The following is a 115,343-nucleotide window of genomic DNA, read 5'->3' on the forward strand; positions in this document are numbered from 1 at the left end:
ATAATGTGAGCCCTTTGCGTATCGGACGCATACCAACAAATGGCGATGCGAATCCGAATTTATTGATTTCAAACTTACAGATCTACAATGTGGCTATGCCGGATGCAGATATCACGAGGCTATCCTGCCAAACAAACATAACGGAAGCGCATCCTTATTATAAAAATCTGATCGGATACTGGCCTGGAGATGAATCAAGCGGGCTGGTGCTGAAAGAACGTACGGGAACTTATGGCACGACCGCAAATTTTAAGCTTAGCGGCCCTTATGTGTGGAATGAATTTAGCAATTACAGTGCAAATCTTTGTCCGCCCGTAACAGATGCCTTTTATCATGTCGTACCCAATGCGGTAGATGTTCCCTATCAGATCATGCAGTGGCTGGGTGTCAATATCGACGTTAGCTGGCAGCTTAGCGGCAGAGCGTTTTCACCGGTGTATTCAAATGTTAACCCCTAAAAATGATTCGTATGCAGTTTTTAAATCATAAACGGCGAATTAATCGCACAATCAAACCCATCGCCATCATCATGATCGGCCTGGTGACGGTATTTACTGCTTGTAAAAAAGGTGATAAGACTTTTGAAAATGGTTATGATGATTATTCCGGTAATCAGCCATCCGACTATTTTAAGAATGATTCACTTGGCGTTGACAAGAGTTTCTATGGACGTGCCCGGATTTTCCCAGGGCTGGTTAGTGATGCCCAGCGACGAATAGCAGATACAGTTATTACCTTAAACATGAAATATAGCTATGTTCCGGCCGCTACGCTGGGCGTAAATGCGGTACCGCAACCGATCTTCAGTACGGGTCTTTATGCGGCGCCTGGTGAGCTCATTGAGATCGATGTTCCCGAAAATATCCTTGGCCTAAACGTATATGTAGGTTCGCATCTCGATAATTTGACCGGACAGACCTCGACACGGCGCGACGCATTGATCAGTACGGTCAAAGCCCTGTTTCCTGGCGTTAATACGGTCCGCAATCTTTACGGTGGGTATATTTGGATTAAAGCCGCAAACAGTATCGCCAATCCGGTAACTTTTCATTTCAAAAGGGTGGTGGCAACGAGCGACTACATCTTAGGAACAACAACTGATGTTGCTGCCTGGCAACGCAAGGTAATGGCCTCGGGGGTTCCCTGGCTTGAACTCCGCTCGCAACATGTGGCTTTGTCTGTTTCGCGCGATTGGGTTTTGCAGGGAATCCAGAACGGCACGCTTAACAATATTGATCAAACGATGGCGGAATGGGACAAGGTTATGGTAGAAGACTATTATAAATGGTTAGGATGGACCGTCGGAAATGCCGATGCAACGCATCGTGCACCCGAACTTCCCGAACGAGCCGTAATGGATGTACAAATAGCAGGCAACTCGTTGATTCATAATGGTCAGCCGATTATGGCATTAACCTCTGCTAATATTTTCGACGAATGGGCTAACTACACCACATTATCATCTGGAAATTCTGTGATTACCAACCATGAATTGGGGAGAAATTATAAAATGTCCGCACCAAACTTTTGGTGGAAGTCTGTAGCAGAAAGTGAAACGGTGCAGAATTTTAACTTAATGAAAACAGCATCTCGAAACAATTTGCCTTTTCCCGCCCTGGCGTCTTTAGGCCCTAATAGCCTGAGCACAGTTGGGCCGGTTGCTTTGGCTTTTGCTAACCGCCCGGCAGGAAAATATATGGATAATGATCCGACCCTGGCAGGTGTAGGTACAACGTTCAGGTTGATGATGTTTCTTCAGATTTTCGCAAAATCTGTTAATCCGGCAACTGGTGAAAATGGATTAGGCTTAATTCCATATGTGACTGCCAGGGCACAAACCATCAATAACTGGTCAGTCGATGATCAGACCAAGCGAAATTTCTTTTTTACAGCGCTTTGTGATTATACCCAAAAAGATTATTCAAACTTTTTTGATGCCTGGGGCATCCCACTTAGTACGATCACCCGGGGTAATGTTCAGCAAAAATATCCGCTGTTGGCAGACCCCATCTGGACCTACGATCCGATTAAACAAGTATATGTGACAGATAACTACCCGGTCAGGACAAAACGTATTTACACCAACCGCAGTAACTGGATTATTACCGCAAGCGATAACGCTTCCCAGGAGGGATCAATTGCCGCCATGATAGACGGTATTCCGGAGACCTATTGGCATGCCTGTTATTCGGGTTGTACACCTTTGGCCAGTCCAGCCCCTGTTCCCCATGTGATCAATATCGACATGGGCAGCGTTTCCAAAATAAGCGGGTGTTTCATGGCCTCGCGCATGAGTGGCAGGCAGGTAACGCAGTTTGTGTTTTCTTACAGCAACGACAATATTAATTTCACTACTGTAGGCACTTTTCCGATGCTGAAAATAAACTACAATCAGGAGTTTACTTTCGCAACTGCTGTAAACGCCAGGTATGTCCGTTTTACAATAGATAAAAACAGTTATGACAACACGGCCTTCTCTGCTGTTGCAGAATTAGGAACATTTTATGATGGTAATTAATGCATTACGGCAATTAATCAAAGACATATGAACATGCAAAAAAAAATAAGGCTTAGCATTGTGGCTGCCGTGTTGCTGTTGGGCGCTTGTACGAAATACAATAATCCGGCTGCTAATTTTGAGTTGGACAAGAAAACATCCGATTCTGCTATTGTAAAAAAGGTTTTATTAATCAATATTGATGCCGCTCCAGGCTCGGAGGTTAAGGCCGTTATGCCAGCCACCATTGCATCCTTGCTGCCGAACAGTAAATATTCGTGGACTGGACTAAGCGATTTGCGTACGAATGATGCAACAACCTGGGCAAGTATGGCAACCGGTGTCAATATAGGGAAACATCAAATTACTGATGCCACATTCCAACCGACCAGAGATCCAAATAACCCTTCAATCAGCGCATCGTTTTATCCGACGTTTTTTTTTCGGATCCTGCAGTTAAGACCGCTATATAAGACCCTGTCGATCAGTAGCTGGTCTGCGCTGAATAGCAATCTAATGATCCATTCGGATGCGCAGATCACTCCCGCCAATGATAAAGCCGTTAAAGATTCGGCTGTTGTACATTTACAGAATGACAACCAGATTTTGACCGTTGTCGACTTTCGTGAGGTGGAAGCGGCGGGCCTGAATTCTGGTTTCTCGGCGACGAACCCTGAGTTTGCTAATGCCTTAAAAACAACGGATGGTTATATCGGCGAATTACTTGCAGCACTGAAAAAGCGCAAATCTTATAATAAAGAAAACTGGCTGATTATTATCACTTCAAATCACGGTGCAACAGGTAAAACTTTTGGTGGCTCTTCCGATCCGGAAAGAAACCTGTTCACATTATTTTACAATACGAAATATAAAGGCCTGGAACTAAAGGGGAAAACATTGAACTCACCCAGGTTTAAAAGTGATGTATCAGCCACACTTACAGGCGATCCAACCGGTCTTTATAACATCGGCAGCGGCTCCATGACCGTACAAATGAAAATGAAACTGAATCCTTTTTCCGATGGTACTTATAATGCCGGCGGTAGCTTTTACTTTATGTTAGGAAAAATGACGAATGGCGGTAAACGTGGATTTGGTTTGTTCAGGCAACGGCTGGCTTTATCGGTATATATGACCGATGATTCAAATCATGCCACCCAGCTGGATGTATCCAATACGCTAACTGATGGTTTGTGGCATTCAGTAATCATTACCATGACCACCGACCTTGCCAAACTCACACGGACCATTAAGCTCTATATGGATGGCGCCTTAACAGGATCACTGACAGACATTAGTCTGGGGACCGTTGCCACAATAACAGATACTTCTCCGTTGCAAATTGGCGGGAATAATGCTACTGATTTCAATCTGACTGACCTGCGAATTTACAAACGCATACTCAGCGATGGCGAGATCGCTAATGATGCCTGTTCGCTTGGCAATCCAAATTTAAACGGGTTAACAGGCTACTGGCCATTAACAGATGGTGGCACCACCCTGGCCAATGGCATTTCGGGCAATCCGGATTTTAAAGTAACGGGTCCGATTGCCTATTCTGTTACGGCAAATTCATTAAGGTGTAACCTGGGTGCAGATAACGTAAGTGTACAGAACGTCACGATCGCTCCACAGATATTTTACTGGCTGGGTATACCGATCGACCCTACCTGGGGATTAGAGGGTAGTATCTTTTTGTCAAATTTTGAAACAGAGTTGCAATAATTCAGACCTGACCAGTATACTGATTAGCAAAAATAATTTAGATTTTAAACAGCCGCTATTATTGTACACATGACCATATCTTCCATTCAAAGCAACCATTTCAGGAATCGCATATTTTGCCTTTTACCTATTTTAATATTTTTCGGGCTGCTAAATATTAACAGCCCGGCTTTTTCCCAAATCAATGATCATATATTTCCGCCCGCAGACGCCGCTAAAAAATTCATCAGTTTTGATGCTAAAGGTTTCCTGTTAAACGGAAAACGTACTTTCCTGGTTTCGGCAGGCATGGAGTATGCCCGTATCCCTCACGAACTTTGGTATGATCGCCTCCTTCGCTTGAAAAGAGGTGGCTTTAATTGTGTCGAAGTTTATACGTTTTGGAATTTTCATGAGCCCTTTGAAGGAAAGTTTGACTTTGCGGGAGACCGTGATCTCGAAAATTTTTTAAAAATATGTAAACAGCTTGACTTGTATGCCATTGTGCGGGTAGGGCCTTATTACTGTGGTGAGTGGGATAGTGGCGGTTATCCGATATGGCTACGTTTTAAGGATAACCTGCAAGTGCGTTCTCCAAATGCACCTTTCGAAAAATATATGGATCGGTTTCTTGATCATTTGATGCCTATCGTCAGCCGTCAGCAAATCCATCTTGGCGGCCCGGTTATATTGGTCCAACTGGAAAATGAGCATCCTTTATCCTGGGGAACCAATATACCGAATACCTATTTTAAACATCTGCAGGAAAAAGCATTAGCATTGGGCCTGCAGGTACCGTATTTTTTCAGCGGTCTCAATCATGGTGGCGACCCGGCCGGAAATAAGGTTTCACTGGACGACCCCAAACGACCAAGCCCTTGGTTTACCACCGAATTCTGGAGTGTTTGGTATGATCGTTATGGTTCTACTAAAGCCGACGCAGATACTTTTGGCAGACGAACCTGGAAAATTATTGCCCGCGGTGGCAATGGTTATAATTACTATATGGCCCATGGCGGTACCAATTTCGATTACAGCTTCAGTCACGAAGATGCGGCCTGTTATGATTATGGCGCTGCTGTAGGCCAAACCGGCGATTTGAGGCCTATTTATTATCAGTTTAAACGAAATGGTCTCTTTGCACGTAGTTTTGAACAGATCCTGGAGAACAGTACGGCCGGCCAGGTTCAACAACTCAAGGGTATTGGCAGCAGTTATACGATCAACTCACGCATAAGCACTGCGGGTACCATTTCATTTATCGACAATTATGGTAAAGGGATATTGCCTTATTCAGGTCAGGGACTGGTTGGTGCTAAAGGAAATTTTACAATCAATCTGGAGCCGGGTGAGATTTTGCCGGTTGTCCAAAATTTCAATCTGACAGACAAGGTAACCTTGCTGGGTGCCTATACACGGGTGCTGGGTATCGCCCGGAATGGAAAAACCACTACGCTTGTCGTATATGGTCGCCCAGGCTCACAAGGCTCCTTAAGTTTGCGCATAACAGGCCAAACCAAAAGTGTTGGCCACTTAAAACACCTTTCCAATGGAAAATTACATAATCTTCAGTTAAGCTATGGCAAAGATGCACCGCTTGTGCAGGATTTAATTACTGGTGGGCAAACGCTGCGCATATTGGCACTGAGCACCGAACTGGCAGACCGTTCGTGGTTTGTAGAAGAAAAAAAACAGCAATTTGTGGTGGTTGGGCCGGAATATGTAGCTGATTTTCATATTTCAACCAATCAAGCCATCACGCTAAACACCGAGTATTTCTGGAAGGAAAATAAAAAATTCCCGGTTTGGGTATTCGGCGATCAATTAAAAAAACATATCGTTCCCTCCAGAAATCTGATCTCCAGACCAAATGCAGTGCTTAATAATAACTGGTTAGCAAAATCGGCTTCAGCAGCAGCCTTACCTGATTTTGATGATCGCGAATGGCTGGCAAGCGATAAACCCCTTGAAATGGGAGCCGATAAAGATATTTCTGCCAATGCCTGGTACAGAACCCATATTAAAATCCAAAAAAGTGGCCGCTACAAACTCAACATCAGTAGCGGTGTTGGTCGCTACATTGTGTTCGTTGATGGTAAACGTGTTACAGCTGGTTATAGTGATCAACTTCAGTTTGATGTCGAAACCGGTGACCATATGCTTGCGATTTATGCCGCGCACGATGGCCGGGATAAGCTTTATAACTTTATTGGTTATCTCAGTGAGGTTGACAAGAAAGGCATTGCGGGCGAAGTCATTATGCATCGGGGGGCACCCGGACTCGTTGATAACTGGAAGATGGTTAAACTTGCCGGCGAACGCCATGACGAAAACCAGCCTGTTCCTGATTTTACAAATGCCGAAAGCTATAAAATTGGAGCTGATCCCTTCGGCCAAAAAGCCGGCTTCGCCTGGTTTCAGGCCATAATCCCTATAAAAGATGGTCGTGTGCCGACAGAATTCCGGTTTCGGAGTGTTGATGACAAGGCCGTTGTGTTTATTAACGGTAAGCCCGTAGCCCGGGCAGATGACTGGAATAAACCTTTTACAGCGGTTTATCAGGATGACGGTACCAATAAACCGATTGTGCTTTCCGTGTTCCTGGAGAACCATTATGGGGCCGGTGGCATCGATAAGCCGGTGGAAATTATTTATAATGATGACCTCAAATTAAAGGGTTGGAAAATGAAAGGCGGTCCTGGTGATATGCTTTCTGCTGATGGATGGTCAGTAATCGGATCAACAGAAAAATTTAACCGTCCTTACTTTTATAAAAATACTTTCCGGCTGGAAAAAACAAAGCCCAATAACCATCCCATGTGGCGCATTTCTTTTGAAGGATTAAGCCATGGGTTTATCTTTATTAATGGTCATAACATAGGAGGTTATCCGGAACGTGTACCCATTAACGGTCTTTATATCCCCGAATGCTGGTTGAAAGCAGGCGATAATACGGTAATTATTTATGATCAATATGGTAACCGGCCAGATGCTGTACGTATTACACCGGAAAGTGCCGCCAGCCGGGAAACCGCTACCATCAGGATCAAGTGACGTTTGTGAAAAAAATAATCTCCCTGACAAATGAAAATGTAAATGTGGTAGTTATGCAGTGGTGGTTGGTGATCTCGATGTGGTGGTGCTGGATATCAATAATAGAATTATTTTTTCGGACTGCATCTTGTTGATTGTCAGAAAAATGAATGTTAACGGCTAAAAAAGTCTCTATTTTTTTAAATAATTTTAAATCCTTTTTTTGGATTTGGGAAAAAGAATACTACATTTGCAATCCCAAAAGGGGGTGCCATAGCTCAGTCGGTAGAGCAAAGGACTGAAAATCCTTGTGTCCCTGGTTCGAATCCAGGTGGCACCACTTATAAAACAAAAGCCTTACAGAAATGTAAGGCTTTTTTGGTTTTTGAGTATGTTTATTTAGGTCTCTACATGATATTCATTGTGTTTTTCGGCTATTTCTTTAACCTTATCTAAAGCTTTTGGCCAGGTTTTTTCGAAATAATCTCTCCACTCATCGTTAATATCCATATCAATAAGGAGTTCTGTTTTGCCATCTTTTTCACTGAGGGTATAATTTTCCAGTGTTTCGCCCCAATCCCCGCTTAAGTCTTCCTTACCATCTTTTATTTCGCCCAGGTGTTGGATAGACATGTACCGGTTAGGGATATTTTCTTTAATAACCGCTACCATTCCATCTCCATTATTACCCAGAAACAAGGCCTTGCTTCCTTTTTTCCAATCTGTTTCTACTCGCGATCCTTCCATAAAAGCAGCTGTCCACTTAGGGTAGGTTTCCACGCCAAAAAGCGCATCCCAAACTTTTTCCGCTGTGGCGTTAATTGTGGTTTTAAATTCGATCTTTTTCATGGTTCTTAGATTTTTAAATCAAATAATTAAGTATAACAAATTTGCAGCGAATTTGATTGACTTAAGCGGTGCAAAGGCGACAATATGTGGGGGCAAAAGGACTATGACCCTGACATTGGTTTAATCTAATTATGTTAAAATTTATTAAATATCTCAGCGAAAAGTAATTTAATCGGTAGATTTACGTAATTGACCGATACATATGTTCAAGAGCACAATATTTTGAATTAAATTTAGTTTGTTGGTAGACAAAAGTTTCTTTCCGAACAACTTAACTATTGCCCAATACGTATATAAAAGATAATATTATCACAATTTAAATGAGAAATAAGATATTCCCTTACCTGGCTGCGCTGGGTTTTTTAAGCTTTGGGGTCATTACTGGCTGCAAAAAGAGTAACCCTGTGCCTGATGAGCCCGTATCTCCGCCAGTTGTGACAACGCCTAGCGGAACGCGGGAAGAATTGACTAAAGATTCTATTTTTTTATACGGTAAAGAACTTTATTACTGGAATACTTCGCTGCCAACCTATGAGGTGTTTAATCCGCGTGCATTTAGTTCGAATGAAGCTGAATTATATGCCATGACACAATATTCTTTGGATCCGGCAACGGGAAAACCATATGAATTTGTAAGCACTTCTTCTGGCGAGCCTAAATATTCGTTTTTCGATTATACGGCAGCTACATCGGGGAAAACAGGTGCACTTAAAGCTGATGTAAATGGCTCAGCCAATGATTACGGTTTTTCTGTTCAGTATCAGTATAATAGCACTACCGATTTAAGGGTAAAATATGTTTATCCTAACTCACCGGCAGCAGTACAGGGCTTAACACGTGGTTGTAGGATAACCAGTGTAAATGGAAGGACAGATCTGACCTATCCTGGTGCCGTTAATTTTTTAAATAATGCCATTTTTGGTACAAATGCAACGGTGACTTTGGCTTTTAATGATATTGATGGCAATCCAAAAACGGCTGTTATATCTAGCAGTTTGTATACGGTTAATCCAATATTGTTTACCCATGTTTATACGGTTGGCACCAAGAAAGTGGGTTACATTGTATTTAATAGCTTTACCAATAATGCCTCTACGGCCATAAATACAACCTTTTCTAATTTTGCAACCCAGGGGGTAAGTGAATTGATTATTGATTTACGCTATAACGGTGGTGGTTATGTTTCAACAGCTACCCAGATGATTAATTTAGCCGCACCAGCAGGAGAAACAGGGAATACGATGTTTACTTCTTATTACAATGCTTATCTGCAATCGATCACGAGTGCGCAGCGCAAAGCTTCCGTTTTGGCACACCAGCCATTGTTAGATGATGCAGGTAAATTACAAACCTTTACCACGGGGGTAAACGGAAAGTATGCCACTTATGCCGACTTAAATTATTCGCCTACAGCTGCTGATAATATTGAGAAATTTGCAAAATCAGGTAGTTTAAACTTAAACAGGGTTTATTTTATAGTAACCGGATCTACGGCATCTGCAAGCGAGTTAACCATTAACAGTTTGAAACCGGTAATGGATGTAAAGCTAATTGGCAGAACAACCTATGGTAAACCTGTTGGTTTCTTTCCGATCAGAATAGATAAGGTGGATATGTATATTCCCGAATTTGAAACCAAAAATAAACTCGGAGTTGGTGGCTATTATTCTGGTTTGACGGTTGATAAAGAATCAGCAGAAGATTTAAGCAAAGCGTGGGGAGATGAAACAGAAACTTTATTGGCTTATGCTTTGTTGTATGCCAAAAACGGGAATTTTGTGACTACAGCAGCTAAAACAGCTAGCTTAAGTACCACTACAACAGCACTGCCGCCAAAACTTTCGGTCGCAGAACTGAGGGCGCTGGATGAAAAACTGGATCCTAAAGGAATTAAGGGAATGATTATGACACCTGATAAAAGATTTTAATCAAGTTTTTAACGAAAATGCCCGCTTAACATGTTTGTTAAGCGGGCATTTTTATTTGTGGTGGTATTTACAATAATATTTTACTGCTGATATCTTTGTTAATGGTAATGTAACCTGGATATTTAACAGGCGTATTGCCGAGCATAAAGGTTGGCTTTATTTTAATGGTTAATAAACCTAGCTTTTCATCTTTTGAAGATGATCCTTTCTGAGCGGCTTTGATAATATCGTTAAAAACGTTTCCATTAGATACTAATCCATAAATATTGCTTACCAGCTGCACCGGAACAGTAACCGTTTGACCTTGTGCAATACTTACATTTTGATTAACGATGCCTTCTGCCAGATCGGTGTTATTAACCAATATTTTATATTCGAACTGGTTGATGGCTGCCAAATTGCCTGATGGGTTGGTTATTTCTAAATTCAGATTGGCCCTAAGTGGAATGTCTTTTCTTAGCAGGCCAAGGGCAACCCCCGGTAAACTGGTTAAGCTAAAACTTTGCTGGTCCATTAATTTTTTAACGTCTGTGCCTGCAATCGATACCTGTTGTACACCTGTAATTTTATAAGTGCAGTCTTCCAGGGCTTTTATCTGCTGGGCCTGCCTGTTTATTCCGCAACCGAAAAGGCCAACAGTTAATAGGCATACTAATAATCCATGTTTCATTTTATGTGTGTTAGGTGATTGTATAAGTACCCAAAAATTTGGATATTGATATACTGCAAACATAACGCCAAAATAATAAATCTATTTCAGAACGCTTAGGTTAATTCAAACTGATTGGTTTCAAAGTTTGGTTAATCGGGTAATTGTTTAAACCGGTTAACTGAAGATCAAATCATAACAATTTAACAGTCTATCAATTTAAACAATTAACCTAACCGCGCAAGAATTAACCTAAACCATTAACTTTACAAAAAAAAATAAAAAACATGGCCATTACCATCCGGAAGATAACTGCAGCAGATAATACGGCTACGGCTGAAATGATCAGGACGATTTTAAGAGAATTTAAAATAGATAAGCCGGGTACGGTTTATACTGATCCGACAACCGATGAGCTGTCTACAGTTTTCGAACACCCTCAATCGGCTTACTGGCTTGCCGAAGAGGATGGACTTATTATTGGCGGCTGTGGCATTTATCCAACCGGAGGTTTGCCGGATGGTTGTGTTGAGCTGGTTAAATTGTATACCTCGGCATCTTCACGCGGAAAAGGTATCGGCAAAATGCTCATGGAAAAAAGTATAGAATCGGCCCAGCATTTTGGCTATAATGAGATTTACCTGGAATCGTTTCCTGAACTTACCCGGGCAATTGCTATGTACGAAAAAGCAGGATTTAAAAAACTCGCTGCACCACTCGGTAATTCAGGGCATTTTGCCTGTAATGTTTGGATGCTGCTGGTGCTTTAGTTTTTCTGATGGTGTAATATCGTCGAAATGATAACTGTTTTTTATGGATATGGCTAATGGCGCAGAACCCTGTCCATTTTCCATCTTACATTTTCCATCATCATCACCTACTCTTTAAGATTTATTAATACTAAGGGAATATTGGGCCGCTAGCTTTGCTTTTTATAAAGCGGCATCCTTTGAGCAATTCATTACTTTCATCTTTACAGCACGGAAACCATCAGGCTATGGAAGAAATCTATCGTAGCTATTGGGAAGATGTTTTTGATATTGCCCTCAAAAAAACCGGAGATGAAGCCGTCGCACAGGATATTACGCAGGAAATTTTCATTTCCCTCTGGGAAAACCGGGCGGCAATTAACTTATCAGGAAGTCTGGGTGCTTACCTGCATGGTGCTGTAAAATACAAAGTGATTAATTATTTCAGGTCGGGGAGCGTTAAAGCGCAGCACCAAACTGCACTTATAACACTTATGGATGAACAACATACGGCTGCCGCAGATGATCAGCTGATTTTAAAAGAGCTGCATTTAGAAGTAGACGCAGCTATAGCGCTCTTGCCAGAGAAAATGCAACTGGTATTTTCAATGAGCCGGAAACAGGAAAAATCCATTAAAGAAATCGCCTCAGAACTTGATGTTTCTGTACAAACGGTAAAAAACCAGATCTCTGCTGCCCTGAAACTGCTGAAAAAAAGCCTTTCCTATATCCTGCTCATCGCGGCTTTGATTGGCTTAACATAAAGTTAATTTATAGATAACATTTTTGGTTAGTACCCATCTGCTTTTCAACTGACATGTATTTAAATGACAGAAGAACAGGCAAAGGAGCTGCTGCAGAAATATCTCGATAAGCAGGCAAATCCAAAAGAGCAAAAAATAGTTGAAGCATGGTATGACACGCTCAGTCAGGAAAATATTGAACTTAATGCAGAGCGGAAAACAGCAATAGGGGAGCAAATGTTCGTTCACCTTAAAGCCGCTATGTATAAAAAAACAGGCAAGGTATTCAAGCTTAGCCCTTTTATCAGGATTGCCGCTGCAGTGTTGGTTCTTATTACATTGGGTGTAACCATCTGGAAGCTCAGTGCGCCGGTAAAATTTATTGAAGATCAGCTTACCGTAATTACCGGAGCTGCAGAGCGAAAACGCATTACTTTATCAGATGGTTCGGTGGTTTTGTTGGGTTCTTCTGCAAAACTTAGTTACCCCAAAGTATTTGCCTCAAACAGCCGCCAGATCGAACTAAAAGAAGGTGAAGCTTTTTTTGATATTGTCCATCAGGCGAAAAGACCATTTACGGTACATACCGCATCAGGTATAAATATCAAGGTGCTGGGGACTTCATTTAAGGTGAAGTCTTACCAGGCCAGTAAACAGATCGAAGTTGCCGTAGTTACCGGAAAGGTTGCCGTGAGCAATAAAAAAGGAAATCTGGCCACGCTCATCAAAGATGAGTGTTTAACCTATGATAAAAATGCGGGCAGTGCAGCAATCAGTAAAATCAAAGCAGCTGCCTTTGTTGAACTTGCTTTTGACGGCGCAACTTTAGAACAGGTAATCAGTAAGCTTCAATACGTGTTCAGTATTAAAATTTTATTGGGGGATGCCGCTTTAGGCAAACTTAAAAGTACAGCTGTTTTTACCAGCAGGCAATCGCTGGAAGAGATTTTGGACATTATCTGCAGCCTCCACCACCTAAAATTCAATGCATCAAAAAATCATAAAACATTTAATATATACAGATGAGATAAAGGTATGATATAGCAATCATCTGCGGTACCGGTTAGATCGGTCATCGTAATCTTTCTTTCTGACCATAGGCGTCAGCATAATTAAAGCTTTACAAATAAATAAAATCAAACAAATTAAACAATGAAAACTACCTCCCATAAGAGGACACCAGCTCTTTATAAGATCATGAAATACTCATGTTTAACATTTTCAATCCTCTGCATATTTTGCAGCTCGATATTGGCTTCTGCTGGTATGGCGCAAAAGTTAGAGAAGACAACGGTTAGTATTACGATTAACAAAGGCCGTAAAATAACCGAAATTATCAAAGAAATCGAGTCGCGCACCGGATTAAGCTTTGTATACAATCCCGATCAGCTACAACAGAAAAATATGTTTGTAAGTGGCGATTTCACCACAGAACCCGTAAGGTCATTGCTGGATAGGCTGGGCTTGCAGGTTTTAGAAAAAGGCGGTTATGTCATATTAAATAATGCCGTTTTTAACAAACCCGACCGTATTATTACCGGGATAGTAAAAGACTCGACAGGTGTAACTTTACCGGGTGTTTCGGTTAAAGTACTGGGTACACAAAGCGGAACCATAACTGATGGTAATGGTGCTTACCGTATTGAGGTGGGCGCTGATGCTATACTTTCATTTTCGATGATCGGTTACCGTACCAAAGAAGTAAAAGTTGGCGAAAACCAGGTAATCAATATGGTGTTGAGCGAAGAACGTTCTACACTTGCCGATGTAGTGGTGGTAGGTTACGGTACGCAGAAAAAGGAAACCTTAACGGGTGCAATTACCATTGTGGGGCTGGATAAACTTTCTTCGCGCTCACTGAACAGTGTAGGAGAGGTGCTGGCAGGAAAATCACCCGGGGTAATTGTAACCAATGAGGGTGGCGATCCAACGGCTACACCACGCATCAACATTCGCGGTGCCGGAGGTATCAACGGAGAAAGTGTACTTTATGTAATTGATGGGTCTATTTTTCTGGGTGTGCCACAGCTTAACCCCAATGATATTGAATCGATTTCTGTGCTAAAGGACGGCGCGAGCGCAATTTATGGGGCAAGGGCATCAGGTGGGGTAATATTGATTACCACCAAAAAAGGTAAAAGCGGTAAAATGCAGATCAGTTTTGATGCCAAGTTAGGGCAACAAAGCGCATGGCGAAAACTAGAACCATTAAATGCTCAGCAACGGGCACAGGTAGCCGCCACTGCAGCCAAAAACGGAGGTACAACCATATTGCCTGCTTTTGATGCTTCGAAATATCCTGATGGGCAGGTTACCCGCACCAACTGGATGGACGAAGTTTTTAGAAATGGAATGGTACAGGATTACAATGCCGCTATAAACGGTGGCAGTGAAAAATCTAATTATTACCTAAGTTTCAATTACCGTAATGCCGAAGGCATCGTTTTAAACACCCAAACCAAACGCTACAATTTCAGGATCAATACCGAACATGAGGTAACCAACTGGTTAAAAGTAGGCGAAAACCTATCGTACAGCAGTACCAATGGAAATGGCGCCAATACCAGTAGCGATTATACCGGTGCTTTGCTTTCTGCGATTTATTATCCAACCAATGGAACGCCTTACAATGCCGATGGCAGTTTTGCAGGTTTACCGGGCGGGCAATATGCAGGCGATTATGGTGATATTGTGAACCCTGTTGCCGATTTACAACGCATCGATATCAATAACCCAGTAAATGTGTTGGTGGTTAATCCCTATGTTAATGTTAAATTGATCAAAGGTTTAACTTTTAGGTCTAATTTGAGTATCACCAAATCAGACGCTGCTTTTAAAAGCTTTACGCCCAAAAGACCTGAGGTGGGGAAACCGGTATTGAGCAATAGTTTGCAGGAAAGCAGCAGCCGCAGTAACGATTTTCTTGCCGAGCAGGTGTTAAGCTATAAAGCAACTTTTGGCAGTCATCAGCTCGATCTTACAGGTGGTTATTCTTTTCAGAAAACAAAAAGTAACAGCTTATCAGCTTCCGGAGCAGGTTTTGATGACGAATCGCCGCAATATAGGTATCTGGTAAATGCAACCGTGATACAGCCTTCGGTTAGCGGGATGTCTGAACAGGCACTTTCTTCATTGTTTGTTAGGGCCAACTATAACTATAAAGAAAAATACCTGCTCTCGTTAATCGGGCGCCGCGACGGATCATCGCTGCTCAGTAAAAATAACAGGACAAAAAATTACGGATCGGCTTCTGCAGGATGGGTAGTGAGCAAAGAAGACTTTCTTAAGGATGCTTCCTGGCTGAACGAACTGAAACTGAGAGGCAGCTATGGCATATTGGGCAATTTAGCATCGCTTAATGCTTCGGCAGTAAATCCATTATTAAGTGCTACCCAAAGTTATTTCGGGCAGACACCAACGCTACAAAATGGTTATGTACAGACTGTTCTGGCCAACAAAGATTTAACATGGGCAGAATCAAAACAAACAAACTTTGGTATTGATGTAGCTGTTCTGGGCAGATTAAGCCTGAATGCAGATTATTTTATCAAAGAAACCAATAAAATGATCCTGACGAGATCGTTGCCTGGAACAGCTGGTTTAAATACACAAACCATCAATGCCGGGATTGTAAAAGATAAAGGCATAGAATTGGGCTTAACTTACAATAGTGATAAAAACGCCGCATTTACTTATAGCGTAAACGCTACTTTAACCAAGGTTAACAACAAAGTGCAGGAGCTTGCTCCAGGATTAGAAAATATTGCAGTAGGTACCAATTTCCGTAACGAACTTGCTCCACTTACCATCAGGGTAGGGCAACCATTATACAGTTACTATGTGTTAAAAACTGATGGTATTTTCCAGAGTCAGGCTGAAGCTGATAATTATAAAAATGCGAAAGGAACTAAAATTCAGCCGAATGCAAAAGCGGGTGATTTTAAATTTGTTGATATCAATGGTGATGGATCTATTGATGGAAACGACCGTTATTTCGCAGGCAGCGCTTATCCCGATTTCACTTATGGCCTGAGCTTTAATGCGAGTTATAAAAATTTCGACATTAATATTTTTGCGCAGGGCGTACAGGGGAACAAATTGTTTAATGCCGTAAAACGTACCACGTATAGCGCCAGCGGTCCATCGTACAATAAATTGGTGGGTATCCTGGATGCCTGGTCGCCGGAGAATCCGGGTGGAAAAGTGCCGATCATTTCAACGAGCGATGCCAATGGAAACTTTAATGCTTCCGATTTTTATATCGAAGACGGTTCTTACCTGCGTATCCGTAATGTAACACTGGGTTACAGTTTGCCAAAATCGCTTGCCAATAAATTGAAAACAGGAGGGGTAAGGATTTATGCCACTGCAAATAACCTCTTTACCATTACAAATTATTCGGGTTTCGATCCGGAAATCGGAATGGACAATAACGGACTGGATGTTGGCCGTTATCCACAGGCAAGAAGCTTTATCCTTGGTTTAAGTGTAAATCTATAATCACCAATTATAACAATGAAAACGAATTTTAAATATATGGCATTTGCCGCCCTTGCTTTTTTCTCTTCTTGTACAAAAGAGCTTGATATTGTACCCGAAGGATCTCCATCGGCACAAAATTTCTGGAAAACTAAAGAAGATGCTATAAAAGCAGAAGCGGGCATGTACGAAAATTATAATGCTGAAGACTTTTATGGCCGTGGAATGTTCTGGTTTATCAATGCCAGCGATGATATGGTTACTGGGCGTAACAAACCAGAGGCCGATAACATTAAAAACTTTAACCGTACTTATGTGGGTGGAGGTTATACCGAAACCCAGTGGAGTATGCGTTATGCCATAATTAAACGCGCGAACGATATCATCATCAATGTGCCGGCCATCTCCATGGACGAAGCTTTGAAAAAACAGATCATCGGTGATGCTTATTTTAATGCTGGTTTGGTTTATTTCCAGTTGGCTGCCAACTATGGAAACGATAAAGCAGGAGTTCCAATTGTTACGCCAGAAAGCGATCCGTCTTTGCCTATTGCACGCGCAAAAAATGTAAACGAAAATTACGACTATATCATTTCACTTTTATTAAAGGCGGCTGATAACCTTCCATTGTTTTCGGCAATGAAACCTGCTGATTATGGCAAAGCACATAAAACCGCCGCATGGGCCTATCTGTCTAAAGTATACCTGTATAAAAAGGATTATGCCAATGCCGCAAAATATGCTGATATGGTTATTACCTCAGGTCAGCATGATTTGGTGAATACAGGTTTTGCCGATGTATTTAAAGCATCGAACAACTGGTCTAAAGAGTATATCTGGTCGGTAGTGTGTACACCAAGCGGTGGAGGTACAGGCTGGGGGAGCAAACTTCCAGGGGTAATGTTAACCAATAAAGCCTGGGGAATTTACAATGGCTGGGGTTATTACCTGCCAACCAAAGAGCTTTACGATTCATACGAAACAGGAGATCAGCGCCGTGAAGCCACTATTTTAAAACCTGGCGATAAATTTATGTTCTTTGGTGCCGAACGTAGTTTTACCAAAGATGCTGGAGCCACTTCAAATTATCAGTTTAAAAAATATATGGAGCCATTTTCTTACGCCAACCCTATCCCAACGCATGTGAATCCGAACGGAGATAATGGTACTACCGATTTAAATGTGCCTTTAATGCGTTATGCAGAAGTATTGTTAATCAAAGCAGAAGCGGCCATCAACTTAAGCGGAGCTGGTGCAGGCGATACTGAACTGAACAAAATCAGGCTTCGTGCGGGATTGGGTACTAAAACCGGAATGACAATAGATGACCTTAAACGTGAGCGCCGCAACGAACTTGCGGGAGAATGGGCCGACCGCCATAGAGATTTGGTAAGGTGGGGCGATGCGCAGGCAGCTTATGCAAAACCTTTGCATGATTTTGATGGAAGTGTGATCTGGCCGGCCAGAACCTTCAATCCACAGGTACACGATGTATGGGCAGTACCACAAAGAGAAATTGATAACAGTGCAGGCGTAATTAAACAAAACGCAGGATGGTAAATAAAATATGGATAAACTTTGCAGCACTGGTGATGTTACTGGCGCTGCAGAGCGCATCTGCGCAAATTAAAATGAACCCCAATCGCGGGCATAGCCATAACGATTACAAACAGGACATCCCTCTTCTAACAGCGTATTATGCCGGAATGGGCGCTATAGAAGCAGATGTTTTTTACCGCGACGGGGAGTTGTTCGTTGCTCATGAAAGCAGCGAAATCAGGTCCGGTAAAACCTTAAAGAAGCTATACATCGACCCGCTCGTGGCTTTTTTTAAGGAAAACGCAAACCATCCTTATCCCGATCCAAAACAAAAACTGCAACTGGTAATCGATATCAAAGCAGATTACCAGCATGTAATTGCAAAATTATTGACTGACCTTAAAGGTCTTGAGCCTGTTTTCGATCAACAGGTCAACCCATCAGCAATTAAAATTGTATTGAGCGGAGATGTTCCGCCTGCCGAAAAGTTTGCAGATTATCCATCAATCATCAGTTTTGATGGCCGGCCGGGAAATAACTATACCAGCGATCAACTGCAGCACATTGGTATGATCAGTGATGATATTTCGCATTACTCGGTATGGAATGGAAAAGGAACCCCAACGCCAACCGACCTGGAGAAGATAAAAGCCGTAATTGCCAAGGTGCATGCCCAGGGTAAACCTTTCCGCTTTTGGGCAACCAAAGATAGTCCGAACAGCTGGAAAGAACTGGAACACATGGGTGTTGATTGGATTGGCACCGATCATCCGGCATTGTTGAAAGATTTTTATCAGAACAGGGCCAAACTGGAGTACATAAATGATAAAGGTTATACACCTTACCAGCCAACCTATAAAAGCGATGCACTAAAAACAAAAGTTAAAAATGTTATCCTTTTAATTGGCGATGGCATGGGGCTGGCCCAGATACAGGCCGGCTTGAGCGCCAATTTTGGTCAATCCAATGTGATTCAGATCAGGCATATCGGTTTTTCACGTACAGAGGCTTCCAATTCAGATTTTACTGATTCTGCTGCTGGTGCAACGGCTATGGCCACAGGTCATAAAACCAATAACCGCTATATCAGTGTCGATTCTACCGGTAAATTACTGGCGGCTATTCCAGATGTTTTAGCAACCTATGGTATTAAAAGCGGAATCATCAGCAGTGGAGATATTACCGATGCAACGCCTGCAGCATTTTACGCCCATCAGGTTGAGCGTACCATGACCCACGAAATTGCAGCCGATTTTCTGAATGGTCATGTTGATGTTCTGGTAGGATCTAAACGTAAAAGTTTTACCGAAAATCCAGATCAAAAGCTAATGAACAAAATTTTGGCTAAAGGTTATGTTTTTCAGCAAAACTTAAAAAGCTTTGTTGCATCAAATGCGGATAAGCAAGTGGTACTTTTAGACGATTCTGCTACGCGAAAAATACTGGAAGGAAGGGGAGAGATGTTGAAGACTTCGTTCTTAAAAACAATTGAATTGCTTTCGAAAAATAAAAAAGGATTTTTCATGATGGCTGAAGGCGCACAGATTGATCATGGCGGGCATGCCAACGATCTGCCTTTTGCAGTAACCGAACAGCAGGATTTCGACCGTTTGGTTGGCGAAGCCTTAAAGTTTGCCGATCAGGATGGCGAAACATTAGTTGTGGTAACTGCCGATCATGAAACCGGTGGACTGTCGCTCCTGGATGCCTCTTATAGAAAAGGAACAGTCCGTGGTCATTTCAGTACAGATGATCATACCAATATTATGGTGCCTGTATTTGCCTATGGCCCAGGCTCAGATGCTTTTATGGGTGTGTACCCCAACAATCAGATTTTTCATAAAATCATCCAGGCTTATCGCTTAGCAAAATGATAGTGAATTAAAGGATCAAATAAATCCTGACAAAGACCTTGTTTTGCAGCAAGCTCGAAGATGCTGTCATCGTTTGTATTTGTTGAAGATTAAACTTTAATTCGGAGATACTCTCCTCAAGTAGTCGTCATTTTGGGCGAGGTGCAACGAAGTCGAGGAATCTATATAGATTTCTCCATTCCACTGCGCTTCAGTCGAGATGACGACGTTTTTTATTGAAGTTGTCATCCCGAGCCTGTCGAAGGACAAATATTAATTTGTTCTCGATTATAAAAGGTCTTCGACAAGCTCAGGCTGACAGTATTATAATTACATACATTTATTATTTAATTTTTCCCAACCCTGTTTTCTTCATCAGCTGTTCCGGTGTTTCTGCTGCGGGCCGTTTTAATTTTCATGTTCCCGAATTTGTAGGTGAAACTTAAATTTACCCTACGGCTTTCCCATTCGTTTTGCCAATAGGTTTTAATGTTATTGTATTCCAGATTGGCCCTGAATTTATTCGTATTAAAAATATCGTTTATTTTTAAAGCCAGTGTGGCGTTTTTGTTCCAGAATGATTTTTTAACACCAATATTTAACTGATAACTCTCCAAACTGCGGAACAGGCCCGAAACAGAAGGAGAATCGTAATAAGCATAGGTAGTTATGCTGTAGTTTTTAGGCAGGGTGAAGGTATTATCCATCATTACCGACCAGTTCCACGAGAAAGCATTATAACCATTGCCCTGCACAGCCGATTCGGTTCGGTTAAATCCGGCTGAAACTTCGGTATTGTTGTTCCACCATTTGGTAATGTCGAATGGGCTCCCGGTAGCCATATAAAAATTAGTGGTGCGGTTCAGGTTTTCTGACCTGGAGATACTTTCTTTTGTGCTATTGTTCTGGTAAACCACTTCCGATATCGATCCATCACTAACCGAATAACTCAATGTGAGTACCCTGAAGTTTTTAATCGAGTAATTAAATTCAAGACTATTGGCATAGGATGGTTGTAATAATGGATTTCCCTGAATGGCAGTATAGGGATCGGTATAAAAAGTAAAGGGATTTAAACTGCTGTATGAAGGCCTGTTGATGCTTTTGCGGTAAGCAGCGGTAACGAGATTGTTTGAATCGATTTTGAAGGAAACAAAAAGTGTTGGAAAAAGCTTCCAGTATTTTCTGTCTATCAACGTATTGGTTCCTGACGAACGGCCATCGCCCAGGGTCTGTTCTGCCCGTAAACCTGCTTTGATCTGTATATTTTTAAAGCTTTGATCAAAGGAAAGATAAGCGGCATTAATGTTTTCATTGTATAAAAAGGGGTTGGTTCTGCGCGGATCGTTAATCCAGCCGGCGGTTTTTAGCGAGTCGAAACGCACATCGCTCTGGGATTTTACCCAGCTGCTCTTCCAGCCGGTTTCCATTTTTAATGTTTTGGAAAAATTTAAGCTATAATCGGCCTTGATTGAATAGATAGAGACTTTACCCATGCCCTCATTGCGCAGGTCGATTGGATTGCCAATCAGCTGGTCATTTGCATCAAGGTAGTTGTTGGTAAAGGTTTCGTTTTTGCTGTTATCGTATTGAACATAATCCGCATCAAAACCCAGTTCGCCACCCAATGTATCGGTTTTAAAACGGTAGTTTAAGTTTAGCGCATGGTTTTTTTCGGTATTGCTTTGTGGATTGAACATTGATGTGCCGCCCATTTTTGCTCCTGTTGCGCTATAGTTTACCGAGTTACTGTTTACTTTGGTTTCTGCGGGTGCAGTAAAGCCTTTTACCATTATGCCTAAAGTATGTTTTTCATTCATAAAATAATCGGCGCCCGTTGAATAATTTAAACTCTTGGTTACCGGATGCCAGAAATTAAGCTGGTTATATTGTTCATCGCCAATGGTCCGGTTTAAAGTCAGCCTGTTGTATGAGTTATAGTGCCCGGCATTTAAGCGTACATAGGTGCTTACTTTACCGATGTTATAATTCAGGTTGGTGCCGGCGTAAACTTTTTCATAACGGCCATAACCACCGCCAAGATTCATGTTTCCGTTAAAACCCTGCATTTTGTTTCTTTTCAGTTTAATGTTGATGATCCCTGCAGTACCGGCGGCATCGAAAGAAGATGGCGGATTAGAAATCAGCTCAATTTTACTCAATACTGAGCCAGGCAAGGATTTAAGGTAAGTGGTTAATTCCATCCCCGTCATATAACTCATCTTGCCATCAATCATTACATTGATTCCTTTTTTGCCTTTCAGCACAATGTTATCGTCTTTATCCAGTTTTACCCCCGGAGACCTGCTGATGACCTCCAGTGCATTGTCGCCGGCGGTATTCATCTGTTCTACATTTACAATTACCCGGTCTGCTTTTTGATCAATTACCGGCATTTTCGATACAATGTTTACTTCTTTCAGGTTATTGGAACGGTCGGTTAATATAATTGAAGGAACTTTAACGGCCACATCTTTCACTTCAAAAGCTGAAGATTGGTTTTTCTGGTAGCCCATCATCAATGCTTTAATCAGGTAGCGGCCAGATTTAACATTGGTGAATTCGTAAATTCCCTGTTGATTGGTGGCCTGTAATGCAACTGAGGCCGAATCGGGTAAGTGAATTAATGCGACCGAAGCATAATCAAGTGCTTTATTGCTTTTATCGGTAATGGTTCCCGACACCTTAATGGTTTGAGTATAAGCAGATTTAAAGCTAAAAATAAGCAAAGCGAAAAGCGCAGATTTAAATAAAAGGTTCATCATCTTGTTTGTTTTATAATTGACGATTCAAAGATGTAGAGGTTGCATCAGCCTAAAAATTATATAATCCCAACCCCCTGAAATATTATCCCAATCCATTTTCGGATAATAAATGGTGTTGATCCTTAAAATGTACAGGTTGGGATAATTTTTTGAAGGTTTGGAATAAGAAAATAGGCAGTTAAAAAAGCTTTGTATAGTTTTAGGCCATGAAAACAATAAAAATCGTTTCTATCCATATTCTTTGCTGGGTACTTGTTCTAGGTTATTTTTATGGAGGCTATTTAATTGATGGCACAACTTTTACTAAGGCTGCTTTGAGTATCTCTATGAATTTTATACAATTGATAGAGTTCTACATTTGTTATGTATGGGTGTATCCGCGATTTTTGAAAAGAAATAAATTGCCTCAGTTAATTGCAGGCATTTTGTTTACGATAGCAGTTTTTATCTCACTTCGTTATTTAATAGAAGAGGTCCTTTATCTAAAATGGCTTGGTTTTCATAATTATAATGATGGCGTAACGGCTTGGGCTTATATATCGGATAACATTTATTGGAGTATTGCCTTTATTGTGGTGCCTGCTGCGGTTTATGGTATTGAGCAGAGCTTTAAATCGGAACAGGTTAACCGAAAACTTAAAGAAGAAGTGGTGAAAGCCGAGCTTTCATTTTTGAAATCTCAGATCAATCCACACTTTTTGTATAACACCTTAAATTATGTTTACTCTTTGGCTATTCCAGTTTCCGATCAACTGGCCAATGCGATTTTACGCTTGTCTGATTTGATGCGCTATACCCTAAACGATAGTCCTGATGGTAAAGTGAGTTTAGACAAGGAAGTAGAATACCTGGAGAGTTATGTGGCATTATTTAAGATGCGCTTTGAACCGAAATTTTATGTCGATTTTACAACCGAAGGCATTACCGGTCAAAAAATTGCTTCCCTGATATTGATTCCTTTTGTCGAAAATGCTTTTAAACATGGGGTGGTAAATGACGAGGCACAGCCTGTACGCATTAAACTTAAGGTGCAAAACAAACGTTTAAGTTTCGAGGTAAGTAATAAGATCAGTCATGCACAGAAAGATCATTCGAGTGGCGTAGGTATGGTAAATATCCACCGCAGGTTGGATTTGATTTATCCGGAAAAACATGAATTGTTGATTTCGAATAATGGCAATACCTATAAAAGCACGTTAATTTTAAATCTGTAATGGATAATTTGTATCATTGAAAACTATTCAAATGTTAATTCACGCTAATCGCCAACCCCTAAACGCCCATTATGATCCGTTGCCTTGCTGTTGATGATGAATCTTACGCCTCAGATATTATTGCTGCTTTTATCAATAAAACGCCCTTTTTAGAATTGGTTGGCACCACTACCAATGCTTTTGAAGCACTTAACCTGGTGCAGGAGGGTAAAGTTGATCTTGTTTTTTTAGATATACAGATGCCAGAGCTAACCGGGATTCAGTTTTTGAAAATCTGTGGTGGTAAATGCAAGGTAATCCTAACTACCGCTTATCCCGAATACGCCCTGGAAGGTTTCGATCTTGATGTGGTAGATTATCTGCTTAAACCCATCTCATACGAGCGTTTTTACAAGGCAGCCACTAAAGCGCAGCAGATTTTAATGCCTGTAGCACCCGTTCAACAAGAAATTGTAATGCAGCAGGTAACGCAGGGAAATGATTTTATTTTCATCAAAGGCGATACCAAGAACAAGTTTATCAAGGTTAATTATGTAGATATTTTATATATAGAGGGACTGAAAAACTATGTTTCGGTTTATACGGCTTCGCAAAGGGTTGTTACTTACCAGGCACTGCGCGAATTGGAAACCGAATTGCCTCAGCCACCTTTTTACCGCATCCATAAATCGTATATCATCTCGATCGAAAAAATTAAAATGATTGATGGGAATACCGTTTACATTAACGATCAGGCAATTCCAATTGGCGAAACCTATAAAGAAGAGTTTTTTAAAGTGGTGAGGGAAGGGAAGAAGAACGGTTAATGGTTGAAGAGTGATTGCTAAATTGTTTAATTGTTGGGATTCATCTTTATTTGATCATTTTCTAATTGTGCTTAATTCCTTAATGGTGAAAATCTTTGCGTATTTTCTTTAACCATTAAGCAGTTAAGAGTATTAAGGCGGGGTTGATTAATTTGTTAATGGTTTGATTGTTAAATCATTTTCTAAATGTTCTTAATTCCTTAATGGTGAAAATCTTACTGCATATTTTCTTTAACCATTAAGCAGTTAAGAGTATTAAGGCGGGTTTGATTAATTTGTTAATGGTTTGATTGTTAAATCATTTTCTAATTGTGCTTAATTCCTTAATGGTGAAAATCTTACTGCATATTTCTTTAGCCATTAAGCAGTTAAGAGTATTAAGGTGGGGTTGATTAATTTGTTAATGGATTGATTGTTAAATTCTTGGTGTTTCTCATCGGTTAACCATATCGACTGGTTTTTAACAATTCAACAATAAAGCAATTCAACAATTTATACAGTTAACCGATTAACCTTACAGTGTGCATAAATTCTCCGAATTATTTATCCCGTTTTTTTTAAGTTTGCTGCATAAAGATTAAACCAACATCATCATGCAAGAAACGAATTCGCTAAACCAGGTTGCAGAATTTCACACCACCTTTAAACACCCTATTTTAGAAAGTCCGGTTATTCCTTCAAAACAGAGGGCCAATTTGCGTATTTCGCTTTTAGCTGAAGAACTGAAAGAATTACAGGAAGCCGTAGAAAATGATGATCTGGTAGAAGTAGCCGATGCACTTTGCGATTTGCAGTATGTTTTGGCCGGTGCCATTCACGAGTTTGGCTTAGGCGGAAAATTTAAGACTTTATTTGATGAAGTTCACCGCTCTAACATGAGCAAAGCCTGCAAAACCATAGAAGAAGCAGAACAAACCATCCAGTTTTACTTAGCTAAAGACCAGACCGAATCTTATTACAAAGAAATCGACGGACTGTTTTTGGTGTTCCGGAAATCTGACGACAAGACTTTAAAGTCGATCAACTATTCGCCAGCTGATTTAAAATCACATTTGGTTTAACTCCTAAATAAGCTCGAATTGAAAAGGCTAAAACAGATTGTAAGCGAGCTTAAATTAACACAGGCAGCACCTGATGCAGCTTTAATGCGTGAGTTTATTTTTTACTCACCCAAAATGCCATTACGCCTGCATCAGGAACAGTTGATAGCAGCATCAAAACAATTTAGTCTTGAGGTTTTTGATACCTATTTTACCCATGCCGAAGTAACCATTAACTGCTTTAGCTGGGGAAACGGAAAACGTAAAGTATTACTTACGCACGGCTGGGCCTCAAAAGCTTTAGACTTTTATGAGTTGATTACTGAACTCCTGAAAGTAGATGACCTGGAAATTATAGCTTTTGATGCACCCGGTAACGGAAGTTCAATCTCTGAATTCTCCAACCTGATGTTATATGCCGATTCGGTAAAATCCATTGCCTTAAATTATGCGCAGCCCGACGTGCTGATTGGGCACTCCCTTGGCGGTATGGCTAATGTAATTGCTTTGCAGGAACTCGGCTATAGTCCAGATCTGCTCATTAGCATCGCACCGTTAATCAGGCTGAAAGAAAACTTCGAGCAGAGTCTCGATTCGGTCAACATCAGCCCAAAGGATCAGGATATCTTTTTTAGCAACTTTGTCAAAGAGTTCCCTGTTGCTGCAAGCCACTTTAACCTGACTGAATTATATCAGTTAAACGCCGAAATTGATCATTTCCTGGCGTTCGATCCGGCTGATCACATTTCTCCCTATGCATTTCTAAAAGAATTCATGGATAAATATCCTGCAATCCAGGCAAAATCTTTCGAAGATGTGGGGCATTATAAAATCCTCAGATCGGCTGAGGTAATTGAAGATATTGTGGATAGAATTTCTGCACTTCCAATGTTATAAATCGTGCCGGGCGGTAACATTTTACGCCATAAATGACAGCCTGTCCCGACTTTTCTTATCGTGTAGACACATCTCTGTTAATTTACATTTGTTTTTAGTTCCTTTGTCTAAGGCGATCGTCATGCTGAACTTGTTTCAGCATCGCAATCGGGTTTATTTAATCCAGGCTGGTACAGGGAACAGGCTTTTGTTAACTAAACCCGACAGTAGCGGGCATCCCGATTATTTTCAATCGGGATAAAGCGAATGGCGGGACTACAGCACCTGTGAAATGCTGCCCTTTCTTTTCCTAAAAAAAAGACTGATACTGGATAACCTGAACTAGATAATTAGAACTTTAAGAGCTTAATAAGTGTCAGATGGTAACATCTAAAACTACGGAAAAGAACGGATATCTGTTTTTATACCTGATAACTTCTAATCTCCGTCTCCCGACTTACCAATTCCATCTTCCATTATACATCTTACATCTTCCATCGCTCATATTATTTCTCATCCATAACAGTGCATAACAGTTAAAATTACTGTATATTCTATTTTAGAGCAACCAAATATTATTAATAGAGCATGCAAGCAATTTTAGGCGTAATTTTTCATTTCTTCGGCGGGTTTGCCTCCGGAAGTTTTTATATCCCTTACAAAAAAGTTAAAGGCTGGGCCTGGGAAAGTTACTGGATTGTTGGGGGAATCTTCTCCTGGTTAATCGTTCCACCACTTGCTGCTTTTTTAACCATCCCGAATTTTACGGCAATTATCACCAGTACAAACGGTAGTATTTTATGGCTAACCTATTTTTTTGGTGTGCTTTGGGGTATCGGCGGCTTAACCTATGGATTGGGCGTTCGTTATCTGGGCGTATCGTTAGGGAGTAGTATCATTTTAGGGCTTTGCATGGTTCTGGGTTCCATCCTGCCATCTATCTACTTCGATTTTTTCCCTCAGGCAGGTAAAGATACTTTTACCATGTTTCTACATACCGATTGGGGTCGCATGGTATTGCTGGGGCTTTTAGTCTGCGTTGTGGGTATTATCATCTGCGGTAAGGCAGGTATGATGAAAGAGAAGGAAATGAAAACCGGTATTACCGATCCGCACGGCATGGAGGTAAAAACAGAATATAAGTTTGGACTCGGTTTATTTGTGGGTATTGTATCGGGTGTTTTAAGTGCCTGTTTCAATTTCGGCATCGAAGCCGGGAAACCAATGGCCGATGCAGCTAACGCGATCTGGAAAGCAGCAAATCCTGCTGAACCGGGTAATTTCTTGTTCCAGAACAACGTTACTTATGTAATTGTGCTTTGGGGAGGTTTAACCACCAACTTTATCTGGTGTATGGTATTAAATGCGCGAAACAAAACATTTGGTGATTATACAAACGCGGCAAAACCGCTATTAAAAAACTATATTTTTTCTGCACTGGCAGGTACCACCTGGTTTTTACAGTTCTTTTTCTACGGTATGGGCGAAAGTAAAATGGGTAATGGCGCCAGTTCGTGGATTCTGCATATGGCCTTTATCATCCTCATTGCCAACGTATGGGGACTGGTATTAAAAGAGTGGAAAGGGGTATCCAGAAAAACTTTGATTACTGTGTTGGCGGGTATTTTAACCATCATCATTTCGGTACTCATTGTGGGTTATGGTAATAGAATAAAAGGATAATAATAAAAATTTAAATAGAATATAAGAATGTCAATCGATACGAAAAGTTATAAGCACGTAAGCTATCTGTGGGATGAAGAGGAAGCCGCAAAACTGGCTGGAGATGAAGTTGCCCTTTTGATTTATCGCTCTAATTTATTGGGTGCAGATTTACGCTTAACCAATTATGGAGGTGGAAATACCTCGTGTAAAGTATTGGAAAAGGATCCGCTTACCGGTTTAGAAACCGAAGTCATGTGGGTAAAAGGCTCAGGTGGCGATTTAGGCACTTTAAAGAAAAGCGGCCTTGCAGCATTATATGTTGATCGTTTACGTAGTTTGAAAAATATTTACCGTGGGGTAGAACATGAGGATGAAATGGTTGAATTGTTTAACCACTGCATTTTCGATTTGAGCTCTAAGGCACCATCAATCGATACGCCTTTGCATGGTTTTTTACCGTTTGCGCATATTGATCACTTGCATCCGGATGCAGCCATTGCCATCGCTGCGGCTAAAGACGGTAAAAAAATTACGGAAGAATTATTTGGCGGCACAATTGGCTGGGTAGAATGGAAAAAACCAGGTTTCGAGCTGGGCTTGCAGTTAAAGCAATGTTTGGATGAAAATCCAGGCATCCGCGGTATTATGTTAGGCTCACACGGTTTGTTTACCTGGGGAGATACGGCCTACGAAAGTTACCTGAATACCTTAGAAGTAATCGAAATCTGTTCGGATTACCTCAACCAGAATTATGGTAAAAAAGGTCCTGTTTTTGGTGGACAAAAAATTGAAAGTGCTGCTGCAGATCAACGTAAAAAACAAGCGGCTGCTTTAGCACCTGTTTTGCGTGGTTTATGCTCTTCTAAACAACACATGATCGGTCATTTTACTGATGATGCGCGTGTGCTGGAATTCATCAATTCTAATGATTTGGATCGCCTGGCCCCAATGGGAACCAGTTGTCCCGATCACTTTTTAAGAACTAAAATCAGTCCGCTGGTTTTAACTTTAACCAGCGATGCCGACTTATCGGATGTTAAAGCGCTAAAAGAAACATTGGAGCCTGCTTTTGAAGCGTACAGGGCAATGTATACCGCTTATTATGAAGCCTGTAAACATCCAAACAGTCCGGCCATTCGCGATACCAACCCGGTTGTTATTCTGTATCCCGGAATAGGAATGTTTACTTTCTCTAAAGATAAACAAACCGCCAGGGTTGCGGCAGAATTCTATATCAATGCCATTAATGTGATGAAAGGTGCTGAGGCGGTTTCAGCATATACTTCATTGCCACATCAGGAAGCTTTTAATATCGAATATTGGTTGTTGGAAGAAGCAAAATTACAGCGTATGCCTAAGCCAAAACCTTTAACCGGTAAAATTGCGTTGATTACGGGTAGTGCCGGTGGAATTGGTAAAGCGATTGCTAAAAAGTTTGTTGCTGAGGGCGGTGTGGTCATCTTAAACGATATGAATGCCGAGCGTTTAGAAGAAGCAGCTAAAGAATTCGCAGGTCTGTTCGGTAAGGATTCTTACAGCACGGCAGTTTTAAATGTAACCAGCGAAGAAGATATTAAACAAGCTTTCGATTCGGCTGCTTTGGCTTTTGGCGGGGTAGATATTATTGTAAACAATGCCGGCCTATCGATTTCTAAAACCATTGCCGATCATACTGAAAAGGATTGGGATTTGTTATATGATGTTTTGGTAAAAGGCCAGTTCTTTATTACCCAGGCTGCAACAAATACGATGCAAAAGCAGGATATTGGAGGCGATATCATTAATATTGTAAGTAAGAACGCCTTGGTAAGCGGACCAAATAATGCTGGTTATGGCAGTGCAAAAGCAGCTCAGTTACATTTAAGCAGGTTAAACGCAGCCGAATTGGGTGCCGATAACATCCGCGTAAATGTGGTTAACCCGGACGCGGTGATCAGCGATAGCAATATCTGGGCTGGCGGTTGGGCCGAAGGCCGTGCAAAAGCCTATGGTATTACCGTTGCAGAGCTACCGGCTTATTATGCAAAACGTACTTTGTTAAATCAGATTATACTACCGGATGATATTGCCAATGCCTGTTTCGCCTTTGTTGGTGGCTTGCTGCACAAATCAACCGGAAATGTCTTAAATGTTGATGGCGGTGTAGCCATGGCATTTGTAAGATAATATAAATCCGTGGCTGGTGCCCGCACAGACCGATATGACGATTGGTGCGCTGTGAAGACACAGACCACGGAGATTAAAAATAGTTTTAGTGCGTTATTCCCTAGGCTTGTGTCCCCACAGGCTGGGAATAACTTTTAAAAAAATAATCATTCTCTTTGTGAAGAGGATGGAAGTGGATGGCGATTGTGTCGCCAAAATGATTAACCTAAGAAAAACCAAATATTCTCATGAATATCGAGCAGAACCAAATAGAAAAGCATAACGACTCCCTTTTAACCTCGCATCAGCGCAAACTTTCTTTCTTAAAGGAAGATTGGGCACACGTTGATCTGGAAAGCGTAATCCAGAAACTGGTCGATTTTCAGATTGCCATTCCAAGCTGGGCATTGGGTACCGGCGGAACACGTTTTGGCCGTTTTGCCATTACCGGCGGCGAACCGCGTACCATTGAAGAAAAAATTGAAGATGTAGGTTTACTTCATGCCCTTAATGGTGCAAGTGGTGCCATTTCGCTTCACATTCCCTGGGATATCCCTCAAAATGCAGAAGCTTTAAAAACGCTGGCCGCTGGCTATGGTTTAAAGTTCGATGCCATGAACTCAAATACTTTTCAGGATCAGAAAGGTGCTGCACACAGTTATAAATTTGGTTCTTTGCAGAATGTAAATAAAGATATCCGCAAGCAAGCGATTGAACATAATATCGAAGTAATTAAACATGGTATTGCATTGGGATCTGATGCCTTAACCGTTTGGCTTGCCGATGGTTCTTGTTTCCCTGGTCAGCTTAATTTCCGTAAAGCCTTCGAAAATACTTTAGAAAGCCTTCAGGAGATTTATTCAGCCCTGCCGGAAGATTGGAAAATGTTTGTCGAATACAAAGCCTTCGAACCTAACTTTTATTCAACTACGGTTGGCGATTGGGGACAATCATTGTTGTACGCAAGTAAACTGGGTAAAAAAGCCTATACTTTGGTCGATTTGGGGCACCATCTGCCTAATGCAAATATCGAGCAGATTGTGGCTTTATTGTTAATGGAAGGAAAATTGGGTGGTTTCCACTTCAACGATTCTAAATACGGAGATGATGATTTAACCGCCGGAAGCATTAAACCTTACCAATTGTTTTTGATTTTTAATGAACTGGTAGAAGGTATGGATGCAAAAGGAATGAACCATGCAAAAGATTTAGGCTGGATGATCGATGCTTCGCACAATGTGAAAGATCCGCTAGAGGATTTATTACAATCGGTAGAAGCGATTATGATCGCCTATGCACAGGCATTACTGGTGGATAGAAAAGCATTAAACGAAGCACAAAATAACAACGATGTAGCCAAAGCGCAGGAAATTTTACAACATACTTTCCGTAGCGATTTAAGGGCTTTAGTCGCCGAAGCCAGGTTAAGAGCTGGAGCAGCCTTATCACCAATCGCCTTATACCGTGGTTTAGAAGTTAGAAATCAATTAGTTAATCACCGCGGAAATACTGTTGCCACAGGTTTGTAAATAGAGAAATAGAAATGCCAAAACCTGTTATTGCCATATTTGATGTTGGGAAAACGAATAAAAAACTGTTTCTGATTGACGAAAACTACAGTATCGTTTACGAGCGGTCTGCACGTTTTGTTGAAACAGTTGATGAAGATGGCGAACCATGCGAAAATCTCGAAAGCCTGCGTTCATCAGTTTACGATTCCCTGCATCAGGTTTTGCAGTTGAAAGAGTTCGATGTCAGGGCCATTAATTTCTCTACTTATGGGGCCAGTTTTGTTTATCTGGATGAAAATGGCAATCCGCTTACACCGCTTTATAATTATTTAAAAGAATATCCTGAGGCGCTTAAAAAAGCCTTTTATGCAGAATATGGCGGTGAGGAGAAGATTTCGTTAGAAACCGCCTCACCAATTTTGGGTAGTTTAAATTCGGGTATGCAATTGTATCGCCTGAAGAACGAAAAGCCAGAAATATTTAAAAAAGTGAAGTGGGCTTTACACCTCCCTCAATATTTAAGTTATCTGATCACGGGTAAGGCAGTTGCCGATATTACCAGTATCGGGTGCCATACCCAGCTTTGGGATTTCAACAAAAGTGAATACCACAACTGGGTTAAAACCGAAAAAATCGATGAGAAATTTGGCACATTTACCCCTGCCGATTCCAGCCTGAAAACTAATTTCGAAGGCAGTAGTGTAAAAGTTGGTGTTGGCCTGCACGATAGTTCAGCCGCATTGATTCCCTATCTGGCCAATTTTAATACGCCATTTGTACTCATCTCAACCGGAACCTGGTGCATTAGTTTAAATCCTTTTAACCAGGAACCTTTAACGGCCGAAGAACTTAAACAAGATTGCCTGTGTTACATGCATTTTAAGGGCAAAGCGGTTAAAGCTTCACGTATTTTTGCAGGTTACGAACACGAGGTGCAGCTAAAACGCATTGCCGAACATTTCGATCGTGCGGCCTATCTGTTTAAACATTTGAAGTTTAACCCTTCAATGATTTTGAAACTGGCGAATAAAATTCCTGAAAACCGACAAGAACAACAGGGTTTTTCAGCAAGTTCTGCCTTTCCGGAGCGTGATTTAAATCTCTTTCAAACAGCAGAGGAAGCCTATCATCAATTGATTTTTGATTTGATCAAACAGCAGATTTATTCGTTAAAGCTGATCCTGAACACTGGCGTGAAAAGGATTTTTGTAGATGGCGGTTTTGGCAAAAATGCAATTTACATGCACTTGTTGGCTACCTCTATTCCAGATATTGAAGTTTACGCCTCTTCGGTTTCGCAGGCTACGGCCATAGGCACAGCTTTGGCCATAAATGATGCCTGGAATGAAAACCCTGCACCAACGGATATGATCCAGTTAAAATACTATTCTGCCATACAACGTACAATAGAACTTTAGGAATTTCCGTATATTAGAATTTCCTATATCAATACAACCATTTTGAAACCAGAAGATTTAATCCCCTATCTCAACGTCGATGAGTATTCGTCGACGCCGAAATACAAGCAGTTAACCAACGCCATTTTGGCTGCAATTGAAAGTGGTAAGCTTCTGAAAAATAGCTTGTTGCCTTCGATAAACGAGCTGAGTTTCAGTCTGGAAATGTCGAGGGATACTGCCGAAAAAGGTTACCGCAACCTCCGGAAACTCGGGGTGGTTGATTCTGTACCGGGCAAGGGTTATTTTATTATTAATACCGATTTCTCGCGCAAACTCAAGGTTTGCCTGCTTTTTAATAAGCTCAGTACACACAAAAAGATCATTTACGATTCCTTCACCAAAACCTTAGGAGAGCGTGCCGCAATCGATTTTTATATTTACAATAACGACTTTGCGCTGTTTAAAAAAATGATCGTGGCCAAACGTGATGATTATTCGCACTTTGTGATTATCCCACATTTTTTGGAAGGGGGCGAAAATGCGCACGAAATTATCAATACCATCCCTAAAGAAAAACTGGTGATCCTTGATAAATTGCTGCCGGGGGTAACAGGTGATTATGCTGCGGCTTACGAAAACTTTGCGCAGGATATTTACGCCGCTTTAGAACAGGCTTTAGACCGACTTTCGCATTACCGCACGCTGAAAATTATCTTTCCAAAAAACAGTTATTTTCCGCACGAAATACTCACTGGTTTTTACCGGTTCTGCCAGCAATATGCTTTCGACCATAAAGTAATCCACAATATCAAAGATGAAGAAATTAATCCGGGTGAGGTGTACATTAACCTGATGGAAGATGACCTGGTAACACTCATTGAACGATTGATTGCCCAAAAACTTAAAATCGGGAAAGATGTTGGCGTAATTTCTTATAACGAAACGCCTTTAAAAAGGATTATTTTAGATGGGATTACAACAATCTCGACTGATTTTAGCGAATTAGGTGCCCAGGCGGCAGAGTTTATTCTCAATGGAAAAACCGAGAAGGTAGCAGTGCCTTTTTATTTGAATTTGCGTAAATCACTTTAGTACGCTGTTAGTTCGTCATCTCGACTGAAGCGTGGCGAAATGGAGAGATCTATCGAGACAGATTTCTCGGCTGCGTTGCACTCCGCTCGAAATGACGATTCTCTTGATTAATTGTGCATAAAAACCTAAAAAGGAGTTTTAGCCAAAACTTATTAATGATTACTTTTATCACTTAGCTATTTTCTTTTAAATGAGTGAACAGGTAACCGCACATCAGGTATCAGAGCATAATCCTTACGATTATATTTTAAAGGATTTTAACCTGAAAAATCTTAGCCAGATTGTTATCCTTAAACATTTAAGCGGACTCATTCATACTGATGTTAAAGGCTTTTATCAGCTTTTTCCAGAGCAGATTGAAATCGATTTTGCGGCCTTTAGCGATGAAGCTTCTGGCTTACCTTTTCCGATTGTTCAGGTACAGCAAAACGATAATTCAGTAAAGCTTTCTTGCCGTTGTACCACACCGAAACATAAACTCTGCGAACACCAGGCAAGGGTTTTGTATAATATCCTTCAGCGTCAGGATCTGCTCATATTTTTCGATAGTAACCTGCGGAAGCAAAAGCTTAGTAAAATTGCAATCGATTACGGATTGGAAAAAGAAGCGAATCTTGATTTGCTGTTTAATCTCCGCTACGAAAACGGCCAGTTAGATATCCGCCCTAAAATGGATGCCCTCCAGCCATTCCATAAAGAAGCTCAACAAAATTTACAGGAACTTTTATTGCCGGCAACTAAAGGTAATACAAAAGTACAGGCCAAAAACGATCGGGGTAAAATGATCCTGGTTTTTGGACAACACCGTTATTACAACAATTTAACGGTAGAATTATTTGAGGCCGAAACGACTAAAAGCGGCAAAGTTAAAAACCCGGTAAAAGGCATTAATCCTGCAGATCTGCTTTTTAAAACCAACGATAATGATCTGCTCAAGTTTTATAGCGGTATCACCACTTTTCAACAGAATTACAATAACGATCAAAGCGAAGCGGAGATAGAGGCCTTGAAGGCGATCGTTAAAAATCCGCTACAGATTCCTTTTTACCTGCAGGACAGTAAACAGTCTGCCGCTATTCAGGCCTCAACCATTACAGCCGTTGATGTGCACTTGCTGGAAGTAGACCTGCGTCTTTCTGTAAACCAACGCGATGATTATTATGAGATTACAGGTCGGTTGATCATCGAAGGGAAATCATACGAACTGGATAACCTGGTGTTGGTACACCAGTATTTTGTTAAACTTAAAGATCAGCTGTATTTAATTGGCAGACTCGATTTTCTACGCGTAATCGGGTTTTTCAAAAAACAGAGCAACCGGTTAATCCTGCACAAAACAAAATACCCCGAATTTCAAAAAGTTATTTTGGTGCCGCTAGAAGGCAGTATCCATGTCGATTATTCTTACTTAAAGCCTGCTACCAAAAGCCAGATTGAAGAAAAAGGTTTCGATCTCGAAAATGAGCAATTGATTTATCTGTCAGAATCTGAAGATTATATTCTCCTTACACCGGTAATGCGCTATGGGAATTTAGAAATACCTGTGCTGTCTAAAAAGCAAATCCAGGCGCAGGATAAACTGGGTAATCTCTTTACCTTACACCGCGACGAAAATGCCGAGCTGCAGTTTATCGGAAATGTGCTGAAACAGCATCCTTTTTTCTACGATCAGGAAACCAACGATTCTTTTTACCTGCATCGTAAACGCTTTCTGGAAGAAGCCTGGTTCCTCGAAGCTTTTGAAGCATGGCGGAATAAAGGCATACATATTTTAGGTTTCAACCAGCTCAAAAACAATAAATTAAGTGAATTTCAGGCTAAAATTAATATCGAGGTTTTAAGTGGAACAGATTGGTTCGAAACCAAAGTAAAAGTGAAGTTTGGCAAGCAGCAGGTTGCGCTAAAACATTTACATAAATCGATCAGGAACAAAAGTAAGTTTGTGACACTTGATGACGGAACACAGGGCATACTGCCACACGAATGGATCGAAAAATTTGCTGCTTATTTTAATGCGGGAGAAGTTACCGAAGAGGCCATTCTTACGCCAAAAATTAAATTTGCTTCCATCAATGAACTTTATGAAGATGCATTATTGGATGGGGATGTAAAAAACGAGTTGAAACTATATAAGCAGAAATTCGAAGGTACAGACTCAATCCAGGAGGTTGAAGTACCAAAAGGTTTAACCGCCACTTTACGCCATTACCAAAAGGATGGTTTAAACTGGCTCAACTTTTTGGATGATTTTAATTTCGGTTCCTGCCTGGCAGATGATATGGGATTGGGTAAAACCATTCAGGTTTTGGCTTTCATTTTATCACAGCGCGAAAAAGTAAAATACAATACCAATCTGGTGGTGGTTCCGGCTTCATTAATCTTTAACTGGAAGGCCGAAGTAGATAAATTTGCACCTTCCATAAAGGTAAAAACCATTTATGCCGGCGAAAGGACCAAAACGACTGACACTTTCGATGATTACGAAATCATTTTAACCTCTTACGGAACACTGCTTTCTGATATCCGTTTTTTGAAAGATTATCGCTTTAACTATATCTTTTTGGATGAATCGCAGTTGATCAAAAACCCGGATTCGCAACGTTATAAAGCGGTAAGGATGCTGCAATCGAGAAATAAAGTAACCATGACGGGAACGCCTATTGAGAACAATACTTTTGATTTATACGGGCAGTTGTCGTTCGCTTGTCCGGGCTTATTTGGCAGTAAACAGCAGTTTGCCGATTTATATTCAACCCCGATTGATCAGTTTAAGGATAGTAGAAGGGCAGAAGAGCTTCAGCAAAAAATCAGGCCGTTTATTCTCCGCAGAACGAAAGAACAGGTGGCGAAAGAACTTCCCGATAAAACAGAAATTGTACTGTATTGCGAAATGGGAACGGAGCAGCGCGAAGTGTACGAGGCCAATAAAAAGGAAATCCAGGATTTTATTCTGGGTAAACAGGAAGATGAGCTACCTAAAAGCTCGATGCATGTGCTGAAAAGCATTACCACCTTACGGCAAATCTGTAATTCGGCCGCATTATTGGCCGATGGAAAATCATATTTACAGGCTTCCTCAAAAATTGATGTGCTGATGGAGCAGATTGAAAGTAAGGCTGGCAACCATAAAATCCTCGTTTTTTCTCAGTTTGTAACCATGCTCGATCTGATTAAAAAACAATTGGAAAGCCGAGGCATTAAATACGAATACCTTACCGGGCAAACCCGTAAAAGGGCAGAAGTGGTTAGCTCTTTTCAACAAAATGCTGATATTCCTGTTTTTCTGATCAGTTTAAAGGCCGGTGGAACCGGATTGAACCTTACCGAAGCCGATTATGTTTACCTGGTCGACCCATGGTGGAACCCCGCGGTAGAAAACCAGGCCATAGATCGGGCATATCGTATTGGTCAGCATAAAAATGTGATGGCTGTACGTTTAATCTGCCCTGATACGATCGAGGAGAAAATTATGAAGCTTCAGGCCACCAAAAAGGATTTGGTTAAGGATCTGATCCAAACGGATGGAAGTTTATTCAAAAATTTAACCAAAAAAGAGTTGTTGGGGTTGTTGAGTTAAATTTATCCATATTGTCATCCTGAGCCTGTCGAAGGATATTCGGCTTAATTAAAATGGTGTTATAGACCCTGAAATAAATTACCTTCGGTGAGCTCGCTAAGGCTCGGTTCAGGGTGACGAATTGGGTTTAGATTTCTAAATCCTCACCTCAAACTCATACCCCAAAAATTCAGGTACATGCAAACTCTCTACAATTTTCCAATCTTTCTTTTCCGCGATAAATTCAGGTGTTGCAAGCCCTGTGCTTTTAGCCGCGTTGACATAAAATTCCATTTTTGCAGGATGGTTTGGCGAGCAGGCATTGTAGGTTCGGCCGAATGCCTGTTTTTCTAAAAGTTTAACTGCAATTCCAACGGCATCTGTCTGGTGAATTAAGTTTACTGGTGCTAAACCATTCGGAACATTACTTTTTCCTGCAAAGAATCTCCCCGGATTGCGGTCAGGACCAATCAAACCTGCAAAGCGGATCACGGTGCTCTTTTCAGGAAACAGCTCCTTAAATAAAATTTCTGCGGCTAAAACGACTCTTCCTGAATCAGTATCGGGATGGGTTTCGCTGGTTTCATTTACGATCTTATTTTTATCAGCATAAACACTCGTCGAACTGATCAACACCACCTGTTTCGATTTATCTTTCACTGCAGCCAAAATTGAATGGATCTTTTTGGGATAATCATGGAGTTCAGTTGAATTTCGCTTTGGTGGAATGCAGATAAATAAGGTGTCCGCCTCAAAAAAAACTGGATCAGCTACAATCGTTTCAGTCGTAAAGTTGACTAAAAACGGCTGGATATTTTCGGCCTGCAGTATCACTAACTTCTCCTGGCTTGTGGTAGAACCGTTAACGGTGTAATTTAACCCGATCAGTTTTTTGGCTAAAGCCAACCCGAACCAACCACAGCCTAGAATAGATATGGTTTTATGCGTTGTATTATCTGAAATCATTTGCCCTAAAGATAAATAGTTGGCTTTATAATTTACGCCGATTATTGTCAATTCTGCTTTTTATACATGGTTTTCGATAGCTTTAAAATACCATCATAATACGCTGTGGGTTTGAAGTTAAATGCTTTTTCAAATTTTGTAGAATCGAAATGGTAATCATGATCGTACTGGTAATACATTTCTACCGTGCCGGCAACTACCTTTTTAAATAGACCTACCAGGCGTAGCATCAGTTTATTAATGATCATGTATTGAGGCTTGGTTTCATAAATCTTTGCCGCCATTTCTATAAAAACTTTCCCTTTTAAAGGAGCCGCAGTAGGTAAGTGCCATATCTGGTTGCCAGAATCGGGTGTTTGTCCTAATAGATATAAAGCTTTCCCCGCATCTTCAACGTAAGTAAAACTGTGTAGTGTATTTGGGTCTCCTATCCATTGAGCTTTATTGTTTTTGGCAAACTTATCGAGTACCATCATATCAAAAAAGCTGTTCATCGACTCTGCTCCGTAAAAATCTGCTGCGCGGGCAATGGTTACATTTATTTTACCCGCTTTACTTTCATTCATTAATTGTTCGGCTATTTTTGCTCTTACTTTTCCCTTTAAACTACATGGCTGGTAAGGCGTATTTTCTGTCATTGGGCCATTTACCAGCCCATACATGTAAACATTATCGAAAAATATTAGCCTTGCGCCGGTACGTTTAGTTAAGTTAATTACATTTTGAATAATAACCGGCCACTGTTGTTGCCATATTTCGGCATCGTAAGTCAAACCGGCGCAAAGGTATATAACTTTCGAACCTTCGGCCGCTGCGAAAAGTTCAGCTTCATTTAATAAATCGGCCTTAACCCAGCTTGCATTTGGGTTGCTTGTAGAAATTGGTTTTCGGCTAACCAATCTAATGGTTTCGTTCGTATTGCTTAATTCTCTGGTCAGTGCGTTTGCTGTTGGTCCGCCGGCGCCAAGTATAGTATGCATATCTTTGTTTTTTGATTAGTTCAAAGTTATGCGCCATGGAACCGTGAAAACGTTAACAAAAGATAAGGTTTGAATTTAATCCTTTAAAATGAGTGTGCGTTTACGGATACGCGAGAGCGAGACAGGGGTGATGCCTAAAAAATTGGCGATAAAGTGCTGTGGAACACGCTGGAAAATATCTTTTGCCGTTTTTTCAAGTGTGGTATATCGCTCTTCAGGGCTTTGGGTAACAAAGGCGGTAACGCGGTCTTCATAACAGCAGATGTAATATTCTGCAACCAGACGGCCAAACCTTTCCATTTTAAGTGCCAACATGGGATGGTTCAACATTTTCTGAAGATCGGCGTAAGCAATAAGAACGAGTTCAGTTTCTTCTAAGGCCTGAATAAAATTTGTACTGGGTATTCTTTTTACAAAGCTTTTATAGGCACTTACCAGCTCGTTTTCAAAACAAAAATAACCCGTAATTTCTTGTCCGTCTTTAACATGATAATGCCTAACCGCACCCTGGATAATAAAGCCAATATAATCGCATACTTTTCCTTCCACTACAAAATGATCCTTCTTCTTTAAGGTAGAAAAACTCAGGTACTGACTTAAGATTTCCCATTCACTTTCTTCGAAGGTTACAAATTGAGCTAAACCGGTTCTAAAAGCATTGATTTTAAATTGTTTATCCATACCAATAATTAAATCCGGCTTAAAGATACAGATTAATCAAGAATGGTGTTATCCTTTGCCCAGATTATAGCAAGCCCTGCAACGTGGCTCATAACTTTCCTTTTCGCCCAGTAAAACGGTGGCTTCATCGGCAACGGTCCGGTAACTGTAAAGGGCAGGGTTTCCACAGCAAACACAAACCGCATTTACTTTGGTAACATGTTCGGCAATGGCCATTAATGCAGGCATAGGGCCAAAGGGTTTGCCCGTGAAATCCATATCCAGGCCTGCAACAATCACACGTATACCTTTAAGGGCCAGTTTATTGCAAACATCAGGAAGTTCATCGTCAAAAAACTGCGCTTCATCTATGCCCACCACCTGCGTATTGGTGCCGAGTAATAAAATGGCCGAAGCACTATCCACAGGGGTAGAGTTTATCGAGTTTAAATCGTGCGATACCACAGCAGTTTCGTGGTAACGGGTATCGGTACGCGGTTTAAAAATTTCGACATTCAGTTTAGCAATCTGGGCTCTTTTTAACCTGCGGATCAGTTCTTCCGTTTTACCCGAAAACATAGAGCCACATACCACTTCTATACTTCCCGAAAATTCGCCCCTTCTTCTAAAATTTTGTTCGCTAAATAACATGCCTGTTTTTTTATTCCCCTATGTCCGTGCTATAATTTTTAAACCGAACAAATATGAGAATTATGTGTTATTTTTGAACACATAGTTACCAACATAAATCGACTAAAAATTCGTTTTAATTTTATGATGAACCAACAAGATATTTTCAGAAAGATCGGCAGCATTTTAACAGAATTAAATGAGCAATATCAGTTTTTAGCTCAAAACCCTCAGCAATTAAACGATTTGGAGCTGGAGCTTTTTCTGGCTAATGCCCATTTCCTTTCCGATCATGTTAATATCGTCAAAAAATTAAACACCATAACCGAAGATAAACCGGCTGAACCAGGAAACCATGCTTTGCTGGCCGAACAAAATACCATTATATTGCCTGAAGCTGAAAAAAGTTATGTGGAGGACGATGAGTGTTTTGATCCACAGGAACTGGAAGAAGTAGCTACCGCCCAGGAAGAGGAAGAACGAGTGGATGTAAAGCCAGAGCAGGAAGTGCTGGATGATGAAATTATTGAAGAAGAAAAAGCGGCTTCGCTTTTGAATAAAGATTTCTTTAAACCCGACCAGGATGACCATACTTTTGAATTTGTACTCGGCAAACACGATGAAAACGATCAGTTTGATTACGAAGCAAAATCTGTTGAAGAAATTTTCGATCGCCCCTTAAGCAAAGAAGAAGCAGAAATTTTAGCGCGTAAAAAGATAATTCACGAAAAAGAAGATGCTTTATCTGTTCAGGAAGAGGTGCTGCCGACTGAAGAAGATGAAATTGGCCCGGAGCCTTTCTTAATTCCGCAGGAAGAAGAGGAAGAACCTTTAGTAATTGCCGAAGAAGAACCTGTTGCAGTTGTTAAAGAAGTGGAACCGGTTGCTGTGCCAAGTGAGCCTATTGAGGCACTGAAAGATGTGAAACTGGATGATCCCATTATTTCGCCACCTGTTGAACAGGAACGCCCTTTGTTTAGACCAGAAGCTGTTCCGGTAAAACCTGCTCCACAGCCTGAAGCGGCTAAACCTGCGCCAAGTTTAAACGATTTGCTGGCCAAAACAAATGGAAAAAGCGATGAGCCTGTAAAAGCACCTATTGCCGATTTAAAACAGGCAATTAGTTTAAATGAAAAGTTACTTTTTATTAAAGATCTTTTTAATGGCTATAATCTGGCTTATTCGGAAGTTATTGATATCATCAATAAAATGAGCAGCTTCGAAGCCGCAGATAGCTACCTGCAGAATAATTATGCCGCTAAAAATAACTGGGCTAACAAACAAGCCACTGTCGATCAGTTTTACGAGTTATTGAACCGTAGGTTTAGTAAGTAGGCGCATGGCGTAAGGCGACTTGCGGCTGGCGTTACACTGCGCATCGTCATACGGAACTTGTTTTACTGCGTAGCTTTCCGCTTCGCTACAGGTCAGTATCCATCATGCTATTGCCCATTGAGGCGTCATTCCCGCGCAGGCGGGAATCTTAAAGCCATTATCGTCCTCGTTTGTAACGAGGATGCACGAGATTAGCATTTGTAATGCCTTTGAAAAATCTATTCAGGATGACGCGTCTCTTTTGATATATCTACGTACGAGATTAGCATTTGTAATGCCTTTGAAAAATCTATTCAGGATGATGCGTCTCTTTTGATATATCGACTCCAGACTAAAGACTTTCGACTGAGGACTAAATAAATCCCATCCGGTTAGAATCCAGCTTTAAGAAGATAAACAGTAAGATGGTAAAACTCCAAAGTGAAGAGCCACCATAACTAATTAAGGGCAGGGGGATTCCGATTACCGGAATAATGCCAATGGTCATGCCGATATTAATAAACACATGAAAAAAGAGGATACAGGCTACGCTATAGCCATACACCCTGGAGAAGGTAGATCGCTGCCTTTCTGCCAAATTAACCAATCGGAGTAGCAGGAACATGTATAAACCTATCACCACCGAACAGCCCATAAATCCCCATTCTTCACCAATGGTAGAGAAGATAAAGTCGGTGCTTTGCTCTGGTACATAACCATATTTAGTTTGCGTACCCTGTAAAAATCCACGACCGGTTCCCTGGCCCGAGCCTATGGCAATCTGCGATTGAATTACATTATAACCCGCACCTTTATTATCGGTTTTAAGCCCTAACATTAATTCGATACGGCTGCGTTGGTGGGGTGCTAAAACTTTTTCGTAGGCAATTTTGATTAAAAACAGATAGCCAATAGCGAAAACGGTTACCAATACCGTAGAGAAGATTATTTTTTGTTTCCTTCTGTTATTGTAAATAAAGAGGCCGGCAATGGTGGTAATAATGATGATTAAGATATAGGTTGGTACTAAGAAATCGGCAATAAAGAGCACAATCATTCCCAAAAATATCAATAGAAAGTATCCTGATAAGCCCTCGCGGTATAACGGGAACATAAATGCAAGAAACACCAATGCCGAACCCGTATCGGGCTGAAGCATGATTAACAATAGTGGTGCACCAACGATTAATCCCGCAATCATGATTGATTTAATATCACGGAATTTGGGGTTAAATGCCCCAACATACCTTGCCAGAAGCAATGCCGTGCCGAACTTGGCAAATTCGGCCGGTTGAAGTTTAAAAGAGCCTATGGCAATCCATGCCTGGTTTCCGGCTACTTTATTTCCGATCAGCAATACGGCCATCAATAAGAGCAATGTACCGCCATAAATAAAGGGCGAGAAGACATTGAAAAGCCTACCATCAAATAATAAGATCGATAAGCCTAAAATTAAACCGGTGATGATATAAATTAACTGCTTGCCGTAAAGCGTGCTAAAACCAAACACGGCAGTTTGCTCGGGTGGAACGGAAGCATAAATGTTGACAAAACCAATAGCGCATAAAGCGATATAGATTAAAACAGTAATCCAATCTACATTAAAGAAAAAACGGTTTCCCTGTTGCTGCTGCATTTTATTTCTGGATTACAGGTTTATCGATGATTACTGATTTTAATTCTTTGGGCTTTGTGGTAACCGTTTGTTTTATGGTTGCCGATTTAATTCTCAAACTATCTTTTATCCGCTTGGTAGAATCTGCTTTTTTAAGCAACAAACTATCGGCTTTCGTTAATTTGATTTTTTTGGTTTTGTCGATCAATAAAGGAAGCAGGTTTTGATTTTTCATCCATTCTACCTGAGCGGCTCTTCCACCACTTACACTACCTTTCAGGTATTTTTCGATCATGTAACTGGCAATTGGTGCGGCATAAGTACTGCCATAACCTGCATTTTCTACAATTACAGCGATGGCAATTTTCGGATTATCCCTTGGGGCAAAACCTATGAATACGGAGTGGTTTTTGCCATGTGGATTTTGTACCGTTCCTGTTTTTCCGCAGAGTACCACATCCGGAATTCGTGAGAGTATGGCGGTTCCCCAGCTGGTGTTTACCGCATCCTGCATACCATCAATTACCGGCTCAAAATGTCTGGCATCTACACCTACATAATTTTTAACCACATATTCTTTTTTAACCAGGTTTTTATCGCCGATACCTTTAATTAAGTGCGGTTTGATGTAGTAACCACGGTTGGCAATAATTGCCATAGCATTTGCCATCTGCAATGGAGTAGCAGTAATTTCACCCTGGCCAATAGCCTGCGAGATGACGTTGGTATAACCCCATCTTTTACCATAAACTTTATCGTAATGATCTGCGGTATAAAAATAGCCCTTTCTTTCATAAGGCATATCGATGTCCAGTTTTGATCCGAAACCAAATTTAGCTACTTTATCGCGCCATTCCTGATAAGTTTGTCTTTGGTTTTTCATCCCGTTTTTGGTGATTAACTTTTGAAAAACATAACAAAAATAAGTATTGCAGGAACGGGCAATACCCCTTCTCAGCGAAATGGAACCATCAAAGTGTTCGCATTTAATTTTCCTGTTTCCAGCCTGATAATAGTGTGGACAAAAGAATGTGGTGTTGGGATCGATTACACCCTCCTGCAATCCGATTAGCGCATCAACGGGTTTAAAAGAAGATCCTGGGGGATAGTAACCCATTATTGGCCTTACTAAAGAAGGACGATATGGATTACCCACAATAAATTCCATGTAGTTGTTCCCCTGGTTTCTACCGACCAAAAGATTTGGATCATACCCCGGGCTGCTGACCAGTGAAAGAATTTCTCCCGAAGCAGGTTCGATCGCTACAATTGCACCAACCTTATTCATCATCAGCTCTTCACCAAGTTTTTGAATCCGCATATCAATCCCTGAGATCAACCTTTCTCCAGAAACCGCGTTAACATCATATTTACCATCGGCATAACTTCCCTGTGGGGTGTTGTGCGCATCGTATACCGTATTAATTACGCCCTTTTCGCCTCTTAAAGTTTCTTCATAAGAAAACTCTAAACCACTTTTGCCCTTATAATCGCCAGGTTTATAAAAGCCTTCAGATTTTTCAATATCAACGGGACTTACTTCTTTTACATAACCAAATAACTGTCCGCCAACGCTATCGGGATAATGCCTGATGGTTCTGTCCTGTGTTCTAAATCCAGGGAAACGGTAAAGTGTCTCCTGTAAACGGGCATAACTTTGCACCGAAATCTGTTTAAGGAAAGGGGTAGCCTGATAACTCGATTTTCCCCTTGCTTTTTTTAGGTTTTTCCGGACATCCTCAAAAGTAATGTCCAAAGCCTGAGCAAGCGCGAGGGTATCAAAAGGTTTTACTTCGTTTGGCGTAACCATGAGGTCGTATACAGGTTCATTCTGTACAATCACCTTCATATTCCTGTCTAGAATGGCACCACGGGCAGGGTACTTGTATATTTTTCTTAAAACGTTACTTTCTGCAGAAACGAAAGCTGCATCGCTAATAATCTGGATATAAAATAACTTCCCTAATAAAATCAGGGCGATTACAATAAATAATCCTTGAACGATATATTTTCGGTTAAATAATTGATCCATTAGCGTGGTGTTCTTCTATAGAATATAAACTCTACCAATAAAATAATAAGCAGTGTAAAGATACAACTTAAGCCGCATCTCATTAAGGTATAACCAATTTCGGTTAGCCTAAATGTTTCTAAAAAGAACAGCACCAGGTGGTGTGCAACAACGCAAAGAAAAGCATAAAGTGAAAACCATTGAAAACCCATATAACTTAACGATGGTTCGGGGTCATCAATTGCGTCGCGGTTTAAACTTATTGAAATAAAAGAAATTCTTACAAAAGCCAATACCACACAGGCTGTAGCGTGTACGCCCATGGTATCGTAAAAAGCATCAAGCGTTAAACCTGTTCCAAAAGCCAGTAAATACAACAGGATGTTGGGCATGCCGAAGGGCAGCAGGAGTAAAAATAATACGTAAATGAATGGCGTAGAAAGATCATAGAAGCCCATATTCTTGAGCAGGAATATCTGCACAAAAAGTAGTAAAAACCACCTGATGACATTTAAAATAATGATTCTACTATTCATTCGGTTTAGCGATGCTTTCTAAAGCTTTTTGCTCTTCAGCTTTTTTATCTTTAACCACATATACATATTGCAATGTGCTAAAATCTGTAAATAAATTCAATTCTCCCGATAAGAAATTATCGTTGGTTGCCACATTGGGTTTGGTAATCCGGCCTACTAAGATGCCTGCAGGAAATGCGGAAAACCCAGAAGTGACCACTGTATCGCCAGCGAACATTTTAATGTGGTTAGGCACGCCTTTAATAAACGCCTTTTTGATGTCGAAATTTCCATCGCCCCATACCAGGGACCCTAATGCATTGTTTTTCTTTAATACCACACTAATGCGGGCATCTTTATGCAGCAGGGATTGAATCGTGGCCAGATGTTCAGAAACATCACGGACAAGACCGACAACCCCCCTTTGTGGGGCAATTACAGCCATGTCTTTTTTAATCCCATCCAAAGAACCTTTGTTAATGGTGATGATGTTATTGCGCAACGTAATAGAATTTTTTATCACTTTGGCCGCCAGGTACGTATATTGTTGGTTGGTAACCGTATCGATCACTTTAACATCTTTGGCCGTATCTACCGTTGTTAATGCCAGTAACTGGCTTTTAAGCTTAGCGTTTTCTGCAGCAAGGCTATCGTTAACCATACCCAGGTTTAAATATCGTTTAAAAACATTTAACCTTTCGTATGCAGTACCCACTACCTCATTGCTTGAGTTTAAGGTTACACTACGCTGATAGGAATTGTTTTTCACCGTTAGGTAAATCCCAACGATAAAAAAGATGATAAATAAGAAAAATGCGTTGTATCTGCTGATGAAAATCCAAAGGTTACGCATATTTTGATGTAAAATGGAAGATGGGAAATGTAAAATGGATTAATACCTCATCCATCTTACATCTTCCATTTTCTGTGGGTTATTGCATTAAGAATTTATATCCGCCAATGTTTTTAAGGGCGATGCCAGTTCCACGAACTACCGCACGAAGCGGATCTTCTGCAACGTGAACAGGTAATTTTGTTTTAGCCGCTACACGCTTATCTAAACCTCTCAACAATGCACCACCACCGGTTAAATAAATACCAGTCTGGTAAATATCAGCCGAAAGTTCCGGAGGGGTAATCTCTAAAGCTTTTAAAATCGCTTCTTCAATTTTAGAGATCGACTTATCTAAACAATGTGCAATTTCGGTATAGGAAACAGTAATTTGTTTGGGTACACCGGTCATTAAATCGCGACCTTGAACCGCGAAATCAGCAGGAGCATCCTGTAATTCAGGCAAAGCAGCACCTACTTCAATTTTGATTTTTTCAGCCGTACGGTCGCCAATCATGATGTTGTGTTGACGGCGGATGTAGTTTACAATATCAGAGTCGAAGTTATCTCCCGCAACGCGGATCGATTGATCGCAAACGATACCTGATAAAGCGATAACCGCAATTTCAGTAGTACCACCACCGATATCGATAATCATATTACCCATTGGCTCTTCTACATCAATCCCGATACCTACGGCAGCTGCCATTGGTTCGTGGATTAAGTATACTTCTTTTGCACCGGCAATTTCGGCAGAATCGCGCACCGCACGTTTTTCTACTTCAGTAATACCCGATGGAATACAGATTACCATACGTAAAGAAGGGAACATCCAGCCTTTACCGCCATTAAGCATGCGGATCATCCCTTTAATCATCGCCTCAGCAGCGTTGAAATCGGCAATTACACCATCTTTTAATGGGCGAACGGTTTTAATATTATCGTGGGTTTTACCCTCCATTTGCATTGCCTGACGACCTATAGCAATGACTTTGTTTGTAGTACGATCAAAAGCAACGATAGATGGTTCATCTACAACTACTTTATCGTTATGTATAATCAGGGTATTCGCAGTGCCTAAATCGATGGCAACTTCTTGCGTAAACCAGTTAAATAATCCCATGTATAAGGTATGTTTTCTTTATTTTATCAAATCTATACTATTCCTAATGTAAAAATAGCTTTTTTATTGTTTTAAGTTTTATTTTCTTCAGTTATTAAATTGTTTTTAAGGCAATTAAAATATTAACAAAATAAAACTAATAATTTTAGGGTCAGATGTAAACCTTTTTACCTTTAAGCCCTCAACCTTCTACTTGAATAACTAGTGTTTAAAGTGTCTTACCCCTGTGGTTACCATTGCAATACCTTTTTCGTTTGCTTTTGCAACTGAATCAGCATCTTTAATCGATCCGCCTGGTTGCAGAACAGCTGAAATTCCGGCTTCGGCAGCAATTTCAACACAATCAGGGAAAGGAAAGAAAGCATCAGAAGCCATTGCAGCACCTTTAACGCTGAATCCGAAAGCCGCTGCTTTTTCAATCGCTTGTCTTAAGGCATCAACACGCGAAGTTTGACCAACACCACTTGCAATTAAAACATCATCCTTAACCAACACAATGGTGTTCGATTTAGTATGTTTTACAATTTTATTGGCAAAGAATAGGTCTTTTAGTTCTTGTGCAGTAGGTGCTTTATCGGTAACGGTTGTCATTTGCTCCGGACCTTCGATAATTAAATCTTTATCCTGCTCAATTACACCGTTTAATAATGTTTTAAATTGTTTTTTGCTCAATTCAACTTCGTTGCGTTGTAAAATAACGCGGTTTTTCTTTTTGCTGAATAACTCAATTGCTTCTGCCTGGTAAGATGGGGCAATTAAAACTTCAAAAAAGAGGTTGTTGATTTCCTGAGCCGTTTCTAAGTCTACCGCAACATTGGTAATCAATACACCACCAAAAGCAGAAACAGGATCGCAGGCCAATGCATCAATCCAGGCTTGTTTAACAGTAGGGCGCGAAGCAATACCACAAGCATTTGTATGTTTTAAAATCGCAAAAGTTGGATCTTCAAATTCGTCAATCAAAGCAACAGCAGCGTCCACATCAACCAGGTTGTTGTATGATAATTCTTTACCGTTTAATTTGGTAAACATGGCATCTAAATCGCCATAAAATACACCACCCTGATGAGGATTTTCGCCATAGCGTAAAGTTTTAGCTTCCGTTACACTTTGTTTGAAAACATCAAGAGGCTCTTCTGTATTGAAATAATTAAAAATTGCAGTATCGTAGTGAGAAGAAGTATGGAAAGCTGTTTTAGCGAACGATTTACGTTGTGCTAAAGTCGTTTCGCCATTTTGTGCTTCTAATTGGGCTTGTAAAGTAGGGTAGTCGTTTTTTGATGCGATAATTACGACATCGTTAAAGTTTTTCGCAGCGGCACGGATTAAGGAAATACCACCGATATCGATTTTCTCGATAATTTCTTCTGGTGTTCCGCCTGCTTTTACGGTTTCTTCAAATGGATATAAGTCAACAATAACCAAATCAATTTCAGGGATTTCATATTCAGCAATCTGCTCCTGGTCGCCAGCTAATGCTCTACGGTTTAAAATTCCGCCAAATACTTTTGGGTGTAAAGTTTTAACACGTCCGCCTAAAATAGATGGATAACCGGTTAAATCTTCAACCGCTGTTACCGGAAGATTTAAATCTTTGATGAATTGTTCTGTTCCACCGGTAGAAAATAACTGCACCCCTTGTGCGGCTAACAATTTTACCAATGGCTCCAAACCATCTTTATAATATACTGAGATTAAAGCGTTTTTGATTTTAATGGATTGACTCATTCTACTGAAAATTTTGAGCCGCAAAGGTAGTAAAACAGGATTGTTTTTTAATGAGATTTACCGATCAATATTAAATTTTATTCTACTATATATAATAAGGCAGATCCATTTGCCAGCTTCGCTGTTTTAAAGTGGATTTAAAAAGCCTTATTAATCAGTTGTAGGTGTAATTTATTTGCTGATTTTTTTTACAATGGTTTCTACCACACGCGGATAGTGCTGGTGCTCGAGCTGCTGGCCCTTAAACTTGACCATTTCCAGGTTGTCGTTTTTGTCGATTCTGTAACGCGCCTGATAGATGTATTCGCCTTCATCGTAGTTTTCGTTAACATAATGAATGGTGATGCCGCCTTCTGTTTCGCCTGCAGCCATTACCGCGAGATGCACATGGTCGCCATACATTCCTTTTCCTCCAAATTTTGGAAGGATTGCAGGGTGGATGTTTACAATTCTGCCCGGGTAAGCGTGGATTAGGCTTTTAGGTATTAACCAAAGAAAACCTGCCAGTACAATGAAATCGATCTCCAGGTTTTTAAGCAGGTCTACCACTTCATCCGTTTTGTAGAACTCGTTCTTGTCGAAAATATGAGTGGGTATTTCGAAATTATCAGCTCTTTGTAATACATAGGCATCGGCGTTGTTGGTCAATACCAAAGCTATTTCTATTTCATTACTCCGTTTAAAATGCTCCATCAGTTTTTGGGCATTGGAGCCAGAACCTGATGCAAAGATGGCTATTCGTTTTTTCACTCAAAAATCGTTTTGCCCAAAAATAGTATTTTTAAGCCTGTTTTCTTAATCGAAAAGAAATTTTATTCAATTAAGTTAAAGTATTATTAATGAATAATTTTAACGTATTTTTGCAGTTCGGAAATGGGGGTTCAATTTTAATGAAAAAAAAGTTGAAAGTGTTTTGTAATTTAAAAACATTAATCCTATATTTGCAACCCGAATTATAGGAAACGAATAAGAAAAATAAAAGGCTAAATAGAAATGGCAAATCATAAATCTTCATTAAAAAGAATTAGAGCAAACGCAACAAAACGTTTACGTAACAGATATCAGGCAAAAACTACACGTACCTTTATTAAAAGATTACGTGCTGCAGAAGATAAAAAATCTGCATCTGATTTATTGCCTAAAGTAATCTCTATGTTAGATCGTTTAGCTAAAAAGAACATTATCCACAAAAACAAAGCGGCTAATAACAAATCAAAATTAACGAAATTCGTTAACGGTTTAGCATAAGCTAGTTTTTTATACGATATTAGAACGGTATTGAAGCAATTCAATACCGTTTTTTTTGTGATTAAATTTTTTTAGATGAAACGTTCTCTTGTATTCAGTTTTTTCTTTTGTCTTGCATTGGGAGTCTTTGCACAGAAAACTTATTTAGTTACCGGAAACTTTAAGTGCCCGTATGATGGCCTGTTATATTTGGTTCATGGCGATGAAAAAGATTCAACTATCGTTAAAAACGGAGCTTTTTCTTTCAAAGGAAAAGCCGGTTTACCTGCATTTTCCTATGTGTATTTTAAAAACAAAACAACGGTAACGCTTGATCCATTTTATTTAGGGGATGGTGATGTTGTTATAGAACTCGATACTGTAACTAAAAGCGGACTTAGAAAAAGCGGCAAGTTTAGTTACATAAGTATGCAGACAAAGTTTTTAAAGAAAGGCCTAACAGATAAGTTGATTGATTCTGTATCAAGCATAATATCTGAACGAACCAAAACTGTGGTTGATCAAGTAGCTAAAAATAGCGAAATTAAAAAGATTGTATTGGATTTTTTAACTTCACAAGCCAATACGATGGCGAGTACTGTTATATTAAAAAGGAATCTGGTAAGCTTTACTCACGCAGAACTTAAACAAATCTATCAATCGCTAAGTGCAGAAATTAAAGATACAAGCGAAGGAAAGGATATTCTTGGCGCCACAATTAAGTTGGTTCGGATTGTATTAGGAGAAAAGATACCTGATTTTGCACAAAATGATATAAAAGGAGAAAAAATTTCAATTCAGTCATTAAGAGGGAAGTATATTTTAATTGATTTTTGGGCTTCCTGGTGTATACCCTGCAGAAAGGAAAATCCTGTTGTTGTAGCCGCCTATCAAAAGTTTAAAGATAAAGGCTTCGAAATTTTAAGTGTATCACTAGATGATAAAAAACAGAATTGGCTAAAAGCAATAAAAGATGACAAACTCAGCTGGCTTCATGTTTCTGATTTAAATGGATGGAATAATGAGGTTGCAAAAATGTTTAGCATTCGATCGATTCCGGATAATATTTTAATTGATAAGGAGGGCGTCATTTTAGCAAGAGGGCTAACAGGTGTTACATTAGAAGAAAAACTCAATGAGATTTTTCCTAAAGTAAAGTAGATTAATCTGAATTTTTACGATATTAGTAAAGGCATCCCAACCAAAAGTTGGGATGCTTTTTTTTTGTCTGAAAAAATGGAAAATTACGAACAGAAACTGGGTATAAAGTTATGGGCGGAAGAAGATCGCCCGCGTGAAAAACTTTTATTACATGGCCGGAGACATTTAACAGATGCCGAACTGATTGCGATTTTAATTGGCTCGGGAAGTAAAAATGAAACCGCTGTGGATTTAAGCAAAAGGATTTTATCTTTTTACGATAACAATTTAACTAAACTAGGAAAAGCTTCCATTCTAGATCTTTCGAGGTTTAGAGGCATTGGAGAAGCCAAAGCCTTAACCATTATTGCCGCTTTAGAGCTTGGCTTACGAAGGAAGGAAACTTCGGAAGAGTCCATTACCCATGTTACAACCTCTAACGATGTTTATAAATATTTACATCAAACCTTCGCCAATCTCAATCACGAAGAGTTCTGGATATTACTCCTCAACAGGTCTAATCGGGTAATTGGTAAATTTTTAATCAGTAAAGGCGGGCAGGCAGGTACGGTAGCCGATCCGAAAATTATTTTTAAAACAGCTTTAGAAAACAATGCCGCAAATATTGTATTGGCACATAACCATCCTTCGGGAAATATAAAACCCAGCGAGAGCGATGATAAATTGACCAGGAATATGGTTGCCTCCGGAAATTTGCTCAGTTTGTATGTGGTTGATCACGTGATTTTCGCCAATAACCGTTACTATAGTTACAGAGATGAAGATTTAATTTAAAAGATATTTGATTGTTAAAGTACAATTAACCTTAAATTAGTATTATAGCGGCTTAAAATTAGTTGTTATTGGCCTGCCGGCATTAATTAAATGGTGAAATTATATTTATGAATACTTTAAAACTCATCCCTGTTTTTCTTTTATTAACAATTATGGCTTTCGCTCAGAAAAAAGCGGTTCCAATTAATATCATTACCTATAACATCCGCTTAAATGTAGCATCAGATGGTGTTAACGCCTGGCCAAACCGAAAAGATAATGTAAAAGCTTTGGTGAAATTTCATGATGCCGATATTCTTTGCGTACAGGAAGCTTTACCAGAACAATTTGATGCATTGCTCGAGAATTCTAATTTCGATGTCGTAGGGGTTGGGCGTGATGATGGTAAACGAAAAGGAGAATTTTCAGCAGTTTATTTCGATAAAGACAGGTTTACCAAAAAAGATGGCGGAACGTTTTGGCTGTCAGAAACGCCTGATGTTCCTTCAAAAGGATGGGATGCTGCACTTAACCGCGTATGCAGCTGGGTAAAATTGTACGATAAGCTGAATAAAAAAGAATTTATCGTTTTTAATACCCATTACGATCATGTTGGCGTGAAAGCAAGAATTGAATCCGCTAAATTGCTGAAACAAAAAATACAACAGATCGCACCTACCTTACCAGTTGTTTTTACGGGTGATTTAAATGTAACCCCTGAAACTGAAGCCATCGCTACCATCAAATCTTTTCTTATCGATGCGAAAGAGGTTTCTGCAGAGCCTCCATATGGCCCGGCAGGTACTTTTAATGCTTTTGATTTTAACAGCGACCTGAAAAACAGGATCGACTATATTTTTGTAAACAAAGGATTTAAAGTGCAGAAATTTGCGGTATTAACTGATAGTAAGGATAAAAGGTATTATTCTGATCATTTACCTGTGTTCTGCAGACTCTGGTTTTAATCTATGCTGTTAAAATCTGAATCACTGTTTCCTTTTCAATTCGAACTTTTTGGTAACGAATACCATTATCACTATATTTTCGAAACGCTGGCATTCATTATTGGTGTTAGGTTATATTATTACTATAAAAAAGGGATCGTAGATCCGATATCTGATGAAAACCGGCTGTGGATTATGCTGGGAGCCATGCTTGGCGCCTTAATCGGCTCGCGTGTAATTGCGGTGCTCGAAACGCCTGAAGTACTCCATCACCTTAGTTTTTCAGTTCTTTATCAAAGTAAAACCATTGTGGGTGGTTTGCTTGGCGGTTTGTTCGGTGTGGAGCTAATAAAAAATATCATAGGTGTAAATATCGCCTCTGGTGATATCTATGTGATCCCGATTTTGGTAGCGTTGATTATAGGTCGTATTGGTTGCTTTTCAATGGGGATCGACGAGCCAACTTATGGTGTGCCGACTCGCTTTTTTATGGGTGTGGATCTGGGTGATGGCATCCTTCGGCATCCCATCATGCTCTACGAAATAATCTATCTATTGCTTTTGATTTTCCTTTTTAATCGCTTAAAACATAAAGAACTGATTAATGGAGATCGCTTTAAGTTATTGATGGTGTTATATTTCCTGTTCCGTTTTGTAATTGAATTTATAAAACCTTACCAATCATTATTTTTAAATTTAAGCAGTATTCATTGGTCTGCATTGTTTATTTTTATTTATTATTATAGATTCATTATCAGAATTTCGAAACAGATTTTACCTAAACAGTAAACATTATGGCCAATACCAGAGATTATATATACTACGATTATACCAAAAGTCTTTGTCCGGAATGTTTACAGCTTTGCGATGCAAAAATTGTTTTTCAGGACGCTAAGGTGTTTATGCTGAAAAACTGCAGGACGCATGGCGATAGCAAAGTAATGATCGCCGATGATGTAGAATATTACAAACAGATCCGGAATTACAATAAACAATCCGAAATGCCGCTTAAGTTTAATACCAAAGTGCATTACGGTTGCCCTTACGATTGCGGTTTATGTACCGATCATGAACAGCATTCATGTCTTACTGTAATAGAAGTTACCGATCGTTGCAATCTTGCCTGCCCTACCTGTTATGCCATGTCTTCGCCAAGTTATGGCAGACATAGAACTTTGGCTGAAATAGAACGGATGATGGATGTGGTGGTGGCCAACGAGGGTGAGCCCGATGTAGTTCAACTCTCAGGCGGAGAACCAACGGTACACCCCGAATTTTTTAAGATTTTAGATCTTGCCAAAACCAAACCCATTAAACACTTAATGGTAAATACCAACGGTATCAGGATTGCAAAGGATATTAATTTTGTCGAGAAACTGGCCAGTTATATGCCCGATTTTGAAATCTACCTACAGTTTGACAGTTTCAGTGCAGAAGTTTTAACCAAATTACGAGGCGAAGACCTTACTGAGGTACGGAGAAAAGCCATCGATCACCTCAATCAGTTTAATGTATCCACAACTTTGGTGGTTACTTTACAGAATGGATTGAACGATCATGAAATCGGTGATATATTGGATTATGCCCTTAAGCAGAAATGTGTTCGTGGGGTTACTTTCCAGCCTACTCAGGTGGCGGGAAGAAATGATGATTATAATGATCAACAGGGAAGGATCACCTTAACTGAGGTGCGCAGGAAAATTTATGAGCAATATCCAATCTTTACCCCGCAGGATTTAATCCCGGTGCCATGCAATCCCGATGCCTTGTGTATGGCCTATGCCTTAAAAATTGGCGATGAGGTGATCCCGATGACACATCTGATCAATCCGGAAGATTTACTCAACAATTCGAAAAACACCATCGTTTTCGAACATGATGAGAAATTGAAAGAACACATGCTTAACTTGTTTAGCACAGGTGTTTCAGTTGATTGTGCAGAAGATACCTTCGGCGAATTGATGTGCTGCCTGCCACGGGTAAAATCGGATAGTTTAAGTTATGATAATTTATTCCGGATCATCATCATGAATTTTATGGACCCGCTGGATTTTGATGTGCGTGCGGTTAAAAAATCCTGTGTGCACATTGTGAGCGATAAATACAAAATGGTACCCTTTGAAACCATGAATATTTTTTACCGCGACAATAAAATTGATCTGATCAGGGAAAAGTTAAATATGAACTAACATGGACGGCTTATTTGTATTATTCATTGTTTATTGCCTTACAGCAGTTGTACTCTTTGTGGTTGGCATTATTCAGATTATTATTAAATCGTCGAGAAACGAACCTCTTAAACCTGGACTAAAATTGCTTATTATTTCAGTAATTATGGTGATAATCGGTTTTGGTGCCTGTGCGGTATTGCTTGCCAACAGTTAATCTCAAATTTAAGCTCATGGAAATTTTTATTGTATATTGGGTAATCGTGGTATTGTTGTTTGTAATAGGCATCATTCAGATCATTGTAAAAGCTGCGAAAAAACAACCCGTTAAACCCGGCCTTAAATTAGTTATTGCATCAGTTATTATGCTGGTAATCGGAGCAGGGGCATGTGCAGTAATTCTATCCAATTTAAATATTAGCCATTAGTCATTTTTATTGTGAAGATAGTGGGTTTAACTTTCTCCTTTGGGCTTTAAATAATATCTTTGCGTTTTATAATTCTTGAACTAAGGTTTTAGCGCTTGCATGCCTCAAATCTCATGTCTAGAATCTCAAATCTCAATAAATGAAAATATCATATAACTGGTTAAAACAATTCGTACAGATCGATAAAACACCTCAGGAACTTTCGTTAATCCTTACCAATGTTGGGTTAGAAGTAGAAAGTGTAGAAAAAGTGCAGCCTGTTGTGGGTGGCTTAGAGGGATTGGTTATTGGCGAAGTATTAACTTGTGTTCAGCATCCCAATGCCGATCGTTTGCGCATTACTACGGTAAATGTTGGTGCTAAAGAAAACCTTCAGATTGTTTGCGGTGCGCCAAATGTAGGTGCTGGTCAAAAAGTGGTAGTGGCAACAGTGGGTACAACCGTATATCCATTAGAAGGTGAGCCTTTTAAAATAAAAGAATCCAAAATAAGGGGAGAACTTTCTCAGGGCATGATCTGTGCCGAAGATGAAATTGGTTTAGGTAAATCTCATGATGGGATTATGATCCTTGCCGGGGATACCGAAATTGGGATTCCTGCAAAAGAGCATTTCAAAATGGATGATGATTTTGTTTTCGAAATCGGATTAACACCAAACCGTGCTGATGCGGCTTCGCATTTAGGGGTGGCCAGAGATTTAGCTGCTTATTTCAGAAGCGAATATGAAATGCCTGATCTTTTAGCTTTTAAAACGGATAACGAAAACCTGGTTATTCCGGTAGAAGTAGAAGATTTAGCAGCTTGTCCACGTTACAGCAGCTTAACACTTTCTGGCGTTACCGTGAAAGAATCGCCAGAGTGGTTAAAAGATAAATTAAAGGTAATTGGTTTACGTCCCATCAATAATGTGGTTGATATTACCAATTATGTGCTTCATGGTTTAGGGCAGCCTTTGCATGCTTTCGATGCCGATAAAATTACCGGTGGAAAAGTAATCGTGAAAAAAGTTGCTGAAGGAACACCATTTGTAACACTTGATGATGTGGAACGTAAGTTAAATGCAGATGATTTAATGATCTGCAATGCTGAAGCACCAATGTGTATTGCGGGTGTTTTCGGTGGAAAATCTTCAGGAGTTGATGCCAGTACCAAAAATATTTTCTTAGAAAGTGCTTACTTTAATTCGGTTTCTGTACGTAAAACATCGAAAAGACATGGCTTAAAAACCGATGCCTCTTTCCGTTTTGAGCGTGGTACCGATCCTGAAATTACAGTTACGGCTTTAAAATATGCGGCTTTATTAATTAAAGAACTGGCAGGCGGAGAAATTTCTTCATCAGTTTCTGATATTTATCCAAGTCATATCAAGCCTTTCGAGTTTGAGGTAAGTTATAGCAACATCAATAAATTAATTGGCGCAAATATTCCATCAGCAGAGATTAAACACATTATTACGGCATTGGGTATATCGGCAACCAATACATCTGATGATACTTTGGCTTTAAGAGTTCCATCATTTAAAGTAGATGTTACCCGCGAATGCGACATTACAGAAGAAGTATTGCGTATTTACGGCTATAACAATATCGAAATTCCATCAAAGGTAAATGCATCGCTTTCTTACAGCATTAAACCTGAAAAAGAAAATACGCATAACGTAATTGCAGATATGCTTACTTCGAATGGTTATGCAGAAATTATGTGTAACTCGTTGACTAAATCGGCTTATTCGAAAAATTTAGACGAGGCGGTATTTATTTTAAACCCTTTAAGCAGCGATTTAAATGTGATGCGCCAGAATTTGTTGATGCCGGCATTAGAAAGCGTAGCTTATAACCAAAACCGTAAAAATGCTGATGTTAAGTTTTACGAATTCGGTAAAACCTATCATTTAATTAATGAGCAGTATGTAGAGCGTCCCAGGTTATTGTTGTTGATTTCAGGTGCAAAACAAAGCGAGCAATGGAATCATAATGCTAAACCAGCAACTTTCTATAATTTAAAATCGGCAGTTGATGCCATTATTTCGCGTTTAGGCATTGCAAGCTATCAATCTGATGTTTTAAATGATGAAAACTTTGCTTATGGCATTAAATATTTCCGTGGAGATAAATCCCTGGTAAGCTTTGGTGCTGTATCAAAAGCCGACCGTAAAGTAGCTGATGTAAACGCAGAGGTTTTTTATGCTGATTTTGATTGGGCTGCCTTGCTGGATATTGTGAGGAAAAATAAAATCGTAAACAAAGAGGTTTCTAAGTACCCGCAAGTGCGCAGGGATTTATCTTTATTGATCGATCAGGCCGTAACTTTCGATACTTTAAAAAGCATTGCTTTCAAAACCGATAAAAAGCTGATCAAAGAGGTTGGTGTGTTTGATGTGTATGTTGGCGATAAATTACCTGAGGGTAAAAAATCGTATGCCTTGAATTTCATTTTGCAGGATGAGGAACAAACCTTAACCGATAAGCAGATCGAAAATACAATGCAGAAACTAATCGCGAATTTAACGGCACAAGCTGGTGCAGAAATTAGGAAATAAAATATAAATTCGTATTTTTAGAAATAAATTCATGACTTCTGTTGCAGATCAATTAGATAAAGTATTACAAAAAACGGCTCAGGTATTAGAGCTATGTAATGCGCTACAGGAAGAAAATGATTTATTAAAGCTTGAAAATCAATCGTTAAAAGTAGCACTCGATACGGCGAAGGGCAAAAATGTAGAACTTGACGAAAAATTAAGGGTTACTAAATTGGCCAAAAGTATAGAGGGAACAAGCGAAAAATCGCTTGACATTAAACAAAAAATTAACGATTTTGTGCGGGAGATTGATAAAAGTATTGCATTATTAAAAAAATAATGGTGCAAAGAAATCAGAAACTAAGCTAAACAAATGGGAGAAATCTCGATTAAAATAACCATTTCCGACCGTATTTATCCGCTAAAGGTGAATATGGAAGAGGAAGAAATTGTGAGACGGGCAGCAAAAATGATCAACGAGCGCATAAAGGATTATCAGGATAATTATGCGGTTAGAGATAAGCAGGATCTTCTTTCTATGGCTGTGTTGCACTATGCAACAGCTGTATTGAGAACAGAAAATAAAGTACAAAGCCAGGATACTGCTGTTGCCGATAAAGTTGAAGAATTGGATGTTTTACTCAGTAATTTCTTTTCAAAATAAGGTTCGTTCTTTCAAAGTATACGTCACTCTGAACTTGTTTCAGAGCCTGTTTAATAAGATCCTGAGCTGTAGCGCAGCGGAAAGCTACGTAGTAAAATCAATTCAGGATGACGCATGCCTTAAATATATTAGCACAAAAATATAGCCGCAGCTAGTTTTTGAGTTTCAAATTTTATAAAACTTAACACTTCAATATCTATAGGGTTAAGAGGGCGTATTTCATCTGCTATGGCACCTGAAAATGGCTTAAACCCTAATTATGCTTAGTTGAGGTTTAAAATGTATGAGACTTTAAAAATTAGTTGCGGTTTTTTTTTTACTTAAAAAACAAAATGGAAATAGTTGAAATATTAGGATACGTATTTGCCGTAATAGCGGGTATAGCTATCGGAGTAGTGGTAGGAAGATTCCTCCTGCGTAACTTGCTTAAACAGCAGGAAGTTGCTGCACAGAACAAAGTGAAGAAGATTTTAAAAGATGCAGAGAACAATGCAGAAATTTTAAAAAAGAATAAACTTTTAGAAGCAAAAGAGAAGTTTTTGCAAATGAAAGCCGAGCATGAACAAGAAGTGAATGCGAAAAACAATAACATTAACCAGCGCGAAAATACCATGAAGCAGAAAGAGCAATCGGTAAATCAGCGTATGGAGAACTTCAATAAAAAAGAGCAGGAACTCGATAAGCATAAAAGCAACCTCGAAAAGCAAACTGAACTGGCTGTTAAAAAACAGGAAGAAGTAGAAGTGCTTAAGAATCAGCATCTAAAACAATTAGAAACCATTGCTGGTCTTTCTGCTGAAGAAGCTAAAGAGCAATTGGTAGAAAATCTGAAACAGGAAGCCCGTACACAAGCAATGATGCAGGTGAAGGATATTGTTGATGAGGCAAAATTAACCGCCAGTAAAGAGGCTAAAAAAGTGGTGATCCAAACCATTCAGCGTACCGCTACTGAAGCTGCAATTGAAAATTCGGTTTCTATTTTCCATATCGAAAGTGATGAGATTAAAGGTCGCGTTATTGGTAGGGAAGGTAGAAATATCCGTGCGCTAGAAGCCGCTACCGGTATTGAGATTATTGTGGATGATACACCAGAGGCAATTATTTTATCAGGTTTCGATCCGGTAAGAAGAGAAATTGCCCGTTTGGCTTTACACCGTTTGGTAACAGATGGTCGTATCCACCCGGCACGTATTGAAGAAATTGTAGCCAAAACCAAAAAACAGATCGAAGATGAGATTGTAGAAATTGGTGAACGTACTGTGATCGATTTAGGTATTCATGGCTTACACCCTGAGTTAATCCGTATGGTTGGCCGTATGCGTTACCGTTCATCTTACGGACAAAACCTGTTACATCACTCTCGTGAGGTAGCTAATTTTTGTGCAACCATGGCAGCAGAGCTTGGCTTAAATGCTAAAATGGCCAAACGTGCAGGATTATTACACGATATTGGTAAAGTGCCAGATGATAACCCTGAATTGCCACACGCCATTTTAGGAATGCAATTGGCCGAAAAATATAAGGAGCATCCTGAAATTTGTAATGCTATTGGTGCCCACCACGATGAAATTGAGATGACTTCGATGATCTCGCCAATCGTTCAGGCTTGTGATGCGATCTCTGGCGCACGCCCGGGTGCACGTCGCGAGGTGGTAGAAAGTTATATTAAACGCCTTAAAGATTTGGAAGAACTGGCTTTATCTTATCCTGGTGTTGAAAAAACCTTTGCTATTCAGGCTGGTAGAGAATTACGTGTGATTGTAGAAAGCGAACGCATTACAGATGCGCAGGCAGAACTTTTAGCTGCTGATATTTCGACCCGTATTCAAACCGAAATGACTTATCCTGGTCAGATTAAGGTTACGGTAATCAGAGAAACCCGTTCAGTAGCATTTGCAAAATAGGTTAAATCGTCATCCTGAACTTGTTTCAGGATCTTAGTAATAGAAAAGGTTTGTGAAGGCACAAACCCCGGCGAAAACAAAATATAAAGCGATGGATATTCCATCGCTTTTTTTTATTTTTACATAATGAGCAAGCAAACCATAACAACCGAACCCAAACGACCAGTAGATGTACTTTTTGATAAGTATGCCGAAAGTCACCAAAATCCAACAAACAAACTCGTGCACTGGATCTGTGTTCCGTTAATTGTATTCAGCTTATTAGGATTGATCTGGCAGATCCCTTTTCCGCATATTGGCTTTTTGGGTAGCTATAATGGTTTCTTTAACTGGGCCTCTTTTTTATTGGCCTTTAGCTTGTATTATTACTTCACGCTTTCGCCGGTATTGTTTTTTTTGATGATCTGGGTGGTGGGACTAATGAGCTACATCATTGTAAAGATTGAACAGGCTGTGGGTTTAGGGAGCGGAACAGCCTATGCCATTTATGCGGCTATATTTGTTGCCGCCTGGATTGGTCAGTTCATTGGTCATAAAATTGAAGGCAAAAAACCATCATTCCTGGATGATGTTAAGTTCCTGTTAATCGGTCCGATCTGGTTATTGCACTTCATTTGCAAGAAAGTAGGTATTCGTTACTGACCCTGAAAGCACTTAACGTTTAGTTAACTTTAAAGTAAAACAATGTTAATTAACACCTAACCTGTAGTTAACACTGTGGTAATACTTTTGCCCTTATCAAATAAAGGCAAATTGGATTTACTAAACTCTTTTAAAAGAGCGGCACTCACGGTGTTCGCTTTAACGATCAGCATACTTGCGTATGCACAAACAGGAAAAATTTCTGGAACGGTTACCGATAAAAAAACGGGCGAAACCTTAATTGGGGTAACGGTTAAAATTAAAGGTACAACTAAAGGTACTTCTACAGGTGCAGATGGTAAATATACTATCGCTGCATTACAAGATGGCAAATTTATTATAGAGGCTTCTTATGTAGGTTATGCCAATAAAGAAGTACCGGCTGTGGAAGTGACCGGAGGGGCTACAACTACTTTAAACCTGGCGCTTGAAGAATCTAATTCTCAAAAATTAGCTGATGTACAGGTAAAAGGTCAGGCCAGCAGAGAAACTGAAACGGCACTTTTATCGCTTCAAAAAAATGCAATCGAAATTAAACAGGGTATCGGAATCCAGGAATTATCCAGGAAGGGTGTAAGTGATGTTGAAGAAGGATTAACCAAAATTACCGGTATTACCAAAGTAGATGGCAGGGGTTTATTTGTAAGGGGTTTAGAAGACAGGTATAATAATCTTTTAATAAATGGTTTAGCTGTTCCTTCTAACAATCCTTTCAAAAAGATTATCCCATTAGATCTTTTCCCAACAGACATTGTAAGTGTTTTAGAAACCTACAAAACATTCAACTCAGGTTTATATGGCGATTTTGCGGGTGGAACATTTAATATTGTAACGGCTAAGGGCGAAAAGGCAGTAACGAAAATTAATATCGGTACCAGCTTTCTTTCTAACAGTAGCTTTAAAAAATTCTTAAGACCGGAGGGTGAGACTTCAGTTGGCGATTACTTTGGTTTTCCAAGCAATGACCGTAGCATACCGAAGGTTTTCGGTAAGAAGCCATCATCTTATACCATGACTGCAAACGAAGCCAACTCACAGTTTGACTCTGGCTTCGATGTAGAAGAAGGAAATGCACCTTTAAATACAAATATTGGGATACTACATACACGAAAAATCAGATTTGACAATAACCGTTCTTTCCAGTATCTGGTTTCTGTAAATACAGATAATAATTTTCAAATAAGAGAAGGTGTAGATCGTTTCTTTAATACCGTTCAGGGTATTTACGATAACAACTTATATACCACTAAATACAGGTTTTCGACCAACTCATCTTTATTGGGTGCGGTTAATTATGGTACCAACAGGTTAAACTTAAATTTAAATGCCTTTTATTTAAAAGGAACTGAAACCATGATACAGGATCAATTGGGTTATACCAATGGCCAGGCTACTGCCAATAACTCGTTTATCCGCTTAAACCAATTGCAAAAAACTGATTTTTTTACCGGACAGGTATTTGCGAATTATAAAATAACGGAAGATGATAGACATAGCGTAAGGGCAGGAGCTTCTTATTCAAAAACAGGCTACGAACTTCCTGACAGAAAATCGTTTAAAGGAGCGAAGCTTGATAACAATACCACATCAATCAGTTATACTGGTAATAGTATCACCAGACAGTATATGGATTTTAATGGCGATTTCTTCGGATCTGGTTTATTGGAATACAATTGGAAGTTTGGAAATAGCGATTTAGCAAAAGCGAATAAATTTACGGTAGGTTACAATGGCTCTTTCAATAAAATAGAATCTAATTTCAGGTTTTTGGTTTCACAAAACCTGGCCTCTAACAATGCTACTTTTAATACCAATCAACCTGATGCTACCTTGGCCGGGCAGATTGCCAACGGTGGTTTTACTTATAATGAAGGTACAGGTGCAACTTATCTTGCCCGCATGCAGGAAAGTGTTAACGCCGGTTATGCCGATTTATCTCTTGTAGTAGGTGATAAAATTAACATCAATGGTGGGTTAAGGGTCGAGCAATCGCAACGGGTTACAAGATTCAGAAATCCAGGAACTATTGACGATCCTTTTGTAAGGGTCACAAAAAACAATACAGATGTTTTGCCAGCTGTAAACTTTAAATATTCGGTTAGCGAGAAAACCAACTTAAGGCTATCACTTTCAAAAACCTTAACCAAACCGGTTATTATGGAGGCTTTCCCGTTAGAGTTCGTAAATCCTGATGGAACTATCGAAAATGGTAATGCTAATGTGATTAATAGTCAAAACTATAATTTAGACGTGAAATATGAGTTTTTCCCTTCTAATACCGAAATGTTTGCCATAACCGGATTTGCCAAATATTTGAAAAATCCTATTGAACGTTTGTTTACACCAACAGCTGGAAGCGGTGGTTTAGCCATTACTTATGATAACTCTAAAAAAGCAATTTTATATGGTGCGGAATTAGAATTTTTATTGCAACTCTCAAGATTCAGCGAATCACTTTCTAATTTCTCAGTTGGTTTCAATACCTCGTTGATGTATACGAAAACAACCATCGATAAAGTAAAAAACAGTGCAGAAACTGCTGCCATCGGTAATGATAATACCCGTAAGTTACAGGGTGCTTCACCGTGGTTAATCAATGCCGATATCAAACACGAAAGTAATTTCAGTAAAAACTGGAAAAGTACCATTACACTGGCCTACAACATTTATGGCGAACGTATTTACGCGGTAGGTACCAATGGTTTAGATAACTATTACGAAAAACCTTTTGGAAAACTGGATTTGATCTGGAGCAACAAGATTTCGGGCAAGTGGGATTTAAAGTTTGGCGTAGAGAATATCTTAAACCCAACTTATAAAGTTGATTTAGGCGGAAATAGTTTAGTGAAAATATACGAGAACGACCTTACCGTTAAAGATTATAAAAGAGGTGTTGGCGTATCGTTAGGCCTTGGTTACACATTCTAATTTGACATTACGATTTATTAACCTTCGGTTTACGTAATGTTAAACATGGGTTAATGTATTCAAAACATAGGAAAACTAAATTTACACATCAAAGGAAAATTAAAAAAGATTAAAAATGAAAAAATTACTTTATGCAATTGCTGTGTCAGCTACAATTTTTACGGGCTGTTCAAAAGACGAAGATGACGAGATCCCTACAAAAGTTCCGGTAGTAGGCGAAATCACAGGCGATATTACAGCTAACAGAACATTGGCTTTTGGTAATTATACGTTAAAAGGTATTGTTAAAATTCAATCAGGTGTTACTTTAACTATCGAGGCGGGTTCTACTTTTACTGCTGATAAATCTGATGGTGATGATGGTTTAGTAGTATTAAACGGTGGTAAGTTAATTGCCAACGGTACTGCCGATAACCCAATTGTATTAACAGAAAAATCAAAAGTTGGTGGTTCTTGGAATGGCATTATCATGTATGGTGATGCGCCGATTGTAAACTCATCGACTGCTCCTGCTCCTCAAACTTCAAACTCTGAGGATGGTTTATTATTGCCATACGGTGGTACTAATGCTGCCCATAATGGTGGTTCATTAAAATATGTAAGAGTAGAATATGCAGGCCGTGTAATTACAACCAACTCTAAAGAACAAAATGGTTTCTCATTCTATTCTGTAGGTAGTGGAACAGTATTAGAAAACCTGGTTTCTTACAAAGGAAATGATGATGGTTTCGAATTTTATGGTGGTACCGTAAGTGCTAAAAACTTAATCTCTTATGGTAATGCTGATGATTCTTTCGATTGGCAGGATGGCTGGAGAGGCCAGGATAATACCAACTGGTATGCTTATCAAACCGGTGTGGGCAACTATGGTATGGAAGTAGAATCAAAAGGTGTAGACAATGCATTTTTTCCAAAAGTAACCAACATTACGTTAAAAAGAGCTGCTGGTACTACAACTGAAGCACAAAGTGAAATCCAGTTAGATGCTTTCCAGTTTAAAGCAGAAGGTAATGGTGATTATAGCAATATCGTAATTGATGGTTATGCTAGCCAAACAACGCCTACTGCATTTAATGGTGGTGCTGTACAAATCCGCGATTTAGTTACATTTGACCACCAGGTATTAACGGGTAAGATCAAATTAACTAATGTTAAGGTTACCAATACACCAAACTTGTTTATTAACGGAGTGTCTACCATAAACGTTACCGCGGCTAGTTTTGGTACAAACTGGACCACTTCAACTACTGCAACTGGTGCTACTTTAGTTAAAGGTAAATGGTCAACCGTTGATGGTGTAGATTTATTAGCTAACCTATAAGCATAAACTTTTTCCTGTATAACAGGATATAGATAGGGTATTCATCATATGATGGATACCCTTTTTTGGTAATAATGGTTTTAAATTAGAATCTAATTATATTAATGCATAATTGATAACTTAATAAGTCTTTAACTATTTATTAATGAGACAACGGTATTTTTAGTTATGAAAAACGTCTATTTAACATCTCTTAAAATCGTAATGGTTGCGGCTTTAATTGCTATGGCATTCTGTGGCTGTAAAAAAGATACAACTCTGGTATCTGAACCTAAGAAATTGAAAATTAGTAATAAACTTGCAAGTATTCCCACCCATGTCTTTGATTGGGAAACTGCTGATTATATGCCTACACCAGCAGGTTCACCACCTATCTTGGTGCCTTGGGCATCAGGGAGTAATCAATTATTCCCAAATGAAATTGCTTTTGATTATAAAAAGGCAGATGGCTGGAATCTGATTTACAATACGTTTAGTCCTACTCAATTAACATCTCCCAATTTTTTTGCACTTTACAATAAATATAGAGGATTAATACGCTTTTATCTGTATTTACCTCCTGGAAGCCCATACGCATCTTCATACTTTAGTGATGGATTAGGCATATCTGGCGGATATCCGTCTTCAATAATGAATTTTTCTAAAGAGATTATCGATCCTGAAAATGTACCACAATCAGTAACAAAGATTCAAAATTATCAGATATTATCAACTGGTGCATGGTATGCTTGTCAATACGAGCTAGCTTATGATCCCTATATTGCAAACACCAGTCAAGAGAATTTAAACTTTGTTTGGAATGTATCTTCAACTAATTTGTCTCAAGTTGCACTTAATGGAACGTCAAGTGGAACTTTAACAGGTACTGTTGGTACCGCAAGCTCTGGAGGCTTTAATCTAGGTAGTTTATTAGGGAATCTAGGGAATACTGCTATTCTTGTAGCTGGTTTTAAGGGGATACAAGCACTAAATCTGCCTAAATCAAAAGTCTTTGGAACAGATGTAACAAAGTCTATAGAGGATGGTGTTAAAGGTGGTTTAAGTGGTGCGGTTAAAGGTTTTTTTAGTGCCATATTGGGGGGAGCTGCCACCAGCCCTCAGGTAGTTGATCTAAAATTAAAAGTAGAAACTAATTTGACTGGCTCAATAACAAATAATAGCGGTATCTTAAGTACTACTTTAGCAATGCCGGGATCGGCGAATGCTAATTCCGTTGGATATATTCCGAGTTATAATAAGATTTTAGGTGTTTTTGATTTTTCAGTAGCCCCAATTCTGTTCGTAGCGAATCAGAAAGTGTTAATCTACGAAGCTCCTGGTGCAGAGACAAAATATATCGACGATTATAGTGTAGTTTATCATCATGGCCTCCTTAATGATTTTAGACCAATAACCAATCCAGAGGTTACAAATGATGGAACAACAGTTAAAGTTACCAGAATTGATGTACTTGTACCTTATAGGCAAAAATATGCAAGTTATGGCCGTCCTTCTGAAAAAACAACCATAGAGAGGTATTTGGATAGGAATGATCCAAATTATCCAATGCCCGAAAGTTATGGGAAAGAAATCGTTGGAGAAGAAATTTATGCTTATGGTAGCAGCTCGAATGTTGCGAATGCTAAGAATATTTTCTTTAAGGTTCAGCATCGTCAGGATTATAGTATCGGAACAGGTTACTATAATGCCACCAATCTTGATGGTATTCGCATACGTTATACGATATTGATAACGCCTGGTAATGGCTCTAAGCCTATTACAATTATAAAAACAGTAAAGCCTACGCTAGAATTTACATAGGATTTCTAATTTATAAGAGCATATTTGAATTGCAGCTATTTACAAATGATCAGGAGCCCTATCAGATGAGTTATAAAACTGTTGAAACTGGATTTACTATCAATGGGATGGCACCGGTATTAATAGGATTAGTTATTATTACGAATTTCCTGATCCAATATTAATGAGATTGGTTGGTTTCAGTACACCTGACAGCTATCAATTACAGCCTACAGTTTCTGATGGCAAGTATACACACTGGTAACGGCGGTAAAAAATATTATTGTACATTAACTGTTGAGCAAATAAAAAAGGGGGCGTTCATTTTGATGATGAACGCCCCCTTTTATTTTATAATTTTTTATGCTGTTTCTTTAATCTCTACTTTGCTTTTCTTTGCTACAGCAGGTTTAGCTGTTTTAACCTTCGGACTTGCAGGCGTTGCTTTTTCTTCTTTAATATATGGCGTTATAGAATCATCTTGAGTAGCGAAAGTAACTTTTTTAGTTAATTGCTTTGCAAATTTTTCGATTACTTTATCAGTTTTTTTGGCTTTTCCGTACTGGATAACAAGTTCGTTAAATGCAAGGGCTAATTTCGATTCTAATTCTTTGCGTAGTTTTTTGCTTGTCGAATGATTTTTCGACTTGGATTTATTCTTTTTCATTTAGAACTTATAGGGTTTCTTCAAAGATAAAAAAACAGAAAGTTAAATTAATATTATGATTATGTTAACACATAGCCCGGCGCTTAACATATAAAATATTTCTCATAACTTAGTTTAAATCAAATAGTTTAGAATTTAATCGAACGAATATGAACTATCCAATATTAATCGGCGTTGCGGTTCTGGTTATTATTTTAATTGTTTACCTGATTAAAAGAAACCAAAAGGATAAGAAGGCCTTTGAAGAGGAGACCATTCAATCTGAACTTCCCCCTGAAAAAGACGATAAGGAAAATATTTAAAAAGTATGCCCTGCTGCGATTTCGCCACCCAGATCTAATGTATTCTGGAAGCCTTCCAAATACTGAAGTAAATGCCGCTCTGCATTTGCATAAGAGGTAAATGTAGACGCCGGTTCATAGGCATCAGCATCAGTTTTGCTTTTGTAAAACGAACTGATTTTGAAAACGAAAACTTTGTCATCATTAATAGGCGACATAATTCTAGCCTTTATGGCGTGGCCGTTTACCTCAACAAAAAATTCTTTTAAAACAGTATAGATAACAGCAGACATAGACCAGGTTTTAAATTTAACTCAATATAAGAAATCTAAATTACCTTAAATAGCCCATGAATCAACCTGTTGTTGATAACATAATAATTTTTTAACATTAATTTAATGTGAATGGCTATTTCTTAACAGGCTCGTATGCATAAACCACTTCGTATTTACTGTTTTTGAAATTTGAAGAAAGTTGTCCGATTTTTAGGTTTTGAGCCTGGGGGGTAGGCTCGCAATACGAATATTTTTTGCCTTTATAAGTAACCGGTTCGCCAATTGGTTTATCAAACTGAACAGCAATGGTTAAATGTTTAGGGTATAGCAGGGCAATCATCGGCAGGTTATATATTTCCTTTACCAGATAGAAAAATAGTGCAGCCCGGTCATCGCAATCGCTGTACGTACTTAATAACGTTTGTTCAGGGGAGAAACGTTTTTCCTTGCCGAAGTTTTCACCGTCATCTTCATATAAAAAACCATAACGGGTAAACCTCATCAGGTAATCAACCCCTTTTTTCTGATCCATGCCCTTTAGGTTTTCTTTCAGGGTGGGAATAAGCGAGCTGTACGTTTCCCTGCTTAAAGGGATATTAAAATAACTCTCAAAATCTACTACCGGATAATTTTTGAAAATGGCTTGTACATCTTCATTAACTTTTAGCTTAAAGTGATGGATTTTTTGACGGTAGCTAAATTCGATATCCTTTTCCTGATAACTTTCCGGTTTAAAATCGGGCATTCTGGTTACCTTATAAGAGAAAGGATTTTTAGCCTCTGGAATTAAAATTTTAACAGGTTTGTAAGCATCGGTCTGTTTAAACAGTTTGCCATAATCATGGTAATTCAGGCACATAAACTTTTTATCATCAATCATAAAAAACGGAATATCACTGATATCCTCTTCATTTCTTACATAAAAGATAACCTGATCATTGCCTATGGCTAACCTGGCATCGTAGCCACATTTACTCAGTAAAAACCATTTGTATAAAGTATAACCGAAATAATTAGCTGCTTTCGGGCTAATCTGTTCGGCTGTTTTACGAATCAGCTGATAATAAATCCAGTCGTTTAGGTTGTATTTTTTCTGGTATTTTTCTAAAGACGAAATAAGGGGCGCATATTGACCAGAGGAGATGCGGCTGTAAAAGTTTGAAACGGCTGATGTGGTTGCTGTTTTGGGTATTGGAAAAACCACTGAAGAATCGATACTAAAGTTAAAGGTCCCATCATAAAAATCGAAAGAATAGTTTTGTCCCTTCGAGATGATGGCATTCATCATCAGGCAAACGAACAAAATAGTGCTCAAAACATATGTATAAATCCCTCTTTTCAAACCGCCCTGTATTTGGTTACATTAAATTTACTTATTATTAACATAAAAGCAACAATTTCTTTATGTGAACAATTTTAGCATCACTTAACGTAGTGTTAACATTAATGCTGATTCAGGGCTTTGAAAATTGCTTCTTAGGAGAAAATCGTTGGATTAGAAATATCATTATATATGCATGAATAAATTCTATAAATAACATATCATTAATACCAATTTAACAAGGCAAACCTACTTTTGTGGCATAAATATTTGGTTAGTATTTATAAAGTTTAGGTTAGTTGATAATAAAAAACCCAGATGGATGTCTGGGTTTTTTTATTGAATTGACTTAAAGATTCTTGCCGAGTTTTTCGAGCATTTCTGGTGGGATATTATGTGTATCAACCACTAAGAAGCCATCTAAGCAATCAGAAAATTTAGGGTCGATATTGAATGAGATAATCTTTGCATTCAGGTTCATGTACTGCCTCAATAATACTGGAATTTTGATGTGCGAGTTTTCAATGTCTCCGATGATGCTGTCTAAATCTTTGAACGATTCGCTACTGTCTACCAGGGTATCGGTAGCGATAGGCAGTAAGTCGGCTTTAAATTTGTTCCGGGGTTTAACATATTTGGCCATTTCATAATCGAAATGGTTTTTGGTAATATAATCTACAATTAGGGCCTTGCTAAATTTAGAAAAGTTGTTGCTGATACTCACCGGTCCAAACATGTAACGATACTGCGGATTATCGATCAGGTACTTTAAAATACCTTTCCAAAGCAAAAATAATGGAAGAGGTTTGCCCTGGTATTCTTTTCTGATCCACGATCTGCCCAGCTCTATCCCTTGTCTCAACATCGGGTAAAACTGATCTTTCATTTTGAACAATTCAGACAGGTAGAAGCCACGGCGGCCCATGCTTTCTAAAATTTCATCTCCTTTACCAATCCGGTAAGCACCTACAATATTTTCCAAATCCTTATCCCAAATAAATAAGTGGTTATAGTAGATATCGTAATTGTCGAGATCGATTTTTTTGTTCGTGCCTTCACCAACTTCACGGAAAGTAATTTCGCGCAAACGGCCAATCTCTCTTAAAATATTCGGTATTTTTAAAGTCGGCACAATATATACTTCGTAGTTTTTCTCTGTCCAAACCTTGAAATCTTCCAGAAGCACAACCTCATTTTTAATTAATTCCCTCGAAGTTTCTTCAATTACTTCAACAGGTTTCTTTTTAATCTTAAATAAGTTTAACGGATTAAAGAGTTTTTTCTCTGTATCTAATCCAACACCAAGCGCATAGGTACGGGCCCTTAAAAAGTCCATCAGTTTATTACTACTGTTCATATGCGAAATTTCAGATACGGCAATGGGTTTACCAATGCGTACCTTAATGGTGCGCCCGTGTTTATTTAAAAACTCCGAAGGTAGCTTTGCTGTACGCAGCGTAGGATGGATGAAGCTTAAAATGTTAAAGAAAACACCATTATTGCCATGGAAATAAATAGGTACAACAGGTACTTTTGCTTTGGCAATCAGTTTTCCAACAACAGGATGCCACATCCTGTCGGTTACCTGCTGGGCATCTAATTTAAAGGTAGAAACTTCTCCTGCAGGGAAAATACCAATTGGTGTTCCATTTCTAAGTAAATCAAAAGTAGTTTTTAAGCCACTGATACTTGAAGAATGCTGCACATTTTCGAAAGGATTTACAGCAACAAAAAATTCATCAAGGTTTGGTATTTTCTTCAAAATGAAATTTACCATCACCTTGGCATCCGGCCTAACCGTGCACAATAGTTTAACTAAAGCCAAACCTTCTACACCACCATAAGGGTGATTTGCAATAGCAATAAAAGGTCCTGTTTTCGGGATGCTGTTTAAATCATCATCATCAAATTCTATCGAAACGCCAATGGTTTCTAATATCTTGTCTACAAATTCTAAGCCTTTAAAGTGTTGATTTTGAGCGAATACGTCGTTGATATCGTTCAGTTTCATGATCTCCATCATCAAACCTGCTAAACCTGGTACACCTAGCTTATCTATCTTTGTTGCTTTCGCAAACTCAGATGTAGTTATGATCTTCATATAAAATTCTTAGATTGTTGATAGGCAAAACCCATTCTGTTTTGCAATCCCAAAAATAAGATTTATATTTATAATACACATGTCATATCGCATCAATGAGAATTTGGCTCAACAAAAATTTTGGTGTTAGCAAGGGTGAATTTAATGGATTGCTGTTTCTGGTCTTTATTCTCATTGTCATTAAGGCTATACCTATTATATATGATTATTATCAGCCCCTTTCAAATGATGATCCAAATCTCTTAGCACAAATTCAGAAGATCAGCATCACAGATCAGGCACATGCCAATAGCATTCGCGATCGGATTGAAAGTTCAAATCCCGAAAAACCGGTTAAACTTTTTAAATTCAATCCCAACACTTTAGATGTACAAGGCTGGCAAACTTTAGGCTTATCGCCAAAACAGGCACAATCGATTATAAATTATACCGTCAAGGGTGGTAAATTTTATAAAGCCGAAGATCTTCAGAAAATGTATACCCTTTCGCCAGAAATGTACCAAAAGATATTGCCTTATATTCAGATACCCGATCAGCCCATCAAGGACTCCGGAAAATATGCGCCTTTCGAAAAAAAGGAATATGCTAAAAAAACATTGACAATCGTCGATATCAATAGGGCTGATTCGGCACAACTGGACGAGATAAAAGGCATTGGTGGCACTTTTGCCCTTAGAATTATTAAATACCGCGAGCGTTTAGGTGGTTTTTACAAGAAAGAGCAGCTGCTCGAAGTTTATGGCTTAGATTCTACGAAGTATGCTGAAATTAAAGATCAGATCGAAATCAGCAATACGCCGCTAAAAACAATAAACCTAAATACAGCAACGTTTAACGATTTAAAGCGCAATCCATACCTTTCGTACAAACAGATCAATGCCATTATTCAATACCGCAAGCAGCATGGCAATTATTCGGGTATATCTGATCTGAAAAAGATTGTGCTGTTGAACCAGCAGGTTATCGATAAAATTACCCCTTATATTTCTTTTTAAACACTTGAGTTAAAGATTAAACATTTCCTATTCCGAGTTAATTGCAAAATTTAGAAAGAATCCATTTTCAATTTGATTTGGAAGGCAATTATTAACCCCAAATCATCGTACTGGCCGTGCCTTATAAACCTGATCGGAACGAGCACGGAGTGTAACGGAGTAAAGTGGAGAGCAGGGCTGAGTTGAGCCAAAAGCTCCTGTACCTGATTTCCAAAAAAGATAACCATTTAAAAATTAAGCATTTCCTATTCTGGGTCAATTTTAGGAGTTAGCCGCCAGGTTTAAAAGAATCGATTTTCAATTTGATTTGGAAAGCAATTATAAACTCCAAATCATCTTACCAGCGGTGCCTTATAAACCTGATCGGAACGAACACGGAGTGTAACGGAGTAAAGTGGAGAGCGGGGCTGAGTAACGCCAAACGCTTCTGTACCTGATTTCCAAAAAAAGATGATCATTAAAAAATTATGTATTTCGTTTCCAGGTTAATTATTGCCGTTAATTTCAAGGTTTAAAATTAACCGATAAACTAATTGAACCGAATACCATTTCATTCTGTAATTGCACAAATATTTAATGGTAACTAACTATCAAATAATTGTTTATAATTGCCTCAACTAACTATAAAATATAAATTTAATGAGCGTAAGCTTCGATTTTTCAGAAACAGAAACTCAGCAAAGTGTAAAGGCCATGGTCCGCGATTTTGCAGAGAAAAACATTCGTCCACATATCATGGAATGGGATGAGGCACAGCATTTCCCCGTTGAATTGTTTAAACAGCTCGGAGAACTGGGCTTAATGGGCGTATTGGTTCCCGAAGAATATGGCGGCTCTGGATTGGGCTATCAGGAATATGTTGATGTAATTGTAGAAGTGGCCCGCGTTTGTGGCTCAATCGGTTTATCATTAGCTGCGCACAACTCCTTATGTACTGGTCATATTCTGGCCTTCGCCAATCCAGAACAGAAACAAAGGTGGCTGCCAAAGCTGGCAACAGCCGAATGGATTGGTGCCTGGGGATTAACCGAAGCCAATACAGGTTCGGATGCCTTAAGGATGATGACCACTGCTGTTGAAGATGGCGACGATTACATTATAAACGGTGCAAAAAACTGGATCACTCATGGCAAAAGCGGCGATATTGCGGTTGTTATGGTAAGAACCGGTGAGCAAGGAAGTTCGAAAGGGATTTCGGCTATTGTAGTAGAGCGCGGTACACCTGGTTTTACTGCAGGGAAAAAAGAAAATAAATTAGGAATGCGGGCATCAGAAACCACAGAAATGATTTTTGACAATTGCCGCGTACCTAAAGCCAATTTATTGGGCAATGTTGGCGAAGGTTTTAAACAGGCCATGAAAGTTTTAGATGGCGGCAGAATTTCTATTGCCGCCTTGGCCCTAGGCATTGCAAAAGGTGCTTTTGATGCTGCAGTTGCTTATTCGAAACAACGCCAGCAGTTTGGTCAGCCCATTTCGAGCTTTCAGGCCATTAGCTTTAAACTAGCTGATATGGCTACAGAGATTGAAGCTGCCGAACTATTAATCCGTCAGGCGGCAGATTTAAAGAACAGGCATTTGCCCATGACAAAAGAATCGGCTATGGCGAAATATTTTGCCTCAGAGGTTTCGGTAAGGGTAGCCACAGATGCCGTTCAGATATTTGGTGGTTATGGTTATACCAAAGACTTTCCAGTTGAGAAATTTTATCGTGATAGTAAATTATGTACAATAGGCGAGGGCACCTCAGAAATACAAAAGATTGTAATCGCCAGAGAAGTCTTGCAAGGGTAGAAAGGTAGAAGGTTTAGGGTTTAAGGCAAATGTCGATCACCCTACACCTTAGACCTTACACCTTCAACCTTATTAAAACCAAATATATTATGAGTAATCCGGATGGCTTAACCACCTCCGGATTTTTTTTTGTTTAAAATTTTAAAACCAACTACTTGAAAGCGATGTTTTTTAATGACCAATGACCAATGACCAATAACCAATAACCAATAACCAATAACCAGGATAAGCCTGGAGTTTGGCGTTTGGCGTCAGTTAACCGATTAAATAATGGCCCACATTAGTGACTATTGTACCATAACCAATATTCAATGATCAATAACCATTTGGTAAGTGAACTAATGAACTAATGAACCATTGAACTAATGACTAATAAACTAACATATGGCAAAGTATTCAGAAAAAGCTGGTGAGAAAGTAGAAGAAACCATGCACGAAATGAAAGCAGGTAAGCTTAAAAGCGGATCAGGTAAAAAAGTGACTTCCAAAAAACAGGCTATTGCTATCGGATTATCGGAAGCCAGAAAAGCAGGAGCGAAGGTACCGAAGAAAGGTTAGCAGGTAAAAGGTTTATGGTATAAGGTTTTAAAACTAATCTTTTGAATAATAATTTTCCCTAAACCCTAAACCCTAAACCCTAAACCCTAAACCTTTAGCTTATTGTATATCTTTCGTAGTTAAAATGCTATCTACCACATAAACGCTAAATCCGCGCCAGGGCAGGGTGTTTTTATATTCTTTATAGTGTAACTCGTAAAACTTTCCGCTATTGGCCATCATTTTATCGGCAATTTCCTTATTTGCAATAGAAAATTCGAATTCGTTGTTTTGCAAGGTGCCGGCTTGTTTGGATCGTACGCCGCTTTGAATCAATTTACCTTCGTATGTTTTAAAGATATAACCTTTCTTTACCACATAATTTAATTCGCCTGCTTTAACCCCTTCGCCAAAAACAAAGAAATACCGGTAATAGCAAACTGCTACGAGTAAAATCACGACTATAACTGCGATAATTGAACCTACTTTTTTGCCTGTTGTCATATCCTATATTGTATATATAAATGTAAGTAAACAACAGTTTAGTTTAATCAATGATTTAAATATAATTTCTTTTTATAAAATCTTTCTCATTTTCAATATTTTGCTTACATTTGCAGCCCCGATAACACGGGAAAATTTAAAAAACCACGAGAGGAGGTATTTCAGCGTTATGATCATTATCAACATTAAAGACGGCGAATCATTAGATAAAGCCCTTAAACGTTTCAAGAAAAAGTTTGAAAAAACTGGTGTATTGAGAGAACTACGTAGTCGCCAAGCATACGAGAAAAAATCCGTTGCTCGCCGTACTGAAATTAAACATGCTGTTTACATTCAGAATATGAATCAAGATACAACTGCATAGTTGTTTAAGATATAAATACATTAAAGTCCTCCAGATGTTAAATCGGGAGGACTTTTTTGTTTTAAAAAGAAATCAAAAACTTTACAATAAACAATTAATTAATGATTTCTTTATATCAAAACTATTTGTAACTTCATATCAGTCCCCGGCAAAAAGATATTGAATGTTGCTAAAAAGTTTTATAACCTATTTAACTCACGAGAAGCGCTATTCTCAGCACACCATTACCTCTTATCAAACCGATTTAGATCAGTTTGAAGAGTATATCAATCATACGTTCAGTCTGAATTTTTTAGAAGTAAAACATGTTCATCTGAGGAGTTATATGGTAGATCTGATGGAGAACAAAATATCCGAGCATACCATCAATAGAAAAATTTCGACCTTAAGGAGCTTTTATAAATTTTTACAGCGAACCGGAGAAATTGATCAAAACCCTACTGTTTTAATTAAGGCACCCAAAATACCCAAAAGGTTACCTGTATTTGTTGATACACAAAAAATGGATCATCTACTGGATTCTGAGCATTATTTTGACGAAAGTTTCCCATCGGTTCGCGATCACCTGGTCATCGAACTGCTTTATGGAACAGGCATGCGTTTAACAGAACTGCTTCAGTTAAAGGATACCGATATTGATATTTATTCGGGAACGATAAAGGTGTTGGGTAAAAGAAATAAAGAACGGATCATCCCCGTAAATAAACAGCTTATTAATCAGGTAAATACCTACATTGAGCTAAAAAAGTTGCAAAACTTTAATAACAATTTGCTTATCTTAATCGTTACCAATACAGGTGCAGCGGCATATCCAAAATTAATATACCGTATTGTGACCTCATACCTAAACCACGTATCAACCAATGAGAAGAAAAGTCCCCACGTGCTTCGGCACAGTTATGCAACAAGCCTGTTAAATGCAGGAGCAGATCTAAATGCAATTAAAGAACTTTTGGGTCATGCCAGTTTAGCGGCAACCCAGGTTTACACCCACAATTCAATCGAAAGATTAAAAACAATTTATAAACAAGCCCATCCAAAGGCATAAAAAAAGGAGGAAAAATGAAAATCGGAGTTCAATCAATCCACTTCAGTGCAGACAGTAAGTTGTTAGATTTTATACAAAAAAAAGCAAATAAGCTAGATCAGTTTTTTGACCAGATTATTAGCGGAGAAGTGTATTTAAAGTTAGAGAACGTAGAGGATGAGGCCAATAAAATTAGTGAGATAAAACTCATTGTGCCCGGAGGAACCCTCTTCGCTAAAGAACAATGTAAATCATTTGAAGAAGCCACCGATCTGGCTATTGAATCGTTAAGAAAGCAGATTACGAAACATAAAGATAAAACACGCGCAAAATTAAGCGAGCATAAAGCAATTTTAAGCGAAAGCGAAGCCGCTGATTACTAAAAATTAGCTTAGTTTAAGAAAAGGCAACATGATTAATGATTATGTTGCCTTTTTTATGCACTACCTTGAGGAATTTGCTATTATTTTTTAATTGTTATTGACTAAGGAATTATGGTATCGAATGATTTTTTTTAAAAAAACAATAAGAATAGAAACGATTTAGTGGCGGTAGCGCATGTAAAGGGCAATGGTGGCAAAGCAGCAGGCAGCAGGGGAAAGTGCGATTAAACTTAAAAACCGATTCATATTCGTTTAGAACACCTAAAAAGTTAAAAAAAATAATACAAATTTAAGCGCAGGCAAAGCGGCTGATTATGAAGTACCTATTATTTTAAATGGGCCTAATTGAATGAATAGGCTAAAAAAGTTCAGTATTTTTTTTCAAATTTATTTTGAAGTGAAATATAAGTGTGTATATTTGCATTCCCTTTCGGAAACGGCGTTAGGCCAGGAAGAAAAGGGTTGTTCTTTAAAAAGATAAAAGTTTTAAAAAAACACGTTAATAGTATGAAAAATGAAGATTTTTCGTATCATTGCACAAAATTTAAAGCCTCCTTAGCTCAGCTGGTAGAGCAACTGACTTGTAATCAGTAGGTCATTGGTTCGATTCCGATAGGAGGCTCTTTTTATTTTAAAGTGTTAGCATTTTAAAGTAAAAAATGGGGAGATTCCAGAGCGGCCAAATGGGACAGACTGTAACTCTGTTATCGCAAGATTTCGAAGGTTCGAATCCTTCTCTCCCCACACTTTAAATGAACGACCAAATGTTTTAATGAGAGATTATTTCTATCATTCTTTCATTCAATCAATCACTAGTTTTTAAAAGCGGAAGTAGCTCAGTTGGTAGAGCGATAGCCTTCCAAGCTATAGGTCGCGAGTTCGAACCTCGTCTTCCGCTCCAATAAAAATTAGAAAGTGGGCAGTTATTGGTAACAGTTTTAATTTGGATAAAACTAAAAAGGCTGAAACTGGAAACTAAAAAGCCGACTTAGCTCAGCGGTAGAGCACTTCCTTGGTAAGGAAGAGGTCATGGGTTCAATTCCCATAGTTGGCTCAGGTATAATAAAGCTTTGTTAAATCTGTTTAATAAGCAGAGTAGACAAGGTTTTTTGTGTTGAAATAACAATAAATAAAAAAATAATAAAAAGTTAACCTACTAATTAGTTATAAATAAAATGGCAAAAGAAAAATTTGACCGCAGTAAACCGCACTTAAACATCGGTACAATCGGTCACGTCGATCACGGTAAAACAACTTTAACAGCAGCTATTACAAAAGTTTTGGCTGATGCTGGTTTAACTGAGGCACGTTCATTCGATTCAATTGACTCTGCTCCAGAGGAAAAAGAAAGAGGTATTACAATCAATACAGCTCACGTTGAGTATTCAACAGCTAACCGTCACTATGCACACGTTGACTGTCCAGGTCACGCGGATTACGTGAAAAACATGGTTACTGGTGCTGCTCAGATGGACGGTGCAATTATCGTTGTTGCTGCTACTGATGGTCCAATGCCACAAACTCGCGAGCACATCTTATTAGCTCGTCAGGTTGGTGTACCTTCATTAGTTGTATTCATGAATAAAGTGGATATGGTTGATGATCCTGAATTATTAGAATTAGTAGAAATGGAAGTTCGTGAATTATTATCGTTCTACGAATTCCCAGGTGATGATATTCCTGTAATCCAAGGTTCTGCATTAGGTGGATTAAACGGCGATCCTAAATGGGTTGGAAAAATTATGGAATTAATGGATGCTGTTGATAGCTACATTCCAATTCCTCCACGTTTAACTGATCTTCCATTCTTAATGCCTGTTGAAGACGTATTCTCAATTACTGGTCGTGGTACTGTTGCTACTGGTCGTATTGAGCGTGGTGTAATCAACTCTGGAGATCCGGTTGAGATCTTAGGTATGGGTGCTGAGAACTTAAAATCTACAGTAACTGGTGTTGAGATGTTCCGTAAAATCTTAGATTACGGTGAAGCTGGTGATAACGTAGGTTTATTGTTACGTGGTATTGAGAAAACTGATATCCGTCGTGGTATGGTAATCTGTAAACCAGGTTCAGTAACGCCTCACACTGATTTCAAAGCTGAGATCTATGTATTATCAAAAGCAGAAGGTGGTCGTCACACACCATTCTTCAACAAATACCGTCCTCAATTCTATTTCCGTACTACAGACGTTACTGGTGAGATTTCACTAGCTGAAGGTACTGAAATGGTAATGCCAGGTGATAACGTTACCATCACTGTAAAGTTGATCAACGCTATCGCAATGGAAAAAGGTCTACGTTTCGCTATCCGTGAAGGTGGTAGAACAGTAGGTGCTGGTCAGGTAACTGAAATTTTAAAATAAATCTTAAATCCCGGTTGACCGGGGCTTAAGTAAAATAAGAAAAGCGAAGTGTTTATACACTTAAACACTTCGCTTTCTAAATACGGGAATAGTTCAACGGTAGAATAGAGGTCTCCAAAACCTTTGATCAGGGTTCGAATCCTTGTTCCCGTGCTCAAAACAATGGTTGAGTAATTGAATGAGTGAATGATTGAATTTGAAAGTAAGCTTTCGAATATTATCATTCACTCATTTAGTCATTCTGTCATTCAATAAATTAAATATGGCTAAAGTAGTTGAGTTTATAAAAGAATCGTACGATGAAATGACCCAGAAGGTTACATGGCCTACCTGGGGCGAACTGCAAAGTTCTGCAATTCTTGTATTAGTGGCTTCTTTAATTATTGCATTGGTTATTTTTGCAATGGATAAAGGATCAACATTTGTGTTAGATACTTTTTATAAATCACTTTCTAATTAATATTTACTAATGAGCGATCTAAAGTGGTACGTTGTAAGGGCTGTTAGCGGTAAAGAAAAGAAAGTAAAACAGTACATTGATGCTGAGATCAGCCGTTTAGGTTTCTCTCATTTGGTTCCTCAGGTTTTAATACCAATGGAAAAATATTACCAAATGAAAGATGGTAAAAAAATTGCCAAAGAACGTAACTTCTATCCTGGTTATGTTTTAATCGAAGCTACATTAGATGGAGAATTAGAACACATCATTAAAGGAATTAACAGCGTTATTGGTTTCTTAGGTGATAAAGCCGGTAATCCAATCCCAATGCGCCAGGCAGAAGTTAACCGTATTTTAGGTGTGGTTGATGAAATGAGCGAGCAAGGTGAAACCATGAATGTGCCTTACTATGTGGGCGAAGGCATCAAAGTAATGGACGGACCTTTCAATGGTTTCTCCGGTATTATCGAAGAGGTAAACGAAGAGAAGAAAAAACTGAAAGTAATGGTTAAAATCTTTGGACGTAAAACGCCACTTGAACTTAACTACATGCAGGTAGAAAAAGAGTAAGAAATTATCTTTAAAATATTTAAAGGCCTTAGAATTTATTTTCTGAGGCCTTTTTGTTTGAAATAGATTTTCATTATAAGATTATGGCATTTTAATTGCTAGATTATAAGTATCCCTATCATTTTTTGTGATTTAATAATTAATTGTCAAACCACTTTAACAGTAATTATGGAATATTCATTAGTAGGGAAGAAGAACGCAGGTATTATATTTAGTTTTTATGATCCTTTTAAGTCGTTTCTAATCTTTGGTTCGGGTTCATTTTCTCCTGCTTTAATTCCTTTAATTATTGACACTATTCATAAAAATTATGTAGTGAAGAAAGTATCTGCAAAAGGCGGTATTGATGTTGATTATTATTTTCTTGAGTCAGGGATGGTTTGGGATAAAAGAAAAAGAATAAAGTTCAATAAAAAAGCGAATTCTTTATTATTATTGGTAGAAAACGGTCTTCCCAGATCCTTAAAGCCAACTTGGGATGCTGCTACTAATAAGCGGATCTTAACATTAGATAAAAGATTGCAAGCGCCAGCTCGGGAATTTACTAATACAGTGGAAGAAGAGCTTGGTATACAGCTAAGGATTGTACAGGCTTTAAGGACTATTGCTGAACAAAATGCGCTATATAATCAAGGCAGAACTACTCCTGGAAATATAGTAACTAAAGCAAAAGGAGGTACAAGTTATCATAATTATGCATTAGCTATGGATGTTGTGATTGTGAAAGAAGGTAATGCAGTTTGGAGTATATTGCCAAAAGAGGTTGTTAAGATTGGAGAAGATTTGGGATTTGAATGGGGAGGAAATTGGAAAGGTTTTAAAGATTATCCTCATTTTCAGATGACTTTTGGTCAAAGTATTAGAGATTTGAAAAAAGTAAAATAGTTATGAAAGGGTTTCTTATATTTTTGATTTGTATACTTTATTATGGTGCTGATGGTGTCTGTGTAAATGATCGTTCAATCAAAGCATTGGTTGATACTCCGGCTATTATCAAGAAAATACAAACGGACTTTTTAGCAATCAATAAACAGTTAAGCCTTTACCGAAAGAAAACTAAGGATGCACCCGGTGTGTCGGCAGAAGGTGGAGAGGTAACTGGTTATTATGATAAAAATACCTTAAAAAAAATGCATTGTGTTTTCTATGGTGAAACAGGAAGAGCTGAGGTTGATTATTATCTTAATAATAAAGGTCTATTCTTTGTATTTAGAAAGGAGATATTCTACGATAAGCCGATGTACGTGAAAGGTTCTAAAATAAAAAACACTGTCGAAACACGTTATTATATACATAGTAATAAAGTGGTAAAAAGTATTTCCAAACCCAGCACATCAGTAATATTATCCTATAATGAAATAGGAGATAGCTTTAAGCAAATCTTAAGCATATTAAATACGAAATAGGTTTGGTTCAATTTAATGATCGTTGCTAACTCCTAATTGATCGGGAATATTTTTACGCATTACATAATATAAAATATATTTCTCTCCATCTATTGTGCATTTGCAAGATTATCCATATCTTTGCAGTCCTTTAAGCTTTATAGGAGCTATAAGGAATTAAATGTTACATGCTTCCAATATTTAACATTGAGTTTTAAATAAACAAAAAACACAAAATGGCAAAAGAAGTCAGTGCAATGATCAAATTACAGATCAAAGGCGGAGCGGCAAATCCATCGCCACCAGTAGGACCTGCATTAGGTGCTAAAGGGGTGAACATTATGGAGTTTTGCAAACAGTACAACGCTCGTACCCAAGATAAAGCAGGTAAAGTATTGCCAGTTGTAATTACTGTTTATGCTGATAAGTCATTCGATTTCATCATCAAAACCCCTCCTGTAGCTATCCAGTTAAAAGATGCTACTAAATTACAGAGTGGTTCTGCTGAGCCTAACCGTAAAAAAGTTGGATCGGTGACCTGGGACCAGATTAAAGTTATTGCTGAAGATAAAATGCCTGATTTAAATGCATTTACGATCGAATCTGCAATGAGTATGGTTGCCGGTACAGCACGCAGTATGGGAATCACCGTTTCTGGTGACGCACCCTGGAACAATTAATTAAAAAACAGTTTACAACAGTGGCGAAATTAACTAAAAATCAAAAAAAGGCACATGCTAAGATAGAAGCTGGTAAAGCTTATACTTTGAAGGATGCTGCTGCTTTGGTAAAAGAAATCACTACGACTAAATTCGATGCTTCAGTTGATATTGATGTATCTTTAGGAGTAGATCCGCGTAAAGCCAATCAAATGGTACGTGGTATTGCTACTTTACCACACGGAACAGGTAAAACTGTACGTGTTTTAGCTTTAGTAACTCCTGATAAGGAAGAAGAAGCAAAAGCAGCTGGCGCAGACTTCGTAGGTTTAGACGAGTATGTAGCTAAAATTGAAGGTGGTTGGACCGATGTAGACATTATTATCACTACACCAGCTTGTATGGCTAAGGTAGGTAAATTGGGCCGTGTTTTAGGTCCAAGGAACTTAATGCCTAACCCAAAATCTGGTACAGTAACTAACGAAGTTGGTAAAGCTGTAACAGAGGTTAAAGCAGGTAAAATTGATTTTAAAGTAGACAAAACGGGTATCATACACGCCTCGATAGGAAAAGTATCATTCCCAGCAGACAAAATTTATGAGAATGCACTTGAGATTATTCAAGTAATTTCTAAATTAAAACCATCTGCTGCAAAAGGAACTTATTTTAAGAGCATTCACGTGTCTTCTACAATGAGTCCTGGGATTGCAATTGAAACAAAATCAGTAGCGGGGATCTAATCATGAACAGAGAAGAAAAAAACGAAGTAGTTTTAGAACTACAAGGACAAATGCAAGAGTTTGGCAATTTTTATATTGCTGATACTTCTAGCCTTTCTGTAGAGCAGATCAATAACATCCGCCGCAAATGTTTCGAAGGTGATATCGTAATGAAGGTTGCTAAAAACTCTTTAATCCGCAAAGCGATTGAAGGTTTAGATGGCGATGCTTCTGAGATATACGAAGCCCTTAAAGGTTCATCATCATTATTATTCTCAAAAACAGCAAACGCTCCGGCTAAGTTGATCAAAACTTTGAGAAAAACATCTGATAAACCAGTGCTTAAAGCAGCATATATAGATTCATCAGTATACGTTGGCGACGACCAATTGAATAACTTAGTAAGCTTAAAATCAAGAGAAGAGCTTATTGGCGATATCATTGGATTATTACAGTCACCAGCTAAAAATGTTCTATCTGCGCTTCAGTCAGGCGGTAACAAAATTGCAGGAATTGTTAAAACTCTTCAAGAAAGAGAAGGTTAACGAACACCTTAAGTTCGCAAATTAAACAAAATTATTACACACGTAAATTTTTAAAATCTTAATAAAATGGCAGATTTAAAAGCGTTTGCTGAGCAATTAGTAAACTTAACAGTAAAAGAAGTTAATGAATTAGCTCAAATCTTAAAAGATGAGTATGGTATTGAGCCTGCAGCTGCTGCTGTAGTTGCTGGTCCTGCTGCTGGTGGTGATGCACCTGCTGCTGCTGCAGAAAAAACATCTTTTGATGTAATCTTAAAAGAAGCTGGTGGTCAGAAATTAGCAGTTGTAAAACTGGTTAAAGACTTAACTGGTTTAGGTTTGAAAGAAGCTAAAGACTTAGTAGACGGAGCACCAAAAGAATTAAAAGCTGGTGTTGCTAAAGACGAAGCAGAAGCTCTTAAAAAACAATTAGAAGAAGCTGGAGCAGTAGTTGAGATTAAGTAATCACTTAACTTAGCTAAGCTAAAAATGTATTAGACACCGACTGAAAATGTCGGTGTCTTTACCTGTTTATAAACATCTCATTTTGTTTGGTTAATGAGCCTGTTTGAAATCTGAACCAAACAAATAGTTTATTCTTAAACTAAAATCTTTTAGTCCATTGGCAAAGACAGTCGAACAAAGAGTAAATTTTGCAACTAGTAAGCACATTATAGACTATCCGGATTTTCTGGATGTGCAATTGCAATCATTCAGAGAATTTTTCCAGATAGATACCACATCAGACGATCGCTCTAGCGAAGGTTTGTTTAAAGTGTTTGCTGAAAACTTTCCAATAACAGATTCAAGAAATATCTTCGTATTAGAGTTTCTTGATTATTTTGTTGATCCGCCACGTTACGATATACACGAGTGTATTGAGCGTGGATTAACCTACAATGTTCCATTAAAGGCAAAGCTAAAGCTTTCTTGTAATGATGTAGAACATGAAGATTTTGAAACCATCATCCAGGATGTGTACTTAGGTACGATCCCGTATATGACACCAAAAGGTACATTTGTTATCAACGGTGCAGAACGTGTTATCGTTTCGCAATTACACCGTTCTCCAGGAGTGTTCTTCGGTCAAAGCCGTCACACTAACGGAACCAAATTGTATTCTGCCCGTGTAATTCCTTTCAAAGGTTCATGGATCGAGTTTGCTACAGACGTTAATAACGTGATGTATGCTTACATCGATCGTAAGAAAAAATTCCCGGTTACCACTTTATTACGTGCTATCGGTTACGATTCTGATAAAGATATCTTGGAACTTTTCGATCTTGCTGACGAAGTAAAAGTTAGTAAATCGGGTTTAAAGAAATACATCGGTCGTAAACTGGCTGCAAGAGTATTGAAAAAATGGGTTGAAGATTTTGTTGATGAAGATACTGGTGAGGTAGTTTCTATCGACCGTAATGAAGTGATTCTTGAAAGAGAAACCGTTTTAGAAGACGAACACATTGATATGGTTATCGAAGCTGGCGTAAAAAGCATCATCTTATCAAAAGAAGATGGCGCAAGTCAGGCTGATTATACCATTATATATAATACATTACAGAAAGATACATCAAACTCAGAAAAAGAAGCTGTAGAAAACATCTATCGTGCTTTGCGTAACGCAGAACCACCTGATGAGGAAACAGCACGTGGTATCATTGATCGTTTATTCTTTTCAGATAAACGTTACGATTTAGGAGATGTTGGTCGTTACCGCATCAACCGTAAATTAAAAATGAATACCCCTGATGAGGTTAAAGTATTAACAAAAGCAGATATTATTGCAATTGTAAAATACCTGATCAAATTGATCAACTCAAAAGAAGAGGTAGATGATATCGATCACTTGTCTAACCGTCGTGTACGTACGGTAGGTGAACAATTATACGCACAATTTGGTGTTGGTTTAGCCCGTATGGCCAGAACAATCCGTGAGCGTATGAACATTCGCGATAACGAGGTGTTTACACCAACTGATTTGATTAACGCCCGTACGTTATCATCAGTGATCAACTCTTTCTTTGGTACTAACCAGTTATCTCAGTTCATGGATCAAACCAATCCATTAGCAGAGATCACGCACAAACGCCGTTTATCGGCCCTAGGTCCAGGTGGTTTATCACGTGAGCGTGCCGGTTTCGAGGTACGTGACGTTCACTACACGCACTATGGTCGTTTATGTACGATTGAAACGCCAGAGGGACCAAACATTGGTTTAATTTCATCACTTTGTGTGCATGCAAAAATCAATAATTTAGGTTTCATTGAAACACCTTACAAACGTGTTGAAGATGGTAAAGTAGTTGTAGATTCAGACGTTATTTATTTATCTGCAGAAGATGAAGATGGTAAAACCATCGCTCAGGCTAATGCAGAGTATGATGATAAAGGTAACTTTACCACACCACGTGTTAAAGCGCGTTATGAGGGTGACTTCCCAATTATTGAGCCTGAGAAATTAGACTTAATGGACGTTGCACCTAACCAGATTACTTCAATCGCTGCTTCGTTAATTCCGTTCTTAGAACATGATGATGCGAACAGGGCTTTGATGGGATCGAACATGCAACGTCAGGCCGTACCATTGTTACGTCCTGAAGCACCAATTGTAGGTACAGGTTTAGAAGGTCGCGTTGCACGTGACTCAAGAACTTTGATCAATGCAGAAGGTGATGGTATTGTAGAGTATGTTGATGCTAACGAAATTACCATTAAATATGAGCGTAACGAAGATGATCGTTTAGTTTCATTTGAAGGTGATAGCAAAACTTACCGTTTAATTAAATTCAAAAAAACCAACCAGAATACTTGTATCAACTTAAAACCAATCGTTAAGAAAGGTCAGAAAGTAACTAAAGGACAAGTACTTTGCGAAGGTTATGCAACTGAAAATGGCGAATTAGCATTAGGTAGAAACTTGAAAGTGGCATTCATGCCTTGGCAAGGTTTCAACTTTGAGGATGCGATTGTAATTAACGAGCGTATTGTTCGTGATGACGTTTTCACTTCATTGCATATTGAAGAGTTTGAATTAGAAGTACGTGATACTAAACGTGGAGAAGAGGAATTAACACCAGATATCCCGAACGTTTCTGAAGAGGCTACTAAAGACCTTGATGAAAATGGTATTATCCGTATTGGTGCTGACGTAAAAGAAGGTGATATTTTAATTGGTAAGATTACACCAAAAGGTGAGTCTGATCCTTCACCGGAAGAGAAATTACTACGTGCAATTTTTGGTGATAAAGCAGGTGATGTTAAAGATGCGTCTTTAAAAACTCCTCCTTCAATCCAGGGTGTGGTAATTGATACTAAATTATTCAGCCGTGCTAAGAAAACGACAAAAGCTGAGGAAAAATCGGCAATTGAGAAATTAGACAAAGGATATAACAATATCACTGAGAAATTAAAAGCAGAATTAGTTGACAAATTATTCACCATCGTAAACGGTAAAACATCTCAGGGTGTATTTAACATTTACAAAGAATTATTGGTTGCTAAAGGCGCTAAATTTACTCAGAAAATTTTAGCTGAGCTTGATTATAATCACATTAGCCCTAACAAATGGACTACTGATGATGATAAAAACGAGATGATTAAAATGTTGCTTCACAACTACGGTATCCGTGTTAACGAAGAACTTGGTGCTTACAAACGTGATAAATTCGCGATCAGTGTAGGTGATGAGCTTCCTTCAGGAATCGTACAGATGGCAAAAGTTTATGTAGCTAAAAAACGTAAATTAAAAGTAGGTGATAAAATGGCGGGTCGCCACGGTAACAAAGGTATTGTTGCACGTATTGTACGTGATGAAGATATGCCTTTCTTAGCTGATGGTAGTCCGGTTGATATCGTGTTGAACCCACTGGGTGTACCTTCACGTATGAACCTTGGTCAGATCTACGAAACCGTATTGGCATGGGCTGGTAAAGAATTGGGTGTTAAATTTGCAACCCCGATTTTTGATGGCGCTACGCATGATGAGGTGGAAGAATGGATCGCTAAAGCAGGAGTTCCTGCTTCAGGAAAAACCTACTTATACAATGGTTTAACAGGTGAGCGTTTCGATCAGACTACAACTGTAGGTATTATCTACATGTTGAAATTAGGTCACATGGTTGATGATAAGATGCACGCCCGTTCAATCGGACCATACTCATTAATTACACAACAACCATTGGGTGGTAAAGCCCAGTTCGGTGGTCAGCGTTTTGGTGAGATGGAGGTTTGGGCATTAGAGGCATTCGGTGCAGCTAATATTCTTCAGGAGATCTTAACCGTTAAATCGGATGATGTAATCGGAAGAGCCAAAACTTACGAAGCCATTGTTAAAGGTGAAAACCTACCAACGCCAGGTGTGCCAGAATCGTTTAACGTATTGGTACATGAGTTACGCGGATTAGGTTTAGATATTACATTAGATTAAATAAGGTAGAAGGTTTAAGGTATAAGGTGAAAGGTTTTAAACCCTACGCCCTAAACCTTAAACCCTACGCCTTTAACCTTACATAAGTATGTCTTACAAAAAGGATAATAAATTAAAAAGCAATTTCACATCAATCACGATTAGCTTATCGTCTCCAGAAATTATTTTGGAACGTTCAAGCGGTGAGGTGTTGAAACCAGAAACCATTAACTACCGTACTTACAAACCTGAGCGTGATGGTTTGTTCTGTGAGCGTATTTTTGGTCCGGTAAAAGATTACGAATGTCATTGCGGTAAATACAAACGTATCCGTTATAAAGGTATTGTTTGCGATCGTTGTGGTGTTGAAGTAACGGAGAAAAAAGTACGTCGTGAGCGTATGGGCCACATTGCTTTAGTGGTTCCTGTTGCACACATCTGGTACTTCCGCTCTTTACCAAACAAAATCGGTTATTTATTAGGTTTACCTACTAAAAAATTAGATTTAATTATCTATTACGAGCGTTACGTAGTTATTCAATCAGGCTTAATGGCTGAAGAAGGTATCAACTATATGGACTTCTTAACGGAAGAAGAGTATTTAGATATCTTAGATAAATTACCTAAAGAAAACCAATACCTGGATGATAAAGATCCTAATAAATTCATCGCCAAAATGGGTGCTGAAGCATTAGAAGATTTATTAAAACGTATTGATTTAGATACTTTATCTTATGATTTACGTCACCAGGCAGCTAACGAAACTTCTCAGCAACGTAAAAATGAGGCTTTAAAACGTCTTCAGGTTGTTGAAGCTTTCCGTGGCGCTAATACACGTATTGAGAATCGCCCTGAGTGGATGATTGTTAAAATCGTTCCGGTTATTCCACCAGAATTACGTCCTTTAGTACCATTAGAAGGTGGCCGTTTCGCTACTTCCGATTTAAATGATTTATACCGTCGTGTAATTATCCGTAACAACCGTTTAAAACGTTTGATCGAGATTAAAGCACCAGAGGTAATTTTACGTAACGAGAAACGTATGTTGCAGGAAGCTGTAGATTCGTTATTCGATAACTCACGTAAAGTTAATGCGGTAAAAACTGAAGGTAACCGTGCTTTGAAATCACTTTCAGATATCTTGAAAGGTAAACAAGGTCGTTTCCGTCAGAACTTATTAGGTAAACGTGTGGATTATTCAGCTCGTTCGGTAATTGTTGTAGGGCCTAGCCTTAAATTACACGAGTGCGGTATTCCGAAAGATATGGCTGCTGAACTTTACAAACCGTTCATTATTCGTAAGATGATTGAGCGTGGTGTAGTAAAAACAGTTAAATCTGCGAAGAAAATCGTTGATAGAAAAGATCCGTTAGTTTGGGATATCTTAGAAAATGTATTAAAAGGTCACCCGGTATTATTAAACCGTGCACCTACGCTACACAGACTAGGTATTCAGGCTTTCCAGCCAAAATTAATTGAAGGAAAAGCAATCCAGTTACACCCACTAGTTTGTACTGCATTTAACGCCGATTTTGATGGTGACCAGATGGCTGTGCACTTACCGTTAGGTAATGCCGCAATTTTGGAAGCCCAGGTTTTGATGCTTGCAGCACATAACATCTTAAACCCTGCAAACGGTACACCAATTACAGTACCTTCTCAGGATATGGTTTTGGGTCTTTATTATATTACTAAAGGCCGTAGAACAGATGAAACCAGAGTGGTAAAAGGACAGGATTCTGCTTTCTATTCTCCGGAAGAAGTTATTATTGCTTATAACGAAAAAGAATTAGACTTGCACGCATTTATCAAAGTAAGGGTAAATGTTAAACAAGCTGATGGTTCTATCGTTAATAAATTAACTGAAACTACTGTAGGTAGAGTATTGTTCAACCAAATGGTTCCTGAAGAAGTTGGTTATATCAATGAGCTATTAACCAAAAAATCTTTAAGAGATATTATTGGTGAAGTAGTGAAAATGACCGGTATGGCCCGTGCTTCTCAATTCTTGGATGATATCAAAGAATTAGGTTTCAAAATGGCATTCCAGGGAGGTTTATCGTTCAACTTACAAGACGTAAACATTCCGGTTGAAAAACATACTTTATTAGAACAGGCAGCAGCTGAGGTTGAAGAGGTAAGAAACAACTATAACATGGGTTTCATTACCAACAACGAGCGTTACAACCAGATTATCGATATCTGGACCCGTATCAACAACAGGTTAACTACATTCGTTATGACTCAGTTATCATCAGATAACCAAGGTTTTAACTCTGTTTACATGATGCTTGATTCAGGTGCACGTGGATCTAAAGAGCAGATTCGTCAGCTTTGCGGAATGCGTGGTTTGATGGCGAAACCTCAAAAATCAGGTTCAGGTGGCGATATCATCGAAAACCCGATCTTATCAAACTTTAAAGAAGGTTTATCGGTATTAGAGTACTTTATCTCTACTCACGGTGCACGTAAAGGTTTGGCGGATACGGCGTTAAAAACGGCGGATGCGGGTTACTTAACCCGTCGTTTACATGATGTAGCGCAGGATATGATTGTTAACGATAACGATTGTGGTACTTTAAGAGGTATGTATACAACCGCTTTAAAAGATCAGGAAGATATCGTTGAGCCATTGTACGACAGGATTTTAGGCCGTACTTCATTACATGATGTATACAATCCTTTGGATAATACATTATTAGTAGGTGCGGGCGAAGATATTAACGAAGATGTTGCTAAATTGATCGAAGAATCTCCGTTAGAAGGTATCGAGATCCGTTCAGTATTAACCTGCGAATCTAAACGTGGTGTTTGTGCATTATGTTATGGCCGTAACTTGGCATCTGGTAAACGCGTTCAAAGAGGTGAGGCAGTTGGTGTAATTGCAGCACAGTCAATCGGTGAGCCGGGTACACAGTTAACACTTCGTACTTTCCACGTGGGTGGTACTGCATCAAACATTGCTGCAGAATCTAACATCGTAGCTAAGTTTGATGGTGTAATCGAATTCGAAAATATCCGTACTGTTGATACACAAACAGAAGAAGGAACAGTTCAGGTGGTATTAGGTCGTTCAGGTGAGTTCAAAATTGTTGAGCCAGGAACCGGACGTATCATTGTAACCAACAACATTCCTTACGGTGCATTCTTATTCGTAAAAGAAGGTGATAAACTTTCTAAAGGTGATAAAATCTGTTCGTGGGATCCGTACAACGCGGTTATTCTATCAGAATTTGCCGGTAAAGCACAATTTGATGCCATTATTGAAGGTGTAACCTTCCGTGAAGAATCAGATGAGCAAACTGGTCACCGTGAAAAAGTAATTATCGATACACGTGATAAAACTAAAAACCCTTCAGTTCAGATCGTTGATAAAAAAGGCGAAATGATTAAAGGTTATAACATTCCGGTAGGTGCCCACGTTTCAGTTGATGAAGGTGAAGCTATCCAAACTGGTCAGATTATCGCTAAGATTCCTCGTGCAACTGGTAAAACCCGAGATATTACAGGTGGTTTACCTCGTGTAACGGAATTATTTGAAGCACGTAACCCATCTAACCCAGCTGTAGTAACTGAGATTGATGGTGTGGTAACTTTAGGTGGCGTTAAACGTGGTAACCGTGAGATCACAATCGAATCGAAAGATGGTGAAGTTAAAAAATACCTGGTTCCATTGTCGAAACACATCCTTGTACAGGATAACGACTTTGTGAAAGCCGGTATGCCTTTATCAGATGGTTCAATTTCTCCTGCCGATATCTTATCAATTAAAGGTCCTGCAGCGGTTCAAGAATACTTAGTAAATGGTATTCAAGAGGTTTACCGTTTACAAGGTGTGAAAATTAACGATAAGCACTTCGAGGTAATTGTTCACCAGATGATGCAGAAAGTTCACATTGAAGATCCAGGTGATACTATTTTCTTAGAAAACAATGCTGTTGACCGTTGGGATTTTGCCGATGAGAACGATGCAATGTACGACAAGAAAGTTGTTGAAGACGCAGGTGATTCTACAGATTTCAAACCAGGTCAGATTGTTTCATTACGTAGATTAAGAGATGAAAATTCTCAATTGAAACGTAAGGATTTAAAACAGATTACGGTTAGAGATGCAAGACCAGCAACTGCAAGTTCTATCTTACAAGGTATTACACGTGCATCATTAGGTACTAAATCGTTCATTTCTGCGGCTTCGTTCCAGGAAACTACGAAAGTATTAAATGAGGCAGCAATTGCAGGTAAACGCGATAATATGTTAGGCTTGAAAGAAAACGTGATCGTTGGTCACTTAATCCCTTCAGGTACTGGTGTACGTGGTTACGAAAGAATCATCGTTGGTTCTCAGGAAGAATACGATAAATTATTAGCTTCGAAACAAGAAGAAGTAGAAGCTTAGATTTTAATCTAACAATAATTTTAAGCCTACCGATGTAAAAATCGGTAGGCTTTTTTGTTACCCGATTATTTTTCATCGCAGCGAAAAAAAAATATTTGTGTAGTTTTAAATGCAATTGCTTAATCCAATAATTTTTGCCATATGAAGAATTTTTTTCTCTTTCTTTTCTTATGTTTTCAAGCCACGGTTTTTGCTCAAAATAAACGCCCTAATATCATCTTTATACTTTCCGATGATCATGCTTATCAGGCAATAAGTGCCTATGGGAATAAATTGATTCATACACCGAATATTGACAAACTGGCAAAGTCTGGCACCTTGTTTAACAATGCAATTGTATCAAATGCCATTTGCGGACCAAGCCGGGCAGCCTTTATAACCGGGCAATACAGCCATAAAAATGGCTATAAGGTTAACGACGGTGTATTAGATACCAACCAACGTTTTTTACCACAAATATTGAACGAAAATGGCTATCAAACGGCCTGGATTGGGAAATGGCATTTAGGAAGCCTTCCACAGGGTTTTGATTATTGGAATGTGATGCCTGTACAGGGACATTATTTTAATCCTGATTTTATAAACCAAAAGAACGATACTTTATTGTACCATGGTTACGTAACGGAGGTGATAACGGAGTTGACAAAAAATTATTTAAACAAAAGAAATCCGGATAAACCTTTTTTCCTGGTTGTAGGTGAGAAAGCAACGCACAGAGAATGGTTGCCCGATTTACAGGATCTTGGCGCATACGACTCGATAAAATTTCCTTTACCTGCTACGTTTTACGATGATTATAAAGGAAGAACGGCGGCATCTAAGCAATTAATGAGTATTGGGGAGGCCATGACAATTAAAACCGATTTAAAAATCAATCAGCCTTTTGGTGAAAAAGTTAATGTAGGTAAAGCCACAAAGCCGGCAGTAAAAGGAAAAGAGATTGAAGAATCAATGATGCGCTATTATCAGCAGGGAGAGTATTCTCGCATGGATAGCCTGCAGAGCAAAGCATATCGTGCATATTACGGCCAGCTTTCGAAAGCATTTCAGCAACTTTATTTAACAGGAAATGCGTTAAAAGAATGGAAGTTTCAACGATACATGAAAGACTATTATGCTACGGCAAAATCACTGGATAGAAATATTGGAGAAATACTAGATTACCTGGATCGTAATGGATTAAGTGAAAACACGATTGTTATTTATGCCTCAGATCAGGGCTTTTACCTGGGTGAGCATGGTTGGTTTGATAAACGTTTTATCTATGAAGAATCCCTTCGTACCCCATTCATCATCCGTGTGCCAGGCCTTTCGGCAATGAAAGATAAAAAATTAGATCAAATCATCTCAAATGTTGATTGGGCACCAACAATTCTTGATTTTGCAGGCATCTCCAAACCAGGCTTCATGCAGGGTAGGTCTTTTTTGCCCGTACTAGAAAATCCAAAAATAAAAAACTGGAAAAAAGAAGGCGCATATTATCATTATTATGAATATCCAGGGCCACATTATGTTTCGCCGCATTTTGGCATTCGAACCGATGGTTATGTTTTGGCTCGTTTTTATAAAGGCACCGAGGCCTGGGAAATGTATGATTTGAAAAAAGATCCCAAAGAATTAAAAAATATAATTGAGGATAAAAACTATTTTGTCATTAAAAATGAGCTTAAAAAGAAACTTAAGGCGCTAATTATCGCCTACGATGATAAAGAAGCCCTGAAAGTTTTTAATCAGAATTTATAGCTTTTCTTGCCGATGTTTTGCGTATTCGTTTTGTTACAATCTATCAAACGTTTGCGTAGTTGTGGGCTGACAATCCATTAATTTATTGTGTAAGGTTTAATTAACTTCGGTTTATGAAGCTTGTATCACTTTCATTATTAATGGTTTTACTTTATTCCTGCTCGGTAAGTAGAACCTATAACCAGAAAGCAACCTGGAAGGAAGATTTTAACCAGAAAAGTAGTTTCGACCAAAAAAAATGGTCTAAAATACCTCGCGGAGGTGCCGATTGGAACAGGCACATGAGCGATGATGAAAATTGTTATGCGCTTCGGGACGGTAAAATGATACTCCGTGGAATAAAAAATAATGATTTTTCGAAAGATACTTCACGCTACTTAACCGGTGGTATTTATACCAAAGATAAAGTGGCTTTTGGTTTTGGTCGTTTAGAGATTAAAGCCAAACTAAATGGAGCCCAGGGTGCCTGGCCTGCCTTTTGGATGCTGGCCGAAAACAGTAAATGGCCTGATGGTGGCGAAATTGATATTATGGAAAGACTAAATTTTGATTCCATAGCTTATCAAACCATTCACACTTATTATACGCTTACCCTTAAAATAAAGGATAAACCAAAATCAGGAGGAACAGCTAAAATTGATCCCAAAAAATTTAATACTTATGCTGTAGAAAAGTATCCAGACAGTTTAGTATTCTTCGTGAATAACAAAAAGGCTTTTACCTATCCAAAAATAGCGACGACCAAAGAAGGACAGTTTCCGTTTAATCAAAGCAAACATTATCTGCTTATCGATATGCAGCTGGGAGGTAGCTGGGTTGGGAAGATAAAAGATGCCGATTTGCCGGTAGAAATGGAAATTGACTGGGTGAAATTTCATCAATTTAAAAACGGTGCAAAATGATGAAGAGGCTTCTATTTGGTATTCTTATTATAGGGATCTATTTTAATCTAAGTGCACAAACCAAAGGAAATAATTGGACAAGTAACCATTCGCTTGATGAATTAAACCGTGCACCTGTTGCACTTATTCCATTTCCACAGAAAGTACAATGGCTGCCCGGGAAATTGATTGTTAAGCAAATTGTTGTCAAATCAAATGCGGATACTGCTATTCTACCTGCTTTAAAAAGCTTATTGGTGGATAATGGTCTTACGATTTCAGCCAATTCTGGCAAAAATAAAACTCAGGTAAACTTAGCAATCGTAGAAATACCAAACCTTAAAAAAGAAGGTTATCAGCTTTCCGTTTCTCAAAAAGGAATTAACATCAGCGCGCCAGACATTAATGGTTTGTATTACGGTATCCAGACTTTGAGGCAGTTAATGCTGAAAGAAAACGGGTTCAGCTCATTACCTTTTTGCGAGATTAGTGATTGGCCAGCTTTCGCTGTTAGGGGATTTATGCACGATAATGGGCGTAATTTTCAAAGTATTGCTATGTTAAAAGCACAACTGGAAATACTTTCTCATTATAAATATAATACCTTTCAGTGGCATTTAACAGATAATCCGGCCTGGCGTATGGAAAGTAAAATCTTCCCTCAGCTTAATGAATCCAGATTTAGGCAGACTAGCCGCGATCCGGATAGTAGTTACAGTTTTGATGATATTAGGGAATTGATCCGCTTTGCTAAAGAAAGGGCTATCACCATTATCCCCGAATTAGATATGCCTGGGCATAGTGCTTATTTCGAGCGTGTATTTGGCTTTAAGATGGAAAGTGTGCAGGGTATGCAGACTTTAGAAAAGTTAATTGACGAATTTTGCAAAGAAATCCCATCCGGCGATTGCCCGATTATACATATTGGCTCTGATGAGGTTCATATTCCCAATCCTGTGGCATTTATCGATAGGATGAGCAAAAGGGTTTTGGCCAACGCACGTAAGGTAATGGTGTGGAATCCGGGCTTGCCACCAGCAGCAGGAAGTATACAGCAGCTTTGGCGGGAAGAAGCAACAGGCGAAGTAGCCAACAATAACACTAATCCCATTATCGATTCGTATGGTGGTTATTTAAATTTATTTGATGCTGTTACTTTAATTCAGCATTACTTTTTCCAACAGGTTTGCAACAAAGCTCAGGGAGATCAATATGCTTTAGGTGGTATTTTATGTTGCTGGCCAGATACCAGGGTAGCAGATAAGCAGAAAATTTTTCTGCATAATCCGGTTTGGCCGGGTGCATTGGCATACAGTGAAGCCGTTTGGTGTGGGCGAGCTGAGGCTAAGCCCGAATACCTTAATGTTTTACCTTTAAAAAATACCCTGGCCAATCAATACTTCGCAGAATTTGAAAAACGGTTAACAGCTCATCAGGGCCGGTTTTTTAGTCAGCTGGCATTTCCTTATTTTAATACTTCACAAACAGAATGGCAGTTAAGCAAGGTTTATCCGAAAAACAAGGCTGGGGAAGCAAAACAAGTGTTTCAAAAAGTTGCTGGAAGTGTGATCAGAATTAATCAATCGTTAATTCCAAATCAGCCAATTGATAGTTTAACACAAGTTGATTTTATTTCGTACATTTTTTGTAAAGCAGACCAAACGATCAATGCTTTAATTGGTTTCGAAACCCCTGCACGTTCTAACAGGCATAGTGCGGGCATACCACAAAATGGAAAATGGGATGCCAATGGTGGCGAAATTTATATCAACAATATGGAACTAAAAGGGCCGGTTTGGCAAAATCCGGGTGGAAACCAAAACCTTAAACCAACCTGGTTTACACCAGCCAATGAAATTCCATATACCGATGAAGAATTTTTCTGGTCGCGTAAACCTGCAGCCATCAAGCTTAAAAAAGGGTGGAATAAACTGTTGATAAAAGTGCCTAAACCCATAACCGGGCAGAACTGGATGTTCGCCTTTATTCCTGTTAAACAGAAAGATGGGAAATGGATTAGTGATGCGGCTGTCGCGCTAAAAGCGGAGCGAAAATGATAATATAGATTCAAAGACTGTTAACATACGTTGTACTTCAACCTTAACCAAATGCTAATTTTATTACAAAATAATTTAATGAAAAAATTAATTGTTACCTCAACCTTGATGGCGTTATTCATGGCCAACGCTTTAGCTCAAAGCGACAAATTAAAACCACAGCATACCATAGCCATTACGCCCGGAGAAAGTAAAGCCAGCATTATTGCAAAGGCAAGTCATGTGGTGCCAACCGCTAATCAATTAAGCGCATTAAAAAACGAGTTTATTGCATTTATTCATTTTGGGCCAAACTCTTTTACCAGAATGGAGTGGGGAAATGGCAAAGAAGACCCGAAAGTTTTTGATTTAAAAGAACTGCATACCGATCAATGGTGCCAGGCGATGAAATCGGCAGGGATGAAAATGGTGATCATTACCGTAAAACATCATGATGGTTTTGTACTTTGGCAAAGCCGTTACACCAAACACGGCATCATGTCAACAGGTTTCGAAGACGGGAAAGGAGATATTCTAAAAAATCTTTCTGCATCTTGCAAAAAATACGGACTTAAACTAGGTATTTATTTATCTCCGGCAGATTTATATCAAATCGAAAATCCTGAAGGATTGTATGGCAATCTGAGTAAAATATCTACGCGAACCATTCCACGCGAAACAGCAGGACGCCCGTTCGCTAACCCAACTAAATTTAAATTCGAGGTTGACGATTACAACGAATATTTTCTAAACCAATTATTTGAAGTTTTAACCGAATACGGACCAATTGATGAAGTGTGGTTTGATGGTGCACATCCTAAAACCAAAGGCGGACAGAAATATAACTATCCGGCCTGGAAAACACTGATCCATACTTTAGCACCAAAAGCGGTGATTTTTGGTAGAGAAGACATCCGTTGGTGTGGCAATGAAGCTGGTGGAACCCGCGAAACCGAGTGGAACGTAATTCCTTATAGTGAAAACCCGGATACGGCGACACATTTTCCTGATATGACAGATAAGGATTTAGGTAGCAATAACGAACTTTATAAAGCTAAATACCTGCACTATCAACAAGCCGAAACCAATACATCCATAAGAGAAGGCTGGTTTTACCGTGACGATGAGAAACAAAAAGTACGTAGTGCGGATGATGTTTTTGATATTTACGAACGTTCTGCAGGTGGAAATTCGACTTTTTTGCTCAATATCCCCCCAAATAGAAGTGGTAAATTTTCAGATGAAGATGTAAGTGTACTGAACGAGGTTGGTAAGCGCATCACCGAAACCTATGGCAAAAATTTATTTGCCGGTGCAAAAGGTGCAAAACAAGTACTCGATAACGATATGAACACTTATGTTTTACTTAACAATAAGCAAAACAGCATTGAAATAGCAACGCTTAAGCCGGTTACCATCAATAGAATCGCAATACAGGAAGATATTGCAAACCATAGCGAGCGCGTAATCGAACACCAGCTGGAGGCCTGGATCGGTAATAAATGGCAAAAAATTGCTGCGGCAACGAATATCGGTTATAAACGTATTTTACGTTTCCCTGAAATCACTTCTTCGAGGTTTAGGTTAACTGTTCTGTCATCAAGAGCTGAACCTGCAATAGCCACCATATCGGCACATTATTACCGTACACGTCCGCCACAATTACAGTTTAGCAGAGATATCAATGGTTTAACCACCATTTCACCGAAAACCCACGTATTTGGGTGGAAGCCACACGGAGAAAATGCTACCGCTAACCTTAACAAAGGCATCGAAATTTACTACACCACAAACGGAACTGTACCGAATGCCAGTGCTAAAAAATATACTGGTCCGCTTCAAATTGCAAAAGGCGAAGTAAAAGCAATAGCCATAACCAATAAAGAAAAAGGACCTATAGCCACTGAAACATTTGGTATAGTGAAAAAAGATTGGAAATTGTTAAGTAGTGATAGCGAAGGTGCTAAGCACGCTGCTGCAATGGCATTTGATGGTAAAAAACAAACGTATTGGTTAGCGAACGAAAGCAATGATCAGCTCCAAATAGCAATAGATTTAGGTAATGTCCGTGAATTAACGGGTTTTATTTATACCCCACCAACTGATTATGCTGATGGAATGTTAGAGAAAGGCGTTTTACAAATCAGTAACGATGGTAAAACCTGGCAAGATGCCGAGAGCTTCGGGTTTGGTAATTTAATTAACGATCCAACCCCGCGCACGCATTATTTCAAAAAAGCAATTTCAGCAAAATATATACAGGTAAAAGCAACAGCGATTGCAGGCAATAAAAAAACATTGGCCATAGCAGAATTAGATTTTTTAGAAAAATAATATTTTATAGCGCCAGTGAATTAATTTTATTTCAAACATTATGTTTTAAATTCCGCTATTAAGCAGCGGAATTTTTTATTTTTGAGCTATTATGGAAGAACAACAAAACGAGAATCAATTAAACATAGAGTTATCAGAAGAAATCGCTGAAGGAATTTTTTCAAACTTAGCCATCATTACACACTCTAATACCGAGTTCGTATTGGATTTTATCCGCGTAATGCCGGGAATTCCGAAGGCTAAAGTGAAATCAAGGATTATCTTAACTCCGGAACACGCAAAGCGTTTATTATCGGCATTGGAAGATAACATTCAGAAATTCGAAGCCGTAAACGGACGTATTAAAACTCAGGAAGAACCACCTTTTCCGATGGGCTTCGGCGGGCCAACCGCTCAAGCGTAAGCGTACTCAAAATCTTACAAACAAATGTTTGTTTGCTATGTTAGCATAGTATATATTTGTTATTTAACCATATATAGATGAGAAAAATTTTATTGAGCGCATTACTTTCTGCCCCACTTTGGGTTTTGGGGCAGGGTTTCCAGGTTAATTTACAAGGACAGAAACAAATTGGTATGGCAGGTGCAGGTTCTGCATTGGCTTTAGATGAGGCTTCCGTATTTTACAATCCAGGTGCAGTAACTTTCTTAGAGAAAAACTCCGTTTCAGCAGGTGTAAACCCATTATTATTTAAGTCGGCTTTTAAACAAGCAGGTTCGAACGTTACAGAAGATGTGAAGAACAAAATTGCTCCACCTTTCGAATTTTATGCGGTTTGGGGTCCGAAATCGAATAAATGGAAGGTTGGCTTAGGTGTATATACACCTTTTGGCGGTTTGGTAGATTGGGGCGATAATTGGTCTGGTAAGTATGCTTTAACCTCACTAAATTTAAAAGCAATCTATTTTCAACCAACTTTAAGTATAAAAATTACCGATCGTATTGGTATAGGGGCAGGTTTCGTTTATAACCATGGCGATGTAAATCTTCAAAGGGCTATTCCTGTAAATTTTCCTGACGGTCGTTCGGGAAAAGCAACCTTAGATGGTACCGGAACAGGTTACGGATGGAACGCGGGTTTATACATTAAAACATTAAGCAACATCTCTTTTGCACTGGTACACAAATCGAAGGTCATTACAAAACTTGATGGTGGCTCAGCAGAATTTGAAGTTCCTAAGTCATTAGAAGGATCTTTCCCGGCTGGAAATACATTTAATGCCGAATTGCCTTTACCAGCAACAACCAGTTTAGGGGTAGGTATTCCCTTGTCAAAAAGCACCGTTTTAGCATTTGATGCAAGCTGGGTACAATGGCACATTTATCAGGATTTATCTTTTGATTATGCAACCAATACACCTGCGCTTGTTGATACAAAATCGGCACGCAATTATCGTGATGGTTCTTCGTTTAAATTAGGTATTAACCACCAGGCATCAGAGAAATTAGCATTAAGGGCAGGTGTTGGTTATGCCTTTTCTCCGGTACAGGATGGATACGTAACCCCCGAAGCGCCTGATGCCGACCGTTATATTTTAAGTGCTGGTTTAGGTTATACACCTACCCGCCATTTCGAAGTTAATGCATCGTTCTTTTTTGAAGATGTTAAATCGCGTAAACAAAAGAATATCGAAACGGGCCTGGATGGTACCTTTAAAACTTTGGTTTATGCACCAGGTATTTCGTTAACTTATAAATGGTAGGAGAATTACAAATGAAAAGATACATATTGAATAGTTTCGTTGCTGCTATCATCCTTTTTGCAGCAGCTTGTAAACCAGAAATAGAAACTCCTGCAGGATCAACCGCCGGACAAGCTAATTTTAGCAAATATATTGCAGTAGGTAATTCCTTAACCTCTGGCTTTGCCGATGGAGGTTTATATTTAGAAGGACAGAAAGTGGCCTATCCTAATTTATTGGCGGCCAAAATGGCTACTGTTGGTGGTGGTGCTTTCACTTCGCCGTTTTTTAGTGAAGAACATTTAAACGGCTCAAGTTATATTTCTTTAACCGCGTTGGTTAACGGAACACCAACCTTAACGCCGGTAGTTGATAAATTGGCTTATCGGGATGCAGCGAAGCATTTAGATAAATATAACGGTGAAATTCAAAACTTAGGTATACCGGGCATGCGTGTTGATCTGGCTTTCGATCCAACGTTTTCTTTCAGTGCTGCAAACCCTTATTTCGAACGTTTGTTAACCGATGCTCAGGTAGGTAAAACCAATTATTTTCAGTTTATTCAAGGCAGAAATCATACTTTTTTCTCCCTTTGGTTAGGAAATAATGATGTATTGGGTTATGCCTTAAACGGTGCGGTTACCGTATCTACCGACCCAACAACAGCTTTAACAGATAAGGTTACTTTTTCATCTTTATATGCTAACTTTTTAAATGTTTTAACCGTAGGTGGTCAAAAAGGTATAGTAGGTACTATTCCTGATGTAACGGCAATTCCTTATTTTAATACGGTTACCGTGGCAGCTTTGTTAAATGCCGCTAAGGCAATTAATCCAGCGGCAGCGGCAATTTACATCCAAACCGGAGCAGGCGCAGTAAGACCTGCAACTGCTGAAGATTTAATCCGTTTGCCATTCCAATCAGAAGGCATATTTGGAAAACCAAATGTTGCTGGTATTCCTTATGGATTACATCCCTTAAATCCAATCGAAAATAAATGGGTACTGGATAAAGATGAGGTAGTTAAAGTAAAAGATTATGTAAATAGCTACAACAGTACCATTAAATCTTTAGCTACAAGCAAAGGTTTGGCTATCGCTGATACCTATACTTATTTTAATCAGGTAAAAACGGGTATTAACGTTCAGGGTGTTGGTATTAATGCTGCATTTATTACGGGTGGTGCATTCTCTTTAGATGGTATTCACTTAACCCCACGTGGAAATGCAGTAATTGCGAATGTATTTATTGATGCCATTAATGCTAAATATGGTTCTACCATTCCAACGGTTGATATTACACAGTATAGAGGTGTAAAGTTCCCGGATAAATAATAAGATTTTTAATGGCATAAGCGGAGGTTGTATCATAAATATAGAATTGTCATCCCGATTCTTCGGGAAGCTCAAGATGACAGCATCTAAAGTGAAATCGCATTTATGATACAACCTTTTTTTATTTCGCCGTTATTTTATCTTCTATAAGGTTTATAATTTCTGCGCTTTGATTGGGCTCAAACCAATTGATTTCTTCATCCCTTCTAAACCAGGTCAGTTGACGTTTAGCAAAGCGACGTGTATTTTGTTTGATCGCAGTTATTGCATCATCCAGGCTTGATAGCCCATCCAGGTAATCGAAAAGTTCACTATAACCTACGGTGTTTAAGGCATTGTATTTTTTAAAAGGTATTAGCGATTTTACTTCATCTACTAAACCATCCGCAATCATTTTATCAACCCTGCGGTTAATTCGGTCATATAGAACAGCACGATCGGTATTTAACCCGATTTTGATGATATTAAACGGTCTTTCTTTTTTTGTAGCCGAAAGCATTGATGAAAGTTTTTGACCTGTTGATAAAAATACCTCCAAACCCCTGATCATTCTCTGCGGATTCTGTTGATCTACCTTTGCGAAGTATTCGGGATCTAATTTGGCCAGCTGGTTTTGGATACTGGATAATCCTTCTTCTTCAAATTGTTTATTCAGTCTTTCACGTATCGCTAAATCAATATCTGGCATCTCATCCAAACCATTAATTAAGGCATTTACATATAGACCCGAACCGCCAACCATAATGGCCAGGTTGTGGTCTTTAAAAATTTGATCGATCGTTTTTAAACCTTCTACTTCAAAATCGCCTGTGCTGAACAGTTGTGAAACCGAATGTGAATTAATAAAATGATGTTTTGCTGCTGCTAATTCGGTAATATCTGGTTTTGCCGTTCCGATTTCCATTTCCTTAAAAAACTGGCGGGAATCGGCAGAAATAATTTCTGTGCCAAAATGTTGAGCCAGTTGAATAGCCAGGGCTGTTTTGCCAATTGCAGTAGGGCCAACAATGGATATTAAGGTTTTTGGGTGAAGCATAGTGCTGTATAAAATAAAAGCTGCCAAATTTAAATATTTGGCAGCTTCTTGTACTTATTATTTTGTTGCTAATTAATAATCGTCTTTATGGCTATCATCTTCGAAGTTATCACTATCCGAAAATTCGTCCCCGAATTCGTCTTCTTCGCTTTCTTCATCTTCGTCCCGCTCTTCGGTATTGATGCCCATTTCGCCCATGGCCTCCAATTCGTCGGTATCTTCCGGTACAAAGTTCATTTCATTTAAGAAATCAAATTCACTTGCCGATGCCACTGCGCCTCTTGGATCAACAGCCTGTGGACTGTTTTGCTCCATTATTTTTGGGGCCTCGCCACTGCTTTTCGCTAAAAAAGGATATTCGATATTTGGATCGGCATCTAAAATTATTTTTACCAGCTCTACATGAAAATCGTAAGGGCGATCGAAATTATAGATGTAGTAAAACTTTTGATGTGGATCTTCAATAAAACCACTCAGTTTAGAATTCTCCATTAAAACTACACGGTCTTTTTTACGTTCGCTTGGTAAATAGGCAATTTCATCTCCTTTTAACCAATTATCGGTGCTTACATAAAAAGAGGAAGATTTTTCGGCATTATAACCCGTAGATCTGTGAATAGCCTTATGCAGGTCTTCAAATGTTTGGTTTGATTTAATGTCGATCTCTCTCACAACATCATCAAAATCTTCGAAAGTAATTCTAAATTTATAAATAGCCATTATAGTGTTTTGGAACCGTAAAAATAAAGTTAATTTATAATTACCACAAATATCAGGAGCCATAAAAGACATCCCAATTGTGGTGTTTCAACAATTAAATTATTTATTAACAGGATTTAATCCCATTTGTTTTGCCTGATTTAGCATAAAATTAAATGCTTCCTGATAGTCGTTTGTAATCTCGCCCTCCAAAATGGCTTCGCGGATTGCATTTTTAATCAGGCCAACTTCTTTCCCGGCGTCAAGACCGAAAGTTTCCATGATATCATTTCCTGAAATAGGGGGCTGCCAGTTTCTAATTTTATCACGTTCTTCTACATCCTTAAGCTTTTGTTTAACCAGCTCAAAATTGTTTCTGTATTTCGTTTTTTTGTATTCGTTTTTAGTGGTTACATCGGCATTGCAAAGCAACATCAAACTTTCAATTTCTTCCCCGGCATCAAAAAGTAATCGCCTTACGGCAGAATCTGTTACCGTTTCCTGCGCCAGGACAATCGGCCGTAAATGAAGCTGCACCAATTTTTGCACATATTTCATCTTCTCATTTAAAGGCAGTTTGAGCTGTGCAAATATTTTCGGAACCATTCTGGCTCCTCTATCTTCATGACCGTGGAAAGTCCAGCCGTGGCCTTCTTCAAAACGTTTGGTAGCAGGTTTGGCAATATCGTGTAAAATAGCGGCCCAGCGCAACCATAAGTCATCGGTGTCTGCACAGATGTTATCCAGTACTTCCAGTGTGTGGTAAAAATTATCTTTATGTCCTTTTCCTTTAATAATCTCTACACCATAAAGCTGTGCCATTTGAGGGAAAATGAGCTGCAACAAGCCGGTATCAAAAAGGTGCTTAAAACCCACTGAAGGTTTTTTAGAGAGGATGATTTTATTCATCTCATCGGTAATCCGCTCTTTTGAAACGATACTGATGCGCTGTTTTTGCGTTTTAATGGCATTTAGAGCAGCCGGATCGATGTTGAAATTAAGCTGTGAAGCAAAGCGGATTGCCCTCATCATACGCAGCGGATCATCAGAAAAAGTAATTTCAGGATCCAGCGGGGTACGGATGAGCTTATTTTCTAAATCTTTGATCCCGTCGAAAGGATCTAACAGTTCGCCAAAATGATCAGCATTTAAATTAATGGCTAAAGCATTAATGGTGAAATCCCTGCGCAACTGGTCATCTTCTAAGCTGCCATCTTCAACAATTGGCTTACGCGAATCGGAACGGTATGATTCTTTCCGTGCGCCTACAAATTCGACTTCTAAATCCTGATATTTAATATTTGCAGTGCCAAAATTTTTAAAAACAGCAACTTTAGTGTTCAGTTTCCGGCCTACCGCTTCTGCATAGGTTATTCCACTACCCACAACCACCACATCAATATCTTTTGAAGGGCGATCTAAAAATAAATCACGAACAAAGCCTCCAATAACATAAGCTTCGGTATTGTGCTTATCGGCTATTGAGGATAAGGTTTTAAATATGGGGTTTTGTAGGTGACCCCCTAAATCCCCTGAAGGGGACTTGGAGTTCCCTTCATTTAATTCAGACTGCATATATAAGGGTAATTCATTTGTTCAAAATTAAGCAAAACATTTGGTCGGTAAACACTATCAGCGATTCAAAGCCCCTTTAGGGGTTGGGGACTTACTTCCTAATAAACTCAAATTGTCCGCCTGGAGAAAGTTTCATAATGGTTGAAGGCTTTCTGCTGGTTCGGTTTTCTTGTTCGAAATCAACTACATAATCAACAGCATCGATAATTTCAGCATCGATATCGTCAAAGAATTTTGGCGAAGGCTGTCCGCTTAAATTTGCAGAAGTAGAAACAATGGGTTTTCTGAAGCGTTGAATTAATGGTGTACAAAAATCGTGTTTAACAATTCTGATTCCTACGCTTCCATCCGCATTGATTACGTTTGGCGCTAAGTTTTTTGCCCCTGAGAAAATAATGGTTAAGGGATTTTCTGCATATTCGATTAAATCATAAGCCACATCAGGAATTTCGGCTACATAACTTTGCAGTTTGCTGTCTACATCCAATAATACGATTAAACTCTTTTCAGCAGGGCGGTTTTTGATCTTCAGTAATTTATCTACTGCCTCGGGATTGCTTGCATCGCAGCCTAATCCCCAAATGGTATCCGTTGGATATAGAATAACGCCTCCTGATTTTAATACTTCAAAAGCTTTATTAATCTCGTCTCTTAACATGTCGCAAAGTTAATTTATTTACGAAGTTTATAAGGAATGTGTTGCAGGAAAACTTTACCCAATTTTTTGATAGATTTTAATCCTTTGAGGTGCCATATATCTGATAGGGGTTAAGATGGTAGTGCTCGTAACAGATTCTTTATCATTTATTCAACAAGTGTTATGTGTTTTAAGGTGATAAACTATTATTTTAGTCATAGGTTATTAAATAAAAACACAAAAAATGGAACAAACACTCAAATGGTGTATGCTATTTACGGTTGTAATGGCATTTACCAGCTGTGCCATACTTGATACGGCATCAGACTATGACAAAAAGATCGACTTTAAAAAGTTAAAATCCTATAATTATTACGAAAGTGGGATTGAAAGCTTAGCGTTGAATAACCTTGATAAACCCCGAATGTTAAATGCTGTAGATGCAACGATGACTAAAATGGGCTTTGCTAAAACCAATAAACCCGATTTTTTGGTAAACGTTGTAGTTTTTAGTACCCTTAAAACCAAGTCTGATTGGGGGTATAGGGGAGGTGGTTACCAATGGGATACAGCAACTTTGGCTTATCAATGGAGAGATTCGCAATTTGGACCATTAGATACAGGGAAACAAGTTGCAGATGGCAGAATTATTATCGATTTTTTAAATCCCCGGACAAAAGCCATAATGTGGCATGGCGTAGGTACAGGCTTTAATTTTGATAATTACGATAACCGGGAATTAAGGATAAATTCGGCTGTAAAACAGATTTTAATGCAATATCCACCAGTGTATTAAATAAGCGATCTAATCTAATTGTAAAATATTTAGTTAGAGGTATATAGCATCCAAACTAAATTAATTACTAGCTGTTTTTAATATAACAATCTGATTGTAAAAAATATAAATGATTTTCCTTTTTAATTGTCAAAATCGTTATATTTAGATCAGGTTATTTAAAGAACAACGCACAAATGAGAACGACACAAAAATTATTAATGCTTTTTACAGTGGTATTGGCATTAGCAGGATGTACAACACTCCGCACCGCTTCAGACTATGACAAAAATGTTGATTTAAGCGGTTACAAAACTTACAATTTTTATGATAAAGGCATAGCAAGGGTTAAGCTAAATAACCTGGATAAACGCCGTTTATTGGCTGCGGTTGAATCAGAAATGAATGCCAAAGGATTTACTAAATCTGAAAAACCAGATATGTTAGTGAATTTGGTTGTGGTTGCCCGCGAAAAAACGGATGTTTATGGTCCTGGTTACTATGGTGGCTGGGGTTGGGGCTGGCGCGGCGGCTGGGGAAATCCTTTCTGGGGCGGCGGTACCTACGTGAACCAATATATTGAAGGCACCATTATTATCGATTTCTTAGACCCTGCTAAAAAGATTTTATTCTGGCACGGACAAGGATCTGGTTTTAACCTGGATAGCTTTAACAAAAGAGAAGAACGTTTGTATACAGGCGTAAAAGAAATATTGGCACAATATCCGCCAACAGTTACGGCAGCTAAATAATTTTAGTGTATATTATAAAGATCTGAATAGCAATTTATTAGTTGCTGAATAAAGAAAGGGCTGTAGAATTTTTAAATAAATTCCAGCCCTTTTTCTTTTGCTTTTTTGAGACATAGGATTTTATTTTGAAAGAGGGGGCATTGCTACTATTAGTGCTTAGCCCTGCCAATGCTGCAAGTCCTCACTCGTGCCTCGTTCCGGGCTTTTCGCGAATGTCAGGTTTAGATTAGGAAGGCTGCTGCGGTATAATCGTAGAAATAATTAAAGCGCTAAATAGCAATCCATTAATTGCTTTGTAACCACAGGACTATTGAATTTTTGAACAAATTCCAGCCCTTTTTCTTTCATCTCTTTTTGGAGTGGAGGGTTTTCGACAATCTGATTGATTGCTGTGGCTAAAGCGTTGGCATCGTTTGGTGAGATGTATAAACTATCTGGTCCGCCAGCTTCTTCCAGGCATGAACCTGTTGCCGCAACAACCGGAACGCCAGAATATAAAGCTTCGATAATCGGAATGCCAAAACCTTCGTAAAAAGAAGGGTAAACAAAAACACTTGCCATTTGATAAATACCCGGCAAATCGGCAAAGGGGATGTTTTTTAGGAATAAGATCCTGTTTTTAAGGCCAAGTTTTTCTATTTCTTTCTCAACCGTTTTAAAATAAGCCGTTTGTTTGCCTATCACCACCAATTTATAATCTTCGCTGACCGCTTTTAGGGCCTGCACAACCAGTTTTAGGTTTTTACGTTCTTCAATGGTGCCAACATTCAGTATATATTTTTCAGGCAGCTTATAGGTTGCCCTGATCCGGCTCAATGTTTCTTTCGGGAAAGGTGTTTTAAAGCTGTCATCGCAACTTTGGTAAATTACATCAATCTTCTCGGGACTAATCCCGTAAAGTTCAATGATATCAGCCTTTGTTTTTTCACTGATGGCAATAATCTTATTGGCCCGTTTACAGGCAGATTTGCTTTTCCACTCGTATAATTTCCGGTCGATAAATTTATAATATTGCGGGAAACGAAGGAAAATTAAATCATGAATGGTGACAATTGATTTAATCCGTGTATGTTGTATGGCTAATGGAATTTCGTGGCTCAAACCATGAAAAATCTGACAATCATCCTGGGCTAAATCTTTCAGGATATTTAAAGTCCTCCATAAAAAAGGCCCACTTTTAGGAAGCTTAAGCTCGATGCTATCATTTTCGAAAAACGCATCGATCTGTTTGGCCGCTTTTACTTTGGGCGCATAAACCAGGTACTGGTGTTGAGGAAACTGATGTGCCAGATGCTCAATTAAAGAACGGCTGTAATTACCTAATCCTGTTAAATTATTGGCGGCACGCTTGCCATCGTATCCTATTTTCATTAAAGGTATAAGGTTAAAGGCATAAGGTATAAGGTTTGGGATGTCACCTTACACCCTAAACCTTACGCCTTAAGCCATTTTATACGGCAACATTATTTTCTCTTAACGCATCGTTAAGCGAAGTTTTCTTATCTGTACTTTCTTTACGTTTACCAATAATTAAAGCACAAGGCACCTGAAATTCGCCGGCAGGGAATTTTTTGGTATAACTTCCTGGTATTACAACCGAACGTGCAGGAACAATTCCTTTATATTCTACTGGCGTAGGGCCGGTAACATCAATAATTTTGGTTGATGCTGTTAATACTACGTTAGCGCCCAAAACAGCTTCTCTCTCTACCTTAACACCCTCTACCACAATCGCTCTTGATCCTAAGAAAGCGTCATCTTCGATAATAACCGGAGCAGCTTGTACTGGCTCTAAAACACCACCAATACCTACGCCACCACTTAAGTGAACGCGTTTACCAATTTGTGCACAAGAACCTACAGTAGCCCAGGTATCAACCATCGTACCTTCATCAACATAAGCGCCAATGTTTACGTATGATGGCATCATGATTACACCTTTTGCTAAAAACGCACCGTAACGCGCACTTGCCATAGGCACAACACGTACACCAGTTGCTTTATAATCGGTTTTTAAATCCATTTTATCGTGGTAAACAAAAGGACCGCTTTTAATTTCTTTCATCTCGCGAATCGGGAAATATAAAATTACTGCTTTCTTTACCCATTCATTAATGCCCCAGGAGTTTAAAACTGGCTCAGCAACACGGATTTCACCCTTATCAAGCCCCATAATAACGGCTTCAATGGCTTCGCAATAGTTGCTGTATTTTAAAAGGGTTCTATCCTCCCAAGCGGCTTCAATTAATTTCTTTAAATCTGAATACATGATGTTTTTAAATTTTACGCAAAATAAATCAATTTTTGCTTATTAAATGGTTAATTGTTTAAATTGTTTTGTTGTAGACTGGTGTAAAAGATTGTTAAATTGTTGGATTGTTCAGATTACTGGCTTTTAACGGGTGTGCAATATGGAGAACGATTTAACAATAAAGCAATAAAACATTTAACAATTCTTTACTTTTGAAACTTTATGACAGAGACAGAAAAACTTAGGATCGATAAATATTTATGGGCAATCAGGTTGTTTAAAACCCGGAGCCTGGCTACTGATGCCTGTAAAGCGGGTAGGGTGAAACTCAAAGGACAGAATATTAAACCTTCGGCGATTGTGAAAGTGGGTGAAGTTTATCAGGTATCGAAAGGGATCGAAAAGAAAATTATCGAAGTGGTAGAACTTTCATATAACAGAACAGATTCGCCAACGGCTTTAACAAAATACAAAGATTTAACCCCTGTTGAAGAAACGCATGCTTTTAAATCGATGTTTCATGCACCAAACCTAAAACGGGATAGAGGTACTGGCCGCCCAACAAAAAAAGACCGACGGGAAACGGATGACCTGATTGGAGGTATGTTCGAAGAAGAAGATTAGTTAGTTAACTAGTCCCCAGTCTTGAGTCTTAAGTCGTCAGTCGACTCATGACTTAGGACTATGGACTGAAGACTAAAATACCTCATCCGGTAACTCATCATTGCCGTTTTGCCCAGTTTATCGATTAGTTTATAATTGGCGACTGCACCCACCGCCGCGCCTACAAAGGGAAGCATTTGTGCAAGTTTGGCTAAATCAATATAATCACGGTATTGCTGCTGAAAGGTAAGCCAGTCAAATTCATCAATATTGGTCGGTAATTGATGTGCTTTATCATCCCAATCCTGCATTTTCATGAAAATATTCTGGCTTTCTTCTTTACTTGAAAAAGCCAGCTGGAAGATGTGTAAAATGTATAAACGTTCTCTGTAATCTTTCACATCGTATCCGTAAACAGCAGCAATATCAAAAAGCATTTTCATTTTTATGCCCAGTAACAGCGGGAAATCAGCCAGGCTCATTAAAAATCCTCCTGCACCGGTAATTCCGCCTTCGGCTGCACCTGTTTTTTTATAGTTTTCTATTTTTTGCTTAATTAATGCTTCGCGGTGCATCAGGGTTAAATCGGTAATCGGCTTCGAGGTGGTAAATGTCGATCCAAAAAGCACAGCCTTAACCATCTGTTTAATCGCAGTAGTTATGGCATTGTGAACCTTATCGGGAATATAACTATTTATTTTTTTCTGCACTTTATTCGTCATTTTATTCAAAAGCGAAGGTTTTTGCAAAGTTTTAAACTTCCAGAAATTCAGCTCACTGCTTATTTTTTGTTCGTAGGTCATCCTTAATTACTACAATAATTATTCCTTAAAATTTAACATAAAACAGCTTTGAAGAATAAAGAATAAACTATATATTTAGTTACCTAATAAAAACTTAATCCTTTCATTATGAAAACCTTAAAATTGTTATGCTTGCTCATATTTGCTGCCGGAGTAGCAAATGCACAAGGAGTGAAATTTTCTGCTACCAAACCTGCAGCAGGAAGTACAGTTAAATTTACATACGACCCAAAGGGAACCAATCTCGAAAACCTGGCAGATGTGAAGTGTACTGGTTATACCTTTTTTTCAAAAACCAATCCTAAAAGTAACAAAATAGAACTCACAAAGGAGGGAGGGATTTATAAAGGAGAAATCTCTACTCCCGATAGTGTTACTGTGGTTGGACTTGCTTTTTCGGTTGGCGATCAAAAAGATGAAGCACCTGCTGGTTATGTTTTAGAATTTACTAAAGCGGGTAAAGTTCCGGCAGAGGCCTATCTTAACGAAGCTTTTTTATATGGATTAGCAGGAAATTACTATTTGGGGCTGACCATCGACCCTGAAAAGGCAGTTTCATTGTATAAACAAGCTTTTGCCTTAAAACCTGAGTTGAAAAAGAAAAACCTGAATCAATACCTGTCGCTTGAGTACAAAGCAGATAAAGACAATGGTACAAAGCTGATCAATGAAAATATTTCGACCCTGTCAAAACTGAAAGAACCAAAAGAAGAAGATTTGGGTACTGTTATTAGCCTTTACTCCCTGTTAAAGAAAAAAGTGCAGGCCGATTCAGTTAAAGCTATTGTGCTTAAAAAATATCCTACCGGAAATTATGCCTGGAATGACGGGATGAATACGCTTTATAGCACAAAAGATTTTGCCACACAAGTACAAAAGGCCGATGAAATGATTAGCAGGTTTAACCTCGATCAAACCAAAAAAGTAGATGCCGGTAGGTTGAATTCCATTCATAGTATGTTAGCCAATAGTGCTGTAAAAGCTAATGATCTGGAAAAATTTCAGGCTTACGCTGCAAAAGTTACCGATAAAATGTCTCGGGCAAGCCTGTACAACAATAGTTTTGCCTGGCCATCTGCTCAGAAAAAAGAAAATGTAGAATTGGCCGCTCAACTTTCAAAACAATCACTCGAACTGATAGAAGCATCTAGAAGTGATGAGATGCCAAAGTATTATAACACTAAAGAAGAATACCTTAAATATTTAGACGGCGCTTATGGTATGTATGCAGATACCTATGGCTTGCTGCTTTATCATCAGGGGAAATTTAAAGAAGCGCTGGCTATGCAGGAAAAAGCCATACCCTTGTACGCTAATGTTCCGCCAGATGTATCCTCCCGTTATGTAACTTATTTAATTAAGAATGGCCAGGATGATAAAGCTTACAGTGAGGCCGAAAAATTGATTAAAGAAGGTAATGGCAACGATTCGTTAAAGAACGAATTTAAAATGCTTTATACTAAGTTAAAGAAAAGTGGAACTTATGAAACCTACATTGCCAATTTAGAAAAAGCAGCATTAGAAAAAGAGCGCGCAGAATGGACAAAAAAAATGATTAATATTCCAGCGCCTGCATTTTCATTAA

91 protein-coding genes and 6 tRNA genes (2 of these 97 running past the window's edge) are annotated in these 115,343 nt (G+C 38.9%); 71 read left to right on the forward strand and 26 right to left on the reverse strand.

Features of this window, described 5'->3' with window-relative positions; genetic code table 11:
• The 5 genes from CA265_02530 to CA265_02550 all read left to right on the forward strand — a co-directional run.
• On the forward strand, positions 1 to 458 hold the 3' portion of the coding sequence (locus CA265_02530) for a hypothetical protein (protein ID ARS38617.1). 1,303 nt of this gene lie to the left of the window's left edge; 458 of the gene's 1,761 nt are visible here — the last part of the coding sequence; the start codon falls outside the window, past its left edge; its stop codon occupies positions 456 to 458.
• A 2-nt stretch (positions 459 to 460) separates the two neighbouring features.
• Complete coding sequence (locus tag CA265_02535; protein ARS38618.1) at positions 461 to 2,518, forward strand: hypothetical protein; 2,058 nt, start codon at positions 461 to 463, stop codon at positions 2,516 to 2,518.
• Positions 2,519 to 2,545: 27 nt separating this feature from the next.
• Positions 2,546 to 4,222, forward strand: a complete 1,677-nt coding sequence (locus tag CA265_02540; protein ID ARS38619.1) for a hypothetical protein — start codon at positions 2,546 to 2,548, stop codon at positions 4,220 to 4,222.
• A 69-nt stretch (positions 4,223 to 4,291) separates the two neighbouring features.
• Complete coding sequence (locus tag CA265_02545) at positions 4,292 to 7,255, forward strand: hypothetical protein (GenBank protein ID ARS38620.1); 2,964 nt, start codon at positions 4,292 to 4,294, stop codon at positions 7,253 to 7,255.
• 246 nt (positions 7,256 to 7,501) lie between these two features.
• Positions 7,502 to 7,574, forward strand: a tRNA-Phe gene (locus CA265_02550).
• Positions 7,575 to 7,633: 59 nt separating this feature from the next.
• Here CA265_02550 and CA265_02555 read toward each other — a convergent pair.
• Positions 7,634 to 8,083: an ATPase gene (locus tag CA265_02555; GenBank protein ARS38621.1), complete on the reverse strand. Its 450-nt coding sequence runs from the start codon at positions 8,081 to 8,083 to the stop codon at positions 7,634 to 7,636.
• A 320-nt stretch (positions 8,084 to 8,403) separates the two neighbouring features.
• On the opposite strand from CA265_02555, the gene CA265_02560 reads away from it, so the two are divergent.
• On the forward strand, positions 8,404 to 10,011 hold the full coding sequence (locus tag CA265_02560) for a hypothetical protein (protein ARS38622.1): 1,608 nt from the start codon (positions 8,404 to 8,406) through the stop codon (positions 10,009 to 10,011).
• 67 nt (positions 10,012 to 10,078) lie between these two features.
• Here the strand turns inward: CA265_02560 and CA265_02565 are convergent, their stop codons facing one another.
• Positions 10,079 to 10,681: a hypothetical protein gene (locus tag CA265_02565; protein ARS42865.1), complete on the reverse strand. Its 603-nt coding sequence runs from the start codon at positions 10,679 to 10,681 to the stop codon at positions 10,079 to 10,081.
• A 266-nt stretch (positions 10,682 to 10,947) separates the two neighbouring features.
• On the opposite strand from CA265_02565, the gene CA265_02570 reads away from it, so the two are divergent.
• From CA265_02570 to CA265_02595, 6 genes are all read left to right on the forward strand, one after another.
• Positions 10,948 to 11,430 carry a GNAT family N-acetyltransferase gene (locus tag CA265_02570; GenBank protein ARS38623.1) on the forward strand — a complete coding sequence of 161 codons (483 nt, stop codon included), beginning with the start codon at positions 10,948 to 10,950 and terminating at the stop codon, positions 11,428 to 11,430.
• A gap of 227 nt (positions 11,431 to 11,657) precedes the next feature.
• Complete coding sequence (locus CA265_02575; GenBank protein ARS38624.1) at positions 11,658 to 12,173, forward strand: hypothetical protein; 516 nt, start codon at positions 11,658 to 11,660, stop codon at positions 12,171 to 12,173.
• Between the two features lie 63 nt (positions 12,174 to 12,236).
• On the forward strand, positions 12,237 to 13,178 hold the full coding sequence (locus tag CA265_02580; protein ID ARS38625.1) for a hypothetical protein: 942 nt from the start codon (positions 12,237 to 12,239) through the stop codon (positions 13,176 to 13,178).
• A gap of 222 nt (positions 13,179 to 13,400) precedes the next feature.
• Positions 13,401 to 16,652 (forward strand): SusC/RagA family protein, encoded by a 3,252-nt coding sequence (locus tag CA265_02585; GenBank protein ID ARS42866.1) that lies wholly within the window; start codon positions 13,401 to 13,403, stop codon positions 16,650 to 16,652.
• A 15-nt stretch (positions 16,653 to 16,667) separates the two neighbouring features.
• Entirely contained in the window at positions 16,668 to 18,191 is a 1,524-nt protein-coding gene (locus CA265_02590; GenBank protein ARS38626.1) for a RagB/SusD family nutrient uptake outer membrane protein, read from the forward strand.
• Positions 18,185 to 20,044 (forward strand): alkaline phosphatase, encoded by a 1,860-nt coding sequence (locus CA265_02595; GenBank protein ARS38627.1) that lies wholly within the window; start codon positions 18,185 to 18,187, stop codon positions 20,042 to 20,044. Before CA265_02590 ends, CA265_02595 begins: the two co-directional genes overlap by 7 nt.
• A gap of 326 nt (positions 20,045 to 20,370) precedes the next feature.
• Here the strand turns inward: CA265_02595 and CA265_02600 are convergent, their stop codons facing one another.
• Positions 20,371 to 22,788: a hypothetical protein gene (locus CA265_02600; GenBank protein ARS38628.1), complete on the reverse strand. Its 2,418-nt coding sequence runs from the start codon at positions 22,786 to 22,788 to the stop codon at positions 20,371 to 20,373.
• 206 nt (positions 22,789 to 22,994) lie between these two features.
• Here CA265_02600 and CA265_02605 point away from each other — a divergent pair, with 206 nt between their 5' ends.
• The 10 genes from CA265_02605 (at position 22,995) to CA265_02650 (ending at position 38,114) form a co-directional block, all read left to right on the forward strand.
• Positions 22,995 to 24,002 carry a hypothetical protein gene (locus tag CA265_02605; GenBank protein ID ARS38629.1) on the forward strand — a complete coding sequence of 336 codons (1,008 nt, stop codon included), beginning with the start codon at positions 22,995 to 22,997 and terminating at the stop codon, positions 24,000 to 24,002.
• A 71-nt stretch (positions 24,003 to 24,073) separates the two neighbouring features.
• Positions 24,074 to 24,808: a DNA-binding response regulator gene (locus tag CA265_02610; protein ARS38630.1), complete on the forward strand. Its 735-nt coding sequence runs from the start codon at positions 24,074 to 24,076 to the stop codon at positions 24,806 to 24,808.
• A gap of 593 nt (positions 24,809 to 25,401) precedes the next feature.
• Positions 25,402 to 25,869 carry a hypothetical protein gene (locus tag CA265_02615; protein ARS38631.1) on the forward strand — a complete coding sequence of 156 codons (468 nt, stop codon included), beginning with the start codon at positions 25,402 to 25,404 and terminating at the stop codon, positions 25,867 to 25,869.
• Between the two features lie 18 nt (positions 25,870 to 25,887).
• Positions 25,888 to 26,745, forward strand: a complete 858-nt coding sequence (locus CA265_02620; protein ID ARS38632.1) for a hypothetical protein — start codon at positions 25,888 to 25,890, stop codon at positions 26,743 to 26,745.
• Positions 26,746 to 27,312: 567 nt separating this feature from the next.
• Entirely contained in the window at positions 27,313 to 28,407 is a 1,095-nt protein-coding gene (locus CA265_02625) for a rhamnose/proton symporter RhaT (protein ARS38633.1), read from the forward strand.
• Positions 28,408 to 28,434: 27 nt separating this feature from the next.
• Positions 28,435 to 30,555, forward strand: coding sequence for a short-chain dehydrogenase (locus CA265_02630; protein ARS38634.1), 2,121 nt, complete (start codon positions 28,435 to 28,437; stop codon positions 30,553 to 30,555).
• Between the two features lie 227 nt (positions 30,556 to 30,782).
• Positions 30,783 to 32,063 (forward strand): sugar isomerase, encoded by a 1,281-nt coding sequence (locus CA265_02635; GenBank protein ID ARS38635.1) that lies wholly within the window; start codon positions 30,783 to 30,785, stop codon positions 32,061 to 32,063.
• Between the two features lie 14 nt (positions 32,064 to 32,077).
• Positions 32,078 to 33,463 (forward strand): carbohydrate kinase, encoded by a 1,386-nt coding sequence (locus CA265_02640; GenBank protein ARS38636.1) that lies wholly within the window; start codon positions 32,078 to 32,080, stop codon positions 33,461 to 33,463.
• A gap of 42 nt (positions 33,464 to 33,505) precedes the next feature.
• A complete protein-coding gene (locus CA265_02645) occupies positions 33,506 to 34,537 on the forward strand; it encodes a transcriptional regulator (protein ARS38637.1) in 1,032 nt (343 codons plus the stop codon).
• 190 nt (positions 34,538 to 34,727) lie between these two features.
• A complete protein-coding gene (locus CA265_02650; GenBank protein ID ARS38638.1) occupies positions 34,728 to 38,114 on the forward strand; it encodes a DNA helicase in 3,387 nt (1,128 codons plus the stop codon).
• A 135-nt stretch (positions 38,115 to 38,249) separates the two neighbouring features.
• On the opposite strand, the gene CA265_02655 is transcribed toward CA265_02650, so the two are convergent.
• The 4 genes from CA265_02655 to CA265_02670 form a co-directional block, all read right to left on the reverse strand.
• On the reverse strand, positions 38,250 to 39,059 hold the full coding sequence (locus CA265_02655; GenBank protein ARS42867.1) for a hypothetical protein: 810 nt from the start codon (positions 39,057 to 39,059) through the stop codon (positions 38,250 to 38,252).
• A gap of 47 nt (positions 39,060 to 39,106) precedes the next feature.
• Complete coding sequence (locus CA265_02660; GenBank protein ARS38639.1) at positions 39,107 to 40,039, reverse strand: hypothetical protein; 933 nt, start codon at positions 40,037 to 40,039, stop codon at positions 39,107 to 39,109.
• Positions 40,040 to 40,114: 75 nt separating this feature from the next.
• Positions 40,115 to 40,720 (reverse strand): hypothetical protein, encoded by a 606-nt coding sequence (locus tag CA265_02665; protein ID ARS38640.1) that lies wholly within the window; start codon positions 40,718 to 40,720, stop codon positions 40,115 to 40,117.
• A gap of 48 nt (positions 40,721 to 40,768) precedes the next feature.
• Positions 40,769 to 41,350, reverse strand: coding sequence for a thymidine kinase (locus CA265_02670; GenBank protein ARS38641.1), 582 nt, complete (start codon positions 41,348 to 41,350; stop codon positions 40,769 to 40,771).
• A gap of 123 nt (positions 41,351 to 41,473) precedes the next feature.
• On the opposite strand from CA265_02670, the gene CA265_02675 reads away from it, so the two are divergent.
• Positions 41,474 to 42,664, forward strand: coding sequence for a hypothetical protein (locus tag CA265_02675; protein ARS38642.1), 1,191 nt, complete (start codon positions 41,474 to 41,476; stop codon positions 42,662 to 42,664).
• 352 nt (positions 42,665 to 43,016) lie between these two features.
• Here CA265_02675 and CA265_02680 read toward each other — a convergent pair whose 3' ends face one another.
• From CA265_02680 to CA265_02710, 7 genes are all read right to left on the reverse strand, one after another.
• Complete coding sequence (locus tag CA265_02680) at positions 43,017 to 44,279, reverse strand: rod shape-determining protein RodA (GenBank protein ARS38643.1); 1,263 nt, start codon at positions 44,277 to 44,279, stop codon at positions 43,017 to 43,019.
• 1 nt (position 44,280) lies between these two features.
• Positions 44,281 to 46,290 (reverse strand): penicillin-binding protein 2, encoded by a 2,010-nt coding sequence (locus CA265_02685; protein ARS38644.1) that lies wholly within the window; start codon positions 46,288 to 46,290, stop codon positions 44,281 to 44,283.
• Positions 46,290 to 46,805: a rod shape-determining protein MreD gene (locus CA265_02690; protein ID ARS38645.1), complete on the reverse strand. Its 516-nt coding sequence runs from the start codon at positions 46,803 to 46,805 to the stop codon at positions 46,290 to 46,292. The genes CA265_02685 and CA265_02690 overlap by 1 nt, the downstream gene beginning before the upstream one ends.
• Entirely contained in the window at positions 46,798 to 47,637 is an 840-nt protein-coding gene (locus CA265_02695; GenBank protein ARS38646.1) for a rod shape-determining protein MreC, read from the reverse strand. Before CA265_02695 ends, CA265_02690 begins: the two co-directional genes overlap by 8 nt.
• A gap of 79 nt (positions 47,638 to 47,716) precedes the next feature.
• The gene (locus CA265_02700) at positions 47,717 to 48,739 is read right to left on the reverse strand and encodes a rod shape-determining protein (protein ID ARS38647.1); all 1,023 of its coding nucleotides are present in this window, start codon (positions 48,737 to 48,739) and stop codon (positions 47,717 to 47,719) included.
• 201 nt (positions 48,740 to 48,940) lie between these two features.
• On the reverse strand, positions 48,941 to 50,467 hold the full coding sequence (locus tag CA265_02705) for a bifunctional phosphoribosylaminoimidazolecarboxamide formyltransferase/IMP cyclohydrolase (protein ARS38648.1): 1,527 nt from the start codon (positions 50,465 to 50,467) through the stop codon (positions 48,941 to 48,943).
• Positions 50,468 to 50,638: 171 nt separating this feature from the next.
• On the reverse strand, positions 50,639 to 51,217 hold the full coding sequence (locus CA265_02710; GenBank protein ID ARS38649.1) for a phosphoribosylglycinamide formyltransferase: 579 nt from the start codon (positions 51,215 to 51,217) through the stop codon (positions 50,639 to 50,641).
• A 243-nt stretch (positions 51,218 to 51,460) separates the two neighbouring features.
• On the opposite strand from CA265_02710, the gene CA265_02715 reads away from it, so the two are divergent.
• From CA265_02715 to CA265_02790, 16 genes are all read left to right on the forward strand, one after another.
• Positions 51,461 to 51,715 carry a 30S ribosomal protein S20 gene (locus tag CA265_02715; protein ID ARS38650.1) on the forward strand — a complete coding sequence of 85 codons (255 nt, stop codon included), beginning with the start codon at positions 51,461 to 51,463 and terminating at the stop codon, positions 51,713 to 51,715.
• A 75-nt stretch (positions 51,716 to 51,790) separates the two neighbouring features.
• A complete protein-coding gene (locus CA265_02720) occupies positions 51,791 to 52,855 on the forward strand; it encodes a hypothetical protein (GenBank protein ARS38651.1) in 1,065 nt (354 codons plus the stop codon).
• A gap of 75 nt (positions 52,856 to 52,930) precedes the next feature.
• The gene (locus CA265_02725; protein ARS38652.1) at positions 52,931 to 53,629 is read left to right on the forward strand and encodes a hypothetical protein; all 699 of its coding nucleotides are present in this window, start codon (positions 52,931 to 52,933) and stop codon (positions 53,627 to 53,629) included.
• Between the two features lie 107 nt (positions 53,630 to 53,736).
• Positions 53,737 to 54,573 carry an endonuclease gene (locus CA265_02730; protein ID ARS38653.1) on the forward strand — a complete coding sequence of 279 codons (837 nt, stop codon included), beginning with the start codon at positions 53,737 to 53,739 and terminating at the stop codon, positions 54,571 to 54,573.
• 3 nt (positions 54,574 to 54,576) lie between these two features.
• Complete coding sequence (locus CA265_02735; protein ARS38654.1) at positions 54,577 to 55,341, forward strand: diacylglyceryl transferase; 765 nt, start codon at positions 54,577 to 54,579, stop codon at positions 55,339 to 55,341.
• Positions 55,342 to 55,346: 5 nt separating this feature from the next.
• The gene (locus CA265_02740; protein ARS38655.1) at positions 55,347 to 56,741 is read left to right on the forward strand and encodes a radical SAM protein; all 1,395 of its coding nucleotides are present in this window, start codon (positions 55,347 to 55,349) and stop codon (positions 56,739 to 56,741) included.
• Between the two features lies 1 nt (position 56,742).
• Positions 56,743 to 56,937, forward strand: a complete 195-nt coding sequence (locus tag CA265_02745) for a hypothetical protein (GenBank protein ID ARS38656.1) — start codon at positions 56,743 to 56,745, stop codon at positions 56,935 to 56,937.
• A 16-nt stretch (positions 56,938 to 56,953) separates the two neighbouring features.
• Positions 56,954 to 57,148, forward strand: coding sequence for a hypothetical protein (locus CA265_02750; protein ARS38657.1), 195 nt, complete (start codon positions 56,954 to 56,956; stop codon positions 57,146 to 57,148).
• Positions 57,149 to 57,287: 139 nt separating this feature from the next.
• A complete protein-coding gene (locus CA265_02755) occupies positions 57,288 to 59,687 on the forward strand; it encodes a phenylalanine--tRNA ligase subunit beta (protein ARS38658.1) in 2,400 nt (799 codons plus the stop codon).
• A gap of 31 nt (positions 59,688 to 59,718) precedes the next feature.
• Positions 59,719 to 60,009 carry a hypothetical protein gene (locus CA265_02760; protein ID ARS38659.1) on the forward strand — a complete coding sequence of 97 codons (291 nt, stop codon included), beginning with the start codon at positions 59,719 to 59,721 and terminating at the stop codon, positions 60,007 to 60,009.
• Positions 60,010 to 60,042: 33 nt separating this feature from the next.
• Positions 60,043 to 60,333, forward strand: coding sequence for a cell division protein ZapA (locus tag CA265_02765; protein ARS38660.1), 291 nt, complete (start codon positions 60,043 to 60,045; stop codon positions 60,331 to 60,333).
• Positions 60,334 to 60,665: 332 nt separating this feature from the next.
• The gene (locus tag CA265_02770; protein ID ARS38661.1) at positions 60,666 to 62,237 is read left to right on the forward strand and encodes a ribonuclease Y; all 1,572 of its coding nucleotides are present in this window, start codon (positions 60,666 to 60,668) and stop codon (positions 62,235 to 62,237) included.
• 126 nt (positions 62,238 to 62,363) lie between these two features.
• Positions 62,364 to 62,879: a hypothetical protein gene (locus CA265_02775; GenBank protein ID ARS38662.1), complete on the forward strand. Its 516-nt coding sequence runs from the start codon at positions 62,364 to 62,366 to the stop codon at positions 62,877 to 62,879.
• Between the two features lie 111 nt (positions 62,880 to 62,990).
• Entirely contained in the window at positions 62,991 to 65,807 is a 2,817-nt protein-coding gene (locus CA265_02780; protein ID ARS38663.1) for a hypothetical protein, read from the forward strand.
• Positions 65,808 to 65,922: 115 nt separating this feature from the next.
• Positions 65,923 to 67,128, forward strand: a complete 1,206-nt coding sequence (locus tag CA265_02785; protein ARS38664.1) for a hypothetical protein — start codon at positions 65,923 to 65,925, stop codon at positions 67,126 to 67,128.
• Positions 67,129 to 67,332: 204 nt separating this feature from the next.
• Positions 67,333 to 68,928 carry a hypothetical protein gene (locus CA265_02790; GenBank protein ARS38665.1) on the forward strand — a complete coding sequence of 532 codons (1,596 nt, stop codon included), beginning with the start codon at positions 67,333 to 67,335 and terminating at the stop codon, positions 68,926 to 68,928.
• A 340-nt stretch (positions 68,929 to 69,268) separates the two neighbouring features.
• Here the strand turns inward: CA265_02790 and CA265_02795 are convergent, their stop codons facing one another.
• The 4 genes from CA265_02795 to CA265_02810 form a co-directional block, all read right to left on the reverse strand.
• Entirely contained in the window at positions 69,269 to 69,574 is a 306-nt protein-coding gene (locus tag CA265_02795; protein ID ARS38666.1) for a hypothetical protein, read from the reverse strand.
• Between the two features lie 298 nt (positions 69,575 to 69,872).
• The gene (locus CA265_02800) at positions 69,873 to 70,148 is read right to left on the reverse strand and encodes a hypothetical protein (protein ARS38667.1); all 276 of its coding nucleotides are present in this window, start codon (positions 70,146 to 70,148) and stop codon (positions 69,873 to 69,875) included.
• A 115-nt stretch (positions 70,149 to 70,263) separates the two neighbouring features.
• Positions 70,264 to 71,418, reverse strand: coding sequence for a hypothetical protein (locus CA265_02805; GenBank protein ARS38668.1), 1,155 nt, complete (start codon positions 71,416 to 71,418; stop codon positions 70,264 to 70,266).
• Positions 71,419 to 71,800: 382 nt separating this feature from the next.
• Positions 71,801 to 73,552, reverse strand: coding sequence for a hemolysin (locus CA265_02810; GenBank protein ARS38669.1), 1,752 nt, complete (start codon positions 73,550 to 73,552; stop codon positions 71,801 to 71,803).
• A 95-nt stretch (positions 73,553 to 73,647) separates the two neighbouring features.
• Here CA265_02810 and CA265_02815 point away from each other — a divergent pair, with 95 nt between their 5' ends.
• Positions 73,648 to 74,547, forward strand: a complete 900-nt coding sequence (locus tag CA265_02815; protein ARS38670.1) for a hypothetical protein — start codon at positions 73,648 to 73,650, stop codon at positions 74,545 to 74,547.
• A gap of 639 nt (positions 74,548 to 75,186) precedes the next feature.
• Positions 75,187 to 76,341: an acyl-CoA dehydrogenase gene (locus CA265_02820; GenBank protein ID ARS38671.1), complete on the forward strand. Its 1,155-nt coding sequence runs from the start codon at positions 75,187 to 75,189 to the stop codon at positions 76,339 to 76,341.
• A 657-nt stretch (positions 76,342 to 76,998) separates the two neighbouring features.
• On the opposite strand, the gene CA265_02825 is transcribed toward CA265_02820, so the two are convergent.
• On the reverse strand, positions 76,999 to 77,382 hold the full coding sequence (locus CA265_02825; protein ARS38672.1) for a hypothetical protein: 384 nt from the start codon (positions 77,380 to 77,382) through the stop codon (positions 76,999 to 77,001).
• A gap of 169 nt (positions 77,383 to 77,551) precedes the next feature.
• Between CA265_02825 and CA265_02830 the strand changes: the two genes are divergently transcribed.
• The 26 genes from CA265_02830 (at position 77,552) to CA265_02955 (ending at position 104,627) form a co-directional block, all read left to right on the forward strand.
• Positions 77,552 to 77,746 carry a 30S ribosomal protein S21 gene (locus CA265_02830; protein ID ARS42868.1) on the forward strand — a complete coding sequence of 65 codons (195 nt, stop codon included), beginning with the start codon at positions 77,552 to 77,554 and terminating at the stop codon, positions 77,744 to 77,746.
• A 163-nt stretch (positions 77,747 to 77,909) separates the two neighbouring features.
• Positions 77,910 to 78,794: an integrase gene (locus CA265_02835; protein ID ARS38673.1), complete on the forward strand. Its 885-nt coding sequence runs from the start codon at positions 77,910 to 77,912 to the stop codon at positions 78,792 to 78,794.
• Between the two features lie 14 nt (positions 78,795 to 78,808).
• Positions 78,809 to 79,156, forward strand: a complete 348-nt coding sequence (locus CA265_02840; GenBank protein ARS38674.1) for a ribosomal subunit interface protein — start codon at positions 78,809 to 78,811, stop codon at positions 79,154 to 79,156.
• A 549-nt stretch (positions 79,157 to 79,705) separates the two neighbouring features.
• Positions 79,706 to 79,778: transfer RNA gene (locus tag CA265_02845), tRNA-Thr, on the forward strand.
• 39 nt (positions 79,779 to 79,817) lie between these two features.
• Positions 79,818 to 79,900, forward strand: a tRNA-Tyr gene (locus tag CA265_02850).
• Positions 79,901 to 79,981: 81 nt separating this feature from the next.
• Positions 79,982 to 80,057 (forward strand) — tRNA-Gly (locus tag CA265_02855).
• An 81-nt stretch (positions 80,058 to 80,138) separates the two neighbouring features.
• A tRNA-Thr gene (locus tag CA265_02860) sits at positions 80,139 to 80,210 on the forward strand.
• 121 nt (positions 80,211 to 80,331) lie between these two features.
• Positions 80,332 to 81,519 (forward strand): elongation factor Tu, encoded by a 1,188-nt coding sequence (locus CA265_02865; protein ID ARS38675.1) that lies wholly within the window; start codon positions 80,332 to 80,334, stop codon positions 81,517 to 81,519.
• Between the two features lie 82 nt (positions 81,520 to 81,601).
• A tRNA-Trp gene (locus CA265_02870) sits at positions 81,602 to 81,672 on the forward strand.
• A gap of 109 nt (positions 81,673 to 81,781) precedes the next feature.
• The gene (locus tag CA265_02875; protein ID ARS38676.1) at positions 81,782 to 81,979 is read left to right on the forward strand and encodes a preprotein translocase subunit SecE; all 198 of its coding nucleotides are present in this window, start codon (positions 81,782 to 81,784) and stop codon (positions 81,977 to 81,979) included.
• Positions 81,980 to 81,988: 9 nt separating this feature from the next.
• Positions 81,989 to 82,528 (forward strand): transcription termination/antitermination factor NusG, encoded by a 540-nt coding sequence (locus CA265_02880; protein ARS38677.1) that lies wholly within the window; start codon positions 81,989 to 81,991, stop codon positions 82,526 to 82,528.
• A gap of 375 nt (positions 82,529 to 82,903) precedes the next feature.
• Positions 82,904 to 83,413, forward strand: coding sequence for a hypothetical protein (locus tag CA265_02885; protein ID ARS42869.1), 510 nt, complete (start codon positions 82,904 to 82,906; stop codon positions 83,411 to 83,413).
• A gap of 2 nt (positions 83,414 to 83,415) precedes the next feature.
• Entirely contained in the window at positions 83,416 to 83,934 is a 519-nt protein-coding gene (locus CA265_02890; GenBank protein ID ARS38678.1) for a hypothetical protein, read from the forward strand.
• Between the two features lie 215 nt (positions 83,935 to 84,149).
• Positions 84,150 to 84,593 carry a 50S ribosomal protein L11 gene (locus tag CA265_02895; GenBank protein ARS38679.1) on the forward strand — a complete coding sequence of 148 codons (444 nt, stop codon included), beginning with the start codon at positions 84,150 to 84,152 and terminating at the stop codon, positions 84,591 to 84,593.
• Positions 84,594 to 84,613: 20 nt separating this feature from the next.
• Positions 84,614 to 85,312 (forward strand): 50S ribosomal protein L1, encoded by a 699-nt coding sequence (locus CA265_02900; protein ID ARS38680.1) that lies wholly within the window; start codon positions 84,614 to 84,616, stop codon positions 85,310 to 85,312.
• A 2-nt stretch (positions 85,313 to 85,314) separates the two neighbouring features.
• Complete coding sequence (locus CA265_02905) at positions 85,315 to 85,836, forward strand: 50S ribosomal protein L10 (GenBank protein ARS38681.1); 522 nt, start codon at positions 85,315 to 85,317, stop codon at positions 85,834 to 85,836.
• 66 nt (positions 85,837 to 85,902) lie between these two features.
• Positions 85,903 to 86,280: a 50S ribosomal protein L7/L12 gene (locus CA265_02910; protein ID ARS38682.1), complete on the forward strand. Its 378-nt coding sequence runs from the start codon at positions 85,903 to 85,905 to the stop codon at positions 86,278 to 86,280.
• A 157-nt stretch (positions 86,281 to 86,437) separates the two neighbouring features.
• Positions 86,438 to 90,241, forward strand: coding sequence for a DNA-directed RNA polymerase subunit beta (locus CA265_02915; GenBank protein ID ARS38683.1), 3,804 nt, complete (start codon positions 86,438 to 86,440; stop codon positions 90,239 to 90,241).
• Positions 90,242 to 90,329: 88 nt separating this feature from the next.
• Complete coding sequence (locus CA265_02920; protein ID ARS38684.1) at positions 90,330 to 94,616, forward strand: DNA-directed RNA polymerase subunit beta'; 4,287 nt, start codon at positions 90,330 to 90,332, stop codon at positions 94,614 to 94,616.
• 141 nt (positions 94,617 to 94,757) lie between these two features.
• Positions 94,758 to 96,359: a sulfatase gene (locus CA265_02925; GenBank protein ID ARS38685.1), complete on the forward strand. Its 1,602-nt coding sequence runs from the start codon at positions 94,758 to 94,760 to the stop codon at positions 96,357 to 96,359.
• A 113-nt stretch (positions 96,360 to 96,472) separates the two neighbouring features.
• Entirely contained in the window at positions 96,473 to 97,261 is a 789-nt protein-coding gene (locus CA265_02930; GenBank protein ID ARS38686.1) for a beta-glucanase, read from the forward strand.
• Positions 97,258 to 99,297, forward strand: a complete 2,040-nt coding sequence (locus CA265_02935) for a hypothetical protein (protein ARS38687.1) — start codon at positions 97,258 to 97,260, stop codon at positions 99,295 to 99,297. The genes CA265_02930 and CA265_02935 overlap by 4 nt, the downstream gene beginning before the upstream one ends.
• 78 nt (positions 99,298 to 99,375) lie before the next feature.
• Positions 99,376 to 101,610 (forward strand): alpha-1,3/4-fucosidase, encoded by a 2,235-nt coding sequence (locus CA265_02940; GenBank protein ID ARS38688.1) that lies wholly within the window; start codon positions 99,376 to 99,378, stop codon positions 101,608 to 101,610.
• A gap of 91 nt (positions 101,611 to 101,701) precedes the next feature.
• On the forward strand, positions 101,702 to 102,013 hold the full coding sequence (locus CA265_02945) for a hypothetical protein (GenBank protein ID ARS38689.1): 312 nt from the start codon (positions 101,702 to 101,704) through the stop codon (positions 102,011 to 102,013).
• Between the two features lie 77 nt (positions 102,014 to 102,090).
• The gene (locus tag CA265_02950; GenBank protein ID ARS38690.1) at positions 102,091 to 103,314 is read left to right on the forward strand and encodes a long-chain fatty acid transporter; all 1,224 of its coding nucleotides are present in this window, start codon (positions 102,091 to 102,093) and stop codon (positions 103,312 to 103,314) included.
• 11 nt (positions 103,315 to 103,325) lie between these two features.
• Positions 103,326 to 104,627, forward strand: coding sequence for a G-D-S-L family lipolytic protein (locus CA265_02955; protein ID ARS42870.1), 1,302 nt, complete (start codon positions 103,326 to 103,328; stop codon positions 104,625 to 104,627).
• 121 nt (positions 104,628 to 104,748) lie between these two features.
• Here CA265_02955 and CA265_02960 read toward each other — a convergent pair whose 3' ends face one another.
• The 4 genes from CA265_02960 to CA265_02975 all read right to left on the reverse strand — a co-directional run bounded on the left by CA265_02960 (position 104,749) and on the right by CA265_02975 (position 108,595).
• Positions 104,749 to 105,663: a tRNA (adenosine(37)-N6)-dimethylallyltransferase MiaA gene (locus CA265_02960; GenBank protein ID ARS38691.1), complete on the reverse strand. Its 915-nt coding sequence runs from the start codon at positions 105,661 to 105,663 to the stop codon at positions 104,749 to 104,751.
• A 72-nt stretch (positions 105,664 to 105,735) separates the two neighbouring features.
• Positions 105,736 to 106,383, reverse strand: a complete 648-nt coding sequence (locus tag CA265_02965) for a hypothetical protein (protein ID ARS42871.1) — start codon at positions 106,381 to 106,383, stop codon at positions 105,736 to 105,738.
• 99 nt (positions 106,384 to 106,482) lie between these two features.
• Complete coding sequence (locus CA265_02970) at positions 106,483 to 107,937, reverse strand: tRNA nucleotidyltransferase (GenBank protein ARS38692.1); 1,455 nt, start codon at positions 107,935 to 107,937, stop codon at positions 106,483 to 106,485.
• A 91-nt stretch (positions 107,938 to 108,028) separates the two neighbouring features.
• Complete coding sequence (locus tag CA265_02975; protein ARS38693.1) at positions 108,029 to 108,595, reverse strand: threonylcarbamoyl-AMP synthase; 567 nt, start codon at positions 108,593 to 108,595, stop codon at positions 108,029 to 108,031.
• Between the two features lie 223 nt (positions 108,596 to 108,818).
• On the opposite strand from CA265_02975, the gene CA265_02980 reads away from it, so the two are divergent.
• Together CA265_02980 and CA265_02985 are read left to right on the forward strand one after the other, a co-directional pair.
• Positions 108,819 to 109,370, forward strand: a complete 552-nt coding sequence (locus tag CA265_02980) for a hypothetical protein (GenBank protein ARS38694.1) — start codon at positions 108,819 to 108,821, stop codon at positions 109,368 to 109,370.
• Between the two features lie 176 nt (positions 109,371 to 109,546).
• Positions 109,547 to 110,101 (forward strand): hypothetical protein, encoded by a 555-nt coding sequence (locus CA265_02985; GenBank protein ARS38695.1) that lies wholly within the window; start codon positions 109,547 to 109,549, stop codon positions 110,099 to 110,101.
• Between the two features lie 261 nt (positions 110,102 to 110,362).
• On the opposite strand, the gene CA265_02990 is transcribed toward CA265_02985, so the two are convergent.
• Positions 110,363 to 111,472: a mannosyltransferase gene (locus CA265_02990; GenBank protein ID ARS38696.1), complete on the reverse strand. Its 1,110-nt coding sequence runs from the start codon at positions 111,470 to 111,472 to the stop codon at positions 110,363 to 110,365.
• 79 nt (positions 111,473 to 111,551) lie between these two features.
• Positions 111,552 to 112,370, reverse strand: coding sequence for a 2,3,4,5-tetrahydropyridine-2,6-dicarboxylate N-succinyltransferase (locus tag CA265_02995; GenBank protein ID ARS38697.1), 819 nt, complete (start codon positions 112,368 to 112,370; stop codon positions 111,552 to 111,554).
• Positions 112,371 to 112,574: 204 nt separating this feature from the next.
• On the opposite strand from CA265_02995, the gene CA265_03000 reads away from it, so the two are divergent.
• Entirely contained in the window at positions 112,575 to 112,976 is a 402-nt protein-coding gene (locus CA265_03000) for an RNA-binding protein (GenBank protein ARS38698.1), read from the forward strand.
• A gap of 8 nt (positions 112,977 to 112,984) precedes the next feature.
• On the opposite strand, the gene CA265_03005 is transcribed toward CA265_03000, so the two are convergent.
• Positions 112,985 to 113,758, reverse strand: coding sequence for an ABC transporter-associated protein EcsC (locus CA265_03005; protein ID ARS38699.1), 774 nt, complete (start codon positions 113,756 to 113,758; stop codon positions 112,985 to 112,987).
• Between the two features lie 108 nt (positions 113,759 to 113,866).
• Between CA265_03005 and CA265_03010 the strand changes: the two genes are divergently transcribed.
• Positions 113,867 to 115,343: the 5' portion of a hypothetical protein gene (locus tag CA265_03010; GenBank protein ID ARS38700.1), read on the forward strand. It continues 449 nt past the right edge of the window; the window shows 1,477 of its 1,926 coding nt (coding positions 1–1,477); the start codon lies at positions 113,867 to 113,869; its stop codon lies beyond the right edge, outside the window.

This window comes from Sphingobacteriaceae bacterium GW460-11-11-14-LB5, from assembly GCA_002151545.1.
Classification (GTDB): domain Bacteria; phylum Bacteroidota; class Bacteroidia; order Sphingobacteriales; family Sphingobacteriaceae; genus Pedobacter.

What these genes read in the sequence shown, in the direction of transcription:
- CA265_02535 (ARS38618.1), top strand. Translation starts at nt 461, where the DNA reads ATGATTCGTATGCAGTTTTTAAATCATAAACGGCGAATTAATCGCACA.
- CA265_02540 (ARS38619.1), top strand. Translation starts at nt 2,546, where the DNA reads ATGAACATGCAAAAAAAAATAAGGCTTAGCATTGTGGCTGCCGTGTTG.
- CA265_02545 (ARS38620.1), top strand. Translation starts at nt 4,292, where the DNA reads ATGACCATATCTTCCATTCAAAGCAACCATTTCAGGAATCGCATATTT.
- CA265_02555 (ARS38621.1), bottom strand. Translation starts at nt 8,083, where the DNA reads ATGAAAAAGATCGAATTTAAAACCACAATTAACGCCACAGCGGAAAAA.
- CA265_02560 (ARS38622.1), top strand. Translation starts at nt 8,404, where the DNA reads ATGAGAAATAAGATATTCCCTTACCTGGCTGCGCTGGGTTTTTTAAGC.
- CA265_02565 (ARS42865.1), bottom strand. Translation starts at nt 10,681, where the DNA reads ATGAAACATGGATTATTAGTATGCCTATTAACTGTTGGCCTTTTCGGT.
- CA265_02570 (ARS38623.1), top strand. Translation starts at nt 10,948, where the DNA reads ATGGCCATTACCATCCGGAAGATAACTGCAGCAGATAATACGGCTACG.
- CA265_02575 (ARS38624.1), top strand. Translation starts at nt 11,658, where the DNA reads ATGGAAGAAATCTATCGTAGCTATTGGGAAGATGTTTTTGATATTGCC.
- CA265_02580 (ARS38625.1), top strand. Translation starts at nt 12,237, where the DNA reads ATGACAGAAGAACAGGCAAAGGAGCTGCTGCAGAAATATCTCGATAAG.
- CA265_02590 (ARS38626.1), top strand. Translation starts at nt 16,668, where the DNA reads ATGAAAACGAATTTTAAATATATGGCATTTGCCGCCCTTGCTTTTTTC.
- CA265_02595 (ARS38627.1), top strand. Translation starts at nt 18,185, where the DNA reads ATGGTAAATAAAATATGGATAAACTTTGCAGCACTGGTGATGTTACTG.
- CA265_02600 (ARS38628.1), bottom strand. Translation starts at nt 22,788, where the DNA reads ATGATGAACCTTTTATTTAAATCTGCGCTTTTCGCTTTGCTTATTTTT.
- CA265_02605 (ARS38629.1), top strand. Translation starts at nt 22,995, where the DNA reads ATGAAAACAATAAAAATCGTTTCTATCCATATTCTTTGCTGGGTACTT.
- CA265_02610 (ARS38630.1), top strand. Translation starts at nt 24,074, where the DNA reads ATGATCCGTTGCCTTGCTGTTGATGATGAATCTTACGCCTCAGATATT.
- CA265_02615 (ARS38631.1), top strand. Translation starts at nt 25,402, where the DNA reads ATGCAAGAAACGAATTCGCTAAACCAGGTTGCAGAATTTCACACCACC.
- CA265_02625 (ARS38633.1), top strand. Translation starts at nt 27,313, where the DNA reads ATGCAAGCAATTTTAGGCGTAATTTTTCATTTCTTCGGCGGGTTTGCC.
- CA265_02630 (ARS38634.1), top strand. Translation starts at nt 28,435, where the DNA reads ATGTCAATCGATACGAAAAGTTATAAGCACGTAAGCTATCTGTGGGAT.
- CA265_02635 (ARS38635.1), top strand. Translation starts at nt 30,783, where the DNA reads ATGAATATCGAGCAGAACCAAATAGAAAAGCATAACGACTCCCTTTTA.
- CA265_02640 (ARS38636.1), top strand. Translation starts at nt 32,078, where the DNA reads ATGCCAAAACCTGTTATTGCCATATTTGATGTTGGGAAAACGAATAAA.
- CA265_02650 (ARS38638.1), top strand. Translation starts at nt 34,728, where the DNA reads ATGAGTGAACAGGTAACCGCACATCAGGTATCAGAGCATAATCCTTAC.
- CA265_02655 (ARS42867.1), bottom strand. Translation starts at nt 39,059, where the DNA reads ATGATTTCAGATAATACAACGCATAAAACCATATCTATTCTAGGCTGT.
- CA265_02660 (ARS38639.1), bottom strand. Translation starts at nt 40,039, where the DNA reads ATGCATACTATACTTGGCGCCGGCGGACCAACAGCAAACGCACTGACC.
- CA265_02665 (ARS38640.1), bottom strand. Translation starts at nt 40,720, where the DNA reads ATGGATAAACAATTTAAAATCAATGCTTTTAGAACCGGTTTAGCTCAA.
- CA265_02670 (ARS38641.1), bottom strand. Translation starts at nt 41,350, where the DNA reads ATGTTATTTAGCGAACAAAATTTTAGAAGAAGGGGCGAATTTTCGGGA.
- CA265_02675 (ARS38642.1), top strand. Translation starts at nt 41,474, where the DNA reads ATGATGAACCAACAAGATATTTTCAGAAAGATCGGCAGCATTTTAACA.
- CA265_02680 (ARS38643.1), bottom strand. Translation starts at nt 44,279, where the DNA reads ATGCAGCAGCAACAGGGAAACCGTTTTTTCTTTAATGTAGATTGGATT.
- CA265_02685 (ARS38644.1), bottom strand. Translation starts at nt 46,290, where the DNA reads ATGGATCAATTATTTAACCGAAAATATATCGTTCAAGGATTATTTATT.
- CA265_02690 (ARS38645.1), bottom strand. Translation starts at nt 46,805, where the DNA reads ATGAATAGTAGAATCATTATTTTAAATGTCATCAGGTGGTTTTTACTA.
- CA265_02695 (ARS38646.1), bottom strand. Translation starts at nt 47,637, where the DNA reads ATGCGTAACCTTTGGATTTTCATCAGCAGATACAACGCATTTTTCTTA.
- CA265_02700 (ARS38647.1), bottom strand. Translation starts at nt 48,739, where the DNA reads ATGGGATTATTTAACTGGTTTACGCAAGAAGTTGCCATCGATTTAGGC.
- CA265_02705 (ARS38648.1), bottom strand. Translation starts at nt 50,467, where the DNA reads ATGAGTCAATCCATTAAAATCAAAAACGCTTTAATCTCAGTATATTAT.
- CA265_02715 (ARS38650.1), top strand. Translation starts at nt 51,461, where the DNA reads ATGGCAAATCATAAATCTTCATTAAAAAGAATTAGAGCAAACGCAACA.
- CA265_02720 (ARS38651.1), top strand. Translation starts at nt 51,791, where the DNA reads ATGAAACGTTCTCTTGTATTCAGTTTTTTCTTTTGTCTTGCATTGGGA.
- CA265_02725 (ARS38652.1), top strand. Translation starts at nt 52,931, where the DNA reads ATGGAAAATTACGAACAGAAACTGGGTATAAAGTTATGGGCGGAAGAA.
- CA265_02730 (ARS38653.1), top strand. Translation starts at nt 53,737, where the DNA reads ATGAATACTTTAAAACTCATCCCTGTTTTTCTTTTATTAACAATTATG.
- CA265_02735 (ARS38654.1), top strand. Translation starts at nt 54,577, where the DNA reads ATGCTGTTAAAATCTGAATCACTGTTTCCTTTTCAATTCGAACTTTTT.
- CA265_02740 (ARS38655.1), top strand. Translation starts at nt 55,347, where the DNA reads ATGGCCAATACCAGAGATTATATATACTACGATTATACCAAAAGTCTT.
- CA265_02745 (ARS38656.1), top strand. Translation starts at nt 56,743, where the DNA reads ATGGACGGCTTATTTGTATTATTCATTGTTTATTGCCTTACAGCAGTT.
- CA265_02750 (ARS38657.1), top strand. Translation starts at nt 56,954, where the DNA reads ATGGAAATTTTTATTGTATATTGGGTAATCGTGGTATTGTTGTTTGTA.
- CA265_02755 (ARS38658.1), top strand. Translation starts at nt 57,288, where the DNA reads ATGAAAATATCATATAACTGGTTAAAACAATTCGTACAGATCGATAAA.
- CA265_02760 (ARS38659.1), top strand. Translation starts at nt 59,719, where the DNA reads ATGACTTCTGTTGCAGATCAATTAGATAAAGTATTACAAAAAACGGCT.
- CA265_02765 (ARS38660.1), top strand. Translation starts at nt 60,043, where the DNA reads ATGGGAGAAATCTCGATTAAAATAACCATTTCCGACCGTATTTATCCG.
- CA265_02770 (ARS38661.1), top strand. Translation starts at nt 60,666, where the DNA reads ATGGAAATAGTTGAAATATTAGGATACGTATTTGCCGTAATAGCGGGT.
- CA265_02775 (ARS38662.1), top strand. Translation starts at nt 62,364, where the DNA reads ATGAGCAAGCAAACCATAACAACCGAACCCAAACGACCAGTAGATGTA.
- CA265_02785 (ARS38664.1), top strand. Translation starts at nt 65,923, where the DNA reads ATGAAAAAATTACTTTATGCAATTGCTGTGTCAGCTACAATTTTTACG.
- CA265_02790 (ARS38665.1), top strand. Translation starts at nt 67,333, where the DNA reads ATGGTTGCGGCTTTAATTGCTATGGCATTCTGTGGCTGTAAAAAAGAT.
- CA265_02795 (ARS38666.1), bottom strand. Translation starts at nt 69,574, where the DNA reads ATGAAAAAGAATAAATCCAAGTCGAAAAATCATTCGACAAGCAAAAAA.
- CA265_02800 (ARS38667.1), bottom strand. Translation starts at nt 70,148, where the DNA reads ATGTCTGCTGTTATCTATACTGTTTTAAAAGAATTTTTTGTTGAGGTA.
- CA265_02805 (ARS38668.1), bottom strand. Translation starts at nt 71,418, where the DNA reads ATGATGAATGCCATCATCTCGAAGGGACAAAACTATTCTTTCGATTTT.
- CA265_02810 (ARS38669.1), bottom strand. Translation starts at nt 73,552, where the DNA reads ATGAAGATCATAACTACATCTGAGTTTGCGAAAGCAACAAAGATAGAT.
- CA265_02815 (ARS38670.1), top strand. Translation starts at nt 73,648, where the DNA reads ATGAGAATTTGGCTCAACAAAAATTTTGGTGTTAGCAAGGGTGAATTT.
- CA265_02820 (ARS38671.1), top strand. Translation starts at nt 75,187, where the DNA reads ATGAGCGTAAGCTTCGATTTTTCAGAAACAGAAACTCAGCAAAGTGTA.
- CA265_02825 (ARS38672.1), bottom strand. Translation starts at nt 77,382, where the DNA reads ATGACAACAGGCAAAAAAGTAGGTTCAATTATCGCAGTTATAGTCGTG.
- CA265_02830 (ARS42868.1), top strand. Translation starts at nt 77,552, where the DNA reads ATGATCATTATCAACATTAAAGACGGCGAATCATTAGATAAAGCCCTT.
- CA265_02835 (ARS38673.1), top strand. Translation starts at nt 77,910, where the DNA reads ATGTTGCTAAAAAGTTTTATAACCTATTTAACTCACGAGAAGCGCTAT.
- CA265_02840 (ARS38674.1), top strand. Translation starts at nt 78,809, where the DNA reads ATGAAAATCGGAGTTCAATCAATCCACTTCAGTGCAGACAGTAAGTTG.
- CA265_02865 (ARS38675.1), top strand. Translation starts at nt 80,332, where the DNA reads ATGGCAAAAGAAAAATTTGACCGCAGTAAACCGCACTTAAACATCGGT.
- CA265_02875 (ARS38676.1), top strand. Translation starts at nt 81,782, where the DNA reads ATGGCTAAAGTAGTTGAGTTTATAAAAGAATCGTACGATGAAATGACC.
- CA265_02880 (ARS38677.1), top strand. Translation starts at nt 81,989, where the DNA reads ATGAGCGATCTAAAGTGGTACGTTGTAAGGGCTGTTAGCGGTAAAGAA.
- CA265_02885 (ARS42869.1), top strand. Translation starts at nt 82,904, where the DNA reads ATGGTTTGGGATAAAAGAAAAAGAATAAAGTTCAATAAAAAAGCGAAT.
- CA265_02890 (ARS38678.1), top strand. Translation starts at nt 83,416, where the DNA reads ATGAAAGGGTTTCTTATATTTTTGATTTGTATACTTTATTATGGTGCT.
- CA265_02895 (ARS38679.1), top strand. Translation starts at nt 84,150, where the DNA reads ATGGCAAAAGAAGTCAGTGCAATGATCAAATTACAGATCAAAGGCGGA.
- CA265_02905 (ARS38681.1), top strand. Translation starts at nt 85,315, where the DNA reads ATGAACAGAGAAGAAAAAAACGAAGTAGTTTTAGAACTACAAGGACAA.
- CA265_02910 (ARS38682.1), top strand. Translation starts at nt 85,903, where the DNA reads ATGGCAGATTTAAAAGCGTTTGCTGAGCAATTAGTAAACTTAACAGTA.
- CA265_02920 (ARS38684.1), top strand. Translation starts at nt 90,330, where the DNA reads ATGTCTTACAAAAAGGATAATAAATTAAAAAGCAATTTCACATCAATC.
- CA265_02925 (ARS38685.1), top strand. Translation starts at nt 94,758, where the DNA reads ATGAAGAATTTTTTTCTCTTTCTTTTCTTATGTTTTCAAGCCACGGTT.
- CA265_02930 (ARS38686.1), top strand. Translation starts at nt 96,473, where the DNA reads ATGAAGCTTGTATCACTTTCATTATTAATGGTTTTACTTTATTCCTGC.
- CA265_02935 (ARS38687.1), top strand. Translation starts at nt 97,258, where the DNA reads ATGATGAAGAGGCTTCTATTTGGTATTCTTATTATAGGGATCTATTTT.
- CA265_02940 (ARS38688.1), top strand. Translation starts at nt 99,376, where the DNA reads ATGAAAAAATTAATTGTTACCTCAACCTTGATGGCGTTATTCATGGCC.
- CA265_02945 (ARS38689.1), top strand. Translation starts at nt 101,702, where the DNA reads ATGGAAGAACAACAAAACGAGAATCAATTAAACATAGAGTTATCAGAA.
- CA265_02950 (ARS38690.1), top strand. Translation starts at nt 102,091, where the DNA reads ATGAGAAAAATTTTATTGAGCGCATTACTTTCTGCCCCACTTTGGGTT.
- CA265_02955 (ARS42870.1), top strand. Translation starts at nt 103,326, where the DNA reads ATGAAAAGATACATATTGAATAGTTTCGTTGCTGCTATCATCCTTTTT.
- CA265_02960 (ARS38691.1), bottom strand. Translation starts at nt 105,663, where the DNA reads ATGCTTCACCCAAAAACCTTAATATCCATTGTTGGCCCTACTGCAATT.
- CA265_02965 (ARS42871.1), bottom strand. Translation starts at nt 106,383, where the DNA reads ATGGCTATTTATAAATTTAGAATTACTTTCGAAGATTTTGATGATGTT.
- CA265_02970 (ARS38692.1), bottom strand. Translation starts at nt 107,937, where the DNA reads ATGCAGTCTGAATTAAATGAAGGGAACTCCAAGTCCCCTTCAGGGGAT.
- CA265_02975 (ARS38693.1), bottom strand. Translation starts at nt 108,595, where the DNA reads ATGTTAAGAGACGAGATTAATAAAGCTTTTGAAGTATTAAAATCAGGA.
- CA265_02980 (ARS38694.1), top strand. Translation starts at nt 108,819, where the DNA reads ATGGAACAAACACTCAAATGGTGTATGCTATTTACGGTTGTAATGGCA.
- CA265_02985 (ARS38695.1), top strand. Translation starts at nt 109,547, where the DNA reads ATGAGAACGACACAAAAATTATTAATGCTTTTTACAGTGGTATTGGCA.
- CA265_02990 (ARS38696.1), bottom strand. Translation starts at nt 111,472, where the DNA reads ATGAAAATAGGATACGATGGCAAGCGTGCCGCCAATAATTTAACAGGA.
- CA265_02995 (ARS38697.1), bottom strand. Translation starts at nt 112,370, where the DNA reads ATGTATTCAGATTTAAAGAAATTAATTGAAGCCGCTTGGGAGGATAGA.
- CA265_03000 (ARS38698.1), top strand. Translation starts at nt 112,575, where the DNA reads ATGACAGAGACAGAAAAACTTAGGATCGATAAATATTTATGGGCAATC.
- CA265_03005 (ARS38699.1), bottom strand. Translation starts at nt 113,758, where the DNA reads ATGACCTACGAACAAAAAATAAGCAGTGAGCTGAATTTCTGGAAGTTT.